Origin of the sequence: Roseomonas gilardii subsp. gilardii (assembly GCF_023078375.1) — a bacterium.
Taxonomy (GTDB): domain Bacteria; phylum Pseudomonadota; class Alphaproteobacteria; order Acetobacterales; family Acetobacteraceae; genus Roseomonas; species Roseomonas gilardii.
Genome location: NZ_CP095554.1, coordinates 2,114,395 through 2,224,093 on the forward strand (window position 1 = coordinate 2,114,395; position 109,699 = coordinate 2,224,093).

107 protein-coding genes, 2 tRNA genes, 4 pseudogenes and 1 riboswitch (2 of these 114 running past the window's edge) are annotated in these 109,699 nt (G+C 70.9%); of the genes and pseudogenes, 69 read left to right on the forward strand and 44 right to left on the reverse strand.

Annotated elements, in window-relative coordinates; translation table 11 throughout:
• Positions 1–450, forward strand: the final stretch of a protein-coding gene (locus tag MVG78_RS09380; protein ID WP_247560372.1) for an aspartate aminotransferase family protein. It extends 753 nt beyond the left edge of the window; only the last 450 of its 1,203 coding nucleotides appear in the window; the start codon falls outside the window, past its left edge; the stop codon is at positions 448–450.
• Complete coding sequence (argF, locus tag MVG78_RS09385; RefSeq protein ID WP_247550928.1) at positions 447–1,424, forward strand: ornithine carbamoyltransferase; 978 nt, start codon at positions 447–449, stop codon at positions 1,422–1,424. Before MVG78_RS09380 ends, argF begins: the two co-directional genes overlap by 4 nt.
• A 44-nt stretch (positions 1,425–1,468) precedes the next feature.
• On the opposite strand, the gene MVG78_RS09390 is transcribed toward argF, so the two are convergent.
• From MVG78_RS09390 to MVG78_RS09405, 4 genes are all read right to left on the reverse strand, one after another.
• The gene (locus tag MVG78_RS09390; RefSeq protein WP_247550930.1) at positions 1,469–2,011 is read right to left on the reverse strand and encodes a hypothetical protein; all 543 of its coding nucleotides are present in this window, start codon (positions 2,009–2,011) and stop codon (positions 1,469–1,471) included.
• 163 nt (positions 2,012–2,174) lie between these two features.
• Positions 2,175–2,249 (reverse strand) — tRNA-Gly (locus MVG78_RS09395).
• A 74-nt stretch (positions 2,250–2,323) separates the two neighbouring features.
• The gene (locus MVG78_RS09400; RefSeq protein WP_247550932.1) at positions 2,324–3,007 is read right to left on the reverse strand and encodes a Fe2+-dependent dioxygenase; all 684 of its coding nucleotides are present in this window, start codon (positions 3,005–3,007) and stop codon (positions 2,324–2,326) included.
• Positions 3,008–3,149: 142 nt separating this feature from the next.
• Complete coding sequence (locus tag MVG78_RS09405) at positions 3,150–5,411, reverse strand: TonB-dependent receptor (RefSeq protein WP_247550934.1); 2,262 nt, start codon at positions 5,409–5,411, stop codon at positions 3,150–3,152.
• Positions 5,412–5,640: 229 nt separating this feature from the next.
• Positions 5,641–5,719, forward strand: a riboswitch (SAM riboswitch).
• A gap of 44 nt (positions 5,720–5,763) precedes the next feature.
• Between MVG78_RS09405 and metZ the strand changes: the two genes are divergently transcribed.
• The 6 genes from metZ to MVG78_RS09435 all read left to right on the forward strand — a co-directional run bounded on the left by metZ (position 5,764) and on the right by MVG78_RS09435 (position 9,677).
• Complete coding sequence (gene metZ, locus MVG78_RS09410) at positions 5,764–6,975, forward strand: O-succinylhomoserine sulfhydrylase (protein WP_247550935.1); 1,212 nt, start codon at positions 5,764–5,766, stop codon at positions 6,973–6,975.
• A 122-nt stretch (positions 6,976–7,097) separates the two neighbouring features.
• A complete protein-coding gene (gene hslO / locus MVG78_RS09415) occupies positions 7,098–8,057 on the forward strand; it encodes an Hsp33 family molecular chaperone HslO (protein WP_247550937.1) in 960 nt (319 codons plus the stop codon).
• A gap of 52 nt (positions 8,058–8,109) precedes the next feature.
• A complete protein-coding gene (locus MVG78_RS09420) occupies positions 8,110–8,739 on the forward strand; it encodes a hypothetical protein (protein WP_247550939.1) in 630 nt (209 codons plus the stop codon).
• A 109-nt stretch (positions 8,740–8,848) separates the two neighbouring features.
• Positions 8,849–9,238, forward strand: coding sequence for a RidA family protein (locus MVG78_RS09425; RefSeq protein WP_247550941.1), 390 nt, complete (start codon positions 8,849–8,851; stop codon positions 9,236–9,238).
• A complete protein-coding gene (locus MVG78_RS09430) occupies positions 9,235–9,453 on the forward strand; it encodes a hypothetical protein (RefSeq protein ID WP_247550943.1) in 219 nt (72 codons plus the stop codon). The genes MVG78_RS09425 and MVG78_RS09430 overlap by 4 nt, the downstream gene beginning before the upstream one ends.
• Positions 9,450–9,677 carry a hypothetical protein gene (locus MVG78_RS09435; RefSeq protein WP_247550945.1) on the forward strand — a complete coding sequence of 76 codons (228 nt, stop codon included), beginning with the start codon at positions 9,450–9,452 and terminating at the stop codon, positions 9,675–9,677. Before MVG78_RS09430 ends, MVG78_RS09435 begins: the two co-directional genes overlap by 4 nt.
• A gap of 49 nt (positions 9,678–9,726) precedes the next feature.
• Here the strand turns inward: MVG78_RS09435 and folE are convergent, their stop codons facing one another.
• On the reverse strand, positions 9,727–10,356 hold the full coding sequence (gene folE / locus MVG78_RS09440; protein WP_247550947.1) for a GTP cyclohydrolase I FolE: 630 nt from the start codon (positions 10,354–10,356) through the stop codon (positions 9,727–9,729).
• Positions 10,357–10,522: 166 nt separating this feature from the next.
• The gene (apaG, locus tag MVG78_RS09445; RefSeq protein WP_247550949.1) at positions 10,523–10,933 is read right to left on the reverse strand and encodes a Co2+/Mg2+ efflux protein ApaG; all 411 of its coding nucleotides are present in this window, start codon (positions 10,931–10,933) and stop codon (positions 10,523–10,525) included.
• A gap of 183 nt (positions 10,934–11,116) precedes the next feature.
• On the opposite strand from apaG, the gene MVG78_RS09450 reads away from it, so the two are divergent.
• Positions 11,117–11,650, forward strand: coding sequence for a chalcone isomerase family protein (locus MVG78_RS09450; RefSeq protein WP_247550951.1), 534 nt, complete (start codon positions 11,117–11,119; stop codon positions 11,648–11,650).
• 352 nt (positions 11,651–12,002) lie between these two features.
• Here the strand turns inward: MVG78_RS09450 and MVG78_RS09455 are convergent, their stop codons facing one another.
• Both MVG78_RS09455 and MVG78_RS09460 read right to left on the reverse strand, forming a co-directional pair.
• A complete protein-coding gene (locus tag MVG78_RS09455) occupies positions 12,003–12,308 on the reverse strand; it encodes a chorismate mutase (RefSeq protein WP_247550953.1) in 306 nt (101 codons plus the stop codon).
• Positions 12,309–12,407: 99 nt separating this feature from the next.
• Positions 12,408–13,454, reverse strand: a complete 1,047-nt coding sequence (locus MVG78_RS09460; RefSeq protein ID WP_247550955.1) for an enoyl-CoA hydratase/isomerase family protein — start codon at positions 13,452–13,454, stop codon at positions 12,408–12,410.
• Positions 13,455–13,534: 80 nt separating this feature from the next.
• Between MVG78_RS09460 and MVG78_RS09465 the strand changes: the two genes are divergently transcribed.
• Entirely contained in the window at positions 13,535–14,647 is a 1,113-nt protein-coding gene (locus tag MVG78_RS09465; RefSeq protein ID WP_247550957.1) for an ABC transporter ATP-binding protein, read from the forward strand.
• Between the two features lie 15 nt (positions 14,648–14,662).
• On the opposite strand, the gene MVG78_RS09470 is transcribed toward MVG78_RS09465, so the two are convergent.
• Positions 14,663–15,688, reverse strand: a complete 1,026-nt coding sequence (locus tag MVG78_RS09470; protein ID WP_247550959.1) for an NAD-dependent epimerase/dehydratase family protein — start codon at positions 15,686–15,688, stop codon at positions 14,663–14,665.
• 231 nt (positions 15,689–15,919) lie between these two features.
• On the opposite strand from MVG78_RS09470, the gene MVG78_RS09475 reads away from it, so the two are divergent.
• The 16 genes and pseudogenes from MVG78_RS09475 (at position 15,920) to MVG78_RS09550 (ending at position 34,298) form a co-directional block, all read left to right on the forward strand.
• A complete protein-coding gene (locus MVG78_RS09475) occupies positions 15,920–17,038 on the forward strand; it encodes an ABC transporter substrate-binding protein (RefSeq protein WP_247550962.1) in 1,119 nt (372 codons plus the stop codon).
• A gap of 139 nt (positions 17,039–17,177) precedes the next feature.
• Positions 17,178–18,377, forward strand: a complete 1,200-nt coding sequence (locus MVG78_RS09480) for an ABC transporter permease (RefSeq protein WP_247550963.1) — start codon at positions 17,178–17,180, stop codon at positions 18,375–18,377.
• Complete coding sequence (locus tag MVG78_RS09485; protein WP_247550965.1) at positions 18,374–19,156, forward strand: ABC transporter permease; 783 nt, start codon at positions 18,374–18,376, stop codon at positions 19,154–19,156. The genes MVG78_RS09480 and MVG78_RS09485 overlap by 4 nt, the downstream gene beginning before the upstream one ends.
• Positions 19,157–19,269: 113 nt before the next feature.
• The gene (locus MVG78_RS09490; protein WP_247550967.1) at positions 19,270–19,590 is read left to right on the forward strand and encodes a DMT family transporter; all 321 of its coding nucleotides are present in this window, start codon (positions 19,270–19,272) and stop codon (positions 19,588–19,590) included.
• Between the two features lie 191 nt (positions 19,591–19,781).
• Entirely contained in the window at positions 19,782–20,528 is a 747-nt protein-coding gene (locus tag MVG78_RS09495) for a superoxide dismutase (RefSeq protein ID WP_428480627.1), read from the forward strand.
• 129 nt (positions 20,529–20,657) lie between these two features.
• Positions 20,658–22,118, forward strand: a complete 1,461-nt coding sequence (locus MVG78_RS09500; protein WP_247550969.1) for an FAD-linked oxidase C-terminal domain-containing protein — start codon at positions 20,658–20,660, stop codon at positions 22,116–22,118.
• A 2-nt stretch (positions 22,119–22,120) separates the two neighbouring features.
• Complete coding sequence (locus tag MVG78_RS09505) at positions 22,121–23,326, forward strand: FAD-binding protein (RefSeq protein ID WP_247550971.1); 1,206 nt, start codon at positions 22,121–22,123, stop codon at positions 23,324–23,326.
• A 13-nt stretch (positions 23,327–23,339) separates the two neighbouring features.
• Positions 23,340–24,662, forward strand: a complete 1,323-nt coding sequence (gene glcF, locus MVG78_RS09510) for a glycolate oxidase subunit GlcF (protein ID WP_247550973.1) — start codon at positions 23,340–23,342, stop codon at positions 24,660–24,662.
• 100 nt (positions 24,663–24,762) lie between these two features.
• Positions 24,763–25,881, forward strand: coding sequence for a TRAP transporter substrate-binding protein (locus tag MVG78_RS09515; RefSeq protein ID WP_247550975.1), 1,119 nt, complete (start codon positions 24,763–24,765; stop codon positions 25,879–25,881).
• 25 nt (positions 25,882–25,906) lie between these two features.
• Positions 25,907–26,455 carry a TRAP transporter small permease subunit gene (locus tag MVG78_RS09520; RefSeq protein ID WP_247550977.1) on the forward strand — a complete coding sequence of 183 codons (549 nt, stop codon included), beginning with the start codon at positions 25,907–25,909 and terminating at the stop codon, positions 26,453–26,455.
• Positions 26,456–26,470: 15 nt separating this feature from the next.
• Positions 26,471–27,883, forward strand: coding sequence for a TRAP transporter large permease (locus MVG78_RS09525; protein ID WP_247550979.1), 1,413 nt, complete (start codon positions 26,471–26,473; stop codon positions 27,881–27,883).
• A gap of 273 nt (positions 27,884–28,156) precedes the next feature.
• A complete protein-coding gene (locus MVG78_RS09530) occupies positions 28,157–30,190 on the forward strand; it encodes an SDR family oxidoreductase (RefSeq protein WP_247550981.1) in 2,034 nt (677 codons plus the stop codon).
• Positions 30,191–30,333: 143 nt separating this feature from the next.
• Positions 30,334–30,811 (forward strand): annotated as a pseudogene (locus tag MVG78_RS09535) (YcgN family cysteine cluster protein); the annotation flags it as partial.
• 128 nt (positions 30,812–30,939) lie between these two features.
• Complete coding sequence (locus MVG78_RS09540) at positions 30,940–31,266, forward strand: cupin domain-containing protein (protein ID WP_247550984.1); 327 nt, start codon at positions 30,940–30,942, stop codon at positions 31,264–31,266.
• A gap of 89 nt (positions 31,267–31,355) precedes the next feature.
• Complete coding sequence (locus MVG78_RS09545; RefSeq protein WP_247550986.1) at positions 31,356–32,075, forward strand: M48 family metallopeptidase; 720 nt, start codon at positions 31,356–31,358, stop codon at positions 32,073–32,075.
• 135 nt (positions 32,076–32,210) lie between these two features.
• Positions 32,211–34,298, forward strand: a complete 2,088-nt coding sequence (locus MVG78_RS09550) for an FUSC family protein (RefSeq protein WP_247550988.1) — start codon at positions 32,211–32,213, stop codon at positions 34,296–34,298.
• A 31-nt stretch (positions 34,299–34,329) separates the two neighbouring features.
• Here MVG78_RS09550 and MVG78_RS09555 read toward each other — a convergent pair whose 3' ends face one another.
• Complete coding sequence (locus tag MVG78_RS09555) at positions 34,330–35,175, reverse strand: TIGR01459 family HAD-type hydrolase (RefSeq protein WP_247550990.1); 846 nt, start codon at positions 35,173–35,175, stop codon at positions 34,330–34,332.
• A complete protein-coding gene (locus MVG78_RS09560) occupies positions 35,172–36,233 on the reverse strand; it encodes a quinone-dependent dihydroorotate dehydrogenase (protein ID WP_247550991.1) in 1,062 nt (353 codons plus the stop codon). Before MVG78_RS09560 ends, MVG78_RS09555 begins: the two co-directional genes overlap by 4 nt.
• A gap of 155 nt (positions 36,234–36,388) precedes the next feature.
• Between MVG78_RS09560 and MVG78_RS09565 the strand changes: the two genes are divergently transcribed.
• From MVG78_RS09565 to MVG78_RS09585, 5 genes are all read left to right on the forward strand, one after another.
• Positions 36,389–37,237: a DMT family transporter gene (locus MVG78_RS09565; protein ID WP_247550993.1), complete on the forward strand. Its 849-nt coding sequence runs from the start codon at positions 36,389–36,391 to the stop codon at positions 37,235–37,237.
• Between the two features lie 250 nt (positions 37,238–37,487).
• Positions 37,488–38,123, forward strand: a complete 636-nt coding sequence (locus tag MVG78_RS09570; RefSeq protein ID WP_247550995.1) for a histidine phosphatase family protein — start codon at positions 37,488–37,490, stop codon at positions 38,121–38,123.
• An 85-nt stretch (positions 38,124–38,208) separates the two neighbouring features.
• Positions 38,209–39,066, forward strand: a complete 858-nt coding sequence (locus MVG78_RS09575; protein WP_247550997.1) for a lipid-binding SYLF domain-containing protein — start codon at positions 38,209–38,211, stop codon at positions 39,064–39,066.
• A 164-nt stretch (positions 39,067–39,230) separates the two neighbouring features.
• Positions 39,231–40,118 carry a DUF2272 domain-containing protein gene (locus MVG78_RS09580; protein WP_247550999.1) on the forward strand — a complete coding sequence of 296 codons (888 nt, stop codon included), beginning with the start codon at positions 39,231–39,233 and terminating at the stop codon, positions 40,116–40,118.
• Between the two features lie 27 nt (positions 40,119–40,145).
• Entirely contained in the window at positions 40,146–41,267 is a 1,122-nt protein-coding gene (locus MVG78_RS09585; RefSeq protein ID WP_247551001.1) for an NADH:flavin oxidoreductase/NADH oxidase, read from the forward strand.
• A gap of 37 nt (positions 41,268–41,304) precedes the next feature.
• On the opposite strand, the gene MVG78_RS09590 is transcribed toward MVG78_RS09585, so the two are convergent.
• Positions 41,305–41,598: an FKBP-type peptidyl-prolyl cis-trans isomerase gene (locus MVG78_RS09590; protein ID WP_247560376.1), complete on the reverse strand. Its 294-nt coding sequence runs from the start codon at positions 41,596–41,598 to the stop codon at positions 41,305–41,307.
• A 211-nt stretch (positions 41,599–41,809) separates the two neighbouring features.
• On the opposite strand from MVG78_RS09590, the pseudogene MVG78_RS09595 reads away from it, so the two are divergent.
• Positions 41,810–42,981 (forward strand): annotated as a pseudogene (locus tag MVG78_RS09595) (BaiN/RdsA family NAD(P)/FAD-dependent oxidoreductase).
• Positions 42,982–43,371: 390 nt separating this feature from the next.
• Here the strand turns inward: MVG78_RS09595 and MVG78_RS09600 are convergent.
• Complete coding sequence (locus MVG78_RS09600; protein ID WP_247551003.1) at positions 43,372–44,121, reverse strand: SDR family NAD(P)-dependent oxidoreductase; 750 nt, start codon at positions 44,119–44,121, stop codon at positions 43,372–43,374.
• Between the two features lie 237 nt (positions 44,122–44,358).
• Here MVG78_RS09600 and MVG78_RS09605 point away from each other — a divergent pair, with 237 nt between their 5' ends.
• The 3 genes from MVG78_RS09605 to MVG78_RS22040 are packed head-to-tail and all read left to right on the forward strand — an operon-like array spanning position 44,359 to position 48,049.
• Positions 44,359–44,565, forward strand: coding sequence for a helix-turn-helix domain-containing protein (locus tag MVG78_RS09605; RefSeq protein ID WP_247551005.1), 207 nt, complete (start codon positions 44,359–44,361; stop codon positions 44,563–44,565).
• Between the two features lie 20 nt (positions 44,566–44,585).
• Positions 44,586–44,765, forward strand: coding sequence for a hypothetical protein (locus MVG78_RS09610; RefSeq protein WP_247551007.1), 180 nt, complete (start codon positions 44,586–44,588; stop codon positions 44,763–44,765).
• The gene (locus MVG78_RS22040) at positions 44,762–48,049 is read left to right on the forward strand and encodes an efflux RND transporter periplasmic adaptor subunit (protein ID WP_428480628.1); all 3,288 of its coding nucleotides are present in this window, start codon (positions 44,762–44,764) and stop codon (positions 48,047–48,049) included. Before MVG78_RS09610 ends, MVG78_RS22040 begins: the two co-directional genes overlap by 4 nt.
• A 76-nt stretch (positions 48,050–48,125) precedes the next feature.
• On the opposite strand, the gene MVG78_RS09630 is transcribed toward MVG78_RS22040, so the two are convergent.
• From MVG78_RS09630 to MVG78_RS09650, 5 genes are all read right to left on the reverse strand, one after another.
• Positions 48,126–49,526, reverse strand: a complete 1,401-nt coding sequence (locus MVG78_RS09630) for an NAD(P)H-dependent flavin oxidoreductase (RefSeq protein WP_247551009.1) — start codon at positions 49,524–49,526, stop codon at positions 48,126–48,128.
• 223 nt (positions 49,527–49,749) lie between these two features.
• The gene (pnp, locus tag MVG78_RS09635; RefSeq protein ID WP_247551011.1) at positions 49,750–51,978 is read right to left on the reverse strand and encodes a polyribonucleotide nucleotidyltransferase; all 2,229 of its coding nucleotides are present in this window, start codon (positions 51,976–51,978) and stop codon (positions 49,750–49,752) included.
• 397 nt (positions 51,979–52,375) lie between these two features.
• Positions 52,376–52,528 carry an entericidin A/B family lipoprotein gene (locus MVG78_RS09640; RefSeq protein ID WP_247551013.1) on the reverse strand — a complete coding sequence of 51 codons (153 nt, stop codon included), beginning with the start codon at positions 52,526–52,528 and terminating at the stop codon, positions 52,376–52,378.
• A gap of 125 nt (positions 52,529–52,653) precedes the next feature.
• Positions 52,654–52,914 carry a hypothetical protein gene (locus MVG78_RS09645; protein WP_345892819.1) on the reverse strand — a complete coding sequence of 87 codons (261 nt, stop codon included), beginning with the start codon at positions 52,912–52,914 and terminating at the stop codon, positions 52,654–52,656.
• Positions 52,866–53,177 carry a SixA phosphatase family protein gene (locus MVG78_RS09650; protein ID WP_247551016.1) on the reverse strand — a complete coding sequence of 104 codons (312 nt, stop codon included), beginning with the start codon at positions 53,175–53,177 and terminating at the stop codon, positions 52,866–52,868. Before MVG78_RS09650 ends, MVG78_RS09645 begins: the two co-directional genes overlap by 49 nt.
• A 318-nt stretch (positions 53,178–53,495) precedes the next feature.
• Between MVG78_RS09650 and MVG78_RS09655 the strand changes: the two genes are divergently transcribed.
• Genes MVG78_RS09655 through MVG78_RS09680 form a run of 6 tightly spaced genes read left to right on the forward strand, consistent with a single transcriptional unit; the run spans position 53,496 to position 60,696 of the window.
• Positions 53,496–54,842, forward strand: coding sequence for an ABC transporter substrate-binding protein (locus MVG78_RS09655; protein ID WP_247551018.1), 1,347 nt, complete (start codon positions 53,496–53,498; stop codon positions 54,840–54,842).
• Between the two features lie 43 nt (positions 54,843–54,885).
• Positions 54,886–55,794 carry a carbohydrate ABC transporter permease gene (locus MVG78_RS09660; RefSeq protein WP_247551020.1) on the forward strand — a complete coding sequence of 303 codons (909 nt, stop codon included), beginning with the start codon at positions 54,886–54,888 and terminating at the stop codon, positions 55,792–55,794.
• A gap of 4 nt (positions 55,795–55,798) precedes the next feature.
• Positions 55,799–56,620 (forward strand): carbohydrate ABC transporter permease, encoded by an 822-nt coding sequence (locus tag MVG78_RS09665; RefSeq protein ID WP_247551022.1) that lies wholly within the window; start codon positions 55,799–55,801, stop codon positions 56,618–56,620.
• Positions 56,621–56,630: 10 nt separating this feature from the next.
• Positions 56,631–57,734 (forward strand): ABC transporter ATP-binding protein, encoded by a 1,104-nt coding sequence (locus MVG78_RS09670; protein WP_247551024.1) that lies wholly within the window; start codon positions 56,631–56,633, stop codon positions 57,732–57,734.
• Between the two features lie 11 nt (positions 57,735–57,745).
• Positions 57,746–59,200 (forward strand): xylulokinase, encoded by a 1,455-nt coding sequence (gene xylB, locus MVG78_RS09675; RefSeq protein WP_247551026.1) that lies wholly within the window; start codon positions 57,746–57,748, stop codon positions 59,198–59,200.
• Between the two features lie 14 nt (positions 59,201–59,214).
• The gene (locus tag MVG78_RS09680) at positions 59,215–60,696 is read left to right on the forward strand and encodes a mannitol dehydrogenase family protein (protein ID WP_247551028.1); all 1,482 of its coding nucleotides are present in this window, start codon (positions 59,215–59,217) and stop codon (positions 60,694–60,696) included.
• A gap of 43 nt (positions 60,697–60,739) precedes the next feature.
• Here the strand turns inward: MVG78_RS09680 and MVG78_RS09685 are convergent, their stop codons facing one another.
• On the reverse strand, positions 60,740–62,026 hold the full coding sequence (locus MVG78_RS09685; RefSeq protein WP_247551030.1) for an MFS transporter: 1,287 nt from the start codon (positions 62,024–62,026) through the stop codon (positions 60,740–60,742).
• A gap of 257 nt (positions 62,027–62,283) precedes the next feature.
• Here MVG78_RS09685 and MVG78_RS09690 point away from each other — a divergent pair, with 257 nt between their 5' ends.
• Positions 62,284–63,243 carry an L-idonate 5-dehydrogenase gene (locus MVG78_RS09690; RefSeq protein ID WP_247551032.1) on the forward strand — a complete coding sequence of 320 codons (960 nt, stop codon included), beginning with the start codon at positions 62,284–62,286 and terminating at the stop codon, positions 63,241–63,243.
• A 228-nt stretch (positions 63,244–63,471) separates the two neighbouring features.
• On the opposite strand, the gene uxuA is transcribed toward MVG78_RS09690, so the two are convergent.
• From uxuA to MVG78_RS09720, 8 genes are all read right to left on the reverse strand, one after another.
• Positions 63,472–64,662 carry a mannonate dehydratase gene (gene uxuA, locus MVG78_RS09695; RefSeq protein ID WP_247551034.1) on the reverse strand — a complete coding sequence of 397 codons (1,191 nt, stop codon included), beginning with the start codon at positions 64,660–64,662 and terminating at the stop codon, positions 63,472–63,474.
• Between the two features lie 27 nt (positions 64,663–64,689).
• Positions 64,690–64,818: a hypothetical protein gene (locus tag MVG78_RS21525; RefSeq protein ID WP_282615002.1), complete on the reverse strand. Its 129-nt coding sequence runs from the start codon at positions 64,816–64,818 to the stop codon at positions 64,690–64,692.
• A 42-nt stretch (positions 64,819–64,860) separates the two neighbouring features.
• Positions 64,861–66,327 carry a mannitol dehydrogenase family protein gene (locus MVG78_RS09700; RefSeq protein WP_247551035.1) on the reverse strand — a complete coding sequence of 489 codons (1,467 nt, stop codon included), beginning with the start codon at positions 66,325–66,327 and terminating at the stop codon, positions 64,861–64,863.
• Entirely contained in the window at positions 66,324–67,037 is a 714-nt protein-coding gene (locus MVG78_RS09705; protein ID WP_247551036.1) for a GntR family transcriptional regulator, read from the reverse strand. Before MVG78_RS09705 ends, MVG78_RS09700 begins: the two co-directional genes overlap by 4 nt.
• 133 nt (positions 67,038–67,170) lie before the next feature.
• Positions 67,171–67,374 carry a hypothetical protein gene (locus MVG78_RS21725; protein ID WP_345892820.1) on the reverse strand — a complete coding sequence of 68 codons (204 nt, stop codon included), beginning with the start codon at positions 67,372–67,374 and terminating at the stop codon, positions 67,171–67,173.
• Entirely contained in the window at positions 67,340–67,882 is a 543-nt protein-coding gene (locus MVG78_RS09710; RefSeq protein ID WP_345892821.1) for a metallophosphoesterase, read from the reverse strand. The genes MVG78_RS21725 and MVG78_RS09710 overlap by 35 nt, the downstream gene beginning before the upstream one ends.
• A 133-nt stretch (positions 67,883–68,015) precedes the next feature.
• Positions 68,016–68,747, reverse strand: coding sequence for a ligase-associated DNA damage response endonuclease PdeM (gene pdeM / locus MVG78_RS09715; RefSeq protein WP_247551038.1), 732 nt, complete (start codon positions 68,745–68,747; stop codon positions 68,016–68,018).
• A gap of 296 nt (positions 68,748–69,043) precedes the next feature.
• The gene (locus MVG78_RS09720) at positions 69,044–71,617 is read right to left on the reverse strand and encodes a ligase-associated DNA damage response DEXH box helicase (RefSeq protein ID WP_247551040.1); all 2,574 of its coding nucleotides are present in this window, start codon (positions 71,615–71,617) and stop codon (positions 69,044–69,046) included.
• A 301-nt stretch (positions 71,618–71,918) separates the two neighbouring features.
• Here MVG78_RS09720 and MVG78_RS09725 point away from each other — a divergent pair, with 301 nt between their 5' ends.
• The 4 genes from MVG78_RS09725 (at position 71,919) to MVG78_RS09740 (ending at position 75,701) form a co-directional block, all read left to right on the forward strand.
• Positions 71,919–73,097, forward strand: coding sequence for an acyltransferase family protein (locus MVG78_RS09725; protein ID WP_247551042.1), 1,179 nt, complete (start codon positions 71,919–71,921; stop codon positions 73,095–73,097).
• 190 nt (positions 73,098–73,287) lie between these two features.
• Positions 73,288–74,067, forward strand: coding sequence for an IclR family transcriptional regulator (locus tag MVG78_RS09730; RefSeq protein WP_247551044.1), 780 nt, complete (start codon positions 73,288–73,290; stop codon positions 74,065–74,067).
• A gap of 18 nt (positions 74,068–74,085) precedes the next feature.
• Entirely contained in the window at positions 74,086–75,081 is a 996-nt protein-coding gene (locus tag MVG78_RS09735) for a 2-dehydro-3-deoxygalactonokinase (RefSeq protein WP_282615003.1), read from the forward strand.
• Entirely contained in the window at positions 75,081–75,701 is a 621-nt protein-coding gene (locus MVG78_RS09740) for a 2-dehydro-3-deoxy-6-phosphogalactonate aldolase (protein WP_247551046.1), read from the forward strand. Before MVG78_RS09735 ends, MVG78_RS09740 begins: the two co-directional genes overlap by 1 nt.
• Before the next feature lie 130 nt (positions 75,702–75,831).
• Here MVG78_RS09740 and MVG78_RS22045 read toward each other — a convergent pair.
• Positions 75,832–75,972, reverse strand: a pseudogene (locus MVG78_RS22045) (hypothetical protein); the annotation flags it as partial.
• On the opposite strand from MVG78_RS22045, the gene MVG78_RS09745 reads away from it, so the two are divergent.
• Entirely contained in the window at positions 75,961–76,335 is a 375-nt protein-coding gene (locus MVG78_RS09745; protein WP_247551048.1) for a VOC family protein, read from the forward strand. The pseudogene MVG78_RS22045 and the gene MVG78_RS09745 overlap by 12 nt on opposite strands.
• A gap of 125 nt (positions 76,336–76,460) precedes the next feature.
• On the opposite strand, the gene MVG78_RS21530 is transcribed toward MVG78_RS09745, so the two are convergent.
• On the reverse strand, positions 76,461–77,672 hold the full coding sequence (locus tag MVG78_RS21530; protein ID WP_282615004.1) for an MFS transporter: 1,212 nt from the start codon (positions 77,670–77,672) through the stop codon (positions 76,461–76,463).
• A gap of 82 nt (positions 77,673–77,754) precedes the next feature.
• Between MVG78_RS21530 and MVG78_RS09760 the strand changes: the two genes are divergently transcribed.
• Complete coding sequence (locus MVG78_RS09760; RefSeq protein ID WP_247551050.1) at positions 77,755–78,168, forward strand: rhodanese-like domain-containing protein; 414 nt, start codon at positions 77,755–77,757, stop codon at positions 78,166–78,168.
• A gap of 55 nt (positions 78,169–78,223) precedes the next feature.
• Here MVG78_RS09760 and MVG78_RS09765 read toward each other — a convergent pair whose 3' ends face one another.
• A complete protein-coding gene (locus MVG78_RS09765; protein ID WP_247551051.1) occupies positions 78,224–79,231 on the reverse strand; it encodes a Bug family tripartite tricarboxylate transporter substrate binding protein in 1,008 nt (335 codons plus the stop codon).
• 152 nt (positions 79,232–79,383) lie between these two features.
• Here MVG78_RS09765 and MVG78_RS09770 point away from each other — a divergent pair, with 152 nt between their 5' ends.
• Positions 79,384–80,184 (forward strand): endonuclease III domain-containing protein, encoded by an 801-nt coding sequence (locus MVG78_RS09770; RefSeq protein ID WP_247551053.1) that lies wholly within the window; start codon positions 79,384–79,386, stop codon positions 80,182–80,184.
• A gap of 38 nt (positions 80,185–80,222) precedes the next feature.
• Complete coding sequence (locus MVG78_RS09775) at positions 80,223–81,044, forward strand: c-type cytochrome (RefSeq protein WP_247551055.1); 822 nt, start codon at positions 80,223–80,225, stop codon at positions 81,042–81,044.
• A 24-nt stretch (positions 81,045–81,068) separates the two neighbouring features.
• Here MVG78_RS09775 and MVG78_RS09780 read toward each other — a convergent pair whose 3' ends face one another.
• The 3 genes from MVG78_RS09780 to MVG78_RS09790 are packed head-to-tail and all read right to left on the reverse strand — an operon-like array spanning position 81,069 to position 83,337.
• Positions 81,069–81,743 (reverse strand): amino acid ABC transporter permease, encoded by a 675-nt coding sequence (locus MVG78_RS09780; protein WP_247551057.1) that lies wholly within the window; start codon positions 81,741–81,743, stop codon positions 81,069–81,071.
• A 1-nt stretch (position 81,744) separates the two neighbouring features.
• A complete protein-coding gene (locus MVG78_RS09785) occupies positions 81,745–82,431 on the reverse strand; it encodes an amino acid ABC transporter permease (protein WP_247551059.1) in 687 nt (228 codons plus the stop codon).
• Between the two features lie 18 nt (positions 82,432–82,449).
• Positions 82,450–83,337: a transporter substrate-binding domain-containing protein gene (locus MVG78_RS09790; RefSeq protein WP_247551061.1), complete on the reverse strand. Its 888-nt coding sequence runs from the start codon at positions 83,335–83,337 to the stop codon at positions 82,450–82,452.
• 188 nt (positions 83,338–83,525) lie between these two features.
• On the opposite strand from MVG78_RS09790, the gene MVG78_RS09795 reads away from it, so the two are divergent.
• Positions 83,526–83,732, forward strand: a complete 207-nt coding sequence (locus MVG78_RS09795; protein WP_247551063.1) for a hypothetical protein — start codon at positions 83,526–83,528, stop codon at positions 83,730–83,732.
• Between the two features lie 186 nt (positions 83,733–83,918).
• Here MVG78_RS09795 and MVG78_RS09800 read toward each other — a convergent pair whose 3' ends face one another.
• A complete protein-coding gene (locus MVG78_RS09800; protein ID WP_026032966.1) occupies positions 83,919–84,587 on the reverse strand; it encodes an alpha/beta hydrolase in 669 nt (222 codons plus the stop codon).
• Positions 84,588–84,977: 390 nt separating this feature from the next.
• Between MVG78_RS09800 and MVG78_RS09805 the strand changes: the two genes are divergently transcribed.
• The 7 genes from MVG78_RS09805 to MVG78_RS09835 all read left to right on the forward strand — a co-directional run bounded on the left by MVG78_RS09805 (position 84,978) and on the right by MVG78_RS09835 (position 90,158).
• Positions 84,978–85,490, forward strand: a complete 513-nt coding sequence (locus MVG78_RS09805; RefSeq protein WP_247551064.1) for an Rrf2 family transcriptional regulator — start codon at positions 84,978–84,980, stop codon at positions 85,488–85,490.
• On the forward strand, positions 85,487–86,599 hold the full coding sequence (locus MVG78_RS09810; protein WP_247551066.1) for a cysteine desulfurase family protein: 1,113 nt from the start codon (positions 85,487–85,489) through the stop codon (positions 86,597–86,599). Before MVG78_RS09805 ends, MVG78_RS09810 begins: the two co-directional genes overlap by 4 nt.
• Positions 86,596–87,783, forward strand: coding sequence for a cysteine desulfurase family protein (locus tag MVG78_RS09815; RefSeq protein ID WP_247551067.1), 1,188 nt, complete (start codon positions 86,596–86,598; stop codon positions 87,781–87,783). Before MVG78_RS09810 ends, MVG78_RS09815 begins: the two co-directional genes overlap by 4 nt.
• Before the next feature lie 11 nt (positions 87,784–87,794).
• Complete coding sequence (locus MVG78_RS09820) at positions 87,795–88,112, forward strand: ferredoxin family 2Fe-2S iron-sulfur cluster binding protein (RefSeq protein WP_247551069.1); 318 nt, start codon at positions 87,795–87,797, stop codon at positions 88,110–88,112.
• A gap of 110 nt (positions 88,113–88,222) precedes the next feature.
• Positions 88,223–88,966, forward strand: a complete 744-nt coding sequence (tenA, locus tag MVG78_RS09825; RefSeq protein ID WP_247551071.1) for a thiaminase II — start codon at positions 88,223–88,225, stop codon at positions 88,964–88,966.
• Positions 88,966–90,066 carry a tRNA 2-thiouridine(34) synthase MnmA gene (mnmA, locus tag MVG78_RS09830; protein WP_247551073.1) on the forward strand — a complete coding sequence of 367 codons (1,101 nt, stop codon included), beginning with the start codon at positions 88,966–88,968 and terminating at the stop codon, positions 90,064–90,066. The genes tenA and mnmA overlap by 1 nt, the downstream gene beginning before the upstream one ends.
• Before the next feature lie 17 nt (positions 90,067–90,083).
• Positions 90,084–90,158 (forward strand) — tRNA-Met (locus tag MVG78_RS09835).
• Between the two features lie 113 nt (positions 90,159–90,271).
• Here MVG78_RS09835 and MVG78_RS09840 read toward each other — a convergent pair.
• The 3 genes from MVG78_RS09840 to MVG78_RS09850 all read right to left on the reverse strand — a co-directional run bounded on the left by MVG78_RS09840 (position 90,272) and on the right by MVG78_RS09850 (position 92,851).
• Positions 90,272–90,493 (reverse strand): hypothetical protein, encoded by a 222-nt coding sequence (locus MVG78_RS09840; RefSeq protein WP_247551075.1) that lies wholly within the window; start codon positions 90,491–90,493, stop codon positions 90,272–90,274.
• Positions 90,494–90,698: 205 nt separating this feature from the next.
• The gene (locus MVG78_RS09845; protein WP_247551077.1) at positions 90,699–91,736 is read right to left on the reverse strand and encodes a dipeptidase; all 1,038 of its coding nucleotides are present in this window, start codon (positions 91,734–91,736) and stop codon (positions 90,699–90,701) included.
• An 11-nt stretch (positions 91,737–91,747) separates the two neighbouring features.
• Entirely contained in the window at positions 91,748–92,851 is a 1,104-nt protein-coding gene (locus tag MVG78_RS09850; protein WP_247551079.1) for a serine hydrolase domain-containing protein, read from the reverse strand.
• Positions 92,852–94,177: 1,326 nt separating this feature from the next.
• On the opposite strand from MVG78_RS09850, the pseudogene MVG78_RS09855 reads away from it, so the two are divergent.
• From MVG78_RS09855 to MVG78_RS09885, 7 genes and pseudogenes are all read left to right on the forward strand, one after another.
• A pseudogene (locus MVG78_RS09855) lies at positions 94,178–94,774 on the forward strand (EAL domain-containing protein); the annotation flags it as partial.
• A gap of 162 nt (positions 94,775–94,936) precedes the next feature.
• Positions 94,937–95,509 carry a peptide-methionine (S)-S-oxide reductase MsrA gene (gene msrA, locus MVG78_RS09860; protein WP_247560382.1) on the forward strand — a complete coding sequence of 191 codons (573 nt, stop codon included), beginning with the start codon at positions 94,937–94,939 and terminating at the stop codon, positions 95,507–95,509.
• A 17-nt stretch (positions 95,510–95,526) separates the two neighbouring features.
• Positions 95,527–95,937 (forward strand): peptide-methionine (R)-S-oxide reductase MsrB, encoded by a 411-nt coding sequence (msrB, locus tag MVG78_RS09865; RefSeq protein WP_247560384.1) that lies wholly within the window; start codon positions 95,527–95,529, stop codon positions 95,935–95,937.
• 120 nt (positions 95,938–96,057) lie between these two features.
• Positions 96,058–97,080 (forward strand): YncE family protein, encoded by a 1,023-nt coding sequence (locus tag MVG78_RS09870; RefSeq protein ID WP_247551081.1) that lies wholly within the window; start codon positions 96,058–96,060, stop codon positions 97,078–97,080.
• A 19-nt stretch (positions 97,081–97,099) separates the two neighbouring features.
• Positions 97,100–97,885, forward strand: coding sequence for a polysaccharide deacetylase family protein (locus MVG78_RS09875; RefSeq protein WP_247551082.1), 786 nt, complete (start codon positions 97,100–97,102; stop codon positions 97,883–97,885).
• Between the two features lie 7 nt (positions 97,886–97,892).
• On the forward strand, positions 97,893–98,882 hold the full coding sequence (locus tag MVG78_RS09880; protein ID WP_247551084.1) for a sterol desaturase family protein: 990 nt from the start codon (positions 97,893–97,895) through the stop codon (positions 98,880–98,882).
• A gap of 209 nt (positions 98,883–99,091) precedes the next feature.
• The gene (locus MVG78_RS09885; RefSeq protein ID WP_247551086.1) at positions 99,092–99,916 is read left to right on the forward strand and encodes a transglutaminase-like domain-containing protein; all 825 of its coding nucleotides are present in this window, start codon (positions 99,092–99,094) and stop codon (positions 99,914–99,916) included.
• A gap of 10 nt (positions 99,917–99,926) precedes the next feature.
• On the opposite strand, the gene MVG78_RS21535 is transcribed toward MVG78_RS09885, so the two are convergent.
• Positions 99,927–100,061 carry a hypothetical protein gene (locus tag MVG78_RS21535; protein ID WP_282615005.1) on the reverse strand — a complete coding sequence of 45 codons (135 nt, stop codon included), beginning with the start codon at positions 100,059–100,061 and terminating at the stop codon, positions 99,927–99,929.
• Positions 100,062–100,571: 510 nt separating this feature from the next.
• On the opposite strand from MVG78_RS21535, the gene MVG78_RS09890 reads away from it, so the two are divergent.
• The gene (locus MVG78_RS09890) at positions 100,572–101,318 is read left to right on the forward strand and encodes a GntR family transcriptional regulator (RefSeq protein ID WP_247551088.1); all 747 of its coding nucleotides are present in this window, start codon (positions 100,572–100,574) and stop codon (positions 101,316–101,318) included.
• 60 nt (positions 101,319–101,378) lie between these two features.
• On the opposite strand, the gene MVG78_RS09895 is transcribed toward MVG78_RS09890, so the two are convergent.
• The gene (locus MVG78_RS09895; RefSeq protein ID WP_247551090.1) at positions 101,379–103,388 is read right to left on the reverse strand and encodes a two-component system sensor histidine kinase NtrB; all 2,010 of its coding nucleotides are present in this window, start codon (positions 103,386–103,388) and stop codon (positions 101,379–101,381) included.
• Between the two features lie 490 nt (positions 103,389–103,878).
• Between MVG78_RS09895 and cysE the strand changes: the two genes are divergently transcribed.
• The gene (gene cysE / locus MVG78_RS09900; protein ID WP_247551092.1) at positions 103,879–104,730 is read left to right on the forward strand and encodes a serine O-acetyltransferase; all 852 of its coding nucleotides are present in this window, start codon (positions 103,879–103,881) and stop codon (positions 104,728–104,730) included.
• A 25-nt stretch (positions 104,731–104,755) separates the two neighbouring features.
• Here cysE and MVG78_RS09905 read toward each other — a convergent pair whose 3' ends face one another.
• The 4 genes from MVG78_RS09905 to MVG78_RS09920 all read right to left on the reverse strand — a co-directional run bounded on the left by MVG78_RS09905 (position 104,756) and on the right by MVG78_RS09920 (position 108,280).
• Complete coding sequence (locus MVG78_RS09905; RefSeq protein WP_247551093.1) at positions 104,756–105,130, reverse strand: PRC-barrel domain-containing protein; 375 nt, start codon at positions 105,128–105,130, stop codon at positions 104,756–104,758.
• An 87-nt stretch (positions 105,131–105,217) separates the two neighbouring features.
• Positions 105,218–105,745: a chromate transporter gene (locus MVG78_RS09910; RefSeq protein WP_247551095.1), complete on the reverse strand. Its 528-nt coding sequence runs from the start codon at positions 105,743–105,745 to the stop codon at positions 105,218–105,220.
• Between the two features lie 5 nt (positions 105,746–105,750).
• A complete protein-coding gene (locus tag MVG78_RS09915; RefSeq protein WP_247551097.1) occupies positions 105,751–106,374 on the reverse strand; it encodes a chromate transporter in 624 nt (207 codons plus the stop codon).
• 133 nt (positions 106,375–106,507) lie between these two features.
• The gene (locus MVG78_RS09920) at positions 106,508–108,280 is read right to left on the reverse strand and encodes an L-lactate permease (RefSeq protein WP_247551099.1); all 1,773 of its coding nucleotides are present in this window, start codon (positions 108,278–108,280) and stop codon (positions 106,508–106,510) included.
• A gap of 152 nt (positions 108,281–108,432) precedes the next feature.
• Between MVG78_RS09920 and MVG78_RS09925 the strand changes: the two genes are divergently transcribed.
• Together MVG78_RS09925 and MVG78_RS09930 are read left to right on the forward strand one after the other, a co-directional pair.
• Entirely contained in the window at positions 108,433–108,726 is a 294-nt protein-coding gene (locus MVG78_RS09925; RefSeq protein ID WP_027279980.1) for a hypothetical protein, read from the forward strand.
• Between the two features lie 59 nt (positions 108,727–108,785).
• A complete protein-coding gene (locus tag MVG78_RS09930; protein WP_247551101.1) occupies positions 108,786–109,052 on the forward strand; it encodes a hypothetical protein in 267 nt (88 codons plus the stop codon).
• A 35-nt stretch (positions 109,053–109,087) separates the two neighbouring features.
• Here MVG78_RS09930 and MVG78_RS09935 read toward each other — a convergent pair whose 3' ends face one another.
• Positions 109,088–109,699: the 3' portion of an LLM class flavin-dependent oxidoreductase gene (locus MVG78_RS09935; protein ID WP_247551103.1), read on the reverse strand. 414 nt of this gene lie beyond the right edge of the window; the window shows 612 of its 1,026 coding nt (coding positions 415–1,026); its start codon lies beyond the right edge, outside the window; its stop codon occupies positions 109,088–109,090.

A 109,699-nucleotide genomic window follows, 5' to 3' on the forward strand; every position in this document is an offset into this window, starting at 1 on the left:
GGCGCCGTGCTGGCCCGGGAGCATGTGGCCAAGTACCTCGTGCCCGGCACGCATGGCACGACCTATGGCGGCAATCCGCTGGCCTGCACCGCCGGCAATGCCGTGCTGGACGTGATCCTCGCCCCGGGATTCCTGGATGGCGTGGATCGCGTCGCGCGTCATCTCTGGCGCGGGATGCAGGACCTCGCCGCGCGGCATCCGCATGTGGCGATGGGCGTGCAGGGCGCCGGCCTGTTGATCGGCCTGCGGCTGCGCGAGGACGTGTCCAACACCGCCATGCAGGCCATGGCGGTGGAGGAAGGGCTCCTCACCGTCGCTGCCGGGATGAACGTGCTGCGTCTGGCGCCGCCGCTGATCATCACGGAGGCCGAGGCCGACGAGGCGCTGAGCCGCCTCGACCGCGCCGCGGCCCGCATGGAGCCCGCCCGCGACAAGGTGGCGGCCCAATGAGCGCGGCGCTCAGGCCCGTGGCGGGGTCCTTATCTGGAAGCGTGTCGGGGGAGGGGAAGCCCTCCCTCCGGCACTTCCTCGACCTGTCGGACCATGATTCCCCGACGCTGCGGCACATGCTGGACCTCGGCATGCGCTGCAAGCGCGGCGAGATGGCGGACAGGCCGCTGGCCGGCAAGACCGTCGCACTGATCTTCGAGAAACCCTCCACCCGCACCCGCGTCTCCTTCGAGGTCGGCATCCGCCAGCTCGGCGGCGATGTGGTGGTGCTGAGCGGCAAGGACAGCCAGCTCGGGCGCGGCGAGAGCCCGGCCGACACGGCCCGCGTCCTGTCCCGCTACGTGGACGCCATCATGCTGCGCACGGATTCCGCCGGAAAGCTGCGCGAGCTGGTGGAGCACGCCACGGTGCCGGTCATCAACGGCCTCACCGACCTGTCGCATCCCTGCCAGATCATGGCGGATGTGATGACCTTCGAGGAGCATCGCGGCCCCATCGCGGGGCAGGTCTTGGCCTGGACCGGCGATGGCAACAACGTTGCCCGTTCCTTCATCCAGGCCGCGGCGCGCTTCGACTTCACGCTGCGCGTCGCCACGCCGCCGGAACTCTCGCCGCCGGCGCAACTGGTGGACTGGGCCCGGGCAGAGGGGGCGCGGATCGAGGTGACGGACGATGCGGTGGCCGCCGTGCGCGGCGCGCGCTGCGTGGTAACGGACACCTGGGTCAGCATGTCGGACGAGGAGGACGGCACCGCCGCCCGCCGCCAGAACCTGCTGGCCCCCTACCAGCTCAACACCGCCCTGCTGCGCCATGCGGCGCCGGACGCGATCGTGATGCACTGCCTGCCGGCGCATCGCGGGGAGGAGATCACCGACGAGGTGATCGATGGCCCGCAATCCGTGGTCTTCGACGAGGCCGAGAACCGGCTGCATGCCCAGAAGGGCGTGCTGCTCTGGGCGCTGGGCGCCGGCTGAACCGGGGCGAGGGGGCTCCCCTCCCCTCGCCATCGCCTTTCCTCCTACCGCCCGACCGTGGGCATCCGCGCCACCGCATCCGGATCGACCACCGGGGCCGGGGGTGCCGTCTCGACGGGCGTCGGCGGCGCGGGCGGCTGCGAGAAGGGGGAGGCATTGATCTGTTGGCTGACCGGCAGCATGCTCGACTGCGGGCGCCGCATGCAGCCCCGGATGATGGGCTCGCAGACGCCGTCCTCGCCCACCACGCGGTCGTTGTTGCCGCTGTAGAAGAGGGCGGCGACCTTGTTGTCCACCACCCTGAAATTGGCCGTGCAGCTCGATCCACTGCCGCCGATCGTGTAGCCGCCGCCGATCACCGGCAGCGTCACCTCGATGCCGCCCGTGGAGTCGTTCTTGAGGGCATAGGTGAAGATCTGCGTGCGCGCGTCGATCTTGCTGGTCTTGTCAGGCACCCCCGCGCAGGACTGCAGATCGGCCGCGGTCATGCCCACCATGTTGACCTGCGCCTGATGCGCCGTGTCGGACGCCTCGTAGCCGCAGCTCGCGAGGGCCAGCAGAGTGGAGAGGATGAGGGGATGCCGCATGGATGCTCCTGTCAGGGTTGCCCCCATTGAACGCATGCTGCGGTGCGGTGAAAGGCTGTCCCCACCCGCCTCACGGGCTTCTGAGGCCGGCGGGGGCGGAACGATTCGGCTTCCCAACAGCGGAAACCGGGGCCGGCGAACAGCCGGGAAGGGGAAGGGAGGGTGGAGCGGGCGATGGGAATCGAACCCACGACATTCAGCTTGGGAAGCTGACGTTCTACCTCTGAACTACGCCCGCAGCCGAGGTGCCGCCCTTCTACCCTGGCCGCGCGGGGCGGGCAAGAGACCCGCGCGCCGTCGGGCCGGCGGCCATCACATCTCCGCCCAGCGCCGGAGGAGGTTGTGGTAGCTCGCGGTCATCGCCAGCACGCCCGGATGGTCGTCCGGCAGGGAACGGCGGAGCTCGATGATCCCCATGTCCAGGTCATAGAGATGGGCCCGCTGGCCATCGTCCTTGACCATGGACTGGCTCCAGAAGAAGCAGCCCCAGCGCGATCCCCGGGTGATCTCGGTCACGCTGTGCAGGCTGGTGGCCGGATAGACCACCATGTCCCCCGCCGGCAGCTTCACCCGTTGCTCTCCATAGGTGTCCTGCACCACCAGCTCGCCGCCATCATAATCCTCGGGCGGTGTCAGGAAGATCGTGGAGGAGACGTCGGTGCGGATGCGCATTCCCGCCCCGGGGACGAGGCGCACGGAATTGTCCACATGCGCGCCGAAGGTCATGCCGACATCATAGCGGTTGAACATGGGTGGATAGACCCGCAGCGGCAGGGCGGCGGTGGAGAAGAGCGGGTTGCGCCCCAGCGCCCTCAGGACGAGGTCGCCCAGTTCGCGCGCCACCGGGGAATTCTCCGGGATCTGCAGGTTCTTCTTCACCAGGGCCGACTGCGCGCCGGCGGTGGTGCGCCCATCCTCCCAGGCCGCGGCCTCCAGCCTCTGCCGGGCATAGGCGACTTCCTCGGCCGTCAGCACGTTGGAAATGCGCACGAGCATCGGAGATCACCTCCATCCTTGGGGGGGCTGCCGGGAGGGCGGCCCCGGAAACGGGTGAGGAGGCGCCCGCGATGCCGGATCGCGGGCGCCTCCTGTTCCTGTGGCACTCAGGGACCGCCGGCAGGTCGTGCCGGCGGCCGTATCAGAAGTTCGCCGCCAGTGACACCAGGATGGTGCGCCCCGCAGCCGGGATCACGCGCCCTCCGAACAGGGAGTCGTAGTTCAGGGCGTTGCCGAGGTTGTAGCCATTCACGGCGATGGTGAGCTGTTCGGCCAGCTTGTGCGAGATCATGGCATCGAAGCTCAGGTTCGACGGGACCTTCGCCGTGTTGGCGGCGTTCAGGTAGACCGAGTTGCGATAGAACATGCCACCACCCAGCGTGACGTTGTAGGGCGTCTGCGGCGCGATCTCATAGGTCGTCCACAGCGAAGCCGCGTGCTTGGGCACGTACTGCACGTTCTTGCCCACATTGGCGGCTGTCGTGGAGCGCGTGGTCTCGCTGTCGAGGTAGGTGTAGTTGGCATTGACGTTCCAGGCCGAGGTGATGCGGCCGGTGACGCCCGCCTCGACGCCCTGCACCCGCTGCCGGTCGCTGGTGGAATAGACGGTTCCATCCTCCAGCGGCACGGTGGCGTTCTTCTTGTTGATCCGGAACAGCGAGGTGTAGAGGCCCAGCCGGTTGTCGAACACGCCGATCTTGGCGCCGATCTCGAAGTTCTCGTTGCGCTCGGGCTCGACATTGGGGTTCACCGAGAAGGGCAGGGTGGTGAAGTTCGCGCCCGGCGGCGTGGTCGAGGTCGAGTAGGAGAAGTAGTAGGTCTGCGCCGGCGTCGGTTCCCAGACGAGGCTGGCGGTCGGATCGACGAAGTCCTCGGTGCTGCTGATATCGGTGGTGGGCCGGGCGCCCCGGTTGCCCGCCGTGTAGTCCAGGTTGTAATGCGTGTAGCGGAAGCCGCCGATCACCGAGAGTTCCGGGATCAGCCACATCCGGTCGCGCATGAACAGGCCGAGATTGGTCGTGTCCGTGTTGCGCAACGCGTCGCCCGTGGTGAAGCTCAGGCTATAGCGGTTATCCGGGTTTCGGATGGTGGGGAACAGGCGCGTGCCGACCGTGTTGAGCCCGGTGCGGTCCGTGCTCTCATGCGCGATGTCCACACCCGCCGTCAGCTCGTGACGCAGTGTCCATGTGTCGAACTTGGCATTCGCGGTGGCGATGTTCTGGATGCCCCAGGTGTCCTGCGTATAGGCACCGATGCCACCGGTATAGGAGACCGCCGGATTCCTGCCGGCCAGGAACTGCCCCGAGCAACTGGCGTTGAAGGCCGCGAGCGTGGTGCCGGTGCCGCAGGAGACAGGGCTGTAGGCGAAGTCGCGCTTGACCCAGGAGGTGCGGAAGCTGTCGTTCAGGGTCAGCCAGTCGTTCACGCGATGCTGCAGGGTGGCGGTGAGGCGGTTCACCTCGACCTTGTCGCGATCGCCCTGATTGCCGTACCAGCTGCGCCGGTTGAGGCCGAACTCCGTGGCCGGGCGCCCGATGCCGCCGAAGGGCGTGACGATCGGAACGCCGCTCTCGGTGGCCTGGTCGTACTGGTAATGCAGGTATTCCACCGTGGCGGTGGTGTCGGTGCCCAGGCCGAAGGCGACGGAAGGCGCGATGCCCCAGCGCCGCTGGTCCTGCCCGTCCCGGCTCACGGTCTGGCTGCTCTGGCCCATCATGTTCAGGCGCACGGCGCTGGTCTCGCCCACCTGCACGTTCACGTCGGCGGTGGCACGCGCGAAGGGACCCATGCCGCCCGTCGCCACGCCGCCATAGCTGTTGCCCAGATGCGGCAGGCGGCTCACCTGGTTCACACCGCCGCCCACCGTGCCGGAGCCGCCCAGGGCGAAGCCGGAGGGTCCCTTCAGGACCTGCACTTCCTCCGTGGTGAAAGCGTCGCGCACATAGGTTCCGAAGTCGCGCAGACCATCGGTGAACAGGTCGTTCTGGGCATTGAAGCCGCGGATGCGGAACTGGTCGCCGGCTACGCCGCCATTGCCCTCGCCCGCCGAGGCGGTGATCCCCGGCACGTTGCGCAGCGCCTGCTCCAGCGTGGTGACGTTCTGCTCACGCAGGACCTCCTGCGGCACCACGTTGATCGTCTGCGGCGTGTCCTGGATCGTGTCCGGCAGGCGGTCGATGCCGGTACGGCGGCGGAGCGTGTTGGGCGGTGTCGCGCCCTCCACGTTCACCTGCGGAATGACCACGGGAGACGGGCTGAAGACCGGGGCCTGGCTTTGCACCGGCGCCGTGCCATCCGTCGCCGGGCTGGCGGTTTGCGCCTGGGCCACGGCCGAGACGGAAACGGCAAGCCCGGCCACCAGCGCGCCCTGCGTCATCAGGTCGCGCACTCCACTGCGAGTCACCACGAAAACAACCCCTCAGATTGATAATGCGAGTGGTTATCAATATCGGATTCGTGAACGGTTACAAGTCTGCAACGCCGGAAAATGTAATGGTGGATGCAAAACTTATCGGCCTGTCATGTTTTCCACACGGATATGGCGCTCACGCATGATGAAACCGGAGGCCGGAAACCTGACCGGGAGGGTTCCCAGAAGCCCCGGATCTGATCTAGAAGCGGCGCTGTGTCCGGAAGGGCGCCCTCGCGATTTGTCCGGCCAGCTTGCGGCGAGGTGAAAGAAGCGCGCTAAACGGCCGTGGCGCCGTTTCCGCGGCGCCCGACCGGGCCGGCTTCGTCCGCAGGGAACCCGGTTGATGGCCAAGCCCCTTTCCGACAAGCCGCTCCGCCCCGCCACGCTGCTCGTGCGCGGTGGCCAGGCCCGCAGCAATTTCGACGAGACCTCCGAGGCGCTCTTCCTCACCTCCGGCTTCGTCTATGACAGTGCCGAGCATGCGGAGGCCGCCTTCACCGGCGCCGCGCCGCACTACCAGTATTCCCGCTTCGGCAACCCGACCGTGACGGCGCTGGAAACCCGGCTGGCGGCGCTGGAAGGGGCGGAGGCCTGTCGCGTCGTGGCTACCGGCATGGCGGCCGTCTCCGCGGCGATGCTCAGCCACCTCAAGGCCGGCGACCGCGTGGTGGCCTCCCGCGCCCTGTTCGGCTCCTGCCACTGGATCGTCTCCACCCTGCTGCCCCGCTACGGCATCCGCACGGAATTCGTGGAGGGCAGTGACCTCGATGCCTGGCGCGCGGCCCTGGCGACGCCGGCCGATCTCGTGCTGCTGGAGACCCCGTCCAACCCGATGCTGGACGTGGTGGACCTGCGCGCGGTGGCCGACCTCGCCCATGATGCGGGGGCGCTGGTGGTGGTGGACAATGTCTTCGCCACACCGCTGTTGCAGCGGCCGCTGGAATTCGGTGCCGATGTGGTCGTCTATTCCACCACCAAGCATTTCGACGGCCAGGGCCGCACCCTCGGCGGCGCGGTGCTGGGCCGGCAGAAGTGGATCGAGGAGGTGCTGCAGCCCTTCACCCGCAACACCGGGCCGGCGCTGTCCCCCTTCAACGCCTGGGTAATCCTCAAGGGGCTGGAGACGCTGCACCTCCGCATGCCGGCGATGTGCCAGTCGGCCGAGGCGGTGGCGCGGTTCCTGGAAGGCCGCCCCGAGGTGTCGCGCACCCGCTACCCGACCCTGGAATCGCACCCGCAGCGGGAACTGGCGATGCGCCAGATGTCGGCGGGCGGGACGATGGTCACCTTCGACCTGGCCGGCGGGCGCGAGGCCGCCTTCGCCTTCATGAATGCCCTGGGCGTCGTGGACATCTCCAACAACCTGGGCGATTCGAAGAGCCTGATCACCCATCCGGCCACGACCACCCATATGCGGATCGGCGCCGAGGAGCGGGCCAAGCTGGGCATCGGCGACGGCACGGTGCGCCTGTCGATCGGGCTGGAGGACCGGCAGGACCTGATCGAGGACCTGGAAACCGCCCTGAAGGCCATCCCCGGCACCGCCCGCCGCTGAGGCGGCCCGCCCCGCCATCCGCGGGGAAATGGGCGGGTATCCCGTGACCGCATCGCCGCCCTTCGCAAAGAGGGGCGGCGCCGCATCTCGCAGGCGGAACGGGCAGCGCCTATCTAGGCGCGGTGAAAGACGTCACCGATCCCTCCGCCACGCCCGACTTCCTGAACCACGACCGTCCGCCCGTGCCGGATCTTGTCGTGCCGCGCGGCGTGCAGCCCTTCCATCTCGCCAACCGGCCCGTGCGCGGGCGGCTGGTGCGGCTCGGCCCACTGGCCGAGGCTCTGATCTCCCGCCACGACTACGCGCCCGATGTCGCCCGGCTGCTCGGCCAGTCGCTGGCGCTCACCGCCGGTCTCGCCGCGGCGCTGAAGTTCCGGGGCTCCTTCTCCCTCCAGGCCAAGGGTGACGGGCCGGTCGGCATGCTGCTGGCCGACTGCACCGATACCGGCAGCCTGCGCGGCTATGCCCGGATCAGCGAGGGGGCCGAGGGCATGCCCCAGGGCGAGGCGGCGGCGCTGCTGGGCAAGGGCTATCTGGCCTTCACCTGCGACCAGGGCCAGGACATGGACCGCTACCAGGGTATCGTCGCCATCGAGGGCGAGACGCTCTCGGCGATGACCGACCGCTATTTCGAGACCTCCGAGCAACTCCGGGCCTGGGTGCGCCTCGCCGCCGCGAGGACCGCTTCCGGCTGGCGTGCCTCCGCCCTGATCATGGAGCGCGTGGCGGGTGCGGGCGGCATCGGCACGCTGGGCGAGGAGGAGCAGGAGGAGGCCTGGCGCACCGCCACCATCCTGGCCGGGACGCTGAAGGATGAGGAACTGCTGGACGACGCCCTGCCGCCGGAGCGCCTGCTGCACCGCCTTTTCCACGAGGAGGGGCTGGTGGCCGACCGTGCCCGCGCGCTGTCCTATGGCTGCCGCTGCTCGCGGGCGCGACTCGCCTCGGTGCTGCAATCCTTCCCGGGCGACGATCTCGACCACATGGCCGAGGAGGGGCAGATCACCATGACCTGCGAGTTCTGCAACGTCGAATTCCGCTTCGACCGCGCGGATGTGCGCTCTGGTGCGGGGCGGGCCTGATCGGCTAACCCTCTCGCCCCTCTGCCTTTCCCCCCGGGAGCTGCGAATCCGCATGATCGGCCGACGCCAAGCCCTCCTGCTGCCGTTGCCACTCCTGGCGGCCGCCTGCTCCGGCGGAGAGGCACCGGTGACACGGCCGCGCCGGCTGGAAGGCTATGCCTGGCTGACCCCGCTGCGCCTGAACGTGGCCGGGATCGACTTCCCGCCGCCGCAGCCGGGCGCGATGATCAGGGCCGACCCGCCGGCGCCGCTGGTGCCGGCCACGGAGGTCGAGCGCATGGGGCGCGACCGGCTTTCCGCCGCCGGCACCACCGGCCGGGCCGTCTTCACCGTGGAAACCGCGACCCTGACCCGCAGCCGCCAGTCGGGCGGAATGTTCACCGATGCCAGCGAGCGACTCGACTGCGTGCTGCGCTGCCGGCTCGGCATCCTGGGCGCGGACGGGCAGCAGCTCGCCTTCGCGGAGGCCGAGGCGCGGCGGGGCGCTGTGATGAACCTGGGCAGTGGCAGCACCGCCGCCGGCAATGCGGAAGAGGTGGTCGGCAAGGCGATGGACGACCTGAACGTGGAGTTCGAGGTCCAGGTGCGCCGGAACCTGCGGGACTGGGTGCAGGAGACGACGCCGGTCGTCCCCACCCCGGCGCCGGGCAGTATCGAGCGCGAGGAGCTTCCGCCGAGCTAAGAACAACCGCAGGATGGTGCTCCTGGAAAACCCGGAGCCGGTGCCCGGGCGGGCATGACGCCGCCACGGGGCACCCGGCCACCGGGCCATCAGCCGGAGGAGTGCCAGCATGGGAATCATCACCACCTCGAACCCCGAGGGCCTGCATGCGCCCCAGGCGGCCTTTTCCCATGCGGCCCTCATCCAGGGTGCCAGCCGGCGGCTCGTGGTCAGTGGCCAGCCGGGCGTGACGCCCGACGGCCGGATCGCCGCCCATGCGGACGAGCAGATCGACCAGATCTTCCGCAACCTCGACATCGTGCTGAAGGCGCATGACATGACCCCGGCGAATGTCGTGCGGCTGACCGCCTATCTGGTGCAGCGCATCCATATCGGCCCCTGGCGCCGGCGGCGGGACCGCTGGCTGAACGGCCACCAGCCCGCCGCGACGCTGGTGCTGGTCGATGGCTTCGCCGACCCGCGCTTCGTGGCCGAGGTGGAGCTGGAGGCGGTGGCATGAGCATGGCCCGGCCTGCCATCCCCCACCGGGCGGCCTGTGGCGCCGGGCTACTCCTGCTCGCCCTGGCCGGCTGCACGGCGGCACCGGCGCCGGAGCCGCCCAATTCCGTGCCGCGCCCGCCGCCGATCGGTGACCGGCCGAACGCCCCCGCCGCCTCCGGTGGGCCGCGCGCGGAGATGGCGATGCCGGGGCCGGCCACGTGGAGCCGTTCATGAAGCGCCTCATGCTGGCGGCAGGGCTGGCGGCCGCAGCCCTTCTGGCGGGCTGCGCGCCCCCCGCGGTCCAGCCCGCGCCGCAGGGCTACCGGGCCCCCTATCAGCCGCCGGAATCGCCGGAGCGGAGCGTCTGGGAAAGGCCCTATGCGCCGCCCCCGGCCGTGCCGCAGCCGGACTACTACGCCAATCCCCGGGCGCCGGCCGTTTCCACCGAGCCGCGCTGAAGGTTCCGCCCGGCCCGGATGAACCCGGTCCGGGGGAAGGGTTCCGGCCTCAGATGACCGGCGTTGCCCTCGGGGCGCCGATCATGGCCAGGAATTCCTGCCGCGTGCTGCGCTGGTCGCGGAAGGCGCCGAGCATGCGGCTGGTCACCATGGTCACGCCCGGCTTGTGCGCGCCGCGCGTGGTCATGCACTGGTGCGCGGCCTCCACCACCACGGCGACGCCATAGGGGTTCAGCACCTCCTGGATGGAATTGGCGATCTGCGCCGTCAGCTTCTCCTGGATCTGGAGGCGTTTGCCATAGGCGTCCACGACGCGCGCCAGCTTGGAGATGCCGACCACGCGGCCGCGTGGCAGGTAGCCGACATGGGCGCGGCCGATGATCGGCGCCATGTGGTGCTCGCAGGTGCTTTCCAGCCGGATGTCGCGCAGGACGACCATCTCGTCATAGCCCTCCACTTCCTCGAAGGAGCGCTGGAGCAGTTCGACCGGGTCTTCCTCATAGCCGGCGAACCATTCGCGATAGGCCTTGGCCACGCGCTTGGGCGTGTCCAGAAGCCCCTCGCGGGTGGGCGTGTCGCCAGCCCAGCGCAGCAGCGTCCGGATCGCATCCTCCGCGTCCTGCTGCGTCGGCCGGGGTTCGTCCGGTTCCTGGTGCGGAGGGAAGGGTGTGGTGGTCAAATTCCGAATCCTCTGATTCCATTCCAGGCCAGGATTCCGGCCGGGGATGGGGTGCGGCCTGCGCGCGGCTTCTGCCCGCCGGCTCTCGCCGGCATCCGGGGTGGCTGCGTCCGTCCAGTATCGGGTTTTGGCAGGGCTGCGGAAGGTTCCGCAACCATCGCGCGTGTCAGTTCAGGGTGACGCGCCCGTCCGGAGCGTCGAGGCTGAAGGCGGGGATCTCGACATCGAAATTCTCGCCCGTCCCGGTGGCCACCATGTGGTAGGCGCCGCGCATGAAGCCGGAGGGCGTGGGCAGCGGCGTGCCGGAGGTGTATTCGAAGCTCTCCCCCGGCTCCAGGACCGGCTGCTCCCCCACCACGCCATCCCCGTGCACGCGCTGGGTGCGGGCCATGGCGTCGGTGATCAGCCAGCTTCGCTTCAGGAGCTGCACGGTCTCCCGCCCCTGGTTCTCGATTTCCACGCGGTAGGCCCAGACATAGCGCCCTTCCTCCTCCGAGGACTGGTCGGCCAGGTAGTAGGTCCGCACGCTGACGCGGATTCCCCGCGTGACGGCGACATAGGCATCTTGGCCAGCCATGCTGCTCAGCCTCCCGAAGTCAGGTGTGGCACAGCCAGATAAGCGGAAACGGCCGGGGAATCGAGCTTCACGCAGAAGTTTCCCCGGATCGGGGCGGGTGGCGCGGCCCGGGGCCTTGGCCGCCGCGCGAGGAGCGGCGAGGCTGCGGCGCCCTGGTGCCGCCTGCCTCCGGAGACGCCGCCCTTGCCCCTGCTGACCCGCCGTGCCGGCCTGTCGCTCCTGCCGCTGCTCGCCCTGCCGGTTCCGGCGGGGGCGCAGCAGGCACCGCCGCCGAGCCTCCGGGTCGCCGGGCGCCGGCTCGTGCTGAACGGCACCGGCCTGCGGCGGGTCTTCCTGTTCGAGGCCTTCCGCGCGGCGCTCTACCTGGAAACCGCCAGCCATGACGCGGAGGCGATCCTGGCCTCGACGCAGGTGAAGCTGCTGGTCCTGCGCTATTCCCGCGACATCCCGCGCGACAGGCTGGTCTCGGGCTGGGAGGACGGGTTCCGCGAGCGCTGTGCCTGCGCCATGCCGGACGACTTCCGTGCCCGGCTGCGCGACCTGCGGGCGGGGGAGGAGGAGACCTGGCTCTTCCTGCCCGACCATGCCGAGATCGCCTATGCGGGCGAGCGCCCCGTGCGGATGGACAATCCCCTGGGGGCTCGCATGCTCTCTGCCTTCATCGGCCCCAAGGCCCAGAGCAGCGCCCTCAGCCGGGGGCTGCTGGGGCTGTCCTGAGCGGCCGCCAGTGGCCGGGGGCGCATGGGGCGTGACCCGCCGGCGCTGTTTTGGGGTTTTAGCATTTTAGGATTTTAAGCCTTTATCCGTCCAAACCGATGGCACACAGCCTTCGGTTCGGTTGGAGGCGGGGCAGACAAGTTCGAGGATATAATTCCTATATCCCACCATGCGTGGGATGGCAAGGGAGGTTCATGGTGTGGTGGCCGTGCCTCGTCCCGCGTGGCGGGTCCGGTTGGGGCGCCTGCTGGGGCGCCCGTGGCCCGGGGGAAGGCTCCGCCTTGCACCCGATACCCCCATCCGCCAGGAACCCCGGTTTCCCGGGGTGGCCAGGGGAGGGCCGCCGTCCGGATCAGCCGGTGGCGCGCGGGACGGCCTCGTGGTGGCGGATCACCTCCTTCACCACGAAGGCCAGGAACTTCTCGGCGAATTCCGGGTCCAGCTTCGCATCGGCGGCGAGGCGGCGCAGCCGCGCGACCTGTTGTGCCTCCCGCGACGGATCGGCGGGCGGGAGGTGGTGCTCGGCCTTCAGATGGCCGACGCGCTGGGTGCAGCGGAAGCGTTCCGCCAGCATGTGGATGATCGCCGCATCGATGTTGTCGATGCTGTCGCGCAGGGATTTGAGTTCCGGCAGGATGGCCGGTGCCGCTTCTGTCATCGGCGAAGCCTTCTGATGGTGTCGGATCACGCCTCGCATGGGCGCTTCCGTTCCCGCTTAGACCAGGGCCGGCCCGGCGGGAACGCCGGGAACTGCGCGTCAGGGCGCGAGCATCGCCCGCACCGCCTCCATCTCCACCGCCTCGATCCGGTCGGGGCGCCAGCGCGGCGACTGGTCCTTGTCCACCACCACGGCGCGCACCCCTTCCGCGAAATCCGGCTGCCGGATCACCCGCCGCGCCAGGGCCAGCTCGGTCCGGAGGCAGGTGGCGAGGTCGTGCCCGCCGCCGATGCGGAACAGTTCCCGCGTGATGCAGAGGCTCATCGGCGACATCCGGCGCAGCGTGGCGATCTGTTCCGAGGCCCAGCCGGTTCCCTCGGCCTCCAGCGCTTCCAGGATATGCGGCACGGTGCCGCTGCCGTAGCAGCGGTAGATCGCCTCCGCCTGCGCCGTCACCGCGCCCTGCGGGGCCGGGCGCGCATGGGCCGCGATGGCGGCCTCGGCATCGCCTTGCAGCAGCGACCGGCGCAGGGCCGGCAGTTCCCCGGAGGGGCAGTAATGCGTGGCCAGCCCGGCCTCCACCGCTTCGGCCCCGCGCAGCCGGGCGCCGGTCAGGCCCAGCCAGTTCCCGATCGCCCCTTCCAGGCGCGGCAGGCAATAGGATGTGCCGACATCGGGGAAGAAGCCGATCGCGGTTTCCGGCATGGCGAGCAGCGCCTTCTCCGTCACCACGCGGTGGGAGCCATGCAGGGAGATCCCGATGCCGCCGCCCATGCAGATCCCGTCGATCAGGCTGATCCAGGGCTTGGGAAAGGCGGCGATGGCGCCGTTCAGCGCGTATTCCGCGGCGAAGAAGTGGTCGGCTTCCTCTCCGCGCCCGTCCAGCACCGCCTGCCGCACGAAGCGGATGTCGCCGCCGGCGCAGAAGGCGCGGCCGCCCAGCCCTTCCAGCAGGACCAGGCGCACCGCCGGGTCCTCGCCGAAGCGGCGCAGGGCCTCGGCCAGCGCGCCGATCATCGGCTGGTCCAGCGCGTTCAGCGCCTTCGGCCGGTCGAGCTGGATCACTCCGGCGGCGCCCTCGATCCGCGCCGTGATCCCGGCCTGTCCCTTCGGCTGCTGCTCCGGCTGCTCCTGGCCCATCGCCATCCCCCCTTCCTGTCTCTCCCGCATCATGGCACCGGAGAGGTGGTTGACGGCAACCGGGGGGACCCGCAGTTTCCGCGGCCATGACGACCCATCTGGTGCGCTTCGAGGATGTGGAAAAACGCTACGACACCGGTGCGCCGGCGGTGCGTGGCCTCAACCTGTCCGTGCGCCGGGGGGAGCTGCTGACGCTGCTGGGCCCGTCCGGCTCGGGCAAGACCACGACGCTGATGATGCTGGCGGGCTTCGAGCAGCCCAGCCAGGGGCGCATCCTTCTGGACGGCCAGGACATCGCCCATACCCCGCCGCACCGGCGCGGCATCGGCGTGGTGTTCCAGTCCTATGCCCTGTTCCCGCACATGACCGTGGCGGAGAACATCGCCTTTCCGCTGGAGCCGCGGGGCGTGGCGCGGGCGGAGCGCGAGGCCCGCGCGCGGCGGGCGCTGGAGACGGTGCGCCTGCCCGGGCTGGGCGACCGGCGGCCGGCGCAGCTTTCCGGCGGGCAGCAGCAGCGCGTCGCCCTGGCCCGTGCCCTGGTCTTCGAGCCGCCGATCGTGCTGCTGGACGAGCCGCTCGGCGCGCTGGACAAGTCGCTGCGCGAGGAGATGCAGTTCGAGATCCGCCGCCTGCACCGCGAACTCGGCCTGACCATGATGTACGTCACCCATGACCAGGGGGAGGCGCTGGTCCTGTCCGACCGCGTGGCGGTGTTCCGGGCGGGGCGCATCCGGCAGCTCGCCGCGCCGCGCGACATCTATGACCACCCGGCCGATGCCTTCGTGGCCGGCTTCGTCGGGGAGAACAACAGCCTGCCCGGCCATGTCCTGGCCATGGAGATGGAGGAGGCGCGCATCCGGCTGGATTGTGGCGTGGTGGTGCGGGCCACCGCCGCCGTGGGCGTGGGGCCCGGCAGCCGCTGCATCGTCGCGATCCGGCCGGAGCGGCTGGCGGTCGCGGCCATGCGGGCGGAGGAGATGGGGGAGGATGCGGTGCCGGCCCGGCTGGAGGAGATCGTCTTCGGCGGCGACCACCTGCGCCTGCGCCTCTCGATCGGCCAAGGGGGTGGCGGCGAAGGGGAGGGGCCGCGTGCCGAGGTGATCGCCAAGCGGCCCGCCACCGGCGTGCTGCCCCAGCCCGGCGGCGTGGCGGCCCTGGCCTGGGACCTGTCGCAGGCCATCGCCTTTCCGGTGGAGTGACGCGGGGCGGGGGCCTCAGCCCTGCAGCAGGTTCGGCGGCAGCAGGGCCGCGCGCGGCCCGACGGCCTGCCATTCCACCCGGCGCGGATGCCGCCGCAGGATGCCCTGGCCCAGCCTGGCCTCGACCGTGCGCCGCAGGCCCGCATCCAGGGTGACGCGCGGCACCCAGTTCAGCAGGTTCCAGGCGGGCCGTGTGTCCACCGCCGTTTCCAGATCGTGCGGGCGCGGCGGCAGGGCGCCGTAGACCGGCTCGACCGAGGGGTCGATCAGGGCCACCAGCTTCTGCACCACGTCCCGCACCGAATGGGTGACGCCGGTGCCGACCTCGATGCTCCGGCCGAGCGCCGCCTTGCTGACCGCGGCGTGGACCAGCGCATCGACGATGTCGTCCACATAGGTCCAGTCGGCGAGGCGGCCGCCATTGCCGAGATGCGGCGCCCGGCCATGGCGCAGCTCCTCGATCACGTAGGGCACCAGCTTGCTGGCGTCGCGCTGGCCGGGGCCGTAGGTCATCGCGATGCGGATATCGACGCAGCGCGTGTCGTAGAGGCTGTCGAACATCCGGGCATAGGCGGTGGCGGCGGCCTTCGAGGCGGCGTAGGGCGAGCGCGGCGCCTCGTCCGGCGCCGCATGCGCCTCGACCGAGCCGGCCAGCACCACGCGCTCCACCCCCCGCCCGGCGGCGGCCATCAGGATGTTGACGGTGCTCACGAGATTGTCGCGCAGCGTGGGCAGGACGGCCTCGATGCTGCGCGATCCCGTCACCGCGGCGCTCATGTGGAAGATGATCTCGGGCTGCGTCAGGCGGAGGAGCGACTCGGCCTCGCCGGGCGAGGCCGGATCGCAGCGCCACCAGAGCGGCGCCGGCTTGTCATCCTCGTCCTGCGGGATCTCGCTGCGCGTGGTGCCGTGCACCTCGGCGCCGGCCTCCAGCAGGGCGCGGCACAGGGCGCTGCCGATGAAGCCGCGCGCCCCGGTCACGAGGACGGAACGGCCTCGCAGGGCCGTCAGGATCGGATCGTCGCTGCCCTGTCGGTTCATCTCACATCCATGTCCGTTCATTCATAATGGATCAAAATTGATATGATTTGAGCTGCTTCGCAAGAATTTTGTTTCTTTTGTGGATCTTTTAGGAAAAATTTGCTGCGGTGCAGAAGTTCCTGCCTCTGCCATGGCAGGCGAGGCGACGAAGTTCTTCCCGCCCCGTTCCGCCGCCGTTCCCGCTGGCGGAGCTTTGCTCTAGCCTCCGGCGGCAGGGCAGGGAGGCAGATCATGGTGCCGCGAATCGTGTTTCCGGTCGGGCGTGGGACCGGGAGGGCGGGCATCGCCCGGAGGGGGTTTTTCCGGGCCGCGTGGCTGGCGGCCTGCCTGCCGGTCCTGGCCCCCGTCCTGGCGGCGGCTCCGGCGCGGGCACAGCAGCGCGACCTGACCGTGGTGTCCTGGGGCGGCGCCTATCAGGATGCGCAGCGGGAGGTCTATTTCCGCCCCTTCCAGACCAAGACGAACACGCGGCTGCTGGAGGAAAGCTGGGATGGCGGCGTCGGCGTGCTGCGCGCCAAGATCCAGTCCGGCGCCAACAACTGGGATGTCGTGCAGGTCGAGAGCGAGGAGCTGCTGCTCGGCTGCGACGAGGGCCTGTTCGAGAAGATGGACTGGGCGGCCATCGGCGGGAAGGACCACTACATTCCGCAGGCGGTGGGCGAATGCGGCGTCGGCACGATCCTCTATTCCTTCGTGCTGGCCTATGACCGCAACCGCATGCCGAGCGGCCCGGCGAACTGGGCGGATTTCTTCGACACGAAGAAGTTCCCCGGCAAGCGCGGGCTGCGCCGGGGGCCGAAGACGACGCTGGAGATCGCGCTGCTCGCCGACGGGGCGAAGCCGGAGGAGGTGTACAGGCTGCTGGCCACGGAGGCCGGGGTGGACCGTGCTTTCCGCAAGCTCGACAGCATCCGCGGCAGCCTGGTCTGGTGGGAGCGTGGCGCGCAGCCGCCGCAGCTCCTGGCCTCGGGGGAGCTGGCGATGGCCGTGGCCTATAACGGCCGCATCGACGCCGCCAACAAGCAGGACGGGCAGAACTTCGCCATCTCCTGGCCCGGCAACCTCTACACGCTGGATTCCTGGGTGATCATGAAGGGGTCGCCGAACCGCGACCGGGCGCTGGAGTTCCTGAACTTCGCCGGCCAGCCCGAGATCCAGGCCGAATTGCCGCCGAAGATCCCCTATGGCGTCACCGCCAAGGGCGCCAACGACCATATCGCGCCGGCGGTCCTGGCCAACCTGCCCACCACGCCGGAGCATATGGAGGGCGCGCTGCGGATCGACGACCAGTTCTGGCTCGACAATCTCGACCGGCTGAGCCAGCGCTTCAACAACTGGCTGTCGCGCTGACCTCCGGCACTCTCCCCTGGCGGCTTTCCGCCGGGGGCGGAGGGTGGTAGCCGGGGCCGCCCCGCCCTTCCACCGCCGGGCCGCCCCGGAGCCGGCGTGAGGGCCGGGACGGCCGCCGGACCCTTTCCCCGGGAGATCCATGCCGAACCGCCGCGAACGTCTTGCCGCCGCACTCCTGGTCGCGCCGCTGCTGCTTTTCCTGCTGGGCGTCTTCCTGCTGCCCATCGGCGCCTTCCTCTGGCGGGCCGTGGCGGAGACGGATGTGGCGCCGGTGCTGCCGCGCACCCTGGCCGCGCTGCGGGACTGGGACGGGCGGGAATTGCCGGGCGACGCTGCCTTCGAGGCACTGGCGGCGGATCTGCGGGCGGCGCGCGCCGCCGACCAGGCGGGGGGCGGCGGTGCCATCCCGCGCGCCGCGGCCCGGCTGAATGCCGAGATTCCCGGCTTCCGCTCCACCCTGCCGGCCACGGCGCGGCGGCTGGCCAATCCGGAGGCGCCGGCCCGCGAGACGATCCTGGCCGCCAGCCCGGACTGGTCGAAGCCCGAAAGCTGGGCCGCCATACGCCGCACCGGCGGGCCGGTTTCCGATCTGAACCTGCTCGCCGCCCTGGATCTGCGGCGCGATGCGGCGGGGGATATCGCCGCGGTGCCGCCCGACCAGGCGGTGTTCCGGGGCGTGCTGCTGCGCACGCTCTGGATCGCCGTGCTGGCGACGGCGCTCAGCCTGATCCTCGGCTATCCGCTGGCCTATCTGATCGCCACCGCGCCGCCGCGCCTCGCCCTCTGGATGCTGGGCGCGGTGACGCTGCCGCTCTGGATCAGCGACGTGCCGCGCATCGCCGCCTGGATCGTGCTGCTGCAACGGGACGGGGTGGCGAACACGCTGCTGGCCGCCACCGGACTGCTGCGGGAGCCCGCTTCCTTCCTCTTCACGCGCGGCACGGTGCTGCTGGCCACGGTGAACCTGCTGCTGCCCTTCGCGGTGCTGCCGATCTATGCCTCGCTGCGGGCGCTGGACTGGCGGCTGCCGCGCGCGGGGCTGTCGCTGGGCGCCTCGCCCTGGCGGGTCTTCCGCCGCGTGACGCTGCCGCTCTCCATGCCGGGGGTGGGGGCCGGGGCGCTGCTGGTCTTCATCCAGGCGCTCGGCTTCTATGTGACGCCGGCCCTGCTGGGTGGGCCGAACGACCAGATGCTGTCCTATTTCATCGGCTTCTACGCCAACCGCACGGTGAACTGGGGGCTGGCGGCGGCGCTGTCGGTGATCCTGCTGCTGGCGGTGGCGATCGTGGTCGCGCTCTATGCGCGGCTGGTCGGGTTCAACAGGGTGCGCATGGCATGACCCGGCTGCCTGCCTCCCGCCTGGTGCTCTGGGTCTTCGGCCTGCTGGTGATGCTGTTCCTGCTGGGGCCGCTGCTGGCGATCGTGCCGCTGTCCTTCTCCGCCGGTTCCTTCCTCACCTATCCGCTGCCGGGGCTGTCGCTGCGCTGGTATGCCGACTTCTTCACCTCCGACTTCTGGATGCCGGCGCTGCGGAACAGCCTGGTGATCGGCCTGGGCGCTTCCGCCATCGCCACGGTGCTGGGCACGGCGGCGGCTTTCGGCCTGTGGCGCGCGCGCTTTCCGGGGCAGATGCTGGTGCTCGGCGTGCTGATGACGCCGCTGGTGATGCCCTCGATCATCGTGGCGGTGGCGCTGCTCCTGGCCTTCGGGCCGCTGGGGCTGACCAGCAGCTTCACCGGCATGATCCTGGCCCATGCGGCGCTGGGCGCGCCCTTCGTGGTCACCACCGTGTCCACCGCCCTGGCGCAGTTCGATCCCGTGCTGCTGCGCGCCGCCTCGGCCTGCGGCGCGGGGCCTGGGCTGGCCTTCCGCCGCGTGGTGCTGCCGCGCATCGCGCCGGGCGTGGCGGCGGGGGCGCTCTTCGCCTTCGCCACCTCGCTGGATGAGGTGGTGGTGGCGCTGTTCATCTCCGGCCCGGCACAGCGCACCCTGCCGCGCCAGATGTTCTCCGGCCTGAACGACCAGATCAGCCTGACCATCACCGCCGCCGCCACGATCATGGTGGCGCTGGCCCTGCTGCTGCTGCTGGCGCTCGGCTGGCTGCGCCGGGGGCGCTGAGCCGCCACCCACGCGCTTGGGATCGGCGGGCATCTTCCGTGGCCCGCGCTCTGCCCGCAGGATGGGCGGGCCGGGCGCCCCTCATCGGCCGGGCGGCGTGGGGGAGGGTGCGGATGGCCTGGGCCATGGTGGTCGTGGCGGGATTGCTGGAGATGGTCTGGTCCTACGCGGCCAAGCAGTCCCAGGGCTTCACCCAGTGGGGCTGGGCGGCCCTGACGGTCCTGGCCTCGCTGGCCAGCTTCCTGTTGCTGACCTTCGGCATGCGCGGCCTGCCGCTCGGCACGGCCTATGCGGTCTGGACCGGCATCGGGGCGATCGGCACCTTCATCGTCGGCGTCCTGCTCCTGGGCGAATCCACCAATGTCTGGCGGATCGCCAGCGCCCTGCTGATCGTGGCCGGGGTCATCGGCCTGCGCCTGACGAGTTCCGAATAGAGGGCTCTTGCTCCTCTCCTCCCTTTGTTTCAGTCCCGCTGAAACCCGCATCCCGATGCCATGAGGCGCGTTCAGCCGGTGCGGGCCCGCCCCTGCCGTTCCGGAGGACCATGCCGGGGGCGATGGGAGAGCCGGGTCCGGCTCCAACGGGCAGGCCCAACGGGAAGGCCCAAAGGGAAGGAAAGAGCGTCATGAACCCAGCATTCGGCCGTCGCGGCTTCGCCTTGGGGGCGGTTGCCCTCGCAACGGCTCTTCCCATGCGCCTTTCCGGGCTGGGGTCCGGCGCCGCGCGGGCCCAGGCACTGGCTCCCGGACCCTATACGCTGCCGCCGCTGCCCTATGCCTTCACGGCCAACGAGCCGCATATCGATGCCCAGACCATGGAACTGCACCACGACAAGCATCATGCGGCCTATGTGAACAACCTCAACGCGGCGCTGAAGGACCAGGGCCAGTTGGCGGCCCTGCCGTTGCAGGAACTCCTGACGCGGATCGACAGCGCGCCGGAAAGCATCCGCACGGCGCTGCGCAACAATGGCGGCGGCCATGCCAACCACTCGATGTTCTGGGAGATCATGGGCGGCAAGGGCGGCGCCCCGTCCGGGGAACTCGCCCAGGCGATCGAGCGGGATCTCGGCGGCTTCGACAAGTTCAAGGCGGAGTTCAACCGGCGCGGCGGGGCGCGCTTCGGCTCCGGCTGGGTCTTCGTCACCGTGGCCCGGGACGGGAAGCTGGCGCTGACCGACCTGCCGAACCAGGACAGCCCGCTGATGTCCGGGCAGATGGTGCTGATGGGCAACGATGTCTGGGAGCACGCCTATTACCTGAAGTACCAGAACCGGCGCCCCGAATACCTCCAGGCCTGGTGGAACGTGGTGAACTGGGACCGCGTGGCGCAGCGCTATGCCGCGGCGAAGGCGGGCAGCCTGACGATCTGACCGGGGCCGGCCTGTCCCGGGGGTGTCCCAGGGGTGTCTCGGGGCGGGGGGCGCGGAGCGGAGTTTGCCGCAGCCCCGCCTCGCCATTCCGGTGTGATATCTTATATGATTGCCGCACCGGAGGTTCAGATGCTCGCACAGCTCCCGCCCAAGGCCGAGATCCTCGCCCGGCAGGAAGAGATCGTGGCGGCCCTGCGGGCCATCGTCCCCGCCGGGCCGCGCGGCGAGGGGGTGATCGGCGAGCCCCTGCGCCTGCGCGCCTATGAGACGGACGGGCTTTCCGCCTATCGCCAGCCACCGCTGGCGGTGGTGCTGCCGGAAAGCACGGAGCAGGTGGCGGCGGTGCTGCGCTACTGCCACGAGAACGGCATCCGCGTCGTGCCGCGCGGCGCCGGCACCAGCCTGTCCGGCGGTGCCTTGCCCATGGCGGATTCCGTGGTGATCGGGCTGATGCGGATGAACCGCGTGCTGGAGGTGGATTTCGCGGACCGCCTGGCCGTGGTGGAGGCCGGCGTCACCAATATCGGCATCACCAAGGCGGTGGAGGGGGAGGGGTTCTTCTATGCCCCGGACCCGTCCTCGCAGCTCGCCTGCATGATCGGCGGCAATGTGATGATGAATTCCGGCGGGGCGCACTGCCTGAAATACGGCGTCACCGCCAACAACCTGCTGGGCGTCACCTTCGTCACCATCGAGGGCGAGGTGATCCGCATCGGCGGCGGGTATCTGGACGCGGCGGGCTATGACTGGCTCGGGCTGATCACCGGCTCCGAGGGGCAGCTCGGCCTCGTCACCGAGGTCACGGTGCGCATCCTGCGCGGGCCGGAAGGGGCGCGGGCCATGCTGGCCGCCTTCCGCGGCGTCGAGGTCGCGGGGCAGGCGGTGGACGCCATCATCGGCAGCGGCGTGATCCCCGTGGCGCTGGAATTCATGGACAAGCCCTGCATCCATGCCTGCGAGGCCTTCGCCCATGCGGGCTATCCGCTGGAGGCCGAGGCCATGCTGATCATCGAGGTGGAGGGCAGCCCGGAGGAGCAGGACATGCTGCTCGGCCGTATCAAGGACATCTGCGCCCGCTTCGACCCGATCAGCATGAAGGTCTCGCAATCGGCCGAGGAGAGCATGGCGATCTGGAAGGGGCGGAAGGGCGCCTTCGGCGCGGTCGGCCGCATCTCGCCGGACTATCTCTGCATGGACGGCACCATCCCGACCGGGGAACTGCCCCATGTGCTGCGCCGGATGGAGGAGATGTCGCGGGCCTGCGGGCTGAAGGTCGCCAATGTCTTCCATGCGGGCGACGGCAACCTGCATCCGCTGATCATGTTCGACGCCAACGATCCGGAGAGCTTCCGCAAGGCCGAGACCTTCGGCGCCGATATCCTGAAGCTCTGCGTCGAGGTCGGCGGCTGCCTGACCGGCGAGCACGGTGTCGGCGTCGAGAAGCGGGACCTGATGAGCGTACAGTTCACGCCGAGGGAGCTGGCGCAGCAGCGGCGGATCAAGTCGGCCTTCGATCCGGACTGGCTGCTGAACCCCTCCAAGGTCTTCCCGCTGGAGACGGCCTCTCCCCAGACTCTCGCCGCGGAGTGACGATGAGCGATATCCCGCGCGACCCCTGGGCCCCGGCGGAGGAAGCCGGCGTGGCGCGGGCCGTGGCCGAGGCCCATGCGGCCGGCGAGCCCCTGCTGGTCGAGGGCGGCGGCAGCAAGCGCGCCTCGCTGCGCCCGGTGCAGGCGGCGCGCAGCCTGTCGCTGCGGAACCTGTCCGGCATCACCTTCTACCGGCCGCAGGAGCTGGTGGTCTCCGCCCTGGCCGGCACGCCGATCCCCGAGATCGAGGCGGCGCTGGCCGAGAAGGGGCAGCAGCTCATCGCCGAGCCGCCCGATCCGCGCCCGCTTTTCGGCGGGGAGGCGGCGGCGACGCTGGGCGGCACGGTGGCCGCCAACCTGTCCGGCCCGCGCCGCATCACCGGCGGCGCGATGCGCGACCACGTCCTGGGGGTGCGCTTCGTGAACGGGGAGGGGGAGGTGCTGCGCTCCGGCGGGCGGGTGCTGAAGAACGTCACCGGCCTGGACCTCTGCAAGCTGCTGTCCGGCTCCCACGGCACGCTGGGGGTGATGACCGAGATCACGCTCAAGGTCCTGCCTTCCTCCGAGGCCACGGCGACGCTGGCCGTGCGGGTGCCGGACCTCGCGCGCGGCGTGGGCGCGCTTTCGGCGGCGCTGGGGAGCCCCTTTGGCGTGTCCGCCGCCGCGATCCTGCCCGAAGGCCATGCGGCGCTGGGCCTGGAGGGGCCGCTGGCCGTGGTGCGGCTGGAGGAATTCGCCGAATCCGTCCGCTATCGCGCCGGCCGGCTGCGCGAGGCGCTGGGCCTCTATGGCACGCTGTCGCTGGTGGAGGGGGAGGAGTCCCGTGCCCTCTGGCGCGCGGTGCGCGATGCGGTGCCGCTCGCTGCCGGTCCGGGCGATGCCGTCTGGCGGGTTTCCGTGCGCCCCTCGGCCGCGCCCGGCGTGGCGGAGGCGCTGCGGCGCGATTTCGGCGCGCGGCTGCTGCTCGACTGGGGTGGCGGGCTGGTCTGGGTGGCCGGCCCGGCCAGCGAGGCGGCGCATGCGGCGGTGATGCGCGCCGCGCTGGCGGCGGGGGGCACTTTCCTGCTTTTCCGCGCCCCGGAGCCGCTGCGCGCCGCGGTGCCCGTCATTCCCGAGGAAGTGCCGGCGCTGGCCGCCCTTTCGCGGCGCGTCAAGGCCGCGCTCGATCCGCGCGGCATCCTCAATCCGGGGCGCCTGCGGGCGGCCTGAGCACGAGACGGACATGCAGACCAGTTTCACGGCCGAGCAGCTCGAAGATCCCGACACGCGGGAATCGAACAAGATCCTGCGCACCTGCGTGCATTGCGGCTTCTGCACCGCCACCTGCCCGACCTTCGTGCTGCTGGGCGACGAGCTCGACAGCCCGCGGGGCCGCATCTACCTGATCAAGGACATGCTGGAGAGCGGCAAGCCCGCCACGGAGGAGGTGGTGCGGCATGTGGACCGCTGCCTCTCCTGCCTCTCCTGCATGACCACCTGCCCCTCCGGCGTCCATTACATGCATCTGGTGGACCATGCCCGGCACTATATCGAGGAGACCTATACCCGCCCGCTGCCGGAGCGCCTGTTGCGCCGCGTGCTGGGCTGGGTGCTGCCGAGCCCGGCGCGCTTCCGGCTGGCGCTGACGGGCGCGCGCCTCGCCCGGCCGCTGCGCGGGCTGATCCCCGGCCGCGGCGCCACGAGCCAGCGGCTGCGCGCCATGCTTGACCTGGCGCCGGCCAGCCTGCCCGCCGCCAGCCCGATGCAGGCGCCGCAGGTCCACCGGGCGGAGGGTGTGCGGCGTGGGCGGGTGGCGCTGCTCACCGGCTGCGCGCAGCAGGTGATCGGCCCCACGATCAACGAGGCGACGATCCGCCTGCTGACCCGCATGGGCCTCGACGTGGTGGTGACGAAGGAGCAGGGCTGCTGCGGCGCGCTGAACCACCATATGGGCCACCACGACCCGGCCATGGCGCAGGCGCGGGCCAATATCCTGGCCTGGAGCCGCGAGATCGAGGGGGAGGGGCTGGACGCCATCGTCGTCAACACCTCCGGCTGCGGCACCACGGTCAAGGACTATGGCCACATGTTCCGCGAGGAGCGGGAAAGCGAGCGCGCCGCCAGGGTCGCCGGCCTGGCCATGGATGTCTCGGAGGTGCTGACGCGCTTCGGCTACGCGCCCTCGCGCCCGGCGCCGGGGCTGAGCGTCGCCTACCACGCCGCCTGCTCCCTGCAGCATGGGCAGAAGATCACCAGCCTGCCGAAGGAGCTGCTGAAGCGCGCCGGCTTCGCGGTGAAGGAGCCGGCGGAGGGGCATCTCTGCTGCGGTTCCGCCGGCACCTACAACCTGATGCAGCCGGAGATCGCGGGGCAGTTGCGCGAGCGCAAGCTGGGCAACATCGACCGGACGGGGGCCGACCTGATCGCGGCGGGCAATATCGGCTGCCTGACGCAGCTCGCCGGTGGGGCGCGCCCGACGGTGCATACGGTGGAACTGCTGGACTGGATGGCGGGCGGGCCGGAGCCGGAGGCCGTGCGCGGGCTGGGCGGGCGCGAGGCGGCCTGAGCGGACGCAACGGAAAGGCATCTTTCCAGCCTGGAAATGGCAAGCTAAAGATTCCGCAAGACCGGTGCCATGAAGTGCCGGCGAAGGAAACGGAACAAGAATGAACCGTCGGAACTTCCTCGCGGGTGCCGGGCCCGCGCTGGCCCTGCCCGCTGCCGCCGTGGCGACGGGGCTGCCGAAACCGGCGATCGCGCAGCCCGCTCCGGAGATCCGCTGGCGCTGCGCCTCCTCCTTCCCGAAATCGCTCGACACGATCTACGGCGCCGCGGATTTCATGTCGAAGCGGGTGGCGGCCCTGACGGATGGCCGGTTCCGCATCACCGTCTTCGCGGCGGGCGAGATCGTGCCGGGGCTGGCGGTCGCGGATGCGGTGCAGAATAACACCGTCGAATGCGCCCACACGGCCTCCTACTACTTCGTCGGCAAGGACCCGACCTTCGCCCTGGACGCCACCATCCCCTTCGGCATGAACACGCGCCAGACCAATGCCTGGCTGCATGCGGGCGGCGGGCGCGAGGTGCTGCGCGAGTTCTTCGACGGCTACAACATGGTCTCCATCCCCACCGGCTCCACCGGGGCGCAGATGGGCGGCTGGTTCCGCAAGGAGATCAAGACCGTCACCGACCTGAACGGGCTCAAGATGCGCATCGCCGGCATCGCCGGGAACATGCTGCAGAAGCTGGGCGTGGTGCCGCAGCAGATCGCGGGCGGCGACATCTATCCGGCGCTGGAACGCGGCACGATCGACGCGGCGGAGTGGATCGGCCCCTATGACGACGAGAAGCTCGGCTTCAACCGGGTGGCGCCCTTCTACTACTATCCGGGCTTCTGGGAGGGCGGGCTGAACCTGTCCCTCTATGTCAGCAAGCCGAGATACGAGGAACTGCCGCAGACCTACAAGGATGCGCTGGAATCCGCCTGCCGCGACGCGACGGTGGAGACCATGGCGAAGTACGACGTGCAGAACCCGCAGGCGCTGCGCCGGCTGGTGGCGGGCGGCGCGCAGCTCCGTCCCTTCCCACGGGAGGTGATGCAGGCGGCCTATAAGTCGGCCTTCGATCTTTATGACGAGACGGCGGCGGGCAACCCGCGCTTCAGGAAGGTCTACGACCACTTCCGGACCTTCCGCGACACGCAGCTCCAGTGGTTCCGCGTCGCCGAGAACACCTACGACAATTTCGTCTATGCCATGCAGGCCCAGGAGCAGCGTCGTCCATGAGGCAAGGCACCACCCGGAGGACCGGATGAAACCCCTTCTCGCCTTCTCCCGGGTGGTGGACGACATCAACACCAGGGTCGGCCGGATCGCGGACTGGCTGACGCTGATCGCCGTGGTGGTGAGCGCGGGCAATGCCTTCGTGCGCTACGGTGTTTCCTGGTCCTCCAACGCGCTGCTGGAGGTCCAGTGGTATTTCTTCGCCGGCATGGTGATGCTGGGCGCGCCCTATACGCTGCTGCGCAACGAGCATGTGCGGGTGGACATCCTCTACGGCTCCCTGGGGGAGCGGGCGCGGCTCTGGGTGGATATCCTGGGCATCATCGTCTTCCTGCTGCCGGCCATGGCGCTGCTGACCTGGATGACCTGGCCCTTCTTCTGGGATTCCTTTGTCCGGGGGGAGGGGAGCCAGAATGCCGGCGGCCTTCTCCGCTGGCCGGTGAAGATCCTGATGCCGCTGGGCTTCCTGCTGATCACGCTGCAGGGGCTGAGCGAGCTGATCAAGCGCATCGCCCTGCTGCGCGGCCTGAAGCCGGATGGCGAGGCCGTGATCGCCTATGAACGACCGCTGCAGTAGGAAGACGCCCCGCAGATGAACCTCGAGTGGATGCCGCCGCTGATGTTCGGCGGCCTGATCGTCTTCCTCATCATCGGCTTCCCGGTGGCCTTCTCCCTGGCCGCGGTGGGGCTGTTCTTCGGCTTCCTGTCGATCGAGCTGGGGTTCTTCACCGCCGACTATCTCGGCAACCTGCCGCTGCGTGTCTTCGGCATCCTCAGCAACGACCTGCTGCTCTCCATCCCCTTCTTCACCCTGATGGGGGCGGTGCTGGAACGCTGCGGGCTGGCGGAGGACCTGCTGGAGGGGACGGGGCAGCTTTTCGGCAAGATCCCCGGCGGCCTCGCCTATGCGGTGATCATCGTGGGCGCGGTGCTGGGTGCCATCACCGGCACGGTGGCGGCCTCGGTGATCGCCATGGGGATGATCTCCCTGCCGATCATGATGCGCTACGGCTATGACATGCGCATCGCCACGGGGGTGATCGCGGCTTCGGGCACGATCACGCAGCTCATCCCGCCCTCCCTGGTGCTGATCATCCTGGGCGACCAGCTCGGCCGCTCGGTGGGCGACATGTATGCGGGGGCGATCGGCCCTTCGATCCTGCAGATCCTGCTCTTCATCGGCTTCATCGCCGTGGTGTCCATCGTGGCGCCGCACAAGGTGCCGCCTTTGCCGGAGGAGGCACGGACGCAGCGCGGCTGGCCGCTGATCTGGCGCGTGGCCAAGGGCATGGTGCCCTCCCTGGTGCTGATCTTCCTGGTGCTGGGCACGATCGGCCTGGGCCTCGCCACGCCCACCGAGGCCGGGGCCATGGGCGCGGTGGGCGCCATCGCGCTCGCCATGGCCAATGGCCGCTATTCCTGGAAGCTGCTGCGGGAGGCCATGGCCAACACCATGCGCATCACCGCCATGGTGATCTTCATCCTGGTCGGCGCCACGGTCTTCTCGCTGGTCTTCCAGGGCGTGGATGGCGGGCTGTGGCTGGAGCACCTGCTGTCGCACCTGCCGGGCGGGCAGCTCGGCTTCCTGCTCTTCGTCAATGTCTTTGTCTTCTTCCTGGCCTTCTTCCTCGATTTCTTCGAGATCGCCTTCATCATCGTGCCGCTGCTGGCCCCCGTGGCGGCGAAGCTGGGCATCGACCTCGTCTGGTTCGGCGTTCTGCTCTGCATCAACCTGCAGACCAGCTTCATGCACCCGCCCTTCGGCTTCGCGCTGTTCTACCTGCGCGGCATCGCGCCGAAATCGGTGAAGACCTCGGACATCTACTGGGGCGCCATCCCCTGGCTGCTGCTGCAGCTCGCCCTGGTCGCGGTGGTGATCCTCTGGCCGGAGAGCGTCACCTACTGGATCGATGCCGGCAGCAATGTCGATCCGGCCTCCGTCACCATCGACGTGCCGACCCCGGGCATGGGGGAGGACGAGGCGCCGCCGGTGATCTTCAAATAGGGTGATCTTCAGACAGGTTGATCTTCAGACAGGGCCGCGGCGCGCCGGGCGGGGCGGTGCCCCGCCGGAGGGCGGTGGCGGCACGGGGAGCGGCCGTGGGCCCGGGGTCAAGCAGGATGGGTGCAGGCGCCGGTCGCCTTTCCGTGACCGGCCGCGGCGCATGTCACAGCCATCCCCTGCGGGAAGGGCGGATGCGCGGAAATCCGGCCTCAACCTCTCGCGAGGCGCGGCGTTCACCGGGGGAGATACCCAGACAAGGGAGTAACCCCGACCATGGCCAAGCCCCATCGCAAGCCGTTGCGCGAGCAGGTGATCGTGCTCACCGGCGCCACCTCCGGCATCGGCCTCGCCACCGCGCGGCTGGCGGCGGAACGGGGTGCCTCGCTGGTCCTGGCCGCCCGCAACGAGGATGCCCTGCGCTCCCTGCGGGACGAGCTGCGCGCCCGCGGCGGCCGCACGGAATACGTGGTGGCCGATGTCGCCGATGCGGCGGCGGTGGAGAAGATCGCGCAGAAGGCCATCGACAGCTTCGGCGGCTTCGACAGCTGGGTGAACAATGCCGCGACCGCCATCTATGGGCGGATCGAGGACACGCCGCTGGAGGACCAGAAGCGCCTCTTCGACGTCAACTACTGGGGCGTCGTGAACGGCACCCAGGTGGCGGCGAAGCATCTCCGGCAGCGCGGCGGCACCATCGTCAATGTCGGCTCCGTCCTGTCGGACCGGGCGATGGAGCTGCAGGGCGTCTATTCCGCCTCCAAGCACGCGGTGAAGGGCATCACCGACGCCTTCCGCATGGAGTTCGAGGAGGCCGGCTACCCGATCTCCGTGACGCTGGTGAAGCCCAGCTCGGTGGACACGCTGTTTCCGGAACATGCCCGCAACGTGACGGACAGCGCCGGGCTGAAGCTGCCCGCGCCGGTCTATCACCCGCGCCTGGTGGCCAAGGCGATCCTGCATGCCTGCGAATACGCGCCCCGGACCCTGGTGGTGGGCATGGGCGGCTATGCCATCGCCCTGCTGGGCAACCATGCACCCCGCCTGACCGACCGCTTCATGGAAGCCTTCGGGCGCCGGAGCCAGACGCGACGGAGCCCGGGCCGCAAGGACCGCCACGACAACCTCTATGAGCCGCGGGCCGACCTCGCCGAGACGGGCGCCATCAAGGACCAGCCGGCCCCGCGCCGGACCTCGGTGCTGCTGGAGGCGCAGATGAACCCGCTCGGCACCACCGGGGTGCTGATCGGCCTGGGCGTGCTGGCGGCCGGCGTGGCGGTGGGCGTGCATTACAGCCGCAAGTCCCGCGACCGCGCCCTGCTGCGCGAGGCCGGGGAGGCGGTGCGCCGGGGCCGCTGGGGCCTGTCCCGCCTGGGCAGCCAGAAGGGGGATGAATGGGCGGGCCTGTCCCGCAAGGCGCGCCGCCGCGCGGAGCAGTTGGCGCGCGAGGCGGAGAGCAGGGCCTCCCGGGGCGGCAGCCTGCTGGGCGGGCTGTTCGGGCGGGCGAGGCACGATGCCCGCGATCTGGCGGAGGATTCCGCCTCCCGCGCCCATTCCCTCTGGGGCCGCTGGCGCGGTCAGGCGGATGATTTCGCCGAGGAAGCGCAGGACCGGATACAGGACCGGGCGCAGTCCTGGCGCGGCAGTGCCCTGGGCCTGATGGGACAGGCCCGTGGGCGGGCCGGGGATCTGGCGGAAACCGCCCATGACCGGGCCGACCGCTATCGCGACGGGGCGCGCTCCTTCCTGGGGCGGGTCCGGGGGCGGGCGGAGGATGCGGCGGAAACCGCCTATGACACCGCCGGGGACTACCAGGACAGCGCCCGGTCCTTCCTGGGCCGGGCACGGGGCCGGGTGGAGGACGTGGCCGATACGGCGCAGGACCGTGCCAGCGCCCGTGTCAGTGCCCTGCGTGGCAGCGCCGCCTCCCTGCTGGGCCGGGGCCAGGACCGGGTGGAGGGCTTCGCCGGCGATGTCCGGGACCGGGTCGAGCATATGCGGGCGGAGGCCCAGGACCTGCTGAGCGGCGGGCGCCGACAGCTCCGGCGGGGGGAGCGGCGCCGCGACAGCATCCTGGCTTCCTTCCTCTGCGCGCTGCGGCAGGGCGTGGACGAGGTGGCGGACCGGCTTTCGGGCCGGCCGTCGCGCCGTGCGGCGGGCTGGATGGAGCGCGCCTCGGAGCTTGGCGAGAGCCTTCGCGACACGGCCTCCCATGCCGGGCATGACGCGGCCGAACTCGCCGGCCGTGCCCGCAAGCGCGGCGATGCCCTGGTGCGCGACCTGCGGCGCGAGATCCGGCGCTGGGCCTGAGGCCCGTCCGGAAGCGTGTTCCCGGGGCCGGGGGTATCCTCCCGGCCCCGCCGCATTCAGGGGGAACATTCAGGGGAAACCGGCAGGGCAGGGCCGCCGGTTTTCGCCTTGTACTCCCGGCGCCGGATGGTCAGCTTGGCGGGATGCTTCCTGACCTGCCTTTCTGGAAGGCGAAATCCCTCTCCGAGATGACGCGGAGCGAATGGGAGAGCCTGTGCGACGGCTGCGGCCGTTGCTGCCTGCACAAGCTGCGCGACGACGACACGGACGAGATCCACTGGACCGAGGTGGCCTGCCGGCTGCTCGACACCTCCACCGCCCTCTGCTCCGACTATGCCAATCGCCGGAGCAAGGTGCCCGATTGCGTGAAGCTCACCCCGGCCCGGCTGAAGCGCATCGACTGGCTGCCGCCGAGCTGCGGCTACCGCCTTGTCGCGGAGGGCAGGGACCTGCCGGACTGGCATCCGCTGGTCTCCGGCGACCGCGCCACCGTCCAGGATGCCGGCGTTTCCGTGGCCGGGCGCGTGGTCAGCGAGCGCCGCGCCGGGGCGCTGGAGGATCATGTGGTGGAATGGCCCGGGCGCTGGCCCCGCGGCGCATCGCCCGCCCCGGCGGCCGGCGAGGCGGGCCGCGTCCGCTGGCGCCGGCGCCCCTTGCCAGCCTGAACCATCCGGGGGGAGGCTGGGGTTTCACCCTTGCCACGGTGCCCCCGGCCCCTGCCGCCGCACCGCCAGCCCAGGAGTCCCGGCATGAGCCAGTCCGCCCGCGAAGCCCTCCGTTGCCGCGTCCCCGCCGTCGCCACCCTCCAGGTGGACAATGAGCGCGTGCGCGTCACCCGCTGGGACTTCGCGCCCGGGGCCGAGACGGGTGCCCACCGCCACGGCTGGGCCTATGTCGTGGTGCCGGTGACGGACGGGACCCTGCTGGTGGAGATGGCGGACGGCGCCAGCGTCACGAGCCAGCTCCAGGCCGGGCTCGCCTATGACCGCCTGGCGGGGGCCGAGCACAACGTGATCAATGCCGGCGAGGCGCCGCTCTCCTTCGTCGAGATCGAGATGAAGGGCCTGCCCGGCTGAGGGCACGGACTCCGAGGCGGGCGATGCCCGCCGTCCGGGCAGGCGGCCGGGCGTTGTCCCCGGCCCCCCGTCCGGGCATTCTGCCCGGCATGGAGCCGAGCACCACCGAGAGCGTCCCCCTGCGGACCGGGCCGCTCGCCGGGCCGATCCCCTGTCCGGTGCGCTGGCAGCGTTCGAGCCGGGCCCGCCGCGTCTCGCTGCGTATCGATCCCTGCGCCGCCGAGGTGATCGTCACCCTGCCGCCGCGCGCCAGCCAGCAGCAGGGCATGGCCCTTCTCACCGCCCATGCGGCCTGGGTGATGGAGCGCCTTTCCTCCCTGGCGCCGCCGCAGCTTTTCCAGGACGGGGCGGAGATCCCGCTCGGCGGGGTGCCGCACCCGATCCGCCATGAGCCCCAGGCGCGGGGCGGCGCCTTCCTCCAGGATGGCCGCATCGTCGTGTCCGGCGCGCCGGAATTCCTCGCGCGCCGGGTCGGGGACTTCCTGCGGGCCGAGGCGCGGCGGCGGATCGCCCCCCTGGTGGCGGAGCATGCCCTGGCACTGGGGGTGCGCCCGCGCGCGATCCGGCTGAAGGACACCCGCTCGCGCTGGGGGTCCTGCGCGCCGGACGGCACGCTGGCCTTCTCCTGGCGCCTCGTCATGGCACCCGGCTGGGTGCTGGACTATGTGGTGGCGCATGAGGTCGCGCATCTGCGCGAGCTCAACCACTCCAGCCGGTTCTGGGCGCTGGTGGAGACGCGCACGCCGCATCGCGAGACGGCGCAGGACTGGCTGCGGCGCAACGGCTCGACGCTGCTGCGGATCGGCTGAGGGCGCGTCCCGGGCCGGGGGCCGGGCCGGGGAGCCAGGTGGGGCTGGCGGTGCGGCTGCGAAACCTCTTATGCTGCATCGCAGCAATCGTGAATCGGCCCTCATGATCCATCCTCTGGCGGAGGTGGTCCCGGCATGACGCACCGCGCGATGCCGGGAACCGCCCCGCCCTGGCCGGAGCGCCTCGCGGCCCGGCTGGGGCGCTGGTCGATCTCCCTGTCTCCCCGTGCCCTCAGCCTGGGCGAGGGGCTGCGCGCCGCCGCCGCCTGCGCCCTGGTGGTGCTGGCGATGGAGATCCTCCACTGGCCCGCCCTGTCCTGGGCGGCGATCGCGGCGCTCTGGACCTGCCTTGCCGATCCCGGCGGCCCGGGGCGGGAGCGGGCCCGGCTCATGGTGGGCTATGTGGCCGTCTCCACCCTGTGCGCCCTGGCGGGGGCGGTCAGCGGCGGGCTGGGCTGGCCGGTCGCGGCGGCGGTGCTGTGCCTCTGCACCTTCCTGGGCGGTCTGGGCCGCCTTTACGGCGCCGCCATCACCCAGGCCGCCACCCTGGCGGTGGTGGCCTGCGCGGTGGCGGCCGACCAGCCGGTCCATTCCGTCGCGGCGGCGCTGGAATTCGGATTGATCTTCGCCGGGGGCTGCCTCTGGGCGTTGCTGCTCAGCCTGACCATCTGGCGCATCCACCCCTTCCGTCCGTCGCGCCTCGCCCTGGCCGGGGCCTTCCGCGAACTTTCCGCATCCTGCGCCGATCTGGCCGGCCTTCTCGCGGAGGGGGTGCCGGAGCAGGCCTGGGGCGGGCATGTCGGGCGCCACCGCCGCGCCCTGCGCCTGTCCATCGAGGCCGCACGGGCCGCCCTGGAGCAGCTTCTCCGCGCCCGTGGCCTGCGGGATGCGGTGGGGCGGCTGCTGATCGGGGTGGAAACGGCGGAACGGCTCTTCGCCCTGCTGATCGCGCTGGAGGACCGGCTGGAGGAGCAGGGCCAGCGGCCCGGCCCGCCAGGCCAGGGACCGGAGCGGAGGGCCACCCGGCGCTGCCTGCGGCAACTGGCCGTGGTCCTGCTGCGCCAGTCCCGCCTGCTGGAAGCGGGGCGCCCCGCCGATGCCCGGCTGCGCGCCGCCCTGGCCCGGCTGGAGGCCATGACCGCCGCGCCGGAGGGCGGTGAGGACGAGGGGCTGCGCGCCATGGCCGCAGCCCTGCGCGGGCTGATCGACAACGCGCCGGCCGCCCCATCCGCGCCGCAGCCACGGCAGGCCCACCGGGGCTGGGTGCTGCTGCTGGCCAATCTGCGCTGGGAATCGCTGGTCTTCCGCCATGCCCTGCGTTCCGCCGTACTGGTGACGGGGGTGATGGTGCTGGCCCATCTCCTGCGGCTGCCGCAGGCCTATTGGGCCACCATGGCGGTGATCCTGGTGCAGCAGCCGGAGATCGCCACGACCTGGCCCCGGGCGCTGGAACGCGCGGTCGGCAGCGTGCTGGGCGGGCTGCTGGCCGCCCTGCTCGGCTGGTGGCTGAACGGGCCCCTGGCGCTGACCCTGGCGATCTTTCCCCTGGCCATGGCGACCATGGCGGTGCGGGGGGTGAGCTATGCGCTCTTCGTCTTCTTCCTCACGCCGCTCTTCGTGCTGCTGGTGGACCTGACGGAGCCAGGGGCGAGCCATGCCGGGCTGGCCGGGCTGCGCGCCTTCAACAACGTCCTGGGCAGTGTCGTCGCCCTGGCCGGGGCCATGCTGCTCTGGCCTGAGCGGGCGCCGCAGCGGCTGCGCCTGGCCCTGGCCGGGGCGATCTCGGCGCATGCGCGCTACGCCGCCCTGGCCTTCGGGACCGCGCCCGACCCGGCCGCGACCGAGGCGGCGCGGCGCGCGGCCGGGCTGGCCAGCGTCAATGCCGAGGCTTTGCGCGAGCGCGCCGCGCATGAGCCCTGGGGAGGTCTGGGCGCCCGGGATGGCGAGGCGCGGCAGGAGGCGGCCGGGACCGCCCTTCTTCTCCTGCGCCGGCTGGCCGGGGCCAGCACCGCCGCCTGGCTGCGGCCCGCTCCCCATGCCGGGGCGGCGGATTTCGGCGGGCCGCTGGCCGGCGGGCTGGAAAGCATGGCGGAGGCCCTGCGCACGGGGCGGAGCCCGCCGGAGCCCGCATGGCCGCCGGAGGACGGTCTGGGGCCGGAACAGCGCCGCGCCCTGCGGCAGGCCCGGCTGCTGTGGCAGGCCGCCGCGCGCTACCTGGGCTGACGCGCGCCCGCCGGGATCGGGGCTGGCCGGATCAGGGCCGGAAGGCGCGCAGCGCGGCGAGGGGCGAGACCTGCTCCGCGGCGGCGATGGTGTCGAGCTGGTCCGGCGCCAGGGCTGCGGAGAGGCCGTTCAGCACCCAGACGCAATCCAGCCCGGCGGCCCTGGCCCCGGCGAGGTCGGTGCGCGGCCCGTCGCCCACGGCGAGGACCCTATCCTTCGGCACGGCCAGCCGCCGCAGCACCGGGCCATAGACGATCGGGTCCGGCTTGCCGACCTCGAAGATGTCGGTGACGCCCAGCAGGCGGTAGCGGTCGGCGAAGGCGCCGGCGCAGAGCAGGGTGCGGCCGCCCACCACCACCTCGCGGTCCGGGTTCACGCAGACCATGGGCAGGCGTTTTTCGGCGCAGGCCTGGAGTACCGCGTCATAGGGCTCCAGGGCATGGGGGCCGAGCTGCGGGTCGGGGCCGGTGTTGAGCAGGAAATCCGCGCCGTCCGGCTGCTCCGCCAGGGTCAGGTCCAGCGTCTCGATCACGCTGAGGTCGGTGGCCGGGCCGAGATGGTAGGCGCGGCGGCCGAGCCGCGCGAACCAGGGATCGGTGCGGTCGCGCAGCATCTCCCAGGCGACCTCGCCCGAGGTCACGGCATCCACGTAGAGTTCGCGCGGCACGCCGAGCCGGGCGAGCAGTTCCTCGACCACCCAGGAACGGCGTGGGGCGTTGCTCAGGAAGACCACGCGCTTGCCGGCGGCCTGAAGCTGCGCCAGTGCCTCGGTGACGCCGGGATAGGCCTGCACCCCGTCATGGACCACGCCCCAGAGATCCACCACGAAGCCGTCATAGCGCTCCGCCAGCGGGGTGATGCCCTCGAAGACCTTCATGCCGCGTCCACTCCCACCGCGTCCGAGATATGCGCGAAGCCGTCGCGCCGCAGCAGCGCGGCCAGGCCGCGCTTGATGTCCGGGATCAGCGCCGGCCCCTCATAGGCCAGCGCCGCGTAGATCTGCACCAGCGAGGCCCCGGCCCGGATCTTGGCATAGGCCTGTTCCGCGCTGCCGACGCCGCCGGCCCCCACCAGCACCAGCCGCCCCCGCGCCAGCCGGTGCACCGCGGCCAGCATGGCGGTGGAGGGGGCGAAGAGCGGCGGGCCGGACAGGCCGCCCGCCTCGGTCCTGCGCGGCGAGCGCAGCGTCGCGGGGCGGGCGATGGTGGTGTTGGAAACGATGATTCCGGCCACGCCCTGGGCGATGCAGGCCTCCACGATGGCCGGCAGGGCCTCCTCGGCGAGGTCGGGGGCGATCTTCACCAGCAGCGGCGGCTGCGCCGGCAGCCCGGCGCGGCGCGCCGCCACGGCGGACAGGATGGCGGCCAGCCGCGCCTCCCCCTGAAGGTCCCGCAGGCCCGGCGTGTTGGGGGAGGAGACGTTCAGCGTCACGTAATCCGCATGCGGCGCCACGGCGGCATAGAGGGCCGGGTAGTCGCGCTCCGGATCGGCGCCTTCCTTGTTGATGCCGATATTGGCGCCCAGCACGGCGTGCAGCGGGCGGGGCAGGGCGGCCAGCCGCGCCACATAGGCGGCGAGGCCGCCATTGTTGAAGCCCATGCGGTTGATCACCGCCCGGTCTTCCTCCAGCCGGAAGAGGCGTGGCTTGGGGTTGCCCGCCTGGGGCCGGGGCGTGACCGTCCCGGCCTCGACGAGTCCGAAGCCCAGCCGCATCAGCGGCAGCACCGCCGCCGCGTCCTTGTCGAATCCGGCGGCGAGGCCGACCGGGTTGCGGAAGCGCAGCCCCAGCGCCTCGCTGGCCAGGATGGGATCGTCCGGCTTGCGGTCCTGGCCGGCGAGGCCGAGGCGGAGGGCCCTCAGCGCCGCGCCATGCGCGCGCTCGGGGTCCATGCCGCGCATCAGCGGCATGAGGGCGGAGGCGAGGGCAGGGGTCATGTCGGCGCCCCCTATGGACCGAAGCCGGGCATGGGGGAAGCGCCTGTTGCGCGGGTTGACCGCGCACCCGGCGCCGGGGAGAAGCCACGGCCGAGGACACGTGGCCGGCGCGCGACGCGCCCGGCCCGCGGGAGGGGATGGGGAGGCGGAACCCGGTGCGCGGACCTTTGCTGCTGCTGGCGGCGCTGGGCCTCTTCGCCCTGCTGGACACGAATTCCAAGCTGCTGTCGGGGCACTACCCGCCGCAGCAGGTGGTGGGAATCCGCTACGCCACCATGCTGGCCCTGCTGCTGCTCGCGCGCCTGCTGCGCCCCGGCCTGGGCGGCGATCTGGGGACGCGGCATCCCTGGCTGCACCTGCTGCGCGCCGCCGGGATGCTGGGCTCGGCCTTCGGATTCTTCCTGGCGCTGCGGGGCCTCGCTTTGGCCGAGGGCTATCTCGTCTATTTCACCGCGCCCTTCTTCACCCTGGCCCTGGCCGCGCTCTTCCTGCGGGAGCCGGTTCCCGCCTCGGCCTGGGGCTGGTGCGCGCTGGGCTTCGGCGGCGTGCTGATGTCGCTCCTGCCAGGGCTGACCGGGGGTGCGCCGGTGGCCTCCTATCTCTGGGCCCTGATGGGCACCGTCTGCTACTCCATCGTCATGACGATCAACCGCTGGCTGCGGCACGAGGCCGGGATGGCGCGGCTGATCCTCTGGACCGCGGCGCCCGGCCTGCTGGTGCTCCTGCCCTTCCTGCTGGAAAGCTGGGTGCCGCCCGGGGCGCGGGATACCGTGGCGCTGATGGCCAATGGCATCCTCTCCGGCGTGGCGTCGCTCTGCCTGGCCGGCGCCTTCCGCCATGCCTCGGCCTCCCGCCTCGCGCCTCTGGAATTCAGCGCGCTCGCCTATGCGGTGGTCTTCGACCTCGCGATCTGGGGCGTGGTGCCGGGGCCCTGGGCCATGGCCGGGGCGGCGGTGGTGATGCTGTCCGGGGTGATGAGCCAGCGCTCGGCCCGCGCGGCCTGAAGGCCCATGTGAGAATGGCCGCGGGCCGGCCTGGCGGGTCTTTTCCGCGCTGGGGGCGTCAGGTCCTTGCCCCGGTGCCCCGCATCGGGGCGGCGGATCGTCCTGCGCGGCACGCAAAATCCCTCGCCAGCCCTCCGCCGCCCATTCTCGAACGGGCACCGAGTGGCGGGCGACTCGTGCCGCCATGGCACGGGAGGGGCGCCCGGAATGGGGGCTCACACCGGCGTGCGCCACGGGCATAAGCGGCGCCATGATCCTGACGCGTCTCTTCCTGATCCGGCACGCCATCGTCGAGCCCTCGGCCCGGCTGACCATGTACGGGGACATGGACGTGCCGCTCTGCACCGTGGCCCTGGCGGCGGAGCAGGTGGCCCATGCCTGGCTGGCCGGGCGCCTGCCGCGCCCGGCCCGCTGGTTCTGCACGCCGCTGGCGCGGACCCGCTCCACCGCGGCGGCCATCTTCGCCGGCGGCTATCCCGAGCAGAGGCTGACCGAGCTGCCGGACATGCGGGAGCAGAATCTGGGCCGCTGGCAGGGGCTGACGCATGAGGAGTTCACCGCCCTGCTGCGCGACCCGCCGCACCCGTTCTGGCCGCATTCGGCCGAGGAGCGGCCGCCCGGCGGGGAAAGCGTGAGCGACGTGGTGAAGCGCGTCGGCCCGGTGCTGGAGGATCTGGTGGACAAGTATCCCGGCGAATCGCTGGTGATCGTGGCGCATGGCGGATCGATCCGCGCCGCGCTGGCCCATGCCTGCGGCTTCAGCCCCTATCAGGCGCTCCAGTTCTCCGTCCGCAACCTGTCCCTGACGCGGCTGGAGAATCTCAGCGGCCAGTGGCGCGTCGGCGCGGTGAACGAGGAGCCGCCCGGGCTCAGCGCGATGCACTGAGGCCGCCGCAGATCCGGCCCCTTGGTTCAAGGAAGACTTTACGGTTAGAACGGGGTCGGGACCAAGGGGTTAGGGGGAGAATTTGATGCGCCGTGCGATGTGTCTTGTGCTTCTCATGGCACTGACGGCCTGTGGCGGGGGGTCGATCCCGCCGGCCGCCGAGCAGCAGACGCTGGTGGACCGCGCGACGCTGACGGCACAGGAAATGCTGGGCCAGGGCGACCCGGGCGTCCGGCAGGACATCCAGAACTCGCTCCGCCGTTCCCGCGCCGTGATGATCTGCCCGCGCGTGCTGAAGGCCGGCTTCATCCTGGGCGCCCAGGGCGGGAGCTGCGTGCTGACGGCGCGCGACGGGGCCGGTTCCTGGTCCTCGCCCGCCTTCTACAGCTTCGGCTCGGGTTCGCTCGGCCTGCAGATCGGGTTGCAGGACGCGCAGCTCATGTTCTTCATCCTGACGGACAAGGGGCTGAACGCCGTGCTGGACAACCAGGTCAAGCTCGGCGGCGACATCTCCATCGCCCTGGTGACGGTGGGTGGCGGCCTGGGCGGCGCGACCACCACGGCGGCCGGGGCGGATGTCGTGGCCTATGCCAAGACCCGCGGCCTCTATGCCGGCATCACCCTCGATGGCGCGGTGATGAGCCCGTATCACGAGGGCAACCAGGCCTTCTACGGCCGCCCCGTCGGGGTGCGGGACATCGTGCTCAGCATGACCGCCTATAACCAGGGGGCCGATCCGCTGCGCGCGGTGCTGATGCAGTACGGCGCCGGCCAGGCCGCCGTGCCGCCCTCCCAGCCTTACGCGGCCCCGGCCCAGGGCGGCATCCCTGGCGGCGCCCCTGGTGGCGCTCCCTATGGGCAGGCGGCGCCGCCCGCCTATAGCGCCCCGGTGAGCGGGGCGGGTGGCGGCACCGGCGGGATCACGCGCGAAACGCTGCACTGAACGGGGACCGCACCGGCGGCCCCCGGCCCCCGATGCGGACCCGGACGGCAACCATGGCGTCCGGCAGGTGGGGGCGGTGCGCCGCCCGGACCCTGGCGGGTCCGCCGCTTCCATCCCACGCCCGCCCGGCATCCGGCGCGGGTCTTTCTGCGGATCGCCTCCTGATGCTGCTGTCCAGTCCTTCCCGTTCCGCCGGGAAGCGCGCCCGCGGGTTCCTACTGGCGCTCCTGCCGGCCCTGCTGCTCGCGGCCTGCGCCACGCCGCCCGCCGCGACCCGGGCCCTGCGGGAACCGCCGCTGTCCTACCCGCCCTCGGCCAAGGAGCGGATCATCCGCTTCGCCCTGACGGAATGGCAGGACTGGGGCGGCACCGTCACCGCGCCCGGCGAGAGGCGCCCGCCCAGCAAGGCGCCGGGGCCGGAATCGAGCCTGACCAATTTCCCGCGCGTCCTCGCCTATTGGCGGGCGGTGGAGGAGGACCGGCCGGTGATCGACCGGAACCGGGACCTCTACGCCGCCGCCCTGCAAGGCGCGGCGACGGCCCCCTGGCGCGAGCCTGCCTGGTCGGCGGCCTTCATTTCCTGGGTGATGCGCTCCGCCGGGGTGGATGTCCGGGAATTCCCCGGCAACGCGGCCCATTCCTTCTATCTGGATGCCATCATCGCCGATGCGCGGGACTTCCCCGCCCAGGCGCCCTTCATCCCGCGCAGCCTGGGCGGCTACGCCCCCGCGCCGGGCGACCTGGTCTGCGCCGACCGCTCGCGCCGGCCGCTCACCGACTGGCGGGACCGCCTGGGCGAGACCGGGAAGTTCCGCGCGATGCATTGCGACATCGTGGTGCGGGTCGCACCTTTCGTGGTGGAGGCCGTGGGGGGCAATGTGGAGGATACGGTCACGATGACCCGCTTCCCCACCGATGCGGCGGGGCGGCTCCTGCCCCGCCCGGCGGGCGAGCCGGTGCTGTTCGGCGTGATCGAGAACCGGATCGGCACGCTGCCGCCTTTCGGCGCCGTGGCACCCGCCGCCGGCAGCCGGGATGCGCCTCTGTCGTGAGGAAGACCCTGTGATGAAGGACCTGCCGTGAACGACACGCCCGCCCCCTCGCTCTTCGCGCCGCTGACCCTGCGCGGCGTGGCCCTGCCGAACCGGATCGGCGTCTCGCCCATGTGCCAGTACTGCTGCGCGCCGGACGGGAAGCCCACGGAGTGGCACCTGCAGCACCTCCTGTCCCGTGCCCTGGGCGGGGCCGGGCTGGTGATGACCGAGGCCGCCGCCGTGCTGCCGGAAGGGCGGATCACCCCCTGGGACCTGGGGATCTGGGAGGAGGCGCAGGTGCCGGGCCATGCCCGCCTCGCCGCCGCCATCGCCCGCACCGGGGCGGTGCCGGCGATCCAGCTCGCCCATGCCGGGCGCAAGGGCAGCCGCAACCCGCCCTGGAAGCATGGCCCGGCCTCGGAGCATGGCTGGGAGCCGGTGGGGCCGAGCGCCGTTCCCTTCGAGGGCTATGCCACGCCGCATGCCATGAGCGAGGCGGAGATCGGCGCCACGGTCGCGGCCTTCGTGGCAGCGGCGCGGCGCGCGGTGCGGGCGGGCTACCGGGTGGTCGAGCTCCATGCGGCGCATGGCTATCTGCTGCACCAGTTCCTCTCGCCCCTGGCGAACCACCGCAGCGACGGCTGGGGCGGCGATTTCGCCGGGCGGACGCGGCTGGCGCGGGAAACGGCGGCCGCGCTGCGCGCCGCCCTGCCGGGGGATGTGCCGCTCTGGGTGCGTATCAGCCACACCGACTGGGTGGAGGGCGGCTGGACCACGGAGGACAGCGTGGAGCTGGCGCGGCGGCTGCGGGAGGCCGGGGTGGACCTGGTGGATGTGTCCTCCGGCGGCAATGCGGCGCAGGCGCGGATCCCGGTCGGCCCCGGCTATCAGGTGCCGGGCGCGGCGGCGGTGCGGCGCGGCGCCGGCATCCCGGTGGCCGCGGTGGGCATGATCACCGAGCCGCATCAGGCCCAGGCGATCCTGGCCGAGGGCAAGGCGGATCTGGTGCTGCTGGCCCGGGCGGTGCTGAAGGACCCCTACTGGCCCGTCCGTGCCGCCGAGGCGCTGGGGCAGACGGACCGGCTCTCGATTCCGCCCCAGTACGAGCGCGGCTGGGGCCAGTACCCGCTGCGGGACGAGGTGGCGGCGCCGATGCCGCCGCTGTAGCGGGGGGGCCGGCGCCACGGCACCGGCCCGCTGCTCCTCAGCCGAGGCCGAGCAGCTCCACGTCGAAGATCAGCGTGGCGTTCGGCGGGATCACGCCACCGGCGCCGCGCGCGCCATAGCCGTGCTCCGGCGGCAGGACGAGGATGCGGCGGCCGCCCACCTTCATGGTGGAGACGCCGATATCCCAGCCGGAGATCACCTGCCCCATGCCGATCATGAACTGGAACGGGTCGCCGCGGTCGCGGGAGCTGTCGAACTTGCGGCCGGGCTGGCCCTGGTTGTCGAGCCAGCCGGTGTAATGGACGGTGACCCACTGGCCGGAGCGGGGGATTCCCCCTCGCCGACCACCTCGTCACGGTAGCGGATGCCCGAGGGCAGGGTGGTGTACTGGTCGGCGCTGTCGGTCATTCCCGAACTCCCTGGACTGGGTCCGGCCGCTTGTAGGGCAGGGCGGCGCCCAGGCCAAACCCGGGAGGGTGATTTCCCAGGGTGGATTTTCTGGGGTGATTTCCTGGGGCGGCCAACTGTTCTAGGGAGCCGCGATGGAATCCTTCGATGCGGTGATCCTCGGTGCCGGCGCGGCGGGGCTGATGTGCGCCATGGCGGCGGGGCAGCGCGGGCGGCGCGTGCTGCTGCTCGACCATGCGGAACAGGCCGGGGCCAAGATCCTGATCTCCGGCGGCGGGCGCTGCAACTTCACCAATCTGGGCGTGGTGCCGGAGCGCTTCTTTTCCGCAAACCCGCATTTCGCCAAGTCCGCCCTGCGCCGCTACACGCAGCACGACTTCCTGGCGCTGGTGGAGAAGCACCGCATCGCCTGGCACGAGAAGACGCTGGGGCAGCTTTTCTGCGACGGCTCGGCGCGGGCCATCCTCGGCATGCTGCTGGCGGAATGCCAGGCGGCGCGGGTGGAGATGCGGCTGCGGCACCGGATCACCGGGGTGGGCCATGACGGCGGCGGCTTCCGGGTGGAGACCGACCGGGGCGCCTTCGCCGCGCCCGCCCTGGTGCTGGCGACAGGCGGCCCCTCCATCCCCAAGATGGGCGCCACCGGCTTCGCCTATGAGGTGGCGCGGCGCTTCGGCCTGCCGCTGGTGGAGCCGCGCCCGGCGCTGGTGCCGCTGACCTTCGCCGGGGAGGCGCTGGAGATGATGCGCCCGCTGAGCGGCGTGTCGCTGGAGGCGGTGGCGCGCTGCGGCCGGCATGCCTTCCGGGAGGCCGTGCTGTTCACCCATCGCGGCCTGTCCGGTCCGGCCATCCTGCAGATCTCCTCGCCCTGGCGGGAGGGGAGGCGATCACCCTGGACCTGCTGCCGGAGCGCGACGCCGCCGCCTTCCTGATCGAGCGCAAGAACAGCCGCCCCCGCGCCGAGCTGCGGACCGTGCTGGGGGAGGTGCTGCCGCAGCGCCTGGCCGTGGCCCTGGCGGAAGGCGTGGCGCGGCCGATGGGAGAGTTGCCGGACCGGGAGTTGCGCCGGGTGGCGGAGGGGCTGAAGAGCCGCCGCCTGATCCCCAGCGGCACCGAGGGCTATGCCAAGGCCGAGGTCACGCTGGGCGGCATCGACACGCGGGCGCTGTCCTCCCAGACCATGGAGGCCCGCGAGGTGCCCGGCCTCTATGCGATCGGGGAGGCGGTGGATGTCACCGGCTGGCTCGGCGGCTACAACTTTCAATGGGCCTGGTCGAGCGGCTGGTGCGCCGGGCAGGCGCTCTGACGCCATCCGGAAGGTTCTTTTTCTGTTCCGGGGTGGCCCTGGTTGGAAATCAGCCTTTTCAAGGGTTTGTATTCGGGGCGCGCTTGCGTTCTATGGGGGGCATGCCCAAGCTCCGCGCCTTCCTCCGGAACCTTGCCACCGTGTCCGTGACCGTGCTGATCGGTACGGGGGTCGTCGCCCTGACGGGCTTTCCCTGGTGGGTCAGCGGGCCGCTCTATGTCGCCGTGGTGGCGGGGCTGCTGACCTGGGCCGAAAGCCTGCCGCCGCCGAAGCCCGCCAGGAAGCGGTGCGGAAGGCACCCTCCGCCCGCCGGCCCGGCAGCCCGGCGAAACCGCGCCGCAAGGCCGAGGCGGGGCCCCAGGCCCTGCTACCGGCACCGGACAGGAAGGGCTAGGTGCGGATCGAGTTGCCCCCGTCCACCGTCAGCGTGGCGCCGGTGACGTAGCCGGCCTTGCCGGAGCAGAGATAGAGCACCGCCGCCGCGGCATCGTCCGGCCCGCTGGTGCGGCCCAGCGGGATGCGGGTCAGCATGTTGGAGACGTATTCGTCGCTCAGCGGGCTGACCTCGCTGCCCGGGGCGAAGCCCGGCTCCACCGCGTTCACCCGGATGTTGCGGGGCGCGAAATCCAGCGCCAGCCCCTTGGTGAGCCGGTCCAGCGTGGTCTTGGAGGTGCAATAGGCGACACGGGCCGGGTTCATCTTGCGCGATGCGCCGGAGGAGATGTTGACGATGCTGCCGGGCACGCCCTCCGCCACCATCAGATGCGCCACCTCCCGCGACAGGATGAAGACGGCGCGGACATTGACGCCGAAGACCCGGTCCCACTCGCGGGTCGGCAGGTCGAAGAGATCGCCGCCGGGATAGATGCCGGCATTGTTCACCAGGATGTCCGCCCCGCCCCAGCGCGCCTTCACATGGGCTGTCAGGTCGCGGATCGAGGCTTCCTCCATCAGCTCGGTCCGGTGGAGCATCACGCGCTCCTCCGGCAGGCCCAGCTCCTCGGCCACCGATTCCAGCGCGTCCTGCCGGTTGTCGGAGAGGCAGAGGCGCGCGCCCTCGCGGGCGAAGGCCTGGGCGATCCAGCGCCCGTAGATGCCCCCGGCACCGGTGATGATGACGCGCTTGTCCTGGAATTCCATGTGCCGGGTCCGGTCGGAAGGGAAGGGCGCGCAGCATGGTCCTGGTGCGCGGGGCTGGCCAGGGGTTGCCATCCCTGCAAAGCCAGCGGGGCAGGGGCGCATGCAATTAGATTGCTACCTATTAGCTGCGTCCCTAGCTACCCGTCCATGTGCAGCGAGCGATCCCGTCTGGCCGCCGAGTTCGGGCGAGACCTTTTCCGCGCCGGCCAGGTCTGGCGGCGGGAGATGGATCTTGGCATGCGCCGTCTCGGCCTGTCGGACGGGACCTGGCGGCCGCTGCTCTATCTGGGCCGCATGGGCGGCGGCATCCGGCAGACGGATCTGGCCGGTGCCCTGGGAATCGAGGGGGCTTCGCTGGTGCGTCTGCTGGATGCGCTGGAACGGGGGGCCTGCTGCGCCGGCATCCCGATCCGGAAGACCGGCGTTCCAAGGTCCTGCAACTGACCGGGACGGGGCGGGAGACGGTGGAGCAGATCGAGAGCGCCTATGAGAGCGTCAGCCAGCGCCTGCTCGCCCAGATCGACGAACAGGAGCTGGAGCAGTGCCTCCGCGTGTTCCACAAGGTCGAACTGTCCCTGCGCGGCCCCGCCAATGGCCCGGTTGATGGCCCCGGCGGCGGTCCTGGCGGAGGGATGGAGGCATGAGCGCGGCGGAGGGCAGCGCCGGCACGGCGCGCAGCGACGTTACCGGCGCGGACAGCACGGCGGGCGGCATCCTGGCCGCCATGGGCCGCCGCTTCCGGCCGCGCATGCCCACATGGCTCGCGGGCTGGGGCCATGTGCTCCGCACCCTGCTGGCCTTCACCATCGCGCTCTATGCCGCCTATGCGCTGGAACTCGACAGCCCCTCCTCGGCCGGCATGACGGTGCTGATCGTGGCCAGCGCCTCGCGCGGCGCGGTGCTGTCCAAGAGCCTCTACCGCGTCCTCGGCACCCTGGCCGGGGCGCTGGCCTCCATCATCCTGGTGGCCTGGTTCGCCCAGGCGCCCTGGCTCTTCATCCTGGGCTTCGCCGTCTGGCTGGGGGTCTGTACCTTCGCCGCCTCGCTCCTGCGCTATTTCCGCAGCTATGGTGCCGTTCTGGCCGGCTATACCATCGCCCTGATCGCCCTGGCGGCGGTGCAGGACCCGGACAACATCTTCCATCTGGCGGCCGCCCGCCTCGCGGTCGTCACCCTCGGTGTCTCCGTCACGGCGGTGGTCTTCCTGGTCACCGACACCGGGCCGGACCGGGCGCAGGTCCGTGCCGGGATCATGCGCCTCGTGGCGGCGGTCGGCGCGGTCACGCGTCAGGCCATGGCGCAGGAGGATGTCGCGCTGGTGCGGGTGGCGCGCAGCAAGGTGGCCGAACAGCTCAGCGCCCTGGACCAGACGGTCGAGTTCGTCTCGGTCGAGGACAGCGGCTTCGGCCGCCATGCCGACGGCGTGCGGCTGGCCGTGGCGGAGCTCTTCGCCGTGCTGACGGCCGGGCAGCGCACCGGGCGGCTCCTGGCCGATCCGGAACTGGCCCGCGACCCCCGCGTGGCGGAGACCCGCGGGAGGATGATCGCGCTGCTGGAGCGGCTGGCCGCGCTGACGCCCGGCGCGCCCTTCGAGGAACTGCGGGACGACATCCGTGTGGCGCAGGACGGCACCTCGCAGGCCGCCGCGCAGTGCCGGGACCTGCCGGTGCTGGTGGCGCTGGAGCGGGCGGATGCGATGCTGCGGCAGCTCGTGCGGATCATGGACACCCTCGCGGCCCTTCGCGACGACCGTCCCCGCGCGCCGGCGCTGCGCCTGAAGATCTACGCCAACCCGGTCACGGCCCTGCGCAACGGCGGCCGCGCGGCGCTGGCGGTCTTTCTCGGGGGCGCCTTCTGGCTGATCAGCGGCTGGTCCTCGGGCGCCAACATCCTGACCATGATCGGGCCCATCTGCGCGCTCATGGCCACCACGGACAGTGCGGCGGCGGCCAGCGTCACCTTCTTCAAGGGGCTGGCCGTGGCCATCCCGGCCGGGCTGATCGTCGGCTACGCGTTGCTGCCGATGGCCAACAGCTTCGTCCTGCTGATGGTCTGCCTCCTGCCCTTCCTCACCATCGCCCTGCGGCTGAGCCAGAAGCCCCGGACCATGGGGCAGGCGACGGCTTTCCAGATCTTCTTCATGGCCACGATTTCCCCGGGCAACCCCATGAACTACCAGCTCGCCACGGCTCTCGACGGCGGCTTCGCCAATCTTATCGGCGGCTTCTGCGCTGTCCTGGCCTTCCGCATCCTGCTGCCGCCCGATCCTGTGGCGGAGGCCCGTGTCCTGCAGCGTTCCCTGGTGCGGGCGGTGCGCCGCCTGTCCGGCGGAAAGCTGATGCCCTGGCTGGTCTGGGAGCATCTGCAGCACCAGAAGCTGGTCCGCCTGTCGCGGCGGCTGGCGGCGGTGGCGCCGGCGCGGCGCGGCGATGCCATCAGCGATGGCGGCAGCGCGGTGCTGATCGGGCGGGCGCTGATCCGCGCCCGGCTGGTCGCCCTCCATCCGGAGATGCCGCCCGCCGGGGCCGCCATCGTGGCGCGGGCGGTGCGGGCCTTCGGGCGCATTGCCTCCGCGCCGGCCGAGGTCGCCGCCGAGGCGCGGCGGGCCTCCCTGGAACTGGCGGCGCTGGAAGGGGCGAATGCGGCGGTCTTCCATGCCGCCGCCATGTTCAGCGAGGCTGCCTCGATCCTGGAGGAACGCGCGCATTTCTTCCTGATCGGCCAGGACTGGCTGGCGGAGAGACCGCGCGGGGAAGGGGGGGCGGAGGGACGGGCGCCCCGGCCGCCTTGGCGAAGGGGGCGGCCTGATGCTCGCGGAAATCAATATCGGCGGCGTCTATCTGGCGCCGATCGTGATCGAGGGGCTGGTCGCCCTGGCGATCTTCGCCCTTTGCCGTTTCGTCCTGGGCCGCCTGGGCGTGCTGAGCCGCATCTGGCATCCGGCGCTATTCGAGGTCTGCCTGTTCCTGTCCATTGTCTCCCTGCTCGTGCTCCTCCGGTAGAGAAAATGAGATTCCTTCAATCCGCCTTCCGAGTCCTGATCACCCTTGTGGCGGTGGGCGTCGCCGGGGTCCTCGTGGTGATGCTGTGGCAATCCTACATGCTCTCCCCCTGGACCAGGGACGGACGCGTGCAGGTGCAGGTCGTGAACGTCGCCTCCGAGGTGGCGGGCACGGTCGTGGATGTCCCGGTGCGGGACAACCAGTTCGTCCACAAGAACGACGTGCTGTTCCAGGTCGATCCCACCCGTTTCCACCTCGCCGTGGCGCAGGCCCAGGCCGCGCTGGAAAGCGCGCAGAACCAGTTGAGCTTCGCCCAGTCCGAATCCCGGCGGCAGCAGCGGCTGACGGTCTATGCCTCGGAGGAGGCCAGGGAGAAGGCGGAGAACACCATGCGGGTGGCCCAGGCCTCGCTGGACCAGGCCCAGGTGGCGCTGGACGTGGCCAAGCTGAACCTCGCGCGGTCGACCGTGATTTCCCCGGTGAACGGCTATGTCACGCATCTGCGGCTGCGGGCGGGTGCCTATGTCAATGCGGGCGTCGCGCAGTTGGCCGTGGTGGATTCGGATTCCTTCTGGATCGAGGGGTATTTCGAGGAGACCAAGCTGCATGCGATCCGCCCCGGCGACCCCGCCCGGATCCGGCTGATGGGCTATGACACGCCCTTCGCGGGGCAGGTGGAGAGCATCGGGCGCGGCATCGCGGATGCCAACGACGCCACCAACAGCCGCGGCCTGCCGGCGGTGAACCCGGTCTTCACCTGGGTCCGGCTGGCGCAGCGCATCCCCGTCCGGGTGTCGTTCAAGGAGCTGCCGCCGGATGTGGTCCTGGTGGCGGGCATGACGGCCTCGATCGATATCGGGCCGGAAGGCGAACAGCGTTCCGGCCTGGGCGGCCGGATGCTGGAATGGGTGAGGGACAATATGTGACGCCCGCCCGCCGGAGGGCATGAAAAAGGGCTGTCCGCCGGTGGCGGACAGCCCTTTTCCGTGTCTGGTGCGCCGGTCAGCGGCCGGTGAGGATCCGCTCCACCAACTGCTTCACCGTCGGGATGAAGCCGTTGGAATAGAAGGGGTCCTGCCCGAAGCGATAGGCGTTGTGCCCCGAGAACATGAGATTGTGCTCCGGGTCGCCGCCATGGGCGATGTCCTGCAGCGTCTTCTGGATGCAGAAGCTGCGCGGGTCGGCCTTCTTGCCGTTGCTGAAATCCGGCTCGTGCTGCGACCAGTTGGAGAAGCGGCACTGCGACAGGCAGCCCATGCAGGCCACCTGATCGGCCAGGATCTGGCGGGATTCCTCGGGCGTCACGAAGACCAGCGTGTCGTCCGGGGTGCGCAGGGCCTCGGTGAAGCCCTCGCTCTCCCATTGCTGCACATGCTCCAGGTCGCCAGGCACGAGATAGACCGGGCGCTTGCGCGGGCCGACGCCGTAGCGGGCGGAGTGCTCCCCGATCGCCTCGGAGGTATAGGCCACCTGCCGGTGCGAGCGCCCCTCCAGGCCATGGAGGAAGTCGTTGCGGACGGCGGAGGAATAGAAGCCGGTCGGCGAGAAGTTCTGCAGCGACACGTCGCCGGGCTTCAGCGTCAGCAGGCGCTGCTTCCAGGCATCGGGGATCGGGCTTTCCTGCGTCACCAGCGGGCGGGTGCCGAACTGGAAGGCGATGGGGCCGAGCTCCGGATTGTCGATCCAGTCCTCCCATTCCTCCAGCCACCAGACGCCGCCGGCCATGATGATCGGCACGTCGCCCAGGCCGAACTGGCGCATCTGCTCGCGCAGCTTCAGCACGCGGGGGAAGGGGTCCTCCGGCCTGCGCGGGTCCTCGCTGTTGGACAGGCCGTTATGGCCGCCCGCCAGCCAGGGGTCCTCGTAGACCACGCCGCCCAGCCAGTCCTGGGCCTTGTGGTAGGCGCGCTTCCACAGGGCGCTGAAGGCGCGGGCGGAGGAGACGATCGGGTAGTAGTGGACGCGGTATTCCCGGGCGATCTCGCTGAGCTTGTAGGGCATGCCCGCGCCGCAGGTGACGCCGTGGACGAGGCCCTTGGCCCCCTCCAGCACGCCGCGCAGCACACGCTCCGCGCCGCCCATCTCCCACAGCACGTTGACATGGACGCGGCCCTGGCCGTTGGAGCGCTCATGCGCCTCCCGCGCCTGGGCGATGCCGCCGGCGATGCCGTACTGCACCAGTTCCTCATGTCTCTCGCGGCGGGTGGAGCCGTGATAGACCTGGGGGACGACATGGCCCTCGGCGTCATAGCTGTCGGCATTGACGCCGGAGAAGGTGCCCACGCCCCCGGCCTCGGCCCAGCCGCCGCAGGACGCACCATTGGTGGCGGAAACACCCTTTCCACCCTCGACGAGGGGGAGGACGTCCACGCCTCCCATGCGTATTGCGTTGATCGCCTTCACGGCAGGCTATCCTGAATTCCTGGAACGGGGACCCGATATGGACCGGGCGCCCTCCCGAATCGAGAGGAAATGCGACCGGCCTTCACCGTTTTGTAAGATTGCCGGGGGAAATCGCCATGCCGGGGCCGGCGGAGGGGGCAGTCCCCCTTCCGCGAACCCGTGCCGCGAGGCCCGGAATGGGGCCTGCCCTTCCCCTGGAGGCCGGGCAGGCCCTGCGACGGTCTCAGTCGCGGAAGTCGCCACGGTCGCGGCGCGGGCCACGGCCGCGGTCGCCCCGGTCCCCACGGTCGCGGCGGCCTTCGCCGCCTTCCTCGCCCTCGGGGCGGGGACGGCGGGCGCCGACCTGCTCGGTGATGTCCGCGCCGGTCGCCTGATCGACCACCCGCATGGACAGCTTCACCTTGCCGCGGTCGTCGAAGCCGATGACCTTGACCTTCACCTTGTCGCCCACATTGACGACGTCGGTGGTCTTGTTGACCCGGTCCTGCGCCAGCTCGGAGATGTGAACGAGGCCGTCCTTGGCGCCGAGGAAGTTCACGAAGGCGCCGAAATCGGCGGTCTTCACCACGGTGCCGTTGTAGATCGTGCCGATCTCGGCCTCGGCGGTGATGCCCTTGATGCGGTCGATCGCGGCCTGGGTCGCCTCGGGGCTGGACGAGGCGATCTTGATCGTCCCGTCATCCTCGATGTCGATCTTCGTGCCGGTCTGCTCGACGATCTCGCGGATCACCTTGCCGCCCGTGCCGATGACCTCACGGATCTTGTCCTTGGGCACGTTGATGATCGTGACCTTGGGGGCATTGGCCGAGACGTCGGTGCGGGCGCCGGACAGGCCCTTCGCCATCTCGCCCAGGATGTGGATGCGGCCGTCCTTGGCCTGCTCCAGGGCGGTCTTCATGATGTCGAAGGTGATGGACGTGATCTTGATGTCCATCTGCAGCGCGGTCACGCCCTGCTCCGTGCCGGCCACCTTGAAGTCCATGTCGCCGAGGTGATCCTCGTCGCCCAGGATGTCGGAGAGCACGGCGAAGCCGCGGTCCTCCTTAATCAGGCCCATGGCGATGCCGGCGCAGGGGCGCTTCAGCGGCACGCCGGCATCCATCAGCGACAGGGAGGTGCCGCAGACCGTGGCCATGGAGGAGGAGCCGTTCGATTCCGTGATCTCGGAGACCACGCGCATCGTGTACGGGAACTTGTCCTTCTCCGGCAGCAGCGGGTGGATGGCGCGCCAGGCGAGCTTGCCATGGCCGACCTCGCGCCGGCCCGGGGAGCCCATGCGGCCCGTCTCGTTCACCGAGTAGGGCGGGAAGTTGTAGTGCAGCAGGAAGTTCTCGCGGTACTCGCCGGCGAGCTGGTCGATGATCTGCTCGTCCTGCCCGGTGCCCAGCGTCGCCACGGCGAGGGCCTGGGTCTCGCCACGGGTGAAGAGGGCGGAGCCATGGGCGCGCGGCAGCACGCCGACCTCGGCCATGATCGGGCGCACGGTCCTGGTGTCGCGGCCGTCGATGCGCAGGCCGGTGTCGAGGATGGCGTTGCGGACGACATCCGCCTCCAGCTCCTTCAGCAGGCCCTTGGCGGCGCCCACGTCCAGGCCCTCGGCCTCCAGCGCGGCCAGCACGGCCTGCTTGACCTCGCCGACCTTGCCCTGGCGGACGAGCTTCTGCGTCTCCTTGTAGGCCTCGGCCATCTTGTCGCGGCCCAGCTCGGCGATGCGGGCCTTGAGGGCCGTCAGGCTCTCATCGGCCTCGGCCAGCGGCCAGGGCTCCTTGGCGGCGTGCTCGGCCAGCTCGATGATGCCCTGGATCACGGGCTGGAAGCTCTTGTGGCCGAACTCCACGGCGCCGAGCATGACCTCCTCGGTCAGCTCCTGCGCCTCGGATTCCACCATCAGCACGCCCTCGGCGGTGCCGGCGACCACGAGGTCGAGCTGCGAGCGCTTGCGCTCCTCCAGCGTCGGGTTCAGCACGTACTGGCCGTCGATATAGCCGACGCGGGCGCCGCCGACCGGGCCGAAGAAGGGGATGCCGGACAGCGTCAGGGCGGCGGAGCAGCCGATCATGGAGACGATGTCGGGGTCGTTCTCCATGTCATGCGACAGCACGGTCGCGATGACCTGGACCTCGTTGCGGAAGCCCTCGGGGAAGAGGGGGCGGATCGGGCGGTCGATGAGGCGCGAGATCAGCGTCTCGCTCTCGGAGGGCCGGCCCTCGCGCTTGAAGAAGCCGCCGGGGATCTTGCCCGCGGCGAAGGCCTTCTCCTGGTAGTTCACGGTCAGCGGGAAGAAGTCCTGCCCCGGCTTGACCGAACGGCTACCGACCGCCGTGCAGAGCACGATGGTATCGCCCAGGCGGGCCATCACGGCGCCATCGGCCTGGCGGGCGACCTTGCCCGTCTCCAGCGTCAGGGTCTTGCCGCCCCAGGCGATGTCCTTGCGGTAGTAGTTGTCGAACATGCGGTCGTCCTAATGCGCCCCGCCGCCGGGCCTGATGGCCGGCGGGCAGGGCTGTGGATGCGACGCGGGACGGTGCGGCTGGGACGGTCGGCAGCCCGGGAATTCGGGTGCCCGGCGTCTCGGGCGGCATGGAAGGCCGCGATAGTGGGGCGGCGGGGAACCATGTGGCCGGAAACGCCGCGGCGCGGCTCGTCCATATGCACCACCGCGTGCGCGGAAGTGGGGAGCGGCCGGAAGCCGCACCCTTGAGCCGGGCTATATGCCTTCGTCCGGTGCGGATTGCCAGTCCCAATGTCTGAGGGGTTGCGATGGCGGGCGGGGCATCCGGCCCCCACCCGGCCGGGGCTTCCCGCCGGACCGGCACCGCCAGTCCGGCGGGAAGCCTGCGGCAGGCGGCCTACGGCTTGGCGCGATCGGCGCCACGGGTGACGGCATTGCCGACCGCCGAGACATCCTCGCCGGCGCCCGACACGGTGTTGCAGGCGCTGAGCAGGGTGGCGGACCCGAGCAGCAGGCAGGCGGTCACGAAGGCCGCGACGGTTCTGGACATGATGCGAAACTCCTCTGAACGACGGAATCGGAACAAGGAGCCGCGGGGGCTGAAGCCCTCCGGCGCGATCAGCAACATTTCGGGCGCCGCCGGGTTTCACGCTGCTTCCGGCCGCGGGGCCGGGATCAGTCCATCAGGTCGGCGGGGGTCACGAATCGCACAAGGCGGCCACCACCGGCGGAGAGCCGGTCCCAGGGCCCCTCCACCGTGAATTCGGTCAGGGCGGCGGTGGGATAGCCCTCGGCGATCCGGCGCGCGTCTTGCCGCGAATCCTCCAGCGCCAAGCGGCCGAGGAGCTTCAGGGCGAGCTCGTGCATCCCGGGATTGTGCCCGATCATCAGCAGGCAGCGCGTCTCCTCCGGGACGAGGTGGATGGCTTCCAGCATCGTATCGGGCGTGGCGAGATAGAGGCTGTCCGTGGCCTCGATCCTGGGCTGGCCCGGGAGGGGGAGAGCGTCTCCAGCGTCTGCAGCGTGCGGCGGGCGGAGGAGACCAGCACCAGGTCGGGCGCCAGTTGCAGCTTGTGGAAAAGCTGGGCGACGGCGGCCGCGGCTTTCCTGCCGCGGCTGTTCAGCGGCCGGGCATGGTCGGAAAGCGCCGGGTCGTCCCAGGAGGACTTCGCGTGGCGGAGCAGCAGAAGCCGTCGCATGGATGTGAGAATGCCATGTCCCGGATGCGATGTCGCCCCCCTGCCGGCGCTTCTCTTGCCGCCCGGGCCTCGCCCGTCCCGCAGCCCCGTGGCACCAGGACCCGGCGGTTTTTGCAATGCAGCGGCAGTTTTCGCGGTAGCAGCGAGGGGCGGCGCAATAACATATGCCTGATCTGTGAATGCCGCGCCGGACCAGTCCGGTGCATGGATCGTGCTGCAACTTGACGGGAAATGATGGAGGTGGGACGAATTCTGCCGCGCCAGGGCACCGTTCTTGGACGTCCATGAACAGCACAAGAAAATGTGAGGATGAGACCGATGGCCTCCATGCGTCCACGCGGCGGGATCACGGTGCCGGTCGCGGCCTTTTCGCTGGCCACGCTCGCGGGCCTGGCCTTCGGGGGCACGGCCCTGGCCCAGACCACGCTGACCATCGCCACGGTCAACAACGGCGACATGGTGGTGATGCAGCGGCTTTCCGCGAAGTTCGAGCAGCAGCACCCCGACATCAAGCTGCGCTGGGTGGTGCTGGAGGAGAACGTGCTGCGCCAGCGCGTGACCACCGACATCGCGACCAAGGCCGGCCAGTTCGACATCATGACCATCGGCAACTACGAGGTGCCGATCTGGGCCAAGCAGGGCTGGCTGGAGCCGATGGAGAACCTGCCGGCCAGCTATGACGTCGATGACCTGCTGAAGCCGGTCCGCGAGGGCCTCACCTACGAGAACAAGCTCTACGCGCTGCCTTTCTATGGCGAGAGCGCCATGACCTATTACCGCAAGGACCTGTTCCAGAAGGCCGGCATCACCATGCCGGAGCAGCCGACCTATGACCAGGTGAAGGAGGCGGCGGCCAAGATCACCGACAAGCCGAACCAGGTCTTCGGCATCTGCCTGCGCGGCAAGCCGGGCTGGGGCGAGAACATGGCCTATGTCACCTCGCTGGTGACGACCTTCGGCGGCCAGTGGTTCGACATGAACTGGAAGACCACGATCGACACGCCGGAATGGCACAAGGCCATCACCTATTATGGCGACGTGCTGAAGAATTACGGCCCGCCGGGCGCTACCTCGAACGGCTTCAACGAGAACCTCGCCCTGACGGCGGGTGGGCGCTGTGGCATGTGGATCGATTCCACCGTGGCGGCCGGCCTGCTCTACGACACGAAGCAGTCGCAGGTGGCCGACAAGATCGCCTTCGCCCCGATCCCGGTGGGCGACTTCAAGGGTGGCCCGACCTGGCTCTGGAGCTGGAACCTGGGCATCCCCGCTTCCTCGAAGCAGAAGGAGGCGGCGAAGACCTTTACCACCTGGGCGACCTCGAAGGAGTACATCCAGCTCGTCGCGCAGGAGAATGGCTGGGTCGCCGTTCCGCCCGGCACGCGCCGCTCCACCTATGAGAACCCGGACTACCAGAAGGCCGCGCCCTTCGCCTCCTTCGTGCTGAAGGCGATCGAGACCGCGAACCCGAACGGCAGCACGAAGAACCCACGCCCCTATACCGGTGCGCAGTTCGTGGCGATCCCGGAATTCCAGGGCATCGGCACGCAGGTGGGGCAGACGGTGGCGGCCACGCTGACGGGGCAGATGAGTGTCGATGCGGCGCTGAAGGCGGCGCAGTCGGCCACCGACCGCACCATGCGCCAGGCTGGCTACGGGCGTTGATGCTCCTGTCCCCGACATCCTGACACCGCCGCCGGGAGACTGCATGTCCGCCATCTCCGCCCAGCAAGGCGCGGCCAGGGAGCCGGCGAAGCGCCGGCGCTCCGGCACGCTGCCGCTGATCGCCCCCTCGGTCGGCGTCCTGCTTCTCTGGATGATCGTCCCGCTGGCGATGACGATCTGGTTTTCCTTCCAGCGCTACAACCTGCTGAACCCGGCGATGACGGGCTTCGCGGGGCTGGAGAATTACGCGTTCCTCGTCACCGATCCGGATTTCTGGGCCTCGCTGGTCAACACGCTGGTGCTGGTCGGCTCGGTGCTGGTGATCACGGTGGGGCTCGGCACGCTTCTCGCGGTGCTGTTCGACAAGGACTTCCCCGGGCGCGGTGTGGCGCGGCTGCTGGCCATCGCGCCCTTCTTCGTCATGCCGACCGTGAGCGCGCTGATCTGGAAGAACCTGATGATGCACCCGATCTACGGCGTGCTGGCCGCCGTCTGGCGCGGGCTGGGGCTGACGCCGGTGGACTGGTTCGCCCAGTTCCCCATGCTCTCCATCATCATCATCGTGTCCTGGCAGTGGCAGCCCTTCGCCCTGCTGATCCTGCTCACCGCCATCCAGTCGCTGGACCATGAGCAGAAGGAGGCGGCGCGGATGGACGGGGCGGGGCCCTTCGCGCAGTTCTTCTACATCACGCTCCCGCATCTCGGCCGCGCCATCAGCGTGGTCATCATGATCGAGACGATCTTCCTGCTGACCGTCTTCGCCGAGATCTTCGTCACCACCTCCGGCGGGCCGGGCAACGCCACCACCAACCTCGCCTTCCTGATCTATGCGCGGGCGCTGCTGCAGTTCGATGTCGGCGGCGGGTCGGCGGGCGGCATGGTGGCGATCCTGCTGGCCAATATCGTGGCCTTCTTCCTGGTGCGCAGCATCGCGCGACGGCTGGAGATCTGACGCCATGCGCGACAGCACGACGCAGCGGGTCCTGACCGCCCTCCTGGGCTGGGCCGTGGCGCTGGCCATGTTCTTCCCGATCTTCTGGATGGTTCTGACCAGCTTCAAGACCGAGGTGGCGGCCATCGCCACTCCGCCGCAGATCGTCTTCCAGCCGGTGCTGGAAAGCTATGCCGAGGTGCGGGACCGGGCGGACTATGTGCATTTCGCCCTGAACAGCGTGATCATCTCCTTCGGCGGCACCCTCCTGGCGCTGGCCTTCGCCATCCCGGCCGCCTATGCCATGGCCTTCCACCCGACGAAGCGCACGCGCGGCACGCTGCTCTGGATGCTGTCCACCAAGATGCTGCCGCCGGTGGGCGTGCTGGTGCCGATCTACCTGCTCTTCCGCACCTTCGGCCTGCTGGACAGCCGCACCGGGCTCATCGTCATCTATGCGCTGATGAACCTGCCCATCGTGGTCTGGATGCTCTTCACCTTCTTCAAGGAGGTGCCGGGCGAGATCCTGGAGGCGGGGCGGATGGACGGGGCGAAGACCTGGGCGGAGTTCCGCTATCTGCTGCTGCCGCTCAGCCTGCCGGGCATCGCCTCCACGGGCCTGCTCTCGCTGATCCTCTGCTGGAACGAGGCCTTCTGGAGCCTGAACCTCACCACCTCCGAGGCGGCGCCGCTCACCACCTTCATCGCCTCCTTCTCCTCGCCGCAGGGGCTGTTCTTCGCCAAGCTCTCGGCCGCCTCCACCATCGCGGTGGCGCCGATCCTCATCTTCGGCTGGCTCAGCCAGCGCCAGCTCGTCCGCGGCCTGACCTTCGGCGCGGTGAAGTAGGAGAACCCGCATGGCCACATTGACCCTGCGCGACATCCGCAAGAGCTATGCCGATGTCGAGGCGATCAAGGGCATCGACCTCGATGTGCTGGACCGCGAGTTCGTGGTCTTCGTCGGCCCTTCGGGCTGCGGCAAGTCCACCCTGCTGCGCATGATCGCGGGGCTGGAGGAGATCACCTCCGGCGACCTGCTGATCGACGGGCGGCGGGTGAACGACCTCGGCCCGGCCGATCGTGGACTGGCCATGGTGTTCCAATCCTACGCGCTCTATCCGCACATGACGGTGCGGGACAATATGGGCTTCGCCCTGAAGATGGCCGGCACGCCGAAGGCGGAGCGCGACCGCAAGGTGGGCGAGGCCGCGCGCATCCTGCAACTGGAGCCCTATCTCGACCGGCGGCCCAAGGCCCTGTCCGGTGGGCAGCGGCAGCGCGTGGCGATCGGCCGCGCCATCGTGCGCAACCCCAAGATCTTCCTGTTCGACGAACCCCTCTCCAACCTCGATGCCGCCCTGCGCGGGCAGATGCGGATCGAGCTGGCCCGGCTGCACGAGGAGCTGAAGGCCACGATGATCTATGTCACCCACGACCAGATCGAGGCCATGACCATGGCCGACAAGATCGTGGTGCTGCAGGCCGGGCGGGTGGAGCAGGTCGGCTCGCCGCTGGAGCTCTACCACCATCCGAGGAACCTCTTCGTGGCGGGCTTCATCGGCTCGCCCCGCATGAACATGCTGCCCGCGCGCGTCACCGGGGCGGAGGGCGGCGGCGTCACGGTGCAACTGGAATTCGGCCCGCAGATCTCCGTACCGGTGCAGGCGGGGACGGTGCGCCCGGGCGAGGCGGTGACCGTCGGCATCCGCCCCGAGGGGCTGCGGCCCGATCCGGCCGGCCCCTTGCAGGGGGAGGTGCTGCTGGCCGAGCGCCTGGGCGGGCTGACGCTGCTGCATCTGCGCCTCTCGCCGGACCAGGTGGCGATCGTGCAGCTCGACGGCGGGGATGCCACGCGGCCGCACGAGGTGCTGCGGCTTTCCGTCGATCCGCGCCTCTGCCATGTCTTCGACGAGCGGGGCGCGGCCCTGCCGCATCTCGAAACGCACCATCTCGCGGCCTGAGGAGTCCCGGCATGTATCTCGGCCTGGATTTCGGCACCTCCTCGGTCAAGGCCCTGCTGGTGGACGGGGCGCAGCGCGTGCTGGCCAGCGCCAGCAGCCCGCTCGCCGTTTCCCGCCCCGCGCCGGGGCATAGCGAGCAGGACCCGGCGGACTGGTGGCGGGCCATGCTCGATGCCGTGGCCGCCCTGCGCGCGCGGGAGCCCGCGGCCTTCGCCGCCCTGCGCGGCATCGGCCTGTCGGGGCAGATGCACGGCGCCGTGCTGCTGGATGCGGCGGGGGAGGTGCTGCGGCCCTGCATCCTGTGGAACGACACCCGCTCCACCGCCGAATGCCGCGAGATGGAGGCGCGCTTCCCCGCCTTGCAGGCGGTGGCGGGCAACCTCGCCATGCCGGGCTTCACCGCGCCGAAGCTGCTCTGGGTGCGGAAGCACGAGCCCGGGGTCTTCGCCCGCACGGCCCGGGTGCTGCTGCCCAAGGCCTGGGTGCGCTATCGCCTGACCGGCGAGTTCATCGAGGACATGTCGGACGCTTCCGGCACGCTCTGGCTGGATGTCGGGCGGCGCGACTGGTCCGACGCCGCGCTGGCCGCCACGGGCCTGTCGCGGGATTCCATGCCCCGCCTGGTGGAGGGCAGCGCGCCGGGCGGGATGCTGCGGCCGGAGCTGCGGCGCGAATGGGGCCTGTCCGGCCCGGTCGTGGTGGCGGGCAGCGCCGGCGACAATGCGGCGGGCGCGGTCGGGCTGGGGGCGATCCATCCGGGCGACGCCTTCGTCTCGCTCGGCACCTCCGGCGTGCTCTGGGCGACCACGGACCGCTACGCACCCTATCCCAGGGCGGCGGTGCATGCCTTCTGCCACGCCCTGCCGGGGCTCTGGCACCAGATGGGGGTGACGCTCTCGGCGGCCTCCTGCCTCGGCTGGTGGGCGAAGGTGGCAGGGAAGGGGGAGGCGGAGCTCCTGGCCGAGCTGCCCGCGATCCGCCAGCCGTCGGATGCCGTCTTCCTGCCCTATCTCTCCGGCGAGCGCACGCCGCACAATGACGGCGCCATCCGCGGCGCCTTCGCCGGCCTGTCCATGGACACGGACCGCGCGGCGCTGACCCAGGCGGTGCTGGAGGGCGTGGCCTTCTCCTTCCGCGACGGGCTCGATGCGCTCGCCGCCTCCGGCACGGTGATCCGGGAGGCCGATGTGATCGGTGGCGGCTCCCGCTCCCGCGCCTGGATCGGCATCATCGCCTCGGTGCTCGGCATCCCGCTGCATGTGCTGGCGGAGGGCGAGTATGGCGGCGCCTTCGGGGGGGCGCGCCTCGCGCGGCTGGCGGTGACGGGCGAGGACCCGGCCGCCGTCTGCACCCCGCCGGAGCGGCTGGAGACGGTGCACCCCGATCCGGATCTGGCCGGGGCCTATGCCGCCCCGCTGCGCCGCTACCGCGCCCTTTATCCGGCGATCGCCGGTTCCTTTTCCTGATCTGAGGTCTTCCCATGAGCGCCATTCCGCTCAACCGCGCCAACCTGGCGAAGCTGCGCCCGCCCATCCAGGTTCCCGCCTATGATCCCGCGACGGTGACACCGGGCATCGTGCATCTCGGCCTGGGCGGCTTCCACCGCGCGCACATGGCCCGCTACACGCACGAGCTGATGGAGCGTGACCCGGGGGCGCGGGAATGGGGCATCGCCGGGGCCGGCATCCAGCCCGCCGACAAGCGGATGCGGGAAAGCCTGGGGCCGCAGGACTGGCTCTACACGCTGGTGGAGCGCGAGGGGGAGCAGGAGACGGTCGCGGTCATCGGCGCGCTGACCGAGATGATCTATGCGGGCGAGGATTCCACCGGGGTGCTGGCCCGCATCGCCGATCCGCGCATCCGCATCGTCAGCCTGACGGTGACGGAGAACGGCTATTGCCTGAACCGCGCCACCAAACGGCTGGACACGGAGCACCGGCTGATCCGGCAGGACCTGGCCACGCCGGAACGCCCCGCCAGCGCGATCGGCATCATCGTGGAGGGCTTCCGCCGCCGGAAGGAGGCCGGGCTGCCCGCCTTCACCGCGCTGAGCTGCGACAACATCCAGCACAATGGCGAGGTGCTGCGCGATGCGGTGCTGACCCTGGCGGGGCTGCGCGACAAGGTGCTGGCGGCCTGGATCGAGGCCGAAGCCAGTTTCCCCAGCACCATGGTGGACCGCATCACCCCCGTGACCACCGAGGCGCAGGTGCGGGAGCTGGCGGAGAAGCACGGCCTCGCCGACAACTGGCCGGTCTTCGCCGAGCCCTTCTCGCAATGGGTGATCGAGGACCGCTTCCCGCTCGGCCGCCCGGAATGGGAGGCGGTGGGGGCGCAGTTCGTCGGGGATGTCGCGCCCTATGAGTTCATGAAGCTGCGGCTGCTGAACGCCAGCCATCTCGCCATGTCGGGGCCGGGGCGGCTCGCGGGCTATACCTATATCGACGAGACCATGGCGAACCCGCTCTTCCGCCGCTACATGGCCGCGCTGATGGACCGGGAAACGGAGCCGACCCTGGCGCCCGTGCCGGGGATCGACCTCGCGGACTACAAGGCCACGCTGATCCGCCGCTTCGCCAACACCGCGATCAAGGACACGGTGGAGCGGGTCAACACCGACGCGCCGCTGAACGTGCTGGTCGATCCGATCCGCGACCGGCTGAAGATGGGCGGGGGTGTGGACCTGCTGGCCATCGCCCTCGCCGCCTGGATGCGGCGCGTGCGCGGGGAGGATGAGCAGGGGCAGGCGATCGAGGTGAAGCACCCGCTGGCCGGCCTGTTGCGGGAGAAGGCCATCGAGGGTGGGCCGGACCCGGTGCCGCTGCTCTCGATCGGGCAGCTTTTCGGTGAGCTGGGGCAGGATGAGCGCCTGGTCGCGGCGCTGCGGAAGTGGCTGGGCTCCTTCTATGCGGTGGGGAGCCTGAAGACGCTGGAACGGGCGGCGGCCGAGCTGGAATTCTGACAGGGGCTCCCGGGAAAGGCACGCCTTTCCCGGGAGTGGGAGCTCAGCCGAGCGTGGCCCGGCCTTGCGCCACCGCGGCCGTCTCGCGCGGGGTGCGCACCAGCAGCGTCACCGCGATCACGCCCAGCACGGCGATGGAGCCGGCCAGCACGAAGGCGCTGGTGAAGGAGCCGGTGGACTGCACGATGAAGCCGGTGACCGCCGGGCCAATGATGCCCGCGATATTCGCCAGCCCGTGCACGAAGCCGCCGGTGGCGCCGACATATTCGCGCGGCACGGCATCCTGCACGATGGTCCAGTAGGTGCTGCCGGTCAGATAGAGGGCGCAGATGGTGATCGCGGTCAGCGTCACCGCGCCCGTCACCGTCGTCATCGTGCCCGCCACCATGATCGCCACGGCTGCGATGCCCAGGCAGACCACCAGCACGATCTTGCGGGAGAACAGCGCGTTGCCCGTGCGGCGGTAGATCACGTCGGTCAGGAAGCCGCCGCCGATCAGCCCGATGCAGCCCAGGATCCAGGGGATCACCGTGACCAGGCTCATGTCGTGCAGGCTGAGGCCGCGCGCCATGGTCAGGTAGCTGGGGAACCAGGTCAGGAAGAAGTACAGGATGTAGTTGTAGCCGAAGAAGGCGAAGGCGGTCGCCAGTACCGCCGGCTTGCGGAGCTGCGAGCCCAGGCCGGGCGGCGAGACATGGGAGGGCAGGGCATCCGGCTGGTCCCCGGCGATCTCGCGCCGCTCTTCCTCGGTGACCCGCGGGTCGCCTTCCGGCGAGTTGCTCATCAGGGTCAGCCAGAAGGCCAGCCAGACCAGGCCGATGGCCGCCACCACGAAGAAGGAGACGCGCCAGCCGAAATGCAGCACGGTGAAGCCCACCAGCGGCCCGGCGATGGCGCCGCCCAGCGGTGTGCCGCCATTGGCGATGCCGATCGCGGTGCCGGCCTCCCGCCGGGGGAACCAGTTGCTGACCATCTTGTTGGCGCTGGCGGAGAAGGGGCCCTCACCGATGCCGAAGCCGATGCGGATCAGCAGCATGGAGACGAAGCCGGCGGCGAGCCCGGTCAGGCCGCAGAAGACCGACCAGACAGCCATGGAGAGGGAGAAGACCCGGTAGGGGCCCGCCTTGTCCGAGATCAGGCCACCAATGAAGTTGAAGATGGCGTAGCCGAAGAAGAAGCTGCTGAAGACCAGTCCCATTTCCGACGGGCTGAGCCCCAGATCGCCCGAGACGGCGGGTGCCGCGATCGAGAGGGCGCTGCGGTCCATGTAATTGATGATGCCTGCCAGAAAGAGCAGGAAGACAGCCAGGTGGCGGCGCTTCTTCCACATGGGTGAAGGGTCCCTTTTCGCGTTCCTCTCGGAGGCGGGGCGCGGGGAGGGGACCTGGCCCCGGGCAGGGCGGCGGCGTTTCCTCATCCGGGCATACCCTTGCCGGGCTCCACCTCGTCATTGCCGGTGACAGTGCATTCTACCATGGTAGAATGTCAACGAAGATAGGGAGGTTGCCATGCGAAGTTGCGTGCTGCATGCGGCGGAGGATCTGCGGATCGAGGAACGGCCCCTGCCCGGGCTGGGGGGCAAACGAGGTGCGCCTGCGGGTGCGTGCCGGGGGGATCTGCGGGTCCGACCTGCACTACTTCTTCCATGGGCGGGTCGGCGATTTCGTGATCCGGGAGCCGCTGGTGCCCGGGCATGAATTCGCGGGCGAGGTGGCCGAGACCGGCCGTGCCGTCACGCGGGTGAAGGCGGGCGACCGGGTCTGCGTGAACCCGTCCCGCACCTGCGGCCGCTGCCCGCGCTGCCGCGAGGGACGGCCCAACCTGTGCGAGAACGTCTTCTTCATGGGCAGCGCCAGCAAGTTCCCGCACATGCATGGCGGCTTCACCGAATATGTCTCGGTGGATGAGGGGCAGTGCTTCCCGGTCTCGGGCGACCTGCCCTTCGCCGAGATGGCCTTCGCCGAGCCGCTCTCGGTCGCCCTCCATGCCGCGCTGCGTGGCGGCAACCTGATGGGGCACAAGGTGCTGGTCACGGGCGCCGGGCCGATCGGGCAGCTCGTGCTGCTGGCGGCGAGGCGGGGCGGCGCGGCGCATCTGGCCATCACCGACATGATCGACGAACCGCTCGCGGTGGCCCGCCGGATCGGGGCGGACGAGGTGTTCAACGTCGCGGGCGGCACGGGCGAGCTGGAGGAGGCCGCGAAGCGCCTCGGCGGCTATGACGTGGTCTTCGAGGCTTCCGGTGCTTCCCCGGCGCTCAATGCCGGGCTGATGGCGGTGCGGGCTGGAGGCATCGTGGTGCAGGTCGGCTCCCTGCCTGGCGGCCAGACACCGGTGATGGCCAACCGCATCATGGCGCGGGAGATCGACCTGCGCGGCGCCTTCCGCTTCGGCGATGTCTTCGGCGATGCCGTGACCTGCCTGGAGAAGCGCCAGATCGACATCCGCCCGATCCTCACGGCCAAACTGCCGATGGACCGGGCCAGCGAGGCCTTTCACGCGGCGCGCGACCGGGCGAAGAACCTGAAGGTCGTGATCGAGTTCTGATGGGAGCGTCGCGCTCTGTGGCCAGCCCCGGGCGGAGGCCCCGACTCCCATGGCTCCCCTCCGCCGGAGAGCATGGCTTTCCGGCGTGGTCGCAGGTCAGCAGGAGCCAACGAACGGGAGGTCCAGGAACCTCAGGTTCCTGACGGACAAGGGGGCCGGGGGAAAAGGCGGAGCCTTGTTCCCCGGGGACGGAGCGGTGCCGGAAGTGAAGCGCCGCCCCTGCCAGGGTCAGTGTAGCCCGCCCTTGCGGAAGGCTTCGACGGTCCGCATCACGCCGCGGAGTTCCGCCAGGCCCTTGAGGCGGCCGATGCAGGAATAGCCGGGGTTCACCGTCTTGCCGATATCGTCCACCAGCAGGTGGCCGTGATCGGGGCGCATCGGGATCACCGCATCGGCGCGGCCCTCGGCGGCGCGGCGGTCCTCCTCCTTCATCAGCGCGGCCACGACGCGCACCATGTCGGTGTTTCCGTCGAGGTGGTCGGCCTCGTAGAAGGAGCCGTCCGGCTCGATCGTCACGTTGCGCAGATGCGCGAAGTGCACGCGCGGCCCGAACTCCTCGGCCATCGCGACCATGTCGTTGTCGCGGTTGCTGCCGAAGGCGCCGGTGCAGAGCGTCAGCCCGTTGGCCTGTTCCGGCACGGCGTCAAGCAGGGTGCGCGCGTCATCGGCGGTGGACATGACACGCGGCATGCCGAAGATCGGGAAGGACGGGTCGTCGGGGTGGATGCAGAGCCGCGCGCCTTCCTCGGCCGCGACCGGGGCGATCTCGCGCACGAACTCGATCAGGTGCCGCTGCACGCCCTCGCGCCCGATATCCTTGTAGACGTCGAGCATCTTCTGGAAGCCGGCGCGGTCATAGACGAATTCGCGGGCCGGCAGCCAGTCGATCATCAGCTTCTCCAGCTTGTCGATCTCGCCTTCCGACATCGTCCGGAAGCGGGCCTCGGCGGCCTTGCGGCGGGCTTCCGGATGGTCGGCCTCGGCACCCGGGCGCTTCAGCACGAAGAGGTCATAGACCGCGATATCCGTCCAGTCGAAGCGTAGCGCGTAGCCGCCGTTCGGCAGGCGCCATTCCAGGTCGGTGCGCGTCCAGTCGGTGATGGCCATGAAGTTGTAGCAGATGGTCTTCACCCCCGCCCGGGCCACGGCGCGGATGGAATCCTTGTACTGTCCGATGCGGGTGCGGAAGTCGCCCGTGCGGGTCTTGATGTCCTCGTGCACCGCGATGCTCTCGACCACCTCCCAGGTGAGGCCGGACTTCTCGATCATCGCCTTGCGCTTCAGCACCTCTTCCCCGGGCCAAGCGCGGCCCTGGTTGATGTGGTGCAGCGCGCTGACCACGCCGGTCGCGCCGGCCTGCCGCACATGTTCCAGGGTCACGCCATCGTCGGGGCCGAACCAGCGCCAGGTCTGCAGCATCTCTCACACTCCTGCTTGGGAAAGGGGTCAGGCCCGCCCGGTGTGGCGCACTGCGGTTTCGGGCAGGGCGGCCGTGCAGGCCGGGGTGGGGGGCTGCGCCACCGCTTCGGCTTCAATCCCGGCGGGAAGGGAATCCGCCATGGTGCTCTGGGACATGTTGCTTTTCCCTGTTGTCCTGGACGTTCCTGCCTGGGGCCGCTAGGCGGCGAGCGTCTTCCGCACGCCCTGCTCCAGCAGCGCGCGCAGCGCCTCCCGGACCGTGGTGCGGAAGCCTTCATGCTCAGCCACCTCGGCGGGGAAGATCTCGTGGATCGCGAAAAGCGCCTCCGACAGCGCCGTGGCGTCGCGGCCGGCCGCCTTCGCGCTGGCGGCGAGGCGCGCGCCCATCGGATCATTGATGCCATGCAGGCCGCCGCGCTCGTCGGTGCCGAGGAGGAAGGCCATCCAGCCCGCGACCGCGGTTGCGATGGCCCGTGGCACCGCACCTTCCCGCAGCCGTGCGAGGGCCGGGCCGAGCAGGCGCTGCGGCAGCTTCTGCGACCCGTCCATGGCGATCTGCAACAGCCGGTGCCGGATCGCCGGGTTGCGGAAGCGCTCCGCGAGTTGCGCCGTATAGGCGAGGAGATCGACCCCCGGCACGGGCGGCAGGGTCGGGATCAAGTCCTCCCGCCAGAGCTGGGGGAGGAACCCTGCCAGGGCGGGTTCGGCCATGGCGTCGGAGACGGTTTCCAGCCCCGCCAGCGCGCCGAGATAGGCGAGGCTGGAATGCGCGCCGTTCAGGCAGCGCAGCTTCATCAGCTCATAGGCATGGACATCGCCGACCAGCAGCGCCCCGGCCTCCTCCCAGCGTGGGCGCGGGCCAGCGAAACGGTCCTCGATCACCCATTGGGTGAAGGGTTCCGCCACCACCGGCCAGGCATCCTCGTAGCCCAGCGCGGCGATCGCGGCGCGGTCCTCGTCGCGCGTGGCCGGCACGATCCGGTCCACCATGGTTGAGGGGAAGGTGACATGCTCCCGGGCCCAGGCGGCGAGGCCGGGATCGCGCCGTTCGGCGAATTCCGCGACGATGCGCGACACCGTCTCGCCGTTCCGCGGCAGGTTGTCGCAGCACAGGATGGTGCAGGCGGGCGCCCCGGCGGCACGGCGGCGGCGCAGCGCCTCCACCAGCAGGCCGGGCGCGCTGCGCGGGAAGGCCCCGCTGGCGAGGTCGTGGCGGATGTCCGGATGCGCCGCATCCAGCCCGCCATCCCCGGCCCGGCCATAGGCTTTCTCGGTGACGGTGAGGCTGATGATGCGCGTGGCCGGGTCGGTCAGCTGCGCCATGGCCCGTTCCGGCGTCTCCGGCACGGTCAGCACCTCGGCCACGCTGCCGACGATCCGCGCGGCATCGCCGCCGGGGCCACGCTCCAGCACGGTGTAGAGCCCGTCCTGCGGCGCCAGCGCCTCGCGCACCGCGGGGGAGCGCAGGCTCATGCCGGAAATGCCCCAGCCCCTCTCGCCCGCCGCCAGGCGGTCGTCCGTGTAGACGGCCTGGTGTGCGCGGTGGAAGGCGCCGAGGCCGAGATGGACGATGCCGATGCGGATGGCGGCGGGGTCATAGGCCGGGCGGCGGATGCCGGCGCCGAGTCGCGGCAGGAGGCCGCGTGAAAGCCGCGGCGGGCTCATGGCTGTTCCACCGTCTCGAAATAGTCGGGCATGCGCTGCACGATGCGGGGCAGGGAGGAGAGGATCTCGGAGAGATGCAGCCGGATCGCCTCCTCCGCCGCATCCGGGTCGCGCCGCGCGATGGCGGCCACGATGGCGCGGTGCTGGGCGATCAGCACGCGGGCGGGCGTCGCATCGGTCGGGATGCTGAGATAGCGGACCCGGTCCATCTGCAGCTTGACATCGGCCAGGGTGGTCCAGGCGCTCTGCTGCCCCATCGCCTCGGCGAAGCTCAGATGCAGCGCGTCGTCGAACTGCAGGAAGGCGCGGTGGTCCTCGGCGCGGATTGCCGCTTCCTGATCGTCGATCAGGCGGTGCATGGCGGTGATGGCGGCCTCGTCGGCCTCCAGCGCGGCCTGCCGCACCACGGCGCGCTCCACCGCATCGCGCACGAAGCGGCCGCCGGCGACACGGGACAGGGAGATGCGGGACACGGTGGTGCCGCGCTGCGGCAGGATGCGCACCAGCCCGCCTTCCGCCAAGCGGATCAGCGCCTCCCGCACCGGCTGGCGGCTGACGCCCAGGAGGCTGGCGAGGTCGCTCTCGGAGAGGCTCTGGCCGGGCGGGAGCTGGTTGGTGATGATCTTGTCGCGCAGCAGGGCGACGACCTGCTGGCCGACCGGACCGCCGCCGGGCATGGGCTGGAGCGGTTTCAGGACCTCGGCGAGCATGTTTCTCCCTCCGGCTGACGTTCTTGTATTCTACCATACAAGAAAGATCGCCGAACGGGAAGGAGCTTCATGGGGCGGAAGCGCCGGGGCTGCCCGGCGCGCCGCTACGGCGCTGGAAGGGGGCGGGTGGCGGCTACCAGGGCAGGTCCACCCAGGACAGGTGCCCGCCCTTGCCGGCCCCCGTATCCATGAAGACCGCGGCCCCGCCCTGGGCCCCGATATGGGTCAGGGGACGGCCATCGGAGGAGCGGACCTCATGCCCGCAATAGATGGTGAAACCCTGCGGGATGCGGTCCACCCAGTCATGCAGCCGTTCCGGGAAGCCGTCCGGGCGCATGCGGCTGGTCACCTGGCCGAACAGGGCGCGCGGCACCAGCCCCTCGGGGCGGCTGGCCCCGGCCTCGGGGGAGGGGCAGGTGCAGCATGCGCGGGTGGAAGCCCGCATGCACGAAGACCCGCTGGTCGATCCGCAGCCAGGCCGGAGCGCGCGCCACCTCCGTCATGATGCGGTCGCGCAGGATGTTCCGGTCGGGGGCCTGCTCGATCTGCTGCAGGGTGTTGCCGAGGCCGTTGGCGTCGATATGCAGCCGCGCGCCGCTGAGGGCGCGGCGCAGCTTGTGGTCGTGGTTGCCCAGCAGGAAGAGCCCCGCCCGGGCATCCAGCAGGGCGAAGGTCTGCCGCAGCACCTCGGGGGCATCCGGCCCGCCATCGGTCAGATCGCCCAACTGGATGATGAAGAGCCGTTCGGCCCGCGCGCCCTCCACGGCCGCCACATAGGCCGCGGCATCGCCATGCACGTCGCCGATCACGCGCAGCCCCTCGAACTGGGAGCGGATATCCGTCATTCCGCCCATCCCGGGCCGGGCCGGTCCGGCTGCCGCTGGTCTCCTCCCCACGCGGTCCGCGGCCGTGAGGGCGCGGGGGAGCGAGGGGGAGACGGAGGCGGCGGGCGCCTGGAGCTCTGGGGACTGCTTCGCATCATGGCGCTGATATGAGGCGCTTTTCCGGCGGCGCCACCCGTTCCGCCGCGCCACGCGGCGGGATCGGCATGCTGAACAGCCGGTCGCGCCCCAGCAGGAAGGCCCGGCCGCCGCGCGGAAACAGCCCGGCAAGGGCCGGGGCGCGCAGGTCCAGCCCGCCGGTATAGGCCCCGAAGGAGGGCAGGATGATCCGGCGCGGATCGGTCACGAAGCAGGGCCGCGTCACGCCGCCCGCCCGGGTGGGCATGGTGGCCTTGGGGTGGAAATGCCCGCTGAACTCCACGGGCCCGGTGCGGGGCAGGGCCGGATCGGCCTGGTGGCGGAACAGGAACGGGCCTTCCGCCCAGCTTTCGTGTGCCTCGCCCGGCAGCCCTTCCGGCGGCACCGGATCGTGGTTGCCAAGGACCCAGACCACCTCCAGCCCGTCCAGCGCCCGCAGCAGCAGCGCGAGTTCCGAGGCCGGAAGGCGCGCCGAGCCCTCCGCGTCGTGAAAGGAATCGCCGAGCAGCACGATGCGCCGCGGGCTGTGCCGCCGCAGGGCGGAAGTCAGGCGCATCAGCGTTTCGCGCGTGTCGTAGGGCGGCACGAGACAGCCGCGCCGGGCGAAGTGGCTGCCCTTTTCCAGGTGCAGGTCGGCCACGGCCAGCAGGCGGCGCGCCGGCCAGGCCAGCACGCCCTGGGGGTCCAGCAGCAGGCGCTCGCCGGCCAGATGCAGGGGGGCCGGGATCATGCGGTCCCTCCGCTTCCCGCCACATCGCCACTGTCCCGCCGGACGGCATGTTCGGTGTCTGTCCCATGGGCCACCGGAGGGCAACGCCGCCGGGGGGCATTCGTCACAGCCCGCCGGGCCTCGCTCCACGCGATCCTGCCCCGCCATGGCGGCGGCGTCACGGCCGGGCCTGTCCAGCCCCGGCACCCGGCGAATCTCATCCGTTCATCCTGTCGCAACTCGTCCCTGTCGTCTCGTCCCCGCCCTCGCGCCCGATGCGGCGGGAGCCGGCGCCCATCCGGCATGCCCGCACCCCTTCAGGCGCCGCGCCGCAGGCCGGGCAGGCTGCGGCCGCGCCGCTCCCGCCCGTCGCGCCCCTTCCGGTGGCGCGGGCGGTCCACCACGCCGGCGCGGATGCGGACGCCTTCCGTCACCTCGCTCAGCACCTCGGCGAAATGCTCGGCGCCGTCGGTGGCTTCCTCCACCAGCGCGGCGGCCTCGGCCAGCAGCGCGTCCTCGGCGCCGCCCGGCACCCATTCGCGCCCTTCCTCGATCAGCGCGGGCACGGCGAGCGGCGAAACACGGTCGAGCGCCCGCACGCGGATGCGGCCGCGCACCCGCGCCAGCAGGTCGGCGATGCGGCGCACATCGGTCAGGCCATAGGCGGCCTCCTGCCGCGTGGCGCGCAGCAGGATGTGGTCCGAGTCGTGCTTCCGCAGCACGTCGTAGATAAGGTCGGCGTTCATCGCCATCTGCCGCCCGCTCTTCTCGGCGCCCGGATGGTTCTTCTCCAGCAGCCCGGCGACGGTGGCGATGTTGCGGAAGGTGCGGCGGAGCATGGAGCTTTCGGCGATCCACTCCTCCAGCTCCTCGCCAAGGATGTCCTCCTCGAAGAGGCGTTCCGGCTCGGTGGGCTCGAAGGCGCTCCAGGTGGCGAGCACGTAGTCGGTGGCGAGGTAGCCGAGCGGGCCGTGGCCCATCCCCTCCATCCGCTTGGTCACCAGCATGCCCAGCGTCTGGTGCGCCAGCCGGCCCTCGAATCCGTAGGCGACCATGAACCAGCGGCCGTGATGCGGGAAGGTCTCGATCAGCAGGCCGTCGCGGTCGGGCAGCTCGGATTGCCGCTGTTGCAGCCGCAGCCATTCCCGCACCGGCTCCGGCAGGGCGCGCCAGCGCCGCGGCTCCGCCAGGATCGCCCGCACCCGGCGCGAGAGATGGGTGGAAAGCGGCAGCCGCGCGCCGGCATAGGTCGGCACGCGCGGCTCTTCCTCCCCACCGCGCGAGACGATGACGGAGAGCGCGTCCATCCCCTCGTAGCGCAGGGTCTGGCCGGCGAAGAGGAAGCAGTGCCCCGGCTCCAGCGTGGAGACGAACCACTCCTCCACCTCGCCCAGCACCGGCCCGCCGCGCAGCCGCACCTTCACCATCGGGCTGTCGGTGATGGTGCCGAGATTCATCCGCACCTGCCGCGCCACGCGCTCGTCGCGGATATGGATGAGGTCCTCGCTGTCGCGGAACAGCTTGCGGAAGCGCTCATAGGCCCGCAGCGCGTAGCCGCCATCCTCCGCGAAGCGCAGCACGTCGCCGAAGTCACGCCGCGACAGGGCGGCATAGGGCGCGGCCCGCGTCACCTCGGCATGGAGCTCGTCCGCGCGGAAAGGCGCGTGGCAGGCCATGGCCAGGATATGCTGCGCCAGCACGTCCAGCCCGCCGGCGCGCGGTGCCTCCCCATCCAGCTCATGCGCCGCCACGGCCTCGGTGGCGGCGGTGCACTCGATCACCTCGAAGCGGTTGGCTGGCACCAGCACGGCGCGGGAGGGTTCGTCCATCCGGTGGTTGGCGCGGCCGATGCGCTGCATCAGGCGCGAGACGCCCTTCGGCGCGCCGACCTGGATCACCTGGTCCACCGCGCCCCAGTCGATGCCCATGTCGAGCGAGGCCGTCGCCACCACGGCGCGCAGCCGCCCCGCCGCCATGGCCGCCTCCACCTTGCGCCGCTGCTCGATCTGCAGGGAGCCGTGGTGCAGGGCGATGGGCAGGTTGTCGTCGTTGAGGCGCCACAGCGCCTGGAAGATCAGCTCGGACTGGGCGCGCGTGTTGACGAAGACGATGGTGACCCCGGCCGCGCCGATGCGGCGGTAGATCTCCGGCGCGCTGGCCAGGCCCATATGCCCGCCCCAGGGCAGGTGCCCCTCCGGCAGCACGATCTCCAGGCTCGGATCGGCGCCGCCCTGTCCGGTGATCAGCGCCGCGCCCTCCGGCCGCGCATCGGGCGCGATCCAGGCCCGCAGCGCCTCCGGCTGCGCCACCGTGGCGGACAGGCCGGTGCGCCGCAGGCCGGGCGCCAGGGATTGCAGCCGCGACAGGCAGAGGGCGAGCTGGTCGCCGCGCTTGGTGCCGGCCAGGGCATGCACCTCATCCACCACCACGGCGCGCAAGCCCCCGAAGATCTCCGCCGCATCCGGCAGGGACAGCAGCAGGACGAGGCTTTCCGGCGTGGAGAGCAGGATCTCCGGCGGGTTCTCGCGCTGTCTCTGGCGGCGGTTGGCGGGGGTGTCGCCGGTGCGCGTCTCCACCCGGATGGGCAGGCCCATCTCCTCGATCGGCGTGGTGAGGTTGCGCGCGATATCCACCGCCAGCGCCTTGAGCGGGGAGATGTAGAGCGTGTGCAGCCCTTGCGCCGGCCCCCGTTCCAGCCCCGGCTGCGCCCCTGGGGCCAGGTCGATCAGGCTGGGCAGGAAGCCCGCCAGGGTCTTGCCGCCGCCGGTGGGCGCGATCAGCAGGGCGCTCCGTCCGGCCTCCGCGGCCTCCAGCAGCTCCATCTGGTGGGGCCGGGGCGTCCAGCCGCGCGCGGCGAACCAGCCCGCGAAGGGTTCCGGCAATGTTCTCATGGGCGGGCGGTATATGGCACCCATCGCCCGCATCGGGGAGTCCGGCCACGGGCTCTTTTCCGGCCTTAACCGTTACAACTCAGATACTTTTTGAAACGACTGCTCTCTTGCGCAAATGGCGCTTCAAGAAAGAGATTGTTCGTGTAATTTTATCCGATTCCTGCTCGGTCGCCATGGCGCGGCACGAAAGGCAACCGGAACGGGCAAAGACCCGGCTGGGGAAAAGAACAGGGTTCGCGGCCAGGCAGCGAGGGACGGCAGCACCTCCCTCCGCCGCGCCGATGGGGATGAGGACGGACCGATGGGTCAGCGCCTGTACTACATGGATTTCTGCCGGGCCCTCCTGATGCTGCTGGGCATTCCCTACCGGGCGGGGCAGGTCTTCGGGCCGGACCCCTGGCTGGTGAACCCGGTCACCACCAGCCTGCTGCTGGGCCATGTGAACGACGTCATCCATGCCTTCCGCATGCCCGCCTTCTTTCTGCTGGCCGGCTTCTTCTCGGTCATGGTGATCCGCAAGGCGGGGCTCGCCGCCTGGTTGAAGGCGCGGCTGGCGCGGCTCGGCCTGCCGCTGGCGGTGTCGGTCCTGCTGCTGAACATCCCGGCCATGTACGTGGCCTCGGTGGCGCTGCACCCGGCCGGGGGCGTGGCGCCGTCCTTCCTCGCGCAACTCACCTCACCGGGCGGGCACTGGCTGGGGCATCTGTGGTTCCTGCTGGACCTGCTGCTGATGTGCGGCCTCTTCGCCGCCCTGCTGCCGCTCTGCCGCCTCGCCCCCGCGCCGCTGGAGCGTCTGGCCGGCAAGGTCATGGCCAGCGACCTGCTGCTGGTCGCCGCCATGGTGGCCTGGCGCCTGGGGCTGAAGGCGCTGGATGAGCGGCTGCTGGGCGGCCATCTGGAGCGGGCCTTCGGCGACACCGTCAACCTGCGCGAACTGCTGCTCTACTTCCCCTTCTTCCTGCTGGGCGCCTGGCTGCTGACGCGGCCGGACGCCTTCGACCGCTTCACCCGTCCCGGCCATGGCACGCTGCTGCTCTTCGTGGCGGGGCTGGGGCTGCTGCTGCTTCAGCGCGACCTGGAAACGGGCGCGGTCACGCAGGTCTCGGGCGTGCTGCTCTTCGCGCTGATGGGGCTGACGGGCACGCGGCTGCTGCTGGCGGGGGCGCGGCGCCTCGTCCATGCGGGGCACCCGGTGGTCAACGAACTCGTGCGCAGTGCCTTCACCATCTACCTTTTCCACTATCTGGTGGTGATGCTGGTGGCCGAGGGCAGCATCCGCCTGGGCCTCGACATGCCGCTGCTGGGCTGGACGATCGCCGTGGCCGCGGGACTGGGCCTCAGCCACCTGATCCACCGTTTCGTGATCAGCCGCAGCGCCTGGCTGCTCTGGCTGTTCAACGGCGTCCCGCTTCCCCGGCCCAGGCCCGGCCTCGCCGGGCAGGCTCGTCCCGTGGCGGCCACCGCACCCCAGATCGGGTGACGCCCGCCAGGCCCCCGCCCGGCTGCGGGGCGGGGGGCCGGCCCGGCGGCTGGGCCGTGACATCCGCCCCGCCTGTCGCGCCTCCGATGACAGGAAGGCCGCGTGCCGCCTGGAGCCCATATATTGGGTTTCAAGACCATATATTGACCGAACCCGCCGCCGCCCTATCCTCCACGGCGGAGGGATCGCCATGCCGCTGGAATGCACGCCCGGTACCCAGACCCTGTTCCGGGGCCTCGCCGTCCTGGAGGCGGTGGCTGGTGGCGCGCGCGACCTGCCGGCGCTGGGCCGGGTGCTGGGGCTGAGCCGCAGCACCACGCAGCGCCTCGCCAGCGCGCTGGTGAAGGCGGGCTATCTCCGTGGAGAGGGCGACGGCTACGCGCTCGGGGCAAGGCTGATCGAACTGGGCTTCCAGGCGCGGGAACAGGTGCCGCTGGCGCGCCTCGCCCGGCCGCATCTGGAGGCCCTGGCGGCCCGGACGCAGGACACGGTGCATCTCGGCCTGCCGGAAGGGGCGGAGGTGCTCTACCTCGACAAGATCTCCGGGCAGCGGGGGCTGGAGATGCGGTCGCGCATCGGCCACCGCATGCCCATGGCGCTGACCGGTGTGGGCAAGGCGCTGATGCTCGACCTGCCGGAGGAGCGCTGGCGGGACCTCTACGAAAGCGGCCTCGCCCATCCCGCCTGCCGGGGCACGCCGCGCCCCTGGGGCGCCTATCGCGACGAGATGCGGCGCTATGCCGCGCAATCCGTGGCGCTGGACTTTGCCGAGAACGAGATCGGCATCCACTGCGTCGCCGCCCCGGTGCGCGATGCCGGGCGTGGCATCGTGGCGGCGGTCAGCCTCGCCTCCGCCGCGCAGCACATGCCGGAGGAACGGATGCTGGCGCTGATCCCCGAGGTGGCGGCCACGGCGGAGGCCATCTCCCGCGGCCTCGGCTGGCGCGCCGCCACGCCGCGCGCCGCGTGACGAGCGGAGAGGAACGCCATGACGGATCGGACGGATGAGCAGGCGATGAACGGCGCGGCGGCCGCGCGGAGCCCGGCCCTGATCGCGCTGGACTGGGGCACCAGCTCCCTGCGCGCCTATCTGCTGGGGGCGGATGGCGTGGTGCTCGACCGGCGCGGCGCGGCGCAGGGCATCATGCAGGTGGCGGATGGCGATTTCGCCGCCGCCTTCGAGGCGGTGGCCGGCGAATGGCGCCGGCGCTGGCCGGACCTGGAATCCATCGCCTGCGGCATGATCGGCAGCGCCCAGGGCTGGGTGGAGGCGCCCTATCTCCCCTGTCCGGCCGGGCCGGAGGAACTGGCCGGGGGGCTGGTGCCCGTGCCCGGCGGGGCGCTGCGCGTGGTGCCGGGCGTCGCCCAGTACGGCGAGTCCCCGAACGTGATGCGCGGCGAGGAAACGCAGATCGCGGGTGCCCTGGCGCTGAACCCGGCGCTGCGGGCGCGATCGCTGCTGGTCATGCCGGGCACCCATTCGAAATGGGTCACCATCGGGCAGGGCCGCATCGCGCGCTTCGACACCTACATGACCGGCGAACTCTTCGCCGTGCTGCGCGGGCATTCCATCCTGGGGCGCTTCGCCCGGGACACGCCGAAGCCGGCGGAGGATGCCGCCGCGGATGCCGCCTTCCTGCGCGGCGTGCGGGCGGTGCGGGAGGGCGGCCATCTCGCGCCGCTGCTCTTCTCGGCGCGCGCCCTGGTGCTGACCGGAGGGCTGCGGCCGGAGCTGAGCCTCGACTACCTCTCCGGCCTGCTGATCGGCGAGGAACTGCTTTGCGGGCTGCGTGGCCAGGGGCTGGACCGGGCGGAGGGCGTGGTACTGATCGGCGATCCCGCCCTCTGCCGCCGCTACCGCGAGGCGCTGGCCCTGTTCGGCGTTTCCGAGGTCCGCGAGATCGAGGACGCCGCCACCGCCGGCCTGTGGCGCATCGCCACCCAGGCCGGGCTCGTCGCCGGAACCTCCAGGGAAACCGCCTGATGCCGCTCCAGACCTATCTCGACCGCCTGCCGCTCATCGCCATCCTGCGCGGCATCACGCCGGAGGAGGCGGTGCCGGTCGGCCGCGCCCTGGTGGAGGCGGGCTTCGCCATCATCGAGGTGCCGCTGAACTCGCCGCAGCCGGTGGACAGCATCCGGCGCCTCGCCGCCGAATTCGGCCGTGACGTGCTGGTCGGCGCCGGCACGGTGACGGCGCCCGCGCAGGTCGCCGACGTGGCCATGGCGGGCGGGCGGATCATCGTCATGCCGCATGCCGACGCCACGGTGATCCGCGCCGCCAGGACCACCGGCCTGTTCTGCACGCCCGGCATCGCCACCCCGACCGAGGGCTTCGCCGCGCTGGCCGCCGGGGCGGATGCGCTGAAGCTTTTCCCGGCCGAACTGCTGACGCCGCCGGTGCTGAAGGCGATGCGCTCCGTCTTTCCGAAGGAGACGCGCTTCCTGCCCGTGGGGGGCATCACGCCGCAAAACATGGACGGTTTCCGGGCCGCTGGCGCCGCCGGCTTCGGCCTGGGTTCCGCCCTCTACAAGCCGGGCATGGAGGCGGCGGAGGTCGGGCGGAACGCGCGGGCCTTCGTCGAGGCGTGGCGGGCGGGTTAGGGGGAAAGCCTGATCCGATATGGCCGGCCATCGCCTCTTCGCCGCTTGAGAGGCGAAGGACAAACTTCCGCCGGCCAGGATCGGGGCCAGGATCGGGGCCAGGATCGACACTCCGAATGCCGGTTTCCTCGAACAGCTCACGGATGGCGGCTTCTTTGAATGTCTCGTCATCTCCGGGGCCGCCGCCATGCGTGGCCCGGTAGCTCAGCCCCGCAAGGGCATCTCCCTTGTGAACGCAGCCCCTTTCCGGAGAGGAATCATGTTCACTCACGTCATGATCGGTAGCAACGACCTGGAGCGGGCCAGGAAGTTCTACGACGCCACATTCGCCGCGTTGGGAGGCAAGGCTGGCGAAATGGATGCCAGAGGCAGGCTGATCTATGCCCACGAGGGCAGCCGGCTGATGATCACGACACCGATCGATGGGAAGCCGGCGACCGCGGCCAATGGTGGGACGATTGGTATCGCCGCTGCGAGCCGGGACCATGTTCTCGCCTGGCACAAGGCCGGTACCACGCATGGTGGTACCGCGATCGAAAGCCCGCCCACTGAGCGCCCGGACGGGGCCTTCGTCGCCTACCTTCGCGATCCGGACGGAAACAAACTCACCGCACGATCCCAGGCAACGCGGTAGTCGGCCCGGCCAGGGCTGGCGCCGGTTGGGGCCGAAAGCAGCCCCCGCAGACGGGGCTTCCACCCAGGGGGCCGCTCCTGTCCGGGCGCCCCGGGCGAGGCACGCCACCTCCGCCCTTGTCCATGTCAGCTCCGGCGGCCGGACGAGCGCGCGCCGAGATTCATCCAGGCCGCCACCAGGCAGGCCACGAAGGCCATCGCCGCCCCCGCCGCGGCGATGCCCTGGATGCCCAGCCCGGTGATGGCGATGCCGGCGAGCAGCGCACCGGTGGCCTGGCCCAGGAACATCGCCGAGGAATTCGCCGCCAGCACCACGTTGCGTGCCTCCGGCACCAGCGCCACCAGCCGTGCCTGGAGCAGCGGCGACAGCGCGAAGGCGCAGGCCCCCGCCACCAGGATCACCGCGCCCTGGAACAGGATCGCGCCCGCCATGCCATCCGCCGCGCCGGACAGCAGGGCGTAGTGCGCCAGCGCGGCCAGCACCATCACCGCCGGCAGCAGCCAGAGCTTCCGCACCGCCCCGTGATCCGCCATCCAGGCGCCGAGCGGGATGCCGGCGAAGGAGGCGGCGCCGATCAGCGCCTGCATCAGCCCGACCTGCCCGCCGGTCAGCCCGCTCACCCGGTTCACCGCCGGGCCGATGAAGGCGCTGGTGCAGAAGCTGGCGCCGAAGGCGAGGAAGGTCACCGCCAGGGTCTTGCGCACGCCCTTCCGCATCAGGTTGCCGAGGCCGCGCAGCCCGCTGTGCTCCCCCGCCACCTCGGGCAGCACCAGCCGGATCGCCAGCGCCGCGCCCAGCGCCAGCAGGGCGGCGAGGCCGAAGGCGCCGCGCCAGCCGAAGACCTCGCCGGCCAGGGAGCCGAGCGGCACGCCGAACAGGAAGGCGCAGGTGGAGCCCGCCACCACCGTCGCCAGGGCGCGGCCGCGATGCTCGGGCGTGGACAGCGCCGCCGCCGTGGCCGAGGCCGCCGGCACCACCATCCCGGCCGCCATGCCGCAGAGCAGGCGCAGCCCCATCAGCGCGGCGAAGGAATGGGTCACCACGATCAGCCCGTTCAGCAGCGCGAGCAGGCAGAGCATCCCCACCAGCAGGCGCCGCCGCGGCCAGCGCGCGGTGAGGGCGGCCAGGAAGGGCGCGGAAAGGCCGAAGGCCATGGCGAAGACCGTGGCCACCTGCCCGGCCTGCGCGACGGGGATGGCGAGGTCCGCCGCCATCTCGTTCAGCAGGCCGGACACCACGAAGGTCTGGGTCGAGGTGGCGAATGAGGCGGCGGCAAGGACGGGCACGCGGCTGGATCGCCCCGCCATGGCGGTGGCGGGGGGAGGAGGGGCGGACATGCGCGGAAAGAGATCCCTTGCCTGTATGGACGCGGCGCCCGCATCAAACCAGATTGCATCCAACAGATCGAGGAGCCCTGGAATGACGATCGAGGATGTGCCTCCCAGCCTGGTTTGGGAAAGGCTGCGCGACGATCCGGGCGCGATGCTCGTGGATGTCCGGACGGATGCGGAGTGGAACTTCGTGGGCCTGCCGGATCTGTCCGAGCTCGGGCGCCAGCCCGCTTTGATCCCCTGGCAGCTCTACCCGTCCATGCAGATCAATGCCGGCTTCGCCGACATGCTCCGCCGGGCGGGGGCGAGGCCGGAAACGCCGCTCTATTTCATCTGCCGGTCCGGCGCGCGCTCCCTGGCCGCGGCGCAGACGGCGCAGGCCGCCGGCTACGGGAAGCCCTTCAATGTCGCGGACGGCTTCGAGGGGCCGCCCGATGCGTCGGGCCATCGCGGCACGGTGGCGGGCTGGAAGGCCGAGGGGCTGCCCTGGCGGCAGCGCTGAGGATGCGGGAAGGGGCGCCCCCGCAAGGCGCCCCCGCCGCCATCCGCGTGGCGGGTCACTCCACCTTCACATTCGCGGCCCGGGCGACATCGCCCCAGCGCCTGGTCTCGGCGGCCACGAAATCCTTGAACTCGGCCGGGGTGAAGCCGCTGGGGGAGATCCCCAGCTCCTCGTAGCGCGCCATCACCTCCTGCGACTGGACCGCGGCCAGGGCCTCCTTGTTCAGCTTCTCCACGATGGCGGGCGGCGTGCCCGCCGGCGCGAAGAGCCCGTGCCAGGACAGGGATTCGAAGCCCGGCAGGGTTTCCGCCAGCGCGGGCACGTTCGGCGCCACCTTCATGCGCTCCTTGGAGCCGACGCCGATCGCCTTCAGCCGCCCGTCGCGCGCATGCGGCCAGGCGGAGGAGAAGTTGTCGAAGCTCATCGGCAGCGAGCCGCCCAGCATCTCGGTCATGATCTGGCCGCTGCTGCGATAGGGCACGTGCACCGCATCCGTACCGGTCATCTGCAGGAACAGCACGCCCGCCAGGTGGATGGAGGTGCCGACGCCGGAGGAGCCATAGTCGAAGGAGCCGGGCTTGGCCTTCATCAGCGCCACCAGCTCCGTGACGTTGGAGGCGGGCACGGTGTTGGCGACGACCAGGATGTTCGGCTGCGTCGCCAGCAGCGCCACCGGGGCGAAGTCCTTCTGGCTGTCGAACGGCATCTTCGGATAGATGCTGGCATTGATCGCATGGCTGCTGATCGTGCCGACGCAGAGCGTGTAGCCGTCCGGCGCGGACTTGGCGCAGACATCGCTGCCGATATTGCCGCCGGCGCCCGCACGGTTCTCCACCACGATGGGCTGGCCCAGGTGCCTGCTCATGGTCTGCCCGACCAGGCGCGCCACGAGGTCGGTGGTGCCGCCAGCGCCGAAGGGCACGATCACGCGGATCGGGCGGTCGGGATAATTCGCCGCGGCCTTGTCCTGGGCCTGGGCCGGTTGCACGCCACCCCAGGCGAGGCCGAGCAGGGTTCCGCAGGCGGCCAGCAGCGTGGCCCTTCGGGTGCGGCGGGCGGTCATGGAAGCGGTCCTCCGGAAGAACGACGGCGGGGAAGTCGTTCATCATTTAAATGAATTAACTTACAGAAACTATCACGCCACCCGAAGGCTGTCACGGTGGCGAACCGGTCGGTCCCGGCGGCGTTTCCCTGCTTCCTGGGGAATGCGAAGCCATGGGCCAGAAGCCGAAAGACGAGACCCATGCCGCCGATGACCGGCGCGCCCTGCTGCGACAGGTCCATGCCCGCCTCTGCGAGGCTTACCACTGTCCCATCGCCTATTTTCATGCGCTGGACCCGCTGGACGAACTCGTCTCGTCGCTGCTGTCGCACCGGACGAAGAACGCGGACAGCGCCCGTGCCTTCCGCCAGTTGCGGGAACGCTTTCCGGACTGGGAAAGCGTGCGGGACGCGCCCGTGGCCGAGGTCGAGGCCGCCATCGCCCCCTGCACCTGGCCGGAGGCCAAGGCGCCGGCCCTGCAGCGCACGCTGCGCGTGCTGACCGAGCGGCGGGGGCGGCTGGACCTCGGCCATCTCGCCGACATGGAGGTGGCGGAGGCGCGCGACTGGCTCGAATCCCTTCCCGGCATCGGACCGAAGACCAGCGCCGCCGTTCTGTCCTTCTCCTCCCTGCGTCGCCGCGCCCTGCCGGTGGACAGCCACCATCACCGCGTCGCCATCCGGCTGGGGTTGATCCCGCCAAAGCTGGCGGTCGGCCCGGCGCACCGGGTGCTGGAGGCGATGCTGCCGCCCGAATGGGACGCGCAGCAGGTCTATGACGACCATGAGGTGCTGATGCTGCATGGCCAGCGCTGCTGCTTCTTTCGCCTGCCGGCCTGCCATCGCTGCGTGCTGCTCGATCTTTGCCCGACGGGGCAGAAGCGGCGCGGCGGGCTGGCAGGCGAAGGGGGGAGGGAAAGGGCCTTTTCAACCTTCCGGGTTAGAAATGACATCTTGCCGCGCGTCAGAAGTTAAAGTTTCATTTTGAAAACAACCCTGACGAGAATCGCCGCATGCCATTGACTCCGGCAGCCTTGGTGGCCCTGCTGTTCCTGGCGCTCCCGGCCGCTGCAGCCACGCTGCGCCTCGAAAGCGGCGTGGAGAGCCTGAGCTTCGACAGCGATGAACTCCTCCGGCATCCCGAGGCGACGGAGATCGAGATCGCCACGGACCCCGCCTATCGCCAGTCGCGGCGCTATCGCGCCGTGCCGCTCGCATCGCTCCTGTCGCGCCTGGCGCCACCCGAGGACAGCGCGCTGGAAACGGTCGCGCTGGACGGCTACGCGGCGCAGATCCCGCTGCGCGCCATTCTCGGCACCGGGGCCGGCGAGGGCAGCCGCGCCTGGATCGCCGTCGAGCCGGCCGGCGCCCCCTGGCCGCCCATGCCCGGAAAGGCCGCCGGGACGGGCCCTTTCTACATCGTCTGGGAAAGGCCGGAGGCCGGCGGCATCCCGACCAAGTACTGGACGTACCAGCTCGCCATGCTGCGCTACGTCGCCTCGCCGACCGCCCGCTGGCCGATGATGGAGCCGGACCCGGGCCTGCCGGGCAGCCATCCGGCCCGGCGCGGCCTCGCCGTCTTCATCGCGCAGTGCCTGCCCTGCCACCGGATCAATGGCGGCGGCACGGCCATGCTGGGGCCGGACCTCAACCGCCCGATGAGCCCGGTGGAGTATTTCCAGCCCGCCTCCCTGCGCCGCTATCTGCGCGACCCGGCCAGTATCCGCCACTGGCCGGATCAGAAGATGCCGGGCTTCACCGAGGAGCAACTGCCCGAGCGGGACATGGAAAGCCTCATCGCCTATCTGGCGCAGATGGCGGCACAGCGCCCCTGACGGGGGGGCGATCGGAGCAGACCCTTATCGCCCTCCGGCCATGGCGCGGTTCTCCAGCCGGGACAGTAGCCGCACCACGGGCCAGAGCAGCAGGAAATAGGCGAGGGCGGCCGCCACGATGGGCGAGGCGTTGTAGGTCACGCTCTGCGCCTGCCGCGCCTGGAAGAGCAGTTCCGGCAGTGCCACCACCGAGGCGAGGGAGGTGAGCTTCACCACCTCCAGCGTGTTGCTCACCAGGTCCGGCAGCACGTTGCGCAGGGCCTGGGGCAGGGTCACCAGCAGCATGGCCTGCCAGGAGCGCAGCCCCAGCGCCCGCGCCGCCTCCGTCTGGCCGCGCGGCACGCTGTCCAGCCCGGCGCGCAGGATCTCCCCGTAATAGGCGCCGGTGTTCAGGAAGAAGCCAACGGCCACCGCGCCCCAGGCGCCGATATCCAGCCCGAGGAAGGGCAGGCCGGCGTAGAGGAAGACCAGCAGCACCAGTGGCGGCACCGCGCGGAAGACATCCGTGAGCGCCGCGGCGGGCCAGGCGATCCAGCGGGAGCCGGCGCGCGAGGTGAAGGCCAGGATCAGCCCGCCCAGCATGCCGAGCGGCACCGTCATCAGCGACAGCAGCAGCGTCTGCTTCAGCCCCGACCAGAGGATCGGCAGCGCCTGCCCGATGATCCCGGTGTTCAGGAAGGCGGTGGTGAAGTCCTCCATCTCAGGCGCTCCCCGTCCGGCCGAGCGTGAAGCGCCGCTCGATCCAGCGCCCCAGCCCGACCACCGGCAGGAACAGGATGGCATAGGCGATCGCGCCCAGGGTCAGCGGCGTCGGATTGGCCGAGAAGGCCATGGAGGACTGCGCCGCGCCCAGGATCTCCGACACCCCCACCACGGAGGCCAGGGCCGTGCCCTTGGTGATGGCGATGGTGCGGTTGGTCAGCGGCGGGATCACCATGCGGACGGCCTGCGGCAGCACGACCAGGAACAGCACGGGCAGGAAGCGGAAGCCCAGCGCCCGCGCCGCATCCCATTGCCCGCGCGGCACGGCGGTGATGCCGGCCCAGTAGATCTCCTCGGCGAAGGCGGCCAGCACCAGCGTCAGCGCCAGCCAGGTGGCCCAGAAACCGGACAGCGACATCCCCGCCGAGGGCAGGCCGAAATAGAGCAGCACCAGGATCACCAGCGGCGGCAGGGCGCGGAACAGGTCCACGAAGAAGACGATCAGCCAGTTCAGGGGACGGATGCCCAGCGCCCGGACCGCCGCGAGCACCAGCCCGGCCGCGAGCCCCGCGACGACGATCAGCGCGGCGAGCGCGAGCGTCAGCGCGAAGCCCTCGGCGATGCGGGGCCAGTATTCGGCGGCGACGCGGGCGTTGAGGAAGGAGAAGACGAAGCCCGAGTCCACGAGAAGGAAGACCCGTCCTCAGCCGCAGCGCGGCTCATGCGGCGCCGGGTCGTAACCGGGCAGGCCGGGCACGCCATAGCCGGGGAAGGGGGTGTTCTCGGCATCGTCGGCGGCCGGCTTGCTGCCGAACCACTTCTCGCTGAGCTTCGCCAGGGAGCCGTCGCGCTTCATGCATTCCAGCACGTCCTCGACCTGGTTGCGCAGCGCCACCTCGTCCTTGCGGAAGGGCGCGGCCCAGTGGGCGCGGGTCTCCTTGATGACGAAGTCCGGCACGAGTTGCGGTTGCCGGGACGCCGCGTACTTCACCACCGTATTGCCCGCGAGAACGGCATAGGCCCGCCCGGCGATCACGGCCTGCACCGCATCCGGGTTGCTGTCATAGGTCTGGGTGGTGAAGCCGAGCTTCGCCGCATTGGCCTGGGCCCAGGCGTCATAGGCGCTGCCCTTGTTCACCGCGATGGCCTTGCCCCTGAGGTCGTCGAGCGAGGCGATCGGCGTGTTGCCCTTGCGGATGCCGAACTGGAACTCGGTGAACAGGTAGCCCTCGGTGAAGAGCAGGTTCTCCGCCCGCTCCTTCGTCACGGTCACCGGGGCTGCGAGGAAGTCGTAGCGCCCGGCGTTCAGCGCCGGCACCAGCCCGGAGAAGGAGGCGCTGTCGATGGTGATCGGCCGGCCCAGCCGCCGCGCCACCTCGGTGAAGAGATCCACGTTGAAGCCCTGGACCCCGCCATCCAGCTTCGGGAAGGCATGGGGCGCGAAGGTGCCGTCCACGGCGGTGCGCAGCGGCGCCGGGGCGGCCGGGCTCTGGGCCCTGGCCGCCGGAGGAAGGGTCACGGAAGCCGGGGCGAGAAGGATGGCGAGCAGGAGCAGGCGGCGCATGGCGGGGCGGAGTCTCGTGGCGGTCATGGTCGCAGCTTGGCAGCAAGAACCATGCAAGCCGAGCCCGCGCGTATCGGGGATCTGCCATGAACCGGGCGGTCCATGTGCCCGAATCATGCCATAAAAGGGTCCTCACCGTGCCGCGAGCGGCTCCCATCTTCCGCTCCAGAGGCCGGCAACGGCCGGATCACTCAGGCCTGGGAGGCCCCAGTATCATGAAGTCCTTCGCCATCTCCCTCGTCTTCCTCGGCATCGCCACCATCCTGGCCGTGGTCGGCACGCTGCTGGGCAGCGCCGGCACCAGCCAGCTCCTCGCCCTCCCGGTGGCGCTGGCCGCCATGGTGTCCTGCCTGATGCTGGTGGGCGGGCTGCTGATCCTCGAATTCCGCCGCCCGGCCGCCCCCCTGGCGCTGGCGGCCTGAACCGCCGGGCCGCATTCCCGGCCGGACCGGAAAAGCAGGAAGGCGCCCCGCCCGGGGCGCCTTTTTTGTGCCGGGCGCTCAGGGCTGGTGTGCCTTCATCGCCCCCGAAAACGGCGAACCGCCGGTTCCCGAGGGGGAACCGGCGGTTCTGCGAAAGACCGGGAGGCCCTGTCCGGGCCGGAGGGTTCAGTCCGCCGCCATGGACATGCGGGCGCGGTTCAGCACCGACATCACGTGATCCTCGGTGGCGTCGCAGACCTTCTCCGTCTGGTCCGGCGTGAAGACATGGCCCGCGCCTTCCATGACGCGGTAGTCGATCTTCACGCCCTTCTGCGTGTTCAGCTTGTCCACCAGCTTCCGCACGCTGCTTTCCGGCACCAGCTCGTCCTGCGCGCCGTGCAGGATCAGGCCGGAGCAGGGGCAGGGGGCGAGGAAGCCGAAATCATAGTGGCTCGCCGGGGCGGAGATGGAGACGAAGCCGCCCATCTCCGGCCGCCGCATCAGCAACTGCATGCCGACATAGGCGCCGAAGGAGTACCCCGCCACCCAGAGCATGGGCGCCGAAGGATTCACCGCCTGCAGGAAGTCGAGCGCCGCCGCCGCGTCCGAGATCTCCCCGATACCGCCGTCATAGCGGCCCTGGCTCTTGCCCACGCCCCGGAAGTTGAAGCGCAGGGTCGAGAAGCCCATCGCCTGGAAACGGCCATAAAGCCCGTGCACCACGCGGTTGTTCATGGTCCCGCCATGCAGCGGATGGGGATGGAGGATCAGGGCAACGGGGGAATTCGGGCGCTTGGAATGGTGGTAGCGGCCCTCCAGCCGGCCATCGGGGCCGGCGAACATCACTTCAGGCATTGTCCCCTGGTGTCCACTTCCTTTGGGAATGCGCAGTCACGCATTCCGAGCCAACAGCCCTCGGGAGGAGAATGAAGGGGGAAACGCACAGGCCCTCCATCCTCCCCGGTTTCGTGGAGCGATGCCGACAGGGGCGTGCCGCGGACGCAGGAGGCATACCGCGAGACACCTTCCATACCGGCAGGGTTCCGATCATCTGATGTCTGCCGGGGCGGGCTTACGATCCCCGGCGCAAAGCCAATATAGGGAGCGGTTCCTCTAAACCCTAACGAAATCATGGCATGGGGCCCATGTCTCAGGCTCCAGGCGGGAATATTCCCTTTTTGTTTCCGGTGTTGCGGGAACGCCCCTGTGGGAACACCGATGACACCGCGGAGGTGACCGAACGACATGCGCCTGTCGACGCGCGGCCGCTATGCGGTGATGGCGATGGTGGAGATGGCGGGCCGCGCGCGATGCGCGGCCTGCAGCCCGGAGCCCCCGGTCAGCCTGGGCGAGATTGCCGGCGCGCAGAATCTGTCGCTCGCCTATCTGGAGCAGCTTTTCGGGCGGCTGCGGCGCGCGGGGCTGGTGGAATCGGCGCGCGGGCCGGGCGGCGGCTACCGGCTGGCCCGCCCGGATGCGGCGATCTCGATGGCCGAGATCATCGAGGCGGTGGATGAGCCGCTCAGCGCCACGCGCTGCGAGGGCGAAGGCGCTGGCTGCCTGGCCGGGCGCCGGTGCGCGACCCACGACCTCTGGGACGAGCTGGGCGAGCAGATCCGCCTCTTCCTGGCCGGGATCTCTCTGGCGGATGTGGTCCAGGGACAGGTGCGGGGCCGCGCCCTGCCGCCGCTCCTGCCCGCCCTGGCACCGGGTGGGCAGGAGGGCGGGCAGAGGGGCGGAGAAGGGAGGGAGGCATGACCCCGCTCCCCCTTTACCTCGATGCCAATGCCACCGAGCCGCTGCGGCCGGAGGCCCGGCTGGCCGTGCTGGAGGCGCTGGACCTGACCGGCAACCCCTCCTCCGTCCATGCCGAGGGGCGGGCCGCCCGGCGGCTGCTGGAGAAGGCGCGCGCCCAGGTGGCGGACCGTTTCGGCGTCCGGGCGCGGGAGGTGGTCTTCACCTCCGGCGGGACCGAGGCGGATATCCTGGCGATTCGCGGCCTGGGACGGGGCCGGCGCATCCTGGTTGGCGCCACCGAGCATCCGGCGGTGCTGGCCACGGCGCCGGAGGCCGGGCGGCTGCCGGTGGACGGGGACGGGCTGCTGGACCTCGCGGCCCTGGAGCAGCTTCTCGCCTCCGGTCCCCCCGCCCTGGTCTGCCTGATGCTGGCCAACAACGAGACCGGCGTGATCCATCCCGTCGCGGAGGCCCTGGCCCTCTGCCGGCGCCACGGCGCCCTGCTGCATCTGGACGCGGTGCAGGCGGCGGGGCGGATGCCGGTTTTCCTGGAGGCGCTGGGGGCCGACAGCCTTGCCTTGTCTGGCCACAAGCTCGGCGGGCCGAAGGGGGCCGGGGCGCTGCTGCTGCGCCCGGGGCTCGACCTGCCGGCGCATCTGCCGGGCGGCGGGCAGGAACGCGGGCGGCGCGGCGGCACCGAGCCCCTGCCGGCCATCGCCGGCCTGGGCGCCGCGGCGGAGGCTGCCGACCCCCGGGCGGCGGAACGGCTCCTGCCGATCCGGCACGCCATCGAGGCGGGCAGCGGCGCCCGCATCCTGGGGGCCGGGGCGCCGCGCCTGCCCAATACGGTGAGCCTGCTGCTGCCCGGCGCGCCGGCGGAAACCCAGGTCATCGCGCTGGACCTGGCCGGGGTCCGGGTCTCGGCGGGCTCGGCCTGCTCCTCCGGCAAGGTGGCGCGCAGCCATGTGCTGGAGGCGATGGGGCTGGGCGAGGCGGCGGGCTGCGCCATCCGCGTTTCCCTGCCCTGGAACGTGCCGGAGGACGCGGCGGAGCGTTTTCTCGCCGCTTATGCTGCCATGCGGGATCGCCTCTCGCAGCGCGCCGCGGAGAGCCCCATCTTCGCGGCATGACCGCTCCGGCCGCCAACCGCCCGATCTATCTCGACAACCACGCCACCACCCCGGTCGATCCCAGGGTGCTGGCGGCCATGCGCCCCTGGTGGGAGGAGAACTTCGCCAATCCGGCCAGCGTGGAGCACGTCATGGGCCGGGCCGCCGAGGCGGCGGTGGAGCAGGCGCGGGCGGAGGTGGCGGCGCTGATCGGCGCCGAGGCGCGGGAGATCGTGATGACCTCCGGCGCCACGGAGAGCAACAACCTCGCCATCAAGGGCGCGGCGCGTTTCGCCGCCACGCAGGGCAGCGGGCGCCGGCGCATCGTCACCACGGCCACCGAGCACAAATGCGTGCTGGAGAGCGTGCGCGACCTCGCGGCGGAGGGGTTCGAGCCGGTGATCCTGCCGGTCGGGCCGGACGGGCTGCTGGACCCGGAGGCGCTGCGCGCGGCGGTGGATGACGGCACGCTGCTGGTCAGCATCATGGCGGTGAACAACGAGATCGGCGTGGTGCAGGACCTGCCCGCGCTGGCCGCCATCGCCAGGGGGGCGGGGGCGCTCTTCCACACCGACGCGGCGCAGGCCGCCGGGCGCGTGCCGCTGGATGTGGCGGCGATCGGCGTGGACCTGCTCTCGCTCTCCGGCCACAAGATCTACGGACCCAAGGGCATCGGCGCGCTCTATGTCCGCCGCCGCCCCCGTGTCCGCCTGGCGCCCCTCCTGTCCGGCGGCGGGCAGGAGCGCGGCTTCCGCTCCGGTACGCTGGCGCCGCCGCTGGTGGCCGGGCTGGGCGAGGCGGCGCGGCTGGCGCGGCTGGAGGGCGGGGAGGACGCGGCGCGCGCCGCCGGTCTGCGCGACCGTTTCCTGGCGGCGCTGGCCGCGCAGGTGCCGGGGGTGGCGGTGAATGGCAGCCGGGAGCGCCGGGTGGCGGGCAACCTGAACCTCACCTTCCCCGGCGGCGTGGATGCGCAGCGGCTCATGGCGGCGATGCCGGAGATCTGCGTCTCCACCGGTTCGGCCTGTTCTTCCGCCTCGGTGGAGCCTTCCTATGTGCTGCGGGCCATCGGGCTGGACGAGGCCGCCGCAAGAGCAAGCTTGCGCGTGGGGATCGGGCGCTTTACCTCGCCCGCCGAGGTGGACCTGGCGGCCGCGGCCCTCGCGCGTGCCTGGACATCCGTCACGTCCCCCGAGACGGTGGAGTAGGAGCGGCGCGGATGCCGAAGATGACGTTTATCGAGCGTGACGGCACGCGGCGCGAGGTGGATGCGCCGCTGGGCCTCAGCGTGCTGGAGATCGCCCATCGCCATGGCGTGGATATCGAGGGCGCCTGCGAGGGCAGCCTCGCCTGCGCGACCTGCCACGTGATCGTGGAGGGCGACTGGTTCCCGAAGCTGGCCGAGCCGACGGAGGATGAGGAGGACATGCTCGACCTCGCCTTCGACCTGCAGGAAACCTCCCGCCTCGGCTGCCAGATCGTGATGACCGAGGCGCTGGACGGGCTGGTGGTCAAGCTGCCGGCCGCCGGCAAGTAGGAGGCTTCGCCGGACGGCCATCGCCCTCCGGCCTGCCTGTTCCGGAGGGCGGGACGGGGCCAGAGATGGGGCGAGCCTGGCGGGCGCCATCGGGGTGGAGATTTCGCGGGATGCCGCAGCAACAGTTTCAGTCCTATGGCATGCCGGGCGGCCTGTTCCAGCGGCTGCGCCAGGGCGCTACGCCGGAATGGGAGGCCTATTGCTGGCATCCCTTCGTGCGGGGGCTGGCCGAGGGCACGCTGCCGCTTCCGGCCTTCCGGCACTATCTGGTGCAGGACTATCTCTTCCTGGTGCAGTTCGCCCGCGCCCAGGCCCTGGCCGTGGTGAAGGCGGAGAGCCTCGCCGCGATGCGCGAGAAGAGCGCGGCGGTGGACGCCATCCTCGGCGAGACGCGCCTGCACCTGGAATACTGCGCCGGCTGGAACCTGTCCGAGGAAGATATCCTGGCACAGCCCGAGGCGGCCGAGACGGTCGCCTATACCCGCTGGGTGCTGGACCGCGGCTTCGCCGGCGACATCCTGGACCTGGAGGTGGCGCTCGCCCCCTGCACCGTGGGCTATGGCGAGATCGCCCTGCGCATCGAGGCGCATCCCGGCCGCCGCCGCGACGACAACCCCTATGAGAGCTGGATCGCCATGTATGCGGGCGAGGAGTACCAGGCCCTGGCGCGTTCCGCCGCGGCGCGGATCGATGCGCTGGGCGCCAGCCATGGCGGCGAGGCCCGCCTGCCGCTGCTGACCCGGACCTTCGCCGAGGCCTCCCGGCTGGAGGCGGATTTCTGGGCCATGGGCCTGCGCGCCGTGCCCCCGGCCGGCGGAATCGCCGCCGAGGGCGCGCTGTCGGAGATCGGCTGATGCGGATCCTGGTCGCCATGTCCGGCGGGGTGGACAGCAGCGTCGTGGCCGGGCTGCTGCGGGAGGAGGGCCATGAGGTCGTTGGCGCCACGCTGCAGCTCTACGACCACGGGGCCGCCGTGTCCCGCAAGGGCGCCTGCTGCGCCGGGCAGGATATCCACGACGCCCGGGATGTCGCCGACCGGCTCGGCATCCCGCATTACGTGCTGGACCGCGAGACCCGTTTCCGCGATGCGGTGATCGAGGATTTCGCGAACAGCTACGCGCGCGGCGAAACCCCCATCCCCTGCGTCCGCTGCAATCAGACGGTGAAGTTCCAGGACCTCTTCGGCCTCGCCCGGGACCTGGGCTGCGAGGCGCTGGCGACGGGGCATTACGCGCAGCGCGTCGAGGGGCCCTCGGGGGCGGAACTGCACCGAGCTGTCGATCCGGCGCGCGACCAGTCCTATTTCCTGTTCGCCACCACGCGTGAGCAACTGGCCTTCACCCGCTTCCCGCTGGGTGCCATGCCCGACAAGGCCGCCGTGCGCGCCGAGGCGGCGCGGCTGGGCCTCGCCGTGGCGGAGAAGCCCGACAGCCAGGACATCTGCTTCGTGCCCGCCGGACGATACCACGAGACGGTGGCGAAGCTGCGCCCCGAGGCGGCGCAGCCCGGCGAGATCGTGCATCTCGACGGCCGCGTGCTGGGCCGCCACGAGGGGCTGGGGCGCTTCACCGTGGGGCAGGGACGGGGCCTCGGCACGGCCGCGCGCGATGGCGAGGAGCCGATGTATGTGGCGGCCCTGGACGCCACCCGGCGGCGCGTCGTGGTCGGCCCCAGGGCGGCGATTCCACAATCCGTGGTGGAGGCTGGCGAGGCGAACTGGCTGATCCCGCCGCCCGAGGGGGAATTCACCGCGCAGGCGAAGTTCCGCGCCCGCGAGGTGCCGCAGCCGGTGCGGGCCCGCTGGGATGCGGCGCGCGGCCTGCTCTCCGTCACGCCGGAACAGCCGGTGATCGCGGCGCCGGGGCAGGCGCTGGTGCTCTATGATGGGGAACGCGTGCTCGGCGGCGGATTCATCCGCCGGGCGGGCGTTGACAGGAACGGCGCGGCGGCCTAATTCGCGGCCCACCGGTTGGCGGCGTAGCTCAGCGGTAGAGCAGGGGAATCATAATCCCTTGGTCGGCGGTTCAAATCCGTCCGCCGCTACCAACTGGTCTTCCAGAACATCCCCGACAATTCGCTGCCCATTGCCAGAAATGGCAACTGGCCCGCGACGCCAGGGCGCGAGCCTTTTATTTCGTCACGGTGGCGTGGAAGCGGACTCAGCACGCCATAAGGGCCGGCTGGCTTTCCTCGGACAGGATCGCGGGATGCAGCGCTGCCACGGTCACGGGCGGTGCTGCCGTGTCGAGTGCGCGCAGCAGGCTGGCCATGCGGCTCAGGATCATGGTGGCGGCCGAGTGGTCGGCCTCGAAGGCTTCGACCGCCAGTTGGTCGACTCGCTCCGCGAGATCAACCAGGGTGAGATGGCGCGGGTTTTCCATGCCGGGAACGCTGGGCTCCTCTCCGCCATGTCCCGAAGGGGAATGGGTGCGGTGCAAAAAGATTAACATCTGGTGAAGCGGTGGCGAAGGAAAAACCGCTACCCTGGATACGTATAGCCATGATGTGGAAACAATTCAGAATTGCAAAAAATGCCAGCCGCACTTTCGCGCGGCCGGCAGGGGATTCTTCCGCAGATGCCGCCGGTCAGTCCCCGGCGACGGCCAGCGCGGCGCGCCAGACCCGCAGGAAATTCCCGGACCAGAGCAGTTCCAGCGCCTGCCGGTCATAGCCCCGGCGTGCCAGCTCGGCGGTCAGGCCCAGGGTCTCCCCGGCATGGCGCCAGCCCTCCACCCCGCCGCCGCCGTCGAAGTCGCTGGACAGGCCGACATGCCCGATGCCGATGCGCCGCACCGCATGGTCCACATGGTCCGCCATATCGGCCACCGAGGCGCGGAACCGGCCATCCGGGTCCGGTGCCCGCAGGAAGGCCGGGACAGCGGTGATCTGCACGATCCCGCCCACCTGCCTCAGCATGTCGAGCTGTTCGTCATCCAGGTTGCGCGGATGCGCGCGCAGGGCGGCGCAGCAGGTATGGGTGGCGAGCACCGGCGCCTTCGAGATCTCGGCCGCCTGGAAGAAGCTGCTGCGGGCGATGTGGGACATGTCCACCATCAGCCCGACCCGGTTCATCTCCCGCACCGCCTGCCGGCCCAGCTCGCTCAGCCCGCCATGCAGGGCGGGGCCGTCCCCGAGTTCCGGCTTGGGCCGGGCCGCGTCGGAGAGGTCGTTGTGCCCGTCATGCGTGACAGTGACGTAACAGGCGCCGAGGTCGCGCCAGAGCTTCAGCCGGGACAGGTCGTGCCCCATGGCATTGCCGTTCTCCACGCCCAGCAGCACGGCGAAGGCCCCCTCCGCCTGGGCGGCGGCGAGTTCGTCCGGCGTGGTGACAAGGCGGTGCTCCGCATCCGCCGTGCCGCGGATGGCGCGCAGCATGGCCTCGGCGCGCTCCCCGGCGGCGGCATGGCCCTCCGGCGTGCGGGGCCCCTGCGGCGTATAGGCGATGAAGACCACGCCCTTCAGCCCGCCGGCCTTCATCTTGGGGAAGTCCACCTGCCGCGGCGTCTCGCCATGCGGGTCGGGCATGTCCGGCCAGGGGATGTCCACATGCGTGTCGAGCGTCGGCAGCGACGCATGCAGCGCGGCGATTTCCGCTTCGGCGGAATGGGTGATGGGGGCGTCCATGGCAGTCCCGTTCAGATGGTGCGGGCGCGGCTGATGCGCGCGATGGTCTCGGGCAGGGCGGCGGGATCAAGCCAGCGGAACACGGCGACGATTCGCGTCGCCGGCTCGATCCAGATGACATTGCCGCCGGCGCCCTGGGCGAAGAGGCTTTCCCGGTCGGCCTCCGGGAAGCGGCCGGAGCGGTTCAGCCACCAGAGCAGCCCGTAATCCGCGTGCAGCGGGCAGGGCGTGCCGCTGGCCGCCACCCAGCCGGGCGGCAGGATGCGCTGTCCGTCCCAGATCCCGCCCGCGAGCATCAGCAGGCCGAGCCGCGCCTGGTCCTCCGCATGGGTGCGGATGCCGCCGCCCCAATGCGTGCCGCCCGGCACCGAGAGCGCCGTGCGCCCGCCGGGCAGGGTGACGGAGGCGGTGCGGTAGCCGTCCCAGCGCCAGTCCTCGCTGCCGCCGACCGGGCGCATGATCCGCTCCGCCCAGACCTCCGGCAGCGGCCGGCCGAAGCGCAGCATCAGGGCCAGGGACAGGGCGTTCACCCGGACATCGTTGTATTCCCAGTAGGAGCCCGGCGGCTGCAACGGCCGCTCCCAGCCCTTGGGCGCCTTGCCCTCGCGCTGCAGGTCGCGGCCCCGGTCCAGCACGTCCGACTTGCCGTGCAGCGTGCCCTCCCACTCGCTGGTCTGGGTCAGCAGCATGCGCCACGTGACGGCGCCGTTGCGCGGGCCGGCGAAGGCGGGGTCGGAGACGCTGGCGGAGACCGGCTCGTCCAGGTCGCGGATCAGCCCATCCAGCACGGCGATGCCCGCCAGCATCGAGAGGCAGGACTTGGCGACGCTGAAGGTCCGGTCCGCCTGCCGCGTGTCGCCCCAGCGGGCGGCGACGCGGCCATGGCGCAGGATGAGCCCGTTCGGCGCGCCGCGCGGCTCGACCGGCCCGAGGATCTCGTTGCCCGGCGGCGGCTCGAAATGGCCGGAGGCCAGATAGGCCGGCAGGTCGCGGGGGAAGGGGCTTTCCTGCCTCTGCGCCCAGGCAGTGGCCTCGGCGAGCCCGGCGGGATCGAAGCCGAGTGTTCCGGGCTCACCCGGGGGCAGGGCGGCGGGGTGTGGCGCTGGGAAGATCATTGCCGGCAGCCTCCGCCCGATCGGCGCTTTCGGGAAGACCCCCGGCCGGCGGGGATGCGGGAAAAGCATGGCGCGTCCGGCGGGTTTTTTCGTGGCCGTGCTGTCCGGGCTCAGGGTTTCTCAACCGTTTGGCGCTTTGCTGCCTGGGATGGACCCTTGCCGCAGACAGAACGCCGCGCAGACGAGTCAGGATATCCGAGGCATGCGACGCCTTCCCATGGGCATGGGCGGCACGGCCCGGCCGGCCACGCCGCTCCGCCCCGCCCTTCCGGTGCAAGCTCCCCGGGCGGGGGAGCGGCCATGACGATTCCCGGCGGTCGCCCCGGGACCGGCACGGCGCCGGAGGCGGAGCACGATCAGGCCGATCGCCACGAACGCTACGTGACCTTCGCCCTGGCCGCGGCGGAGCTGCTGGTGGAGATCCGCCCCGACGGCACCATCACCTATGCCGCCGGCAGTTTCGAGCAGCGTTTCGGACAGGCGCCGGAAGCTTTCCTGGCCACCCCCGTCCGCCGTCTCCTGGCGCCGGAGGAGCGGGAGCGCCTGGAGGACACGCTCATGCTGCTGGGCGCGCAGCAGCGCATCCCGCCCATGCTGTTCCGCCTGCGGACCCGGGAGCGGCGGCCGATGCTGCTTTCCGGCCTGCCCCTCGCGCATCGCCAGGGCCTGCGCTTCTGCCTCTGCCTCTCGGCCGTGCCGGAAGGGATGCCGGACCTGTCCGGAGAGACCGATCTGGGGCCGGAGGCACTGGCCCGGGTCGCGGAACAGCGCCTGCGGGAAGGGGAGGTGGCCTCCTCCATGGGCTTCCTCGAACTCGAGGAGAATGGGAGCGACATCCTGAAACAGATCCGCGAGGCGATGCTGGCCGGTGACGACGGCGACGGGGTGGCCGGGCGGATCGCCCCGGGGCGCTACGGGATCGTGTCCGGCGGCGCGATGCATCGCCCTCCGAGGGAGGCCGGGCCGGAACGCGACGAGGCGGGCCGGGGCCATGCCGGCGAGGAGGGGCTGGCCGGGGAGCAGGCGGATCACGGCCTGAAGGGTGGCATGACGGATCTCGCGAAGCTGGCGGCCCGGGTGGAGGCCGCCCTGGCCCGGGGCGGACGCGAGGCGCGGCTCCGCGCGCTCGACATGCCGCTGACGGCGCCCGGCCTCGACGTGGTCCAGGCCACGCGCGCCCTGCGCCACGCCCTGTCCGCCTTCGCGCAGGAAGGGCAGGAGGGGCTGAACGACTGGGGCTTCGACCGGGGGCTGCAAGGCTTCCTCGCCTCCGCCACCCTGCGCAGCGAGGCGATGCGGCGTGCTTTGGCGGAACGGCGTTTCCACATGGCCTATCAGCCCATCGTCGGCCTGCAGGACGGCCGCGTCCATCACTACGAGGCCCTGCTGCGCCCCCGGCCCATCCAGGACCTGCCGCTGAAGGGGCCGCAGGAATTCGTGACCTTCGCCGAGGCCATCGGCCTGGCCGAGGAGCTGGACTGGGCGGTGCTGCACAGTGTCGCCCAGGTGGCGCAGCGGCCGGCCGCGCCGCGCATCGCCGTCAACCTGTCCGGCCTGTCGCTGCAAAGCCCGGCCTTCCGGCGGAAGATGGAAAGCCTGCTCGACGCCCGGCCGCACCTGGCGGAACGGCTGCTGGTGGAGATCACCGAGACGGCGCAGATCGGCGACGAGGACGAGGCCATCCGCAGCGTGCAGTTCCTGCGCGACCGCTGGGTGGCCGTCTGCCTCGACGATTTCGGTGCGGGGGCCGCCGCCTTCCGCTACCTGCGCGCCTTGCAGGTCGATTTCGTGAAGCTGGACGGTGCCTATGTGCAAGGCGCCCTGCGCAGCGCCCGCGACCGCAGCTTCGTGACGGCGATCGTGGAGCTGTCGCAGTCCCTGGGCGCCGCGGTGGTGGCGGAGCGGATCGAGACCGAGGCCGAGGCCGCGCTGATGCGGGAACTGGGCGTGGGCTTCGGCCAGGGCTTCCATTTCGGCCGCCCGGGCCAGCTTCCCGGCCCCCAGGGGGCGGGGGCTGCGACTGAGCCCCGGCGGCGCCCCCGGCGGTCCAGGCACGGCATTGGCAGAGGCCCGGGACCACCCCACATGGGCCGCATGACCGATCCCGTCTCCCGAAACCCCGAGACGGCCATCCTCGGCGGTGGCTGTTTCTGGTGCCTCGACGCCGTCTACCGCAATCTGGAGGGCGTCGCCTCCGTGGTCTCCGGCTATGCCGGCGGCACGGTTCCGAATCCGACCTATGAGCAGGTCTGCGGCAAGCGGACCGGGCATGCGGAGGTGGTGAAGGTCGATTTCGACCCCGCCGTGATCTCCTATGCCGATATCCTGCGTGTCTTCTTCACCATCCACGATCCCACCACGAAGGATCGCCAGGGTGCCGATGTCGGGCCGCAGTACCGCAGCGTCATCTTCGCCACCTCGCCCGGACAGGAGCGCGTGGCGCGGGAGGTGATGGCGGAGGTGGCCGATGCGGGGCTCTACCCGGCGCCGCTGGTCACGGAACTGGCCCCCGCGCCGGAATTCTGGCCGGCCGAGGCGGAGCATCAGGACTACTTCGCCCGCACCCCCTGGTCGGGCTATTGCCGGGCGGTGATCGCGCCGAAGGTGGCGAAGTTCCGCAAGAGCTTCGCGCATCGGCTGAAGGAGCGTGCGGCATGAGCGGGAAGGATCAGGCGATGGACGAGGCGGAGCGCCGGTCGGAGGAGGAGTGGCGCCACTGCCTCCTGCCCCAGGCCTATCGCGTGCTGCGCGAGCACGGCACGGAGCGGCCCGGTTCCTCGCCCCTGAATGGCGAGAAGCGGGCGGGCACCTATCACTGCGCCGGCTGTGGCACGGCGCTCTTCGATTCCGTGACGAAGTTCGAGAGCGGCACGGGCTGGCCTTCCTTCTTCCGGCCCATTGAGGGCTCGGTGGCCACCACGACCGACCGCACCCATGGCATGGTGCGGACGGAGGTACATTGCGCCCATTGCCAGGGCCATCTCGGCCATGTCTTCCCGGACGGCCCGCCGCCGACCGGGCTGCGCTTCTGCATGAATGGTGTGGCGCTGCGCTTCGAGCCGGCGGCGGACCAGCCCGCGGGCTGACACCGGCCATGGCGCGCCCGAGGCTCTCGCGCCGTGCCATCCTGTGCTAATCTCGGGCGCATCGACCGGGGGGCGCACCACCCCCGCGGCACCGGCATCCACCCCGGAGGGTAAGGTTTCATGCGCTTCAAGAGCCTGGCCGGAGGGCTGACCGGGCTTGCCTTCCTGGCCGCCCTGCTGCCGCAGGGGGTGCTGGCCGCGTCGCCCGATCTCGTCTTCGTGCTCAATTCGGGCGAGGCGAACATCCAGATCCTCGACGGGCGGAGCCGTGAGGAGATCCGGCGCATCCCGGTGCTGCGGGAGGTCCACCACCTCACCCTGACGCCGGACCGCAGCCAGATCCTGGTCGGGGATTCCGGCGGCAACGAGATGCTCTTCCTCGACCCCGCCACCGGATCGGTGCTGCGGCGGGAGCGGATCAGCAATCCCTATCACCTCGCCTTCACGCCGGATGGGAAGCGGCTGGTGGTGACCAGCCTGCGCCGCGACCAGGTGGACATCTATGGCTGGGACGGGCAGGCGCTGAGCCTTCAGGGGCGCCTGCGGGTGGGCGACATGCCCAGCCACCTGGCCTACAGCCCGGACAGCCGCTTCGCCTATGTCACCCTGCAGGGCGAGCGCAGCATCGCCGCCGTGGACCTGGAACGCCGCGAGGTCGCCTGGACCCAGGAGGTCGGCCGCGATCCCGCCGGCATCCACTGGCATGACGGCAAGCTGCTGGTGGGCGCGATGGGGCAGGATTTCGTCTCGGTGGTGGACCCCGCGACCCATGCGGTGGAACGCCGCATCACGGTGGGGCGCGGCGCGCACCAGATCTTCCCGTCTCCCGACAACAGCGTGATCTATGTCACGAGCCGCGTGGACAGCCGCATCACCGCGCTGGACCCGAAGGATCTGTCGGTGAAGCGGGTCTATGACACGCCCGGCGGGCCGGACGACATCACCTTCGACCCGCAGGGCCGGCTCTGGACCACGCTGCGCTGGGTGGCCAAGGTTGGCGTGCTGGACCCCGCCACGGGGGAGATGCAGACCCTGCGCGCCGGGCGGTCGCCGCACGGAATCCTCTACCGCACCGCCGATCCGGCCCTGGCGCAGGATGGCCACGCCGGGGATGGCCGCGCCGCCCCGGCGCAGCCCCGCTGAGGCCGGCGTGAGGCGAGGGATGGGGCGGTCGATCCTGGCCGGCTGCCTGGCTTTCCTGGCTGCGGTTCCGGCTTTCGCCCAGGAGAGGGGGCCGGCGGCCTGCCGTGGCACGGTCTATCTGACCATCGACACGGGCTGGTCGCGGGAGGCCGAGCAGATCGCGGCGGTGCTGCGGCGCCACGGGGTGCGGGCCACGCTCTTCGTGGCGGACGAGCCGACTTTCCGCGGCGACCGGACCCTCGGCCCGGAATGGGCCGCGTTCTGGCGCGCGCGGGCGGCGGAGGGGCACGTCTTCGCCAGCCATACCTGGCGGCACTGGTACTTCACGGGCGACCCTGGGCCGGGAAAGGTGCGCTATGCCTCCCGCCAGCGGGACGGCGGCAGCACGGTGCTGGACGGCCCGGCGCTCTGCGAGGAACTGCGCCGCCCGGTCGAGCGGCTGCGCCAGATGGTGCCGGAGGCGGTGGTACTGCCGCTCTGGCGTGCCCCTGGTGGCCGTACCACGCCCAATGCCCTGGCCCTGGCGCAGCAATGCGGGCTGCGCCACCAGGGATGGAGCGCCAACGGCTTCCTGGGCGACGAACTGGACAGCGACCGCACCCCGAATGCCGCGCTGCTGGCCCGGGCGCTGGGCTCCGTGCGCGATGGCGAGGTGATGCTGATGCACTGGGGCGTGCGCTCGCGGCGGGAGCCTTTTGCCGGGGTGCTGGAGCCGCTGGTCACCGGCCTCCAGGAAAAGGGGTTCTGTTTCGAGACCCTGGCGCCCACCCTGGCCCCAGGAGCGGCCGTGACAGGGAAGAACTGATGCGGGGATGGCCATCCTCCATGGCCTTCCCGATACGCCGGCGTTACGCTGCGCCATGCTCGAAACGCTGACCGATGCGCTGGATGGCGCCACCGGCTGGCTCTTCGCCAGCATCCTGCAACCCGGCCTCTACGCGGCGGGGCTGATGGGGTGGGAGGAGGAGGCCTATCGCTGGGCGGGCTTCCTGCTGCTGGGCCTGTTGCAGGTGGTGGTGGTCTATCTCGTCTGCCGGCCGCTGGAGGCCTGGCAGCCGGTGGAGCCGCGCCGCGACCGCCGCGCCATCCGCACCGACGTCCTCTATACGCTGCTGGCGCGGCTCGGCATCCTGCCGCTCATCGCCTTCGCGCTCTTCACGGGTGTCGAATCCCGGCTCAGCGGCTGGCTGGCGGAGACGGGCTATGTCTCCCCCTCGCTGGAGGTGTTGTTCCCGCCCCTGCGCGACTGGCCGGTGCTGACCTTCCTGCTCTACGTCGTGGTGCTGGATTTCGGCGAGTACTGGCGCCACCGGCTGCAGCACGCCCTGCCCTGGTGGTGGGCCCTGCATTCGATCCATCACGCGCAGACGCAGATGACCTTCTGGACGGATGACCGCAACCACGTCATCGACGACCTGATCGGCGCGGCCTGGGTCGGCGGCATCGCGCTCGCGATCGGCATCCCGCCGGAGCAGTTCCCGCTGGCCGTGCTGATCCTGCGCCTCGCCGAGGCCATGTCGCACGCCAATATCCGCCTATCCTTCGGGCGTGTCGGGGAACGTCTGGTGGTGTCGCCGCGCTTCCACCGGCTGCACCACGGCGTACTCGCGGAAGGTGAGGCGGGACGCAATTTCGCCGTGCTTTTCCCGGTCTGGGACTGGATCTTCGGCACGGCGGACTGGCGGCGCGACCATTTCCCCGTCACCGGCGATCCGGAGGCGCCGCCCGGCTTCGTGCAGGGCGGCTGGTGGCGGCATCAGGTGGACGGCACTCGCCGTTTCTGGCGTGCCCTGCGTGGCTGAGGGACCTTGCGGGCGGCCTGACGAAACGGCCCTGCAACCATTCGGGCGCGATGGCGCTTGCTGCGTCATCGCGCCGGCTCACGGCGGCGCGACACTCCGTCACAGATAAGACAGCCCGCGGCCGGGGAGGCGACCCTGGCCCGGGGATTGCCTGACCTGTTGCGGATCCATCGAGATGCGGCCGACATGCCGCGGGAGACGACACGCCCATGCTGATCCGTGCCGGCTATAACCTCGCCTTCGAGTGCCCTTCCGCGACCCCGATGCTGCTGCTGATCAACGTGGTGCCGGAGCGTGAGCCGGACCTGCGCTCCCCCGTGGCGGTGCAGTTCCATTCCACCAGCGGACAGGCGGTGCCCTGGCGCGTCTACCGGGACGGATTCAACAACATCGTCACACGCATCGTCGCACCGCCCGGCCGCCTGACCATTTCGGCGGATTTCCTGGTGCAGGACAGCGGCCTGCCCGATCCGGTCGCGCGGGATGCCGTCCAGCACCCGGTGGAGGAGCTGCCGGACGAGGTGCTCGTCTTCCTGCTCGGCAGCCGCTACTGCGAAACGGACAGGCTTTCCAACCTCGCCTGGTCGCTTTTCGGCCAGACGAAGCCGGGCTGGGAGCGGGTGCAGGCGATCGTGGACTACGCGCACCAGCGCATCCAGTTCGGCTACCAGTATGCCCGCGCCACCAAGACGGCCTGGGAGGCGCATGAGGAGAGGCAGGGCGTCTGCCGGGACTTCACGCATCTCGCCGTGACCCTGTGCCGCTGCATGAACATCCCCGCCCGCTACGTGACCGGGTATCTGGGCGATATCGGCGTGCCGCCGGTGCCGGACCCGATGGATTTCTCCGCCTGGTTCGAGGTCTATCTCGGCGGCCGCTGGCACACCTTCGACGCCCGCCACAACAGGCCGCGCATCGGGCGCATCCTGATGGCGCGGGGGAGGGACGCGACGGATGTGGCGATCTCCACCTCCTTCGGCACCGCCTGGCTGGCGCAGTTCGATGTGATCACGGAAGAGGTGCCGGGAGGGTAGGGAAGGCGGTTCAGCGCGGCCCGCCTGGCTTGTCGGGCGAGCCGCAGCCGCAATCCCGGGAATCCGGCGCCGGTGGTGGCGAGGCAGTTTGCGCGCTGGCGAGGCAGGGCAGCAGCAGGATCAGGGCAAGCGCGAGAGCAGGCATGTGAGGTCCCCGGTCGCTGTGGGATGCACAGGCTAGGGTGGATCGCCCCGGAACGGCACTGTCCAGGGGTGCAGATCCGCCCCTGCGAATGAAAAAGCCGACTCATCCGGTGGGGAAGCAGGCAGCCGCCGGCTTTCCGGCGGGGCGGCAGCCGATGCTTCGGAGGTGCTGGAATTATGGGTGACGGCGCCAGGTCCGAGAACCGTCCGGCCGGGGACACGGCAGAGCCGCGTGTCCACCCCCGGTCCGCGCTCGTCAGGACCCAGCGCCGCCCCCTGTGTTTCCTATCCCTAAACTCGGCCCGTCTTCGGTTACCGATGGGGGAGATCATACAGTCTCTAATGTCTTATACAAGATGCCGTGATGATTTTTTCTGCATCGTTACGAAACTTTTGGCCGCCTCGTGCCCCCCTGGGGCCGGGTTGGGGACATAACGGCGCATTGCGGCACGAAGCGTGCTACACACATAGCCTCCAGGCAACCGATGCGACGATTCGAGTTGGAGACGCAGTGAGCGACTTTCCGCCCTCTTCCGATGGCCGCCCCGATGCACGGCCCCTTTACGCGCAGGTGGAGTCGATCCTGAACGCCCGCATCGCCGCCGGTGAGTGGGAGCCGGGTCATGCGCTCCCTTCCGAGCCCGAGCTGGCGCAGGAACTGGGCGTCTCGCACGGCACGGTCCGCAAGGCGCTGGATGCGCTGGAGCGCCGGCACCTGATCGAGCGGCGGCAGGGCAAGGGCACCTTCGTCGCCCGCCAGACTAGCGAGCGGGCGCGGTTCCATTTCTTTCCGATCCGCGACCTGCAGGGCCGGCAGGTGGAGCCGACCTCCACCGCCCTGTCCCTGGTGACCACCCCGGCCACGGAGGAGGAGCGCACCGCCATGCGCCTGCCCGCCGAGGCGCTGCTGCACAGGGTCCGGCGGCTTCGCGCCAAGGATGGCGTTCCCTTCATGCTGGATGAGACCAGCCTGCCCGCCGCCGTCTTCCCGGATTTCTCCGTCCCGGCGGGGCGGGAGCCGATGGACGAGCTCTATGTCGTCTACCAGAAGCGTTATGGCGTGACGGTGGTGCGGTCGGAGGAGCTGCTAAGCGCCGCCGGGGCCTCCCCCGAGGTTGCCACCGTGCTGGAGATGCCGGTCGGCGCGCCGGTGCTGATCATGGAGCGCCGGACCTGGGACGCGGGCGGCCGCCTGGTGGAGCGTCGGACCTCCTGGCTGAACACCGCCCGGCACCGCTATGTCTCGGTGATGGAATAGGGCGGATCGCCCCAGGGGGAGACGCCCAGGTCACGCCCGCCCTTTCCGGGGCGGTGGCCCTCACGGCCCGGGCGGGAACCCCTGCGGAATCTTCGTCCTCTCCCCGGGTTCCGGCAGCATGGCGGGCGGCGGCGCCGGCTCCTCAAAGCGTGGCAGCATGATCCGCACCGTCGTGCCCTGGCCGGGCCGGCTGTCGATCGTGAGCCGGCCACCGCAGCCCTCCGCGAAGCGCCGCGCCATCGCCAGCCCGAGCCCGGTGCCGCGGCCGGCGGGCTTGGTGGTGAAGAAGGGCTCCATGGCACGGGCCAGAACCTCCGGCTCCATGCCCCGGCCGTTATCCGCGACCTCGATGGCCACCATGTCCCCCGGCATCTCCTGATCCGTCCCGGAGGAAGGCCGGTTCGCCAGCCGGATCCGCACCAGCCCCCGTGCCAATTGCCGCCCCGGCTCGCGTTCCGCGATGGCGTCACGGGCATTGATCACCAGGTTCAGCAGGGCACTTTCCAGTTCCGCCGGCTCCGCCTTCACAGGCCAGAGTCCGGGCGGGAGACAGGTCTCCAGCCGCATCCCGGGGGCCAGGGATCGGTGCAGCAACTCCTCCATGCCAGGCAGCAGCGCGGACAGGCAGACCTTCTCATGCACCGCCACCTCGCGCCGGGAAAAGGCGAGCAGGCGCCGTGCCAGTGCGGCGGCACGGTCGGCGCCTTCGCCGGCACGGGACAGTGCCCGCCCGGCCCGTTCCGGGTCGCGCCGCGCGATGTCGAGATTCCCCTTCACCACGGTCAGGAAGTTGTTGAAGTCGTGCGCCACACCGGCGGCGATCTGGCCCAGCGCCTCCATGCGCTGCGCCTGCCGCAGCGCCTCCTCCGCCTGGCGCCGGGCGGTGATGTCGGTCAGCCCGGCGAGGATGCGGACGGTGCTGCCACTCGCATCCCGCTCGACCCGCGCCGAAAGCAGGACATGGACCACGCCGCCATCGCGGTGGAGGAAGTCATAGGCCGCGCCACGCAGCTCCCGCTGGCGCAGGATCCCTTCCCAGCCACAGCCCGCGAAGCGCCGGGCGCAGTCCGGGCTCATGAAGCGGGCGAGGGGGTGGCCCAGCACTTCCCGGCGCATCCGGCCCAGCAGCTCCAGCCAGGCATCGCTCACCTGCTCAATGGCACCGCTGCCGTCGAGCACGCAGAGCGGCAGCGGGCTGCGCCGGTACAGGATCCGCAGCCGCTTCTCGCTCAGCCGCAGGGCGCCGGCCTCGCGCTGCGCCGCCTCGCTCATCCGCCGGGCCAGGAAGCAGAAGGTCAGCACCACCCCGAACAGAAGCAGGACTCCCGCCACCAGCATGGCGGCCAGCAGGCTTGGTTGCGCCTCGCCCAGATCCCGCAGCCTGGCGAAGTTCAGCCAGTGCGGCAGGTGTGCCTCCATGATGGGATGCACCAGCACCAGGCCCAGGGCGGAGGGTATCGCCGACAGGAAGCGCAGGGGTGTGTCCCGCGGCGAGCGCCGGGCCAGCCGGAACAGCAGGCCCAGACTGGCCGTGGCGAGCAGCCCCGCCTGGAACAAGGTGTGGGACGAGGCTTCCGGCGGCTGCGTGGCGAGGGCGACCGAACTCAGCCGGCAACCGGCGAGGAGGCCGGCGCCGAGCAGCAGGGCGCCGCCCAAGGGGCGCCAGCATTCCCGCCAGCGCGTCGTTCCCGCCGCCGCTCCCGTCCGGCCCGGGATGGGATCGCCCAGGGCCAGGGCGACGCCGGGGAGGGAGGCGAGGAGCGGCAGGGCCAGCGACAGCGCGGCGGGGAGGAGAAGGATTTCCGGCATGCCGTCCGGCAGGCTCAGCAGGGTCGGCACGACCATCATCGACCACAGGCCGAGGCCGAGCGTGCCCCAGATGGTGGCGTACCAGATCCGCCGCGCCCAGGGATCGCCGCCGGCTTCCGCCGCGTCGGCGGGCGGGAGGTTGGATTGAAAAGGAGCGTCCGGCGAGGCGCGGAGCCTCTCCGCGAGTTCCAGCACGGTGTAGCAGAGGCCGAAGGCGATCAGGACAGCGAGCAGCAGCGGCATGTCAGGGGCCCGGGGCATCCCCGCCGGCCGGCATGGCAGCCTGCCGGCCGTCCCGCTTCCCCGGAAAGACGGGTCTCCCTGAAGTGACGGTTGGCCGGGCCATGGCATGGGGCCGCGCCGCCACCCCTGCATGGGGCAGTTTCAACCGCAACGTGATGTCCCTCCCTTTTCCTAATTCTTGCACGCGAGTACTCCAGGTCCAGAGAAAAAATTCCGGATGTGGAAAGGAAGGGTTCCGGCAGGTTGACCGGGAGGTTGCGGGGGAGAGGAGAGCGGCACTCTCCGGGGCATGATCGCCACATTCCCGCCAACCCGTTTCCGCCGCCCGGCGATTTGCCCTAGGATGACACCGGATGGCTGGCGGCGAAGCGACAGCGGCACGGCCGGCGGCCGCATGGCGCCCCTCCCCGGGGGGCCGGCTCAGGCCCCAGACACATGCGGCCGGGGCTGGCACCGTCACGGCCGCGTTCCATCTTCTAGTCTTCCAATGGCCACGAGTACCCCCGCCATGCGATCCAACTGCGTTGTACTGCGGCCCGAACCCCCGTCCCGTATCGCTCCAGGACCGGATGTGCCGGCCTTGGACCTCTGGTCACGCCTCTGCCGCGATGCGAGCGGCGCGGCGGCGAGCGACCCGATCCTGGCGCAGCCCATGGCCGTCGCGGTGCTGCGCCATTCCTCCTTCCCGCAGGCACTGGGCCACCGGATCGCCCGCAAGCTCGCCGATGCCGAGCTGGACGCGACCGCCCTGGCGGGCCTGGCCTGCGAGGCTTTCTTCAGCGATCCCGCCATTGTCGCGGCGGCCTCCACGGACCTCCTGGCGGTGCGCGACCGCGATCCCGCCTGCCCGGACCTCCTGACGCCCTTCCTGCACTTCAAGGGCTATCTCGCCCTCCAGGCACAGCGTGTGGCGCACTGGCTCTGGCTGGCCGGGCGCCAGCATCTGGCACTCTACATGCAGAGCCGCAGCGCGGAGGTCTTCGCCGTGGACATCCATCCGGCGGCGCGGATGGGCAGCGGCATCCTGCTCGACCACGGGACGGGCGTGGTGATCGGGGAAACGGCGGTGGTGGAGGACGACGTCTCGCTGCTGCAGGGCGTGACGCTCGGCGGCACGGGCAAGCACCATGGCGACCGCCACCCCAAGGTGCGGCGCGGCGTGCTGATCGGTGCCGGCGCCAAGATCCTCGGCAATATCGAGATCGGGGAGGGCGCCAAGGTCGGCGCCGGCTCCGTCGTGCTGCACCCGGTGGCACCCTACACCACCGTGGCGGGGGCCCCGGCCAAACCGGTCGGGCGGAACACCACCTTCCCCGGCCTGACCATGGACCAGACCCTGCAGCCGGACTACTCCATCTGAGCCGTCCGGCCTGCCGGCATCGCGGTCAGTCGTGGTAGTCGATGGCGGGCAGGCTGGAGAGTTCCGCCCGTGTCATGTTCAGCGTCACGCGCCGTTCCCCCGGGGCGATGCTCAGCCTGTCCAGCGGCACGGCGATGTATTTCGCGTTCAGCCCGAGATCGCGCTCCACATCGATCACCACGGTGACGATGCGCCCCGTCGCCGGGTCGATCACCAGATCCTCCACCTCGCCGACCTCGACCCGGTCGGTGGTGTAGACGTCACGGTCGATCAGCCGGTTCGCCAGCAGATGCGACGGGTCGATGCGCTGCATGGCGGGAGCGCCCTGGGCCAAGGCGGGAGAGGGAGCGGGAAAGGCGAGGAAGGCCGCGGCGGCGGAGGCCAGCAGGAGGGTGCGCATCTTGTTCTGTCTCCCGGTCAGGTGAGGCCAGGGAACGCGGGGCGGCGGGCGGGGTTGCCTCCGGCCAGTATCATTCAGGGGTGCCATTCAGGGGCGCAGCACCAGGAAGACCAGCGCCCCCACCGCCAGCAGCCAGAGTGGGCTCACCCGCGTCAGCATCAGCACCAGCGCTGCTCCCCCCGCCACCGCCCAGGCCAGCACGCCCCCCTCGGCGGCGGAAAGCAGGGTATAGGAGGCGGCCAGGACCATGCCGGCGGCCACCGGCGCCAGCCCCCGTTCCACCACGACCTGCCAGCGGGCGCCGCGGTGCCGGGCCCAGACCATCGCCAGGGCATAGACCAGCAGCGAGGAGGGCACGAAGATCGCGAAGGAGGTGATGAGCGCACCGGCCCAGCCCGCGACCTCCCAGCCCACCAGCGTCACCAGCAGCGATCCGGGGCCCGGTGTCAGGCGCGACAGGGCGTAGAGATCCAGGAAGCGGGCATCGCTCATCCAGCCATAGACATCGACGGACTGGCGGTGGATGTCCGCCACCACGCTCTGCCCGCCGCCGACCGACAGGAAGGACAGCGGCACGAAGACCAGCAGCAGGCGGAGGAGCGGGCTTTCCGGCATCCGGCTCAGCCCCCGCGCCGCAGGCTGTGGGCGGCCCAGGCGATGCTGATGGGGGCCAGGGCCGGCACCACATAGAGCAGCGGCAGGCGCAGCAGCGCGATCCCGGCGAAGCTCGCGGCCAGGATCAGCGCCGGGACCACGGAGCGGGCGGCATTCCGCCCGGCGCGCAGCCCGGTCTGGAGCGAGAGGCCGATCGCCGCCGCGGCCACGCCAGGCATCATCGCGTGGACGGCCGGGTTCTGCGACAGGTGGCGGAACAGCGCCGCGGCGGCGATGGCCACCAGCATCGCCGGCACCACCATGCCGCCTGCCCCGGCCAGGGCGCCCCAGCCGCCCCGGAGGCGGTAGCCGATCCAGATCGAGAGGTTGACCGTGTTGATGCCCGGGAAGGCCTGCGACAGCGCCAGCCCGCTGAGGAACTCGCTCTCGCTCAGCCAGCGGCGGTTCTGCACGAATTCCCGCATCATCCAGCCGCTGAGTCCGCCGCCGAAGCTGGTGAGGCCGATCTTGGTGAAGGCCGCGAAGATCTCGCGAAGGCCCGGCGGGGGCGGGGCGCCCGGTGCGCGCTCCACGGGTGGGGATGGCGGCCCGCCGGGGCCGGCCGGAACGACCTCCGCGAAACCCGCCATCTGTCCCGTTCCCTCGCCGAATATCCTGGCGGCAAGCCTGCGTCCGGTGCCGGCGCGCGGCAAGATGCCGCCGGATGAAGGAGAGGAAGGAAAACGAAGCGGGGCGGCCCCTGCCGGAGCCGCCCCCGCCGCCTCAGTGCAGCACCATCGCCGTGAAGGGCGGCACATAGGCCTGCAACGTCACCAGCAGGCCGACCAGCACCGCCAGGGCGATGGAGTGGAAGAAGACGTAGCGCAGGATGTCGCCCTCATGCCCGAACCAGTTCGTGGCGGTGGAGGCGACCACGATGCTCTGCGCGTCGATCATCTTGCCCATCACGCCGCCCGAGGAATTGGCCGAGGCCATCAGCACCGGCGAAAGCCCGAGCTGTTCCGCCGTGATCTTCTGCAACCCGCCGAACAGCACGTTGGAGGCGGTGTCGGAGCCGGTCAGCGCCACGCCCAGCCAGCCCAGCAGCGTGCCGAAGAGGGGGTAGAGCATCCCCGTATTGGCGAAGGCCAGGCCCATGGTGGCATCCAGCCCGGAATAGCGGGTGAGGTAGCCGAGCCCCAGCATGGCGGCGATGGTGATCAGCGAGAAGCGGACGCGCCAGATCGTGGCCCCGTATTCGCGGATCAGGGCGAGGGGCGAGAAGCCCATCAGCAGCCCGCCCAGCACCGCCGCCGCCAGGATTCCCGTGCCGGTCATGGACAGGATGCCGAAGGCGAAGACGGCGCCTTCCGGCACCGGCGCGGCCACCACCGGCGGCACCTTGACCACCATGCGGTGCAGCCCGTCGATCGGCACGCTGGCCGACCAGATGCCGTTGAGCAGGCCGCGCGTGCTCTCCAGCCCCCAGAGGAAGACGAAGGCCGTCAGGATCAGCCAGGGCATCCAGGCCCGCAGCAGCGCGCCCTGGTCCGGTGCGGCGGCCGCGCCGCCCGACATGCGCGCGACCGGCGGGGCGTCCATGATCTCCGCGCCGTGCCCGGTGTGGGGGCCGGTGCGGGAGCCGGTGCGGGCTGCCGTGGCGCCCGCCGCCTCGCCGCGCAGGCCCTCCCCGGCGGCCACCGAATCGTCGCGGCCGCGCAGCGAGGGGTCCTTCCAGACCCGGCGCGGCTGCCAGACCCGCAGGAAGCCGACCAGGCAGGCCATCGAGACCAGCGCCGCGATCACATCCACCAGATAGGGGCCGTGATAGTTGGAGACCAGGAACTGCGGCACGGCGAAGGAAACGCCGGTGACCAGGATGGCCGGCCAGATCTCCAGCATCCCGCGCCAGCCGGCGAAGGCCCAGATCAGCCAGAAGGGCACCAGCAGGGAGAAGAAGGGCAGTTGCCGCCCGATCATCGCCGAGAGTGTATAGACATCGAGGCCCGTGACCCCGGCGAGCGCGATCACCGGCGTGCCCAGCGCGCCGAAGGCCACGGGCGCGGTGTTGGCGATCAGCGAGAGGCCGGAGGCGGCCAGCGGCGAGAAGCCCAGCCCGATCAGCAGCGCCGCGGTCACGGCGACCGGCGTGCCGAAGCCGGCGGCTCCCTCGAAGAAGGCGCCGAAGGCGAAGGCGATCAGCAGCAACTGCAGCCGCCTGTCCTCGGTGATGCCGCCGATGGAGCGCTGCAGGATCTCGAAGGAGCCGTTCGCCACTGTCAGCCGGTAAAGGAAGATGATGTTCAGCACGATCCAGCCGATCGGGAAGAGGCCGGACATGATTCCCAGCAATGTGGCACGCCCGGCGATACCCGCCGGCATGCCGAAGATGAAGACCGCGACGACGAAGGCCACCACCAGGGCCGAGATCGCCGCCCAATGGGCCGGGATCTTCAGGAAGGCCAGCGCGATCAGCATGGTGGCGACGGGGATGGCCGCCACCAGGGCGGAGAGAAGGATCGATCCGAAGGGGTCGTAGAACTGGTTCCACGGCATTCTTGTTGGTTCCCTGGATGGTGCTTTCTGAGCGCTCGTTGGGACCCCGAAGAATCGGTGCCCAGCCTTGCATGATGCACCAGTTGCGCGGCGGGACGGCCAGATACGTTTCGAGACTTGAACCTTGAGGGGCGCGGGGCGACATCCAGGACATGAACGAGGAACCGCGCCGTCCCCTCCTGCTCGACATGACGCCCGAGGGTGAGTTCCGTACCCCGAAGCCGCCCGGCATGCTCGAACGCGTGCTGCTGCGGGTGGGCGGGGCAGCCGCCCTGGTGGCGGTGGTGGCGATCGGCCTGACCATGGCTGCCCTGGCCTTCGTGGTGCTCGGCCTGCTGATCCCCGTGGTCGTGGTGGCGGGTCTGGTGGCCTTCGTCACGCTGTGGTGGAAGATGCGGCAGGCCCGCCGCTACGGGCGCCCGGCTTTCGTGGTGATGCGGCGCTGACGGCGCCGTCCTCCTTCCGTCCCGATCCCGCGCGGCTCTACGAGGTCCGCTCCGATGGCATGCCCTTCACCCGGGGCCAGGCGGAGGAGGCGGAGCAGGCCGCGCGCCTGCGCCTCGCCCGCTGGTGCTGGGCGGGTTCCGTCCTGCTGAACGCCCTGGTGGCCGGGGTGGTGGTGCTGGCCTACCTGCTGCTGCCGCGCCGCTTCGGAACCTGGTTCGGCCTGCTGCCGCTCCTCTCCGTCCCGACCCTGGCCTCCGCCTTCCTGGTGCTGCGCCCGCGTCGGTCCCGCCGCCTGCACCGGGTGCGCCCGGACGCCTTCCGCTAAGCCCCCACGCCGGCCGGTGGGGCCAGGGGAAAAGCTCAGCCTTCCGCCAGCCCCGCCGCCCGGGCCAGGAGCTCGTAGGAGCGGCGGCGCGCCATGGGATCGTGGCAGGCGGTGACGACCGCCACCTCGGCGCAGCGGAATTCCGCCGCCATCCGGCACAGCTTCTCCCAGACCTGCTCGCCCGTGCCCACGGCCGAATGCTCCCGCAGCCGCTCGATGCGCCGCAGCTCGGCCTCGTCATAGGCGAAGCCCTCGGCTTCCTCCGGCGGGGGCAGGGGGACGAAGCCGACCCTTTCCCGCAGGGTGCGTTGCAATTCGCGGGAACGGAACAGATGCCTTGCCGCCTCCTCCGTTTCCGCCGCCACGGAGAAGACGCAGATCGCCGCATGCGGCGCCGGCAGCACGCCGGGGCGGAAGCCGCTGTGATAGGTCTCCAGCGCCTCGGCGGCGCCGCGCCCGTCCGAGAAGAAATAGGCGAAGCAATAGGGCAGGCCGAGATAGGCCGCGACCTGGGCGCCATAGTTGCTGGACCCCAGCATCCAGACCTCGGGCGGCGGCGCGCCCTGCGGCTGCGCCCGGATCGCGGCGAAGGGATGGTTCGCCGCCAGCCCCTCGCCCAGCCAGCCCAGCAGGTCGGTGAGCTGCTG

Excerpts from the sequence above, each read along its gene's own strand:
- msrB (WP_247560384.1), top strand. The coding sequence starts at position 95,527 with ATGGACGAGGCGGAGCGCCGGTCGGAGGAGGAGTGGCGCCACTGCCTC.
- MVG78_RS09720 (WP_247551040.1), bottom strand. The coding sequence starts at position 71,617 with ATGAGAACATTGCCGGAACCCTTCGCGGGCTGGTTCGCCGCGCGCGGC.
- cysE (WP_247551092.1), top strand. The coding sequence starts at position 103,879 with ATGCGATCCAACTGCGTTGTACTGCGGCCCGAACCCCCGTCCCGTATC.
- MVG78_RS09655 (WP_247551018.1), top strand. The coding sequence starts at position 53,496 with ATGGCCTCCATGCGTCCACGCGGCGGGATCACGGTGCCGGTCGCGGCC.
- MVG78_RS21530 (WP_282615004.1), bottom strand. The coding sequence starts at position 77,672 with ATGTCCGCCCCTCCTCCCCCCGCCACCGCCATGGCGGGGCGATCCAGC.
- MVG78_RS09915 (WP_247551097.1), bottom strand. The coding sequence starts at position 106,374 with ATGGCGGGTTTCGCGGAGGTCGTTCCGGCCGGCCCCGGCGGGCCGCCA.
- MVG78_RS09820 (WP_247551069.1), top strand. The coding sequence starts at position 87,795 with ATGCCGAAGATGACGTTTATCGAGCGTGACGGCACGCGGCGCGAGGTG.
- MVG78_RS09605 (WP_247551005.1), top strand. The coding sequence starts at position 44,359 with ATGCGCCGTCTCGGCCTGTCGGACGGGACCTGGCGGCCGCTGCTCTAT.
- MVG78_RS09930 (WP_247551101.1), top strand. The coding sequence starts at position 108,786 with ATGCCCTTCACCCGGGGCCAGGCGGAGGAGGCGGAGCAGGCCGCGCGC.
- MVG78_RS09465 (WP_247550957.1), top strand. The coding sequence starts at position 13,535 with ATGACGACCCATCTGGTGCGCTTCGAGGATGTGGAAAAACGCTACGAC.
- MVG78_RS09425 (WP_247550941.1), top strand. The coding sequence starts at position 8,849 with ATGGGAATCATCACCACCTCGAACCCCGAGGGCCTGCATGCGCCCCAG.
- MVG78_RS09705 (WP_247551036.1), bottom strand. The coding sequence starts at position 67,037 with ATGCTCGCCGAGGTCCTGAAACCGCTCCAGCCCATGCCCGGCGGCGGT.
- MVG78_RS09710 (WP_345892821.1), bottom strand. The coding sequence starts at position 67,882 with ATGACGGATATCCGCTCCCAGTTCGAGGGGCTGCGCGTGATCGGCGAC.
- MVG78_RS09815 (WP_247551067.1), top strand. The coding sequence starts at position 86,596 with ATGACCGCTCCGGCCGCCAACCGCCCGATCTATCTCGACAACCACGCC.
- MVG78_RS09500 (WP_247550969.1), top strand. The coding sequence starts at position 20,658 with ATGCTCGCACAGCTCCCGCCCAAGGCCGAGATCCTCGCCCGGCAGGAA.
- MVG78_RS09435 (WP_247550945.1), top strand. The coding sequence starts at position 9,450 with ATGAAGCGCCTCATGCTGGCGGCAGGGCTGGCGGCCGCAGCCCTTCTG.
- glcF (WP_247550973.1), top strand. The coding sequence starts at position 23,340 with ATGCAGACCAGTTTCACGGCCGAGCAGCTCGAAGATCCCGACACGCGG.
- MVG78_RS09765 (WP_247551051.1), bottom strand. The coding sequence starts at position 79,231 with ATGACCGCCCGCCGCACCCGAAGGGCCACGCTGCTGGCCGCCTGCGGA.
- MVG78_RS09560 (WP_247550991.1), bottom strand. The coding sequence starts at position 36,233 with ATGACCCCTGCCCTCGCCTCCGCCCTCATGCCGCTGATGCGCGGCATG.
- MVG78_RS09790 (WP_247551061.1), bottom strand. The coding sequence starts at position 83,337 with ATGACCGCCACGAGACTCCGCCCCGCCATGCGCCGCCTGCTCCTGCTC.
- MVG78_RS09735 (WP_282615003.1), top strand. The coding sequence starts at position 74,086 with ATGACGGATCGGACGGATGAGCAGGCGATGAACGGCGCGGCGGCCGCG.
- MVG78_RS09770 (WP_247551053.1), top strand. The coding sequence starts at position 79,384 with ATGGGCCAGAAGCCGAAAGACGAGACCCATGCCGCCGATGACCGGCGC.
- MVG78_RS21725 (WP_345892820.1), bottom strand. The coding sequence starts at position 67,374 with ATGCGCCCGGACGGCTTCCCGGAACGGCTGCATGACTGGGTGGACCGC.
- MVG78_RS09920 (WP_247551099.1), bottom strand. The coding sequence starts at position 108,280 with ATGCCGTGGAACCAGTTCTACGACCCCTTCGGATCGATCCTTCTCTCC.
- MVG78_RS09810 (WP_247551066.1), top strand. The coding sequence starts at position 85,487 with ATGACCCCGCTCCCCCTTTACCTCGATGCCAATGCCACCGAGCCGCTG.
- MVG78_RS09775 (WP_247551055.1), top strand. The coding sequence starts at position 80,223 with ATGCCATTGACTCCGGCAGCCTTGGTGGCCCTGCTGTTCCTGGCGCTC.
- MVG78_RS22040 (WP_428480628.1), top strand. The coding sequence starts at position 44,762 with ATGAGCGCGGCGGAGGGCAGCGCCGGCACGGCGCGCAGCGACGTTACC.
- MVG78_RS09870 (WP_247551081.1), top strand. The coding sequence starts at position 96,058 with ATGCGCTTCAAGAGCCTGGCCGGAGGGCTGACCGGGCTTGCCTTCCTG.
- MVG78_RS09455 (WP_247550953.1), bottom strand. The coding sequence starts at position 12,308 with ATGACAGAAGCGGCACCGGCCATCCTGCCGGAACTCAAATCCCTGCGC.
- MVG78_RS09525 (WP_247550979.1), top strand. The coding sequence starts at position 26,471 with ATGAACCTCGAGTGGATGCCGCCGCTGATGTTCGGCGGCCTGATCGTC.
- MVG78_RS09540 (WP_247550984.1), top strand. The coding sequence starts at position 30,940 with ATGAGCCAGTCCGCCCGCGAAGCCCTCCGTTGCCGCGTCCCCGCCGTC.
- MVG78_RS09895 (WP_247551090.1), bottom strand. The coding sequence starts at position 103,388 with ATGCCCCGGGCCCCTGACATGCCGCTGCTGCTCGCTGTCCTGATCGCC.
- MVG78_RS09495 (WP_428480627.1), top strand. The coding sequence starts at position 19,782 with ATGAACCCAGCATTCGGCCGTCGCGGCTTCGCCTTGGGGGCGGTTGCC.
- MVG78_RS09725 (WP_247551042.1), top strand. The coding sequence starts at position 71,919 with ATGGGTCAGCGCCTGTACTACATGGATTTCTGCCGGGCCCTCCTGATG.
- metZ (WP_247550935.1), top strand. The coding sequence starts at position 5,764 with ATGGCCAAGCCCCTTTCCGACAAGCCGCTCCGCCCCGCCACGCTGCTC.
- MVG78_RS09515 (WP_247550975.1), top strand. The coding sequence starts at position 24,763 with ATGAACCGTCGGAACTTCCTCGCGGGTGCCGGGCCCGCGCTGGCCCTG.
- MVG78_RS09665 (WP_247551022.1), top strand. The coding sequence starts at position 55,799 with ATGCGCGACAGCACGACGCAGCGGGTCCTGACCGCCCTCCTGGGCTGG.
- MVG78_RS09550 (WP_247550988.1), top strand. The coding sequence starts at position 32,211 with ATGACGCACCGCGCGATGCCGGGAACCGCCCCGCCCTGGCCGGAGCGC.
- MVG78_RS09760 (WP_247551050.1), top strand. The coding sequence starts at position 77,755 with ATGACGATCGAGGATGTGCCTCCCAGCCTGGTTTGGGAAAGGCTGCGC.
- MVG78_RS09520 (WP_247550977.1), top strand. The coding sequence starts at position 25,907 with ATGAAACCCCTTCTCGCCTTCTCCCGGGTGGTGGACGACATCAACACC.
- MVG78_RS09885 (WP_247551086.1), top strand. The coding sequence starts at position 99,092 with ATGCTGATCCGTGCCGGCTATAACCTCGCCTTCGAGTGCCCTTCCGCG.
- xylB (WP_247551026.1), top strand. The coding sequence starts at position 57,746 with ATGTATCTCGGCCTGGATTTCGGCACCTCCTCGGTCAAGGCCCTGCTG.
- MVG78_RS09485 (WP_247550965.1), top strand. The coding sequence starts at position 18,374 with ATGACCCGGCTGCCTGCCTCCCGCCTGGTGCTCTGGGTCTTCGGCCTG.
- MVG78_RS09875 (WP_247551082.1), top strand. The coding sequence starts at position 97,100 with ATGGGGCGGTCGATCCTGGCCGGCTGCCTGGCTTTCCTGGCTGCGGTT.
- MVG78_RS09670 (WP_247551024.1), top strand. The coding sequence starts at position 56,631 with ATGGCCACATTGACCCTGCGCGACATCCGCAAGAGCTATGCCGATGTC.
- MVG78_RS09580 (WP_247550999.1), top strand. The coding sequence starts at position 39,231 with ATGCTGCTGTCCAGTCCTTCCCGTTCCGCCGGGAAGCGCGCCCGCGGG.
- MVG78_RS09910 (WP_247551095.1), bottom strand. The coding sequence starts at position 105,745 with ATGCCGGAAAGCCCGCTCCTCCGCCTGCTGCTGGTCTTCGTGCCGCTG.
- MVG78_RS21535 (WP_282615005.1), bottom strand. The coding sequence starts at position 100,061 with ATGCCTGCTCTCGCGCTTGCCCTGATCCTGCTGCTGCCCTGCCTCGCC.
- MVG78_RS09740 (WP_247551046.1), top strand. The coding sequence starts at position 75,081 with ATGCCGCTCCAGACCTATCTCGACCGCCTGCCGCTCATCGCCATCCTG.
- MVG78_RS09570 (WP_247550995.1), top strand. The coding sequence starts at position 37,488 with ATGATCCTGACGCGTCTCTTCCTGATCCGGCACGCCATCGTCGAGCCC.
- MVG78_RS09390 (WP_247550930.1), bottom strand. The coding sequence starts at position 2,011 with ATGCGGCATCCCCTCATCCTCTCCACTCTGCTGGCCCTCGCGAGCTGC.
- MVG78_RS09840 (WP_247551075.1), bottom strand. The coding sequence starts at position 90,493 with ATGGAAAACCCGCGCCATCTCACCCTGGTTGATCTCGCGGAGCGAGTC.
- MVG78_RS09685 (WP_247551030.1), bottom strand. The coding sequence starts at position 62,026 with ATGTGGAAGAAGCGCCGCCACCTGGCTGTCTTCCTGCTCTTTCTGGCA.
- MVG78_RS09905 (WP_247551093.1), bottom strand. The coding sequence starts at position 105,130 with ATGCGCACCCTCCTGCTGGCCTCCGCCGCCGCGGCCTTCCTCGCCTTT.
- apaG (WP_247550949.1), bottom strand. The coding sequence starts at position 10,933 with ATGGCTGGCCAAGATGCCTATGTCGCCGTCACGCGGGGAATCCGCGTC.
- MVG78_RS09545 (WP_247550986.1), top strand. The coding sequence starts at position 31,356 with ATGGAGCCGAGCACCACCGAGAGCGTCCCCCTGCGGACCGGGCCGCTC.
- MVG78_RS09745 (WP_247551048.1), top strand. The coding sequence starts at position 75,961 with ATGTTCACTCACGTCATGATCGGTAGCAACGACCTGGAGCGGGCCAGG.
- MVG78_RS09845 (WP_247551077.1), bottom strand. The coding sequence starts at position 91,736 with ATGGACGCCCCCATCACCCATTCCGCCGAAGCGGAAATCGCCGCGCTG.
- MVG78_RS09850 (WP_247551079.1), bottom strand. The coding sequence starts at position 92,851 with ATGATCTTCCCAGCGCCACACCCCGCCGCCCTGCCCCCGGGTGAGCCC.
- MVG78_RS09430 (WP_247550943.1), top strand. The coding sequence starts at position 9,235 with ATGAGCATGGCCCGGCCTGCCATCCCCCACCGGGCGGCCTGTGGCGCC.
- MVG78_RS09795 (WP_247551063.1), top strand. The coding sequence starts at position 83,526 with ATGAAGTCCTTCGCCATCTCCCTCGTCTTCCTCGGCATCGCCACCATC.
- uxuA (WP_247551034.1), bottom strand. The coding sequence starts at position 64,662 with ATGCTGCAGACCTGGCGCTGGTTCGGCCCCGACGATGGCGTGACCCTG.
- MVG78_RS09880 (WP_247551084.1), top strand. The coding sequence starts at position 97,893 with ATGGCCATCCTCCATGGCCTTCCCGATACGCCGGCGTTACGCTGCGCC.
- MVG78_RS09645 (WP_345892819.1), bottom strand. The coding sequence starts at position 52,914 with ATGCTGGAAGCCATCCACCTCGTCCCGGAGGAGACGCGCTGCCTGCTG.
- MVG78_RS09680 (WP_247551028.1), top strand. The coding sequence starts at position 59,215 with ATGAGCGCCATTCCGCTCAACCGCGCCAACCTGGCGAAGCTGCGCCCG.
- MVG78_RS09555 (WP_247550990.1), bottom strand. The coding sequence starts at position 35,175 with ATGAAGGTCTTCGAGGGCATCACCCCGCTGGCGGAGCGCTATGACGGC.
- MVG78_RS09640 (WP_247551013.1), bottom strand. The coding sequence starts at position 52,528 with ATGTCCAGAACCGTCGCGGCCTTCGTGACCGCCTGCCTGCTGCTCGGG.
- MVG78_RS09800 (WP_026032966.1), bottom strand. The coding sequence starts at position 84,587 with ATGCCTGAAGTGATGTTCGCCGGCCCCGATGGCCGGCTGGAGGGCCGC.
- MVG78_RS09730 (WP_247551044.1), top strand. The coding sequence starts at position 73,288 with ATGCCGCTGGAATGCACGCCCGGTACCCAGACCCTGTTCCGGGGCCTC.
- MVG78_RS09660 (WP_247551020.1), top strand. The coding sequence starts at position 54,886 with ATGTCCGCCATCTCCGCCCAGCAAGGCGCGGCCAGGGAGCCGGCGAAG.
- mnmA (WP_247551073.1), top strand. The coding sequence starts at position 88,966 with ATGCGGATCCTGGTCGCCATGTCCGGCGGGGTGGACAGCAGCGTCGTG.
- MVG78_RS09780 (WP_247551057.1), bottom strand. The coding sequence starts at position 81,743 with ATGGAGGACTTCACCACCGCCTTCCTGAACACCGGGATCATCGGGCAG.
- MVG78_RS09505 (WP_247550971.1), top strand. The coding sequence starts at position 22,121 with ATGAGCGATATCCCGCGCGACCCCTGGGCCCCGGCGGAGGAAGCCGGC.
- MVG78_RS21525 (WP_282615002.1), bottom strand. The coding sequence starts at position 64,818 with ATGTCCCAGAGCACCATGGCGGATTCCCTTCCCGCCGGGATTGAAGCC.
- MVG78_RS09650 (WP_247551016.1), bottom strand. The coding sequence starts at position 53,177 with ATGCGACGGCTTCTGCTGCTCCGCCACGCGAAGTCCTCCTGGGACGAC.
- argF (WP_247550928.1), top strand. The coding sequence starts at position 447 with ATGAGCGCGGCGCTCAGGCCCGTGGCGGGGTCCTTATCTGGAAGCGTG.
- MVG78_RS09475 (WP_247550962.1), top strand. The coding sequence starts at position 15,920 with ATGGTGCCGCGAATCGTGTTTCCGGTCGGGCGTGGGACCGGGAGGGCG.
- MVG78_RS09400 (WP_247550932.1), bottom strand. The coding sequence starts at position 3,007 with ATGCTCGTGCGCATTTCCAACGTGCTGACGGCCGAGGAAGTCGCCTAT.
- MVG78_RS09480 (WP_247550963.1), top strand. The coding sequence starts at position 17,178 with ATGCCGAACCGCCGCGAACGTCTTGCCGCCGCACTCCTGGTCGCGCCG.
- MVG78_RS09805 (WP_247551064.1), top strand. The coding sequence starts at position 84,978 with ATGCGCCTGTCGACGCGCGGCCGCTATGCGGTGATGGCGATGGTGGAG.
- MVG78_RS09575 (WP_247550997.1), top strand. The coding sequence starts at position 38,209 with ATGCGCCGTGCGATGTGTCTTGTGCTTCTCATGGCACTGACGGCCTGT.
- MVG78_RS09925 (WP_027279980.1), top strand. The coding sequence starts at position 108,433 with ATGAACGAGGAACCGCGCCGTCCCCTCCTGCTCGACATGACGCCCGAG.
- msrA (WP_247560382.1), top strand. The coding sequence starts at position 94,937 with ATGGGCCGCATGACCGATCCCGTCTCCCGAAACCCCGAGACGGCCATC.
- MVG78_RS09530 (WP_247550981.1), top strand. The coding sequence starts at position 28,157 with ATGGCCAAGCCCCATCGCAAGCCGTTGCGCGAGCAGGTGATCGTGCTC.
- MVG78_RS09490 (WP_247550967.1), top strand. The coding sequence starts at position 19,270 with ATGGCCTGGGCCATGGTGGTCGTGGCGGGATTGCTGGAGATGGTCTGG.
- MVG78_RS09700 (WP_247551035.1), bottom strand. The coding sequence starts at position 66,327 with ATGAGCCCGCCGCGGCTTTCACGCGGCCTCCTGCCGCGACTCGGCGCC.
- pdeM (WP_247551038.1), bottom strand. The coding sequence starts at position 68,747 with ATGATCCCGGCCCCCCTGCATCTGGCCGGCGAGCGCCTGCTGCTGGAC.
- MVG78_RS09600 (WP_247551003.1), bottom strand. The coding sequence starts at position 44,121 with ATGGAATTCCAGGACAAGCGCGTCATCATCACCGGTGCCGGGGGCATC.
- pnp (WP_247551011.1), bottom strand. The coding sequence starts at position 51,978 with ATGTTCGACAACTACTACCGCAAGGACATCGCCTGGGGCGGCAAGACC.
- MVG78_RS09470 (WP_247550959.1), bottom strand. The coding sequence starts at position 15,688 with ATGAACCGACAGGGCAGCGACGATCCGATCCTGACGGCCCTGCGAGGC.
- MVG78_RS09420 (WP_247550939.1), top strand. The coding sequence starts at position 8,110 with ATGATCGGCCGACGCCAAGCCCTCCTGCTGCCGTTGCCACTCCTGGCG.
- tenA (WP_247551071.1), top strand. The coding sequence starts at position 88,223 with ATGCCGCAGCAACAGTTTCAGTCCTATGGCATGCCGGGCGGCCTGTTC.
- MVG78_RS09460 (WP_247550955.1), bottom strand. The coding sequence starts at position 13,454 with ATGGCGATGGGCCAGGAGCAGCCGGAGCAGCAGCCGAAGGGACAGGCC.